The following is a 115343-nucleotide window of genomic DNA, read 5'->3' as shown; positions in this document are numbered from 1 at the left end:
CCTTTGGCGGGCTGATGGCGGCCATGGTCTATGAGGCCATGCGCCGGAAACTCTCCGACAGCCGCCCTGTACGCTCGCTGGCCATCAGCTTCGTTGCGCCTGCGGCTGCGGATGTACCGATCCGTTTCGATGTAGAGGTGCTGCGTGAAGGCAAGGCGGTCAGCACCTTGCTTGGCCGCGCTGTTCAGGATGGCCAGGTGGTGACTCTGGTGCAGGGCAGTTTCGGTGCAGGTCGGCCTTCGGTGGTCGATGTGCCAGCATTACCGGCCATGGACATGCCGGCGCTCGGCGACTCAGCTCCCGAGTTGCCTTATATCAAGGGCGTTACACCGGAGTTCATGCGGCATGTGGCCTTGCGCTGGGCAGTGGGCGGGTTGCCGTTCAGTGGTAATCAGTCGCGCAAGATGGGCGGCTGGGTGCGCTTGCGGGATGTGGCTGAAGAGCAGGTCAATGAGGCGCACTTGCTGGCCTTGGTCGATGCCTGGCCACCGAGCCTGATGCCGTTTCTCAAGCAGCCTGCAGCAGGCAGCACATTGACCTGGACCATCGAGTTCATCCAGCCCACGCCGAAGCTGTCGACGCTGGACTGGTGCCGGTATTGCGTGGAGACCGAACATGCGCGGGACGGCTATGGGCATGCTGCTGCTGCCTTGTGGACGGCAGAGGGCGAGTTGCTGGCGCTGAGCCGGCAGACCGTGACCGTGTTCGCCTGACAGGCAGCGACAATTCCCTGTAGGAGCGGCCTTGTGTCGCGATCGGGCCGCAAAGCGGCCCCGGCAATCTCTGCTGCGAAGCTGCAATACTGGGGCTGCTGCGCAGCCCGATCGCGACACAAGGCCGCTCCTACACAAGATCGCGCATGATCGTTAGATCAACGCCGATGTTTATGCCGCTCGCGCCAGGCTTTCCACCAGGCCCCGCTCAGCACAAAGCGCGGAAAGGTGATGAACTGCTCTGTCAGTAAACGCTGCACGGCATCATGGCGGTTGGCGAACGGCTCGGGCTGTTCGGCTTCCAGGCGGTGGCCCTGGCGCTGTAGGCCAAGGCCCGCAATCAGGGCGATCACGCCAACCGCAATCTGCCCCAGGTCCAGGCCGAACAGGCCGGACAGAATCAGTAGTGCACCGAGGATGAACAGCGGCACGGCAATCAGGTGCAGCACCAGGTTGGCCGGATGGCGGTGGTTATCGTGGTAGCCGCGCCATTGCCAGGCGGGCAGGTTGGGCAGGCGTTTGCGCATGGGCATTTCCTCTCGGTCATGCACAAAGCTTAGTGCGACCCCCGTGCGGGGGCCAATCGAGCCTGGCTATGGCGACTATAGCTTGAGCTGGCCAATGGCCCTGTTCAGTTCGCCTGCCAGGGTCGCCAGTTCGCTACTGGTGGTTGCCGAGCCCACCGTCTGTTGCACCGTCTGTTCGGTGACATCGCGGATGCTCACCACGGCGCGGTTCATTTCCTCGGCCACCTGGCTTTGCTGCTCGGCCGCTACCGCAATCTGGGTGTTGCTTTCGCGCATCTGCGCCACAGCACCGGTAATTTCGGCCAGCGCTTCGCCGGCCTCCTGGGCCTGTCGGACACAGTCGTCGGCCTTGTACGAGCTTTCCTGCATGAATTCCACTGCATCGCGGGTGCCTGATTGCAGGGCGGAGACCATGGTGGTGATCTCGTCGGTAGAGGTTTGCACGCGCTTGGCCAGGTTGCGCACCTCATCGGCCACCACGGCAAAGCCGCGGCCCAGATCACCGGCCCGCGCCGCTTCGATGGCGGCGTTGAGCGCCAGCAGGTTGGTCTGCTCGGCGATGCTGTGGATCACACCGACTACGCTGTTGATCTTCTGGCTGTCTTCGGCCAGTTGGCGAATCATTTCGGCCGTTTGCTGTACACCGCTGGAAAGCCCGGAAATCGAGTCCTGTACCCGGCTGACCACTGCTTTGCCGCTACCTGCCAACGTGTCGGCGGTTTGTGACAGGTCACGGGTGGCACCGGCATGCTGGGCAATGTGGTGCACCGTCGCCGACATTTCGTTGATGGCGGTTGCTGCCTGATCCGTTTCGCTCTGCTGGCCGAGCATGCCTTGGCGTACGTTGCTCATGCTGTCGGCCAGGCGTGCGGCGCCTGAGTCCAGCTGTGCGGCAGTGTCGGCGACGGTGCTGACCACGCGGTGGTAGGTGGCCTGCATGGCATTGAAGGCCCCGGCCATCTGGCCGACCTCGTCGCCGCAGGCCAGCGGCACGCGGGCAGCCAGGTCGCCGGTTTTTTCCACGTGCAGCATCACATCCTTCAACGTGTTGAGCTGGCTCAGCAGGAAGCGGATCAGCAATTGCGAGGCGCCCAGCATGGCCAGCATCAAAATCAGCACACATGCCGCGTAGTTGCTGAAGCGGTCGAAGAATACCTGGCGCAGGCTTGGCGACTGGGCCAGCACGGCCACTTGTTGGTCGCCGATGCGCAATACCTGGGCGCCGCGCAGCGGGTTGTCACCGAGGACCCAGGCGCTCGGCAGCTCGACCCAGCCCTGGGCGTTGCGCAGGCTATCGAGCGCTTCACCGGCGAAAGCCGGCGTTTGCCCGGCCGACCAACTGATGACGTTGGCTGGTCGCGGCAATGCTTGCCCGGCTGGCCACGCAGCCAGCAGTTGGGCCTGTGCTGCGGCTTGCGCCTGCGCAGCTTCGGCGCGGGCGCGTTGCTCCAGGTGCACCGCGTATAGCACCAGCAGCAAGGTCGTGACAAAGGCCACCGCATTGACGGCCCAGAACTTGTACTTCAGGGAAACATTGCTAAGCCAGGCACCCATGGGCAGGTCTTCTCTGAGTTGAGCGGAAACAATATTGGCAAGGTGCCATCATTGTGCCCGCACCTGCTCAGCAAGATGTTGACCCATATCAACAGCCAGCGCGCCGGGTTCAGGGAAGCTGGAAGAACGCCCGCGCCGTCGCGGTGGTATGCGCCGCCGTGTGCTCGACTGGTTCGCCCCGATGGAGCGCCACTTCGCGCAGCACCTCCGGCAGAAACGCCGGCTCGTTGCGCCCGTTCTTCGGTTTGGGCCGCAGGCTGCGTGGCAGCAGGTATGGCGCATCACTCTCCAGCATCAGTCGGCCTTCGGCAATGTTGCCCACCAGCGGATGCAGGTGGGTGCCGCGACGTTCGTCGCAGATCCAGCCGGTAATGCCGATGTGCAGGTCCATGTCCAGGTAGGCGAACAGCGCCTCGCGCTCGCCGGTAAAGCAGTGCACCACCGCACCGGTCAGGTTGTCGCGGTAATGTTTGAGGATGGCCAGCAAGCGCTCGCTGGCGTCGCGCTCGTGCAGGAACACCGGCAGGCGCAGTTCTGCGGCCAGCGCCAACTGGGCCTCCAGGGCTTTTTCCTGGAGTGGGCGAGGGGAGAAGTCGCGGTTGAAATCCAGGCCGCATTCGCCCACGGCGCGCACACGCGGTTCGCTCAAAAGCTGTCGCAACTGGCGCTCGCTGCTGGCGTCCCAAGCCTTGGCGTCGTGCGGGTGCACGCCTGCGGTGGCGAACAGATGTGCACCGCTCGCGTCCAACTGCTGGCATAGCTCCAGTGCCTGTTCACTGACTGCCAGGCTGGTGCCTGTCAGTACCATTTGTGTGACCCCGGCCTCAAGGGCGCGCTCGACGATCGCCGCCTGTTGGTCGTGGAAACTGCTGTTGGTCAGGTTGACGCCGATATCGATCAGTTGCATGGTGCTATCTCGTGCCGCGGGGCGGCCAGCATAGCAAAAACCGGGTTTTTCTGGAAAAACCAAGAACTTCATGCTGTTACCGTGGTCTTTTACCGTCATTTCTCACTTGGCGGCTCACCCCATGGATGCCGCCCAACCACCACGGACACGTTTTCGCATGCTGCGATGCTGGCTTGTTTTCCTGCTGACGCTCGGGCTGACCCTTACCGGCCCGGCCCAGGCGCGCGCGCCGGGGCCGCAGCAGAACATACCGCCCGCCAAGGTGCGTGACCTGCAGCAGATTCGCACCAGCAAAGTGCTGCGGGTGCTGGTCAACCAGAGCCGTAACAGCTCCGGCGAGGTCAAGGGCGAGCCGGTCGGTATTGAATATTATCGCCTGCGTGCCCTGGAGCATTACCTCAATGCCCGCACCGCCGACGACCAGCAGATCCAGCTAAAGCTCATCCCCCAGGCCAAAGAGCAGTTGCTGGGCGCACTGGCCCGTGGCGAGGGTGACCTGGCTGCGCCGGGCGAGTTGCTCGACCCCGGCACCGTGCGAGGCGTAAGCAGCAGTGCGCCGCTACTCGACCAGGTGCCGTTGACGCTGGTCGGGCGCAAAGGCGAGCGAAGCTTCAGCAAGGTCGAACAGCTGTCCGGGCGCACCGTGGCCTTGACCAGCGCCAGTGCCGCCGGCCCGCTGATCCAGCAGGTCAACCAGCAACTGGCACTGCGCAAGCGGCCGCCGATCAAGGTGGAGTGGGTCGATTCGACGCTGGCGGTGGAGGATGTGCTGGAGATGGTGCAGGCAGGCATCTACCACCTGACCGTGGTCGAGCAGCCGATTGCCCGGCGCTGGGCGCGGGTTATGCCGCGCCTGCGCCTGGACAACCGCGTGCACCTGGGGTCGCCGCAAGCCATGCACTGGTATGTGGGGCGTGATGCGCCGCAATTGTTGGCCGCGGTCGATCGCTTCCTGCAAGGTTACCGGGCGCCAGATAACCAGGATGCCGCGTTCGAGCGCATTTACCGCCGCCAGTATCGGGTACACAACCCGTTGGCCAGCAAGGACCGCCAGCGCCTTGCCTCGGTGCGGGCCGTGCTGCAGAAGCATGGCCAGGCGCAGCAGATCGACTGGCTCAACCTCGCAGCGCTGGCCTTCAAAGAGTCGACGCTCAATCCCGCTGCACGCGGCACGGGTGGTGCCCATGGCCTGATGCAGATTACCCCTTCGGCCGCCCAGCGCGTGGGCGTGAGCAATACCGCCACGGTGGATGGCAATGTACAGGCCAGCGCGCGCTACCTGGCATTGATCCGGCGCAAATTTTTTGCCAGCCCCAAGATCAACGAGCGAGAGCGCATGGCGTTTGTGCTGGCGGCCTACAACCTCGGCCCCGAGCGGGTCCAGGCCATGCGTGCCGAAGCCCGGCGGCGCGGCCTCAACGGTAACCAGTGGTTCTTCCAGACCGAGCGCATCGCCATGGAGCAGGTGGGCATGGGGCCGGTCAATTTCGTCAACAGTGTCAACAAGTACTTTTTGGCGTTCAATCGCGAGCGGGCTGCGTTGGAGCGCGTGGCAAAACGCTGACAAATCGATTTGGTCGATTGTTATGTTGGGTTTTTTGCGATTTTCATATCTATTGAATTGATTATGATGGCGCCATCCAATCCCAACACAACTGCTTCGCTTCAAGGACGCTCCGACATGAACAACACTACCCTCAACGCCCTGTTCTCCACCCGCGCCGGCGCTGGTCTCAGCGTTATCCGCATCCTGGTCGGCATCATCTTCATGGCGCATGGCGCGCAAAAGCTGTTCGGCCTGTTCGGCGGTTATGGCCTGGAAGGTACTGGCCAGTGGATGGAGAGCATCGGCCTGGCCCCGGGGTACCTGATGGCCCTGCTGTCTGGTAGCGCCGAGTTCTTCGGTGGTCTGGCCCTGGTGGTCGGCCTGTTGGCCCGCCCTGCGGCTCTGGCGCTGACGGTGACCCTGGTGGTGGCGATCTTCTCGGTGCACATCGGCAACGGCCTGTTCATGTCCAACAACGGCTATGAGTTCGCGCTGGCGCTGCTGGCCGGCACTGTTGCGGTCATGATCGAAGGCGCTGGCCGCTTCTCGCTGGACCGCCTGATCGCGCGCTGACACAACACCGATGGCAAGATACAAGCCTCATACTGATTGAGGCTTGTATCTTGCCGCTTGTAGCTCTAGCATACCGCCTGCGCCGATTTAAACAGCTACTTGCGGGGCGCAGGAAAGCCCCACCTCCGGGCCATCCGAAATACCGCTAAAGCGCTGGTTCGGTGACGCCTCCCACCGCTGCCCAGCGGGATTCGCGAGGCGGAGAAATCTCCATGAGTTGCCCACGTACCAGTGTCTGCTTGAGCCCTTTGCCTGCCAGCCAGGCGTCCCGCACACCGCGCATCCTGCTCGGCGGCCAGCATCAGCCCACACTTTTGCGTCACCTCGAAGGCCTGTCCCGGCGCAAGGGCCAGGCACGCGCCTTTCTGATCCAGTTCGCCGAAACCGGCTGCCATCTTGCGCAGTATGGCAATGACCGTTTCGACCTGGCCGTGATCCAGGCACCGGCGCCGGACGACGCCGCCGAAGTCATCGGCCATCTCACCCGCATCGCGCGCCAGGGCCTGATTACCCGCCGCTGAGGAGCGCCTGTTGAGCACGAACATCATCACCACGGAAGGCCACGAGGCGCTGAAAAAAGAACTCGATCACCTGTGGCGGGTGTATCGACCGGAAATCACCCAGAAGGTCGCCTGGGCGGCATCGCTGGGTGACCGTAGCGAGAACGCCGACTACCAGTACAACAAGAAGCTGCTGCGCGAAATCGACCGCCGCGTACGTTACCTGCGCAAGCGTCTTGAAGATGTCAGGGTGGTGGCGTACTCGCCGCAGCAGGAAGGCAAGGTGTTTTTCGGGGCCTGGGTCGAGATCGAGAACGACGATGGCGAGACCATGAAGTTTCGCATCGTCGGCTATGACGAGATCTATGGGCGCAACGATTACATTTCGATCGACTCTCCCATGGCCCGTGCCTTGCTCAAGAAGGAGGAGGGCGATGAGGTGGTCGTGCACACACCTACCGGTGAAGCGACCTGGTATGTGAAGAGCATTACCTACGGGCGATAAGTTCGTGCTGTCTGTGCCGGCCCTTTCGCGGGCACGCCCGCTCCCACAGGGATAGCACAACATTTGAGGGCTGCACCGGACCTGTGGGAGCGGGCGTGCCCGCGAAGAGGCCGGTGCAGGTAACATTTAACTGTCGCGCAACACCGCCAACGGGCTGGCATTCAACGCCCGCCGCGTCCCCAACACCCCCGCACCGCCCACCAGCAAGGCGCCCGCCAGCGGCAACACCAGCAGCCACGGATGCGGGCTCCACTGCAAGTCGAAGGCATAGCGGTACAGCACCAGGGTAATCAGCTCACAGCCTACTGCTGCCAACACTCCGCTGGCAGCCCCCAGCAAACCGAACTCGATACGCCGCGCCTTCACCAGCAGCGGCCGCGCCGCCCCCAGCGCACGCAGCAAGGCCCCTTGGCGAATGCGTTCATCCAGCGTTGCCTGCAATCCGGCGAACAGCACCGCCATCCCGGCCGCCAGCACAAACAACAGCACATACTCCACCGCCAGAGTCACCTGGGCGAGGATGCTGCGCAGTTGGTCGAGCAAAGCATCCACCTGCAGGATAGTCACCGCCGGGAACGCCCGTGACAGCGCCACTACATCCAGGTCGTGGCCCGGCGCCAGATAGAAGCTGGTCAGGTAGGTGGTCGGCAGCCCTTGCAGTGTGCCGGGCTGGAAGATCATGTAGAAGTTTGGCTGGAAGCTGTCCCAGTGCACGCTGCGCAAGCTGCTGACCCGGGCCTGGCGCTGCTGGCCGCCGATGTCGAAGGTCAGCAGGTCGCCCATTTTCAGTTTCAGGCTGCTGGCCAGTTCCGCTTCCACCGAAACACCAGGGACTTCGTCGTCAGCAGGCAAGGCTTGCCACCAGTTGCCCGTAGTCAGTGCATTGCCTTCGGGTAGCTCCGCGGCCCAGGTCAGGCTGAGGTCCCGTTGCACGGCGCGCTCACCTGCCGAGTCCTTGCTGACGATTTGCTGCACCGGTTGCTCGTTGATTTGCACCAGGCGCCCGGGCGTTACCGGGTAGAGCGGCGCTGAAGCGGCGTTGACCTGATGCAGGCGTTGGGCGAACGGTTCACGGTCATCCGGCAGGATGTTCAGGGCGAAATGGTTGGGTGCATCCTTGGGCAGTTGGGCTTGCCAGGTGTCGAGCAGTTCTGCGCGCAGCAGGGCGACCAATGCCATGGCGAGCAGGATCAGGCCGAACGCGAGGGCCTGGCCAGCGGCGGCCGTGGGGTGGCGCAGCAACTGGCCCAGCCCCAGGCGCCAGGTCAGTGGGGCCCCGGCCAGTAGCTGGCGCAGGCTGCGCAAGCCGAGCAACAGCAAGCCGCCGAGCAGCAATGCGGCGACCAGGCCACCGCCGAGCAGGGCGAAGGTGAGGAGCAGGTCGAGGCTCAGGCGCCACATGATCAAGCCCAGGGCAAACAGGGCGGCGCCGTACACCAACCAGCTGCTGGGGGGTATCGGCAACAGATCACGGCGCAGTACACGCAGTGGCGGGACCTGGCCCAGGGCGGCAATGGGCGGCAGGGCGAAGCCGGCCAATGCAACCAGCCCGGTCCCGATACCGGCCAGGGCCGGGACGATGCCACCGGCGGGTACCACGCTTGGCAGCAGGCCGTGCAGCAGGCGGAACAGGCCCAGCTGTGCCAGCCAGCCGAGCAGAGCGCCAGCAAAGGCGGCGACCAGGCCGAGCATGGCCAGCTGCAGGCAATACAGGCCCAGTGCCTGGCGGCGTGAGAGACCCAGGCAGCGCAGCAACGCGCTGGCATCCAGCCGGCGTGCGGCATAACGGCTGGCCGACAAGGCCACGGCGACCCCGGCCAGCAGCACCGCTACCAGGCTGGCCATGTTCAGGTAGCGTTCGGCCTTGCCCAGGGCGCCACCGATCTGCTGGTTGCCATCGCGTGTGTCGCGCAGGCGCTGGTTGGCGGCCAGGTTTTTTTCCACGCTCTGGCGGTATTGGGCCAGTGCGTCGGCACCGCCGCGCCACAGGTCGCGGTAGGTGACCCGGCTGCCCGGCTGGATCACGCCGGTGGCCTCCAGGTCGGCCAGGTTCATCATCACCCGCGGGGTAAGGCTGTAGAAGTTGTTGGCGCGGTCCGGTTCGTAGGTAAGCACACGGCTCATGCGCAGGGTTTTCATGCCTACATCAATGCTGTCGCCAATCGCCAGCCCAAGCGCCGCCAACAGGCGGGGCTCGACCCACGCCTCGCCAGGTGCTGGGCCGCCGCCAGGTGTTTCCTCGGCATAGGGCGCCGGCGCGCTGCGTACCTGCCCGCGCAACGGGTAAGCACCGTCGGTGGCCTTGACGCTGGAGAGCTGTATGCCGTTGTCGCCGCCCACCACACTGGTGAATTCGACCACTTGCGCGTGGCGCAAACCAAGTGCCGTGCCGGTCTCGATCTGCTGCGCGCGGGCCGGGGCACTGCCCTGCAGCACCAGGTCGGCCCCCAGGAACTCGCTGGCGCGCAGTTGCATGGCGCCGTTTAGGCGGGCACCGAAGTAGCCGATGGCGGTGCTGGCTGCCACCGCCACCAGCAGGGCAAAGAACAGCACGCGCACTTCACTGGCACGAATGTCGCGCAGCAACTGGCGCAGTGCCAGGCCGCACAGGCGGGACAACGGCATGTGGTTCATCAGGCCTCCACCGGCGCCACCAGGCGCCCCGCGTCCAGGCGGATCTGGCGGCGGCAGCGCTGGGCCAGGCGTTCGTCATGGGTGACCAGCACCAGGGTGGTACCGCGCTCCTTGTTCAATTCGAACAGCAAGTCGCTGATGCGCTCGCCCGTGTGGCTGTCGAGGTTGCCGGTGGGTTCGTCGGCAAACAACACCGCAGGCTGTGCGGCGAAGGCGCGGGCGATGGCCACCCGCTGCTGTTCGCCGCCCGACAGTTGGCGCGGGGTGTGGCTCAGGCGCTTGCCGAGGCCGACCCGCTCCAGCAGGGTGCGCGCCTGTTCGCGGGCGTCGCGGCGGCCGTCCAGCTCCAGTGGCAGCATGACGTTTTCAAGCGCATTGAGGCTGTCGAGCAGCTGAAATGACTGAAACACGAAACCCACATGTTCGGCACGTACCCGGGCGCGCTGGTCTTCATCCAGTGGCCCCAGGTCGTTGCCGGCGAGGATGACTTTGCCGGCGCTGGGCAGGTCCAGGCCTGCGAGCAGGCCGAGCAGGGTCGACTTGCCTGAACCCGAGGCACCGACGATGGCCAGGCTGTCGCCTTTGGCCAGTTCAAGGGAGAGTGCGTGAAGGATGGTGAGGTCACCTTCCGCGCTGGGGACCACTTTGCTAAGGTTCTGCGCAACGAGTATGTTGGGGCCCATGGAGAATCCGATGCGAGTGTGGTGGTTGAGTGCCGGTCTGGCCCTGTATTGCCTGGCCCAGAGCGCGGCGGCGGGAACACTGCTGGTTGTTGGCGATAGTATCAGCGCCGGTTTTGGCCTGGATACCCGCCAGGGTTGGGTCACCTTGTTGCAGACCCGCCTCAGGGACGAAGGTTTCGACGACAAAGTGGTCAATGCATCGATCAGCGGCGACACCAGCGCAGGTGGCCAGGCGCGGCTGCCGGCGCTGCTTGCAGCGCATAAACCGGAGTTGGTGGTGTTGGAGCTGGGCGGCAACGATGGCCTGCGTGGGCAGCCACCTGCGCAATTGCAACAAAATCTTGCCTCGATGATCGAGAGTGCGCGCCAGGCCGGTGCCAAGGTGGTGCTGCTGGGCATGCGCCTGCCGCCCAATTACGGCGTGCGCTACACCACTGCGTTTGCCAAAGTGTATGAACAGCTGGCTGCGGAGAAGCAGGTGCCGTTGGTGCCGTTTTTCCTCGAAGGGGTAGGGGGCGTGCCTGAATTGATGCAGGCCGATGGCATTCACCCGGCCCAGGGTGCCCAGAAGCGCTTGCTGGAAAATGCCTGGCCGGCGATAAAACCCTTGCTGTGACGCTTTAAACGGGGCGGGCTTTCGGCTAATGTTGCGCCCCCCGTTTCGAGTGCCCCCGATGCCGCGCCCTGCCTGGTCCCTGTACGCCTATCAACTGATCGAGCCTGACGAGCAGCTCGACCTGTTCGCCTGCCAGGAAATCCGCGTCCACCTGGTGGCCCGCCAGCTTGAGCTGGGCGTGCCGGTCGACCGTACCTTGTGCGGCGGCCTGCTGCCGGCGCAGCCGCGTTGGTCTGGGGTGCCGCGCGCGATTTACCGCGACAGCCGCCTGTGTGACCTGTGCCGTGCCATCCTCGATGCCCAGCGGCGCGGCATGCGCCCGGTCTGGCCAGAGCTGCAGGCCAGCTAAACGGCAAGCACCTTTCATCATCTGAAACGCTTGCATCGCGCCAATGCCTCCCGCTTGCATCGGCGCGGGTGTACAATCGATCCTCTTGACCCACCTTTCGAAGGATTTACCGGATGTTGCCGCGCTTTCCTGCCGTCACCCGTAGCCTGTCCCTGGCCGCCCTGCTGGTAGCGGGCCCCGCTGCTGCGCTGGAGCTGCCACTGCCACCGCCCGGTGAAGACATCGTCGGCCAGGTGCATGTGATCAAGGCAAAGTACGAGGATACGTTCGCCGACATCGGCACCGCCAACGACCTCGGCTACCTGGAAATGATTGCCGCCAACCCGGGTGTCGACCCCTGGTTGCCCGGCGCCGGCACCGAGATCATCCTGCCGACCCGCTATGTCCTGCCGCCGGGTCCGCGCGAAGGCATCGTCATCAACCTTGCCGAGTACCGCCTGTACTACTTCCCGAAAGGGCAGAACGTGGTGCATACCTTCCCGCTGGGCATTGGTCGCGAAGGTTGGGGTTCGCCGATCGCCAACACCAAGATCACTGCCAAGACCCCAAACCCGACCTGGACTCCACCTGCTTCGATCCGCAAAGAGCATGCGGCGGACGGTGACATCCTGCCGACCGTGGTGCCGGCGGGTCCGGACAACCCGCTGGGGCCGTTCAAGTTCACCTTGGGGGTGCCCGGCTACCTGATCCACGGTTCGAACAAGAAGTTCGGCATTGGCATGCGTACCAGCCACGGCTGCTTCCGCATGCTCAACAACAATGTGCTGGAACTGTCGAAGATGGTGCCGGTGGGTACACCGGTGCGCATCATCAACGAGCCTTACAAGTTCGGTATCAGTGGTGGCAAGGTCTATCTGGAGGCGCACACGCCGCTGGACGATCAGGGTAACCCGTCGGTTGTCGACAAGCACACCGCCGTTATCAACGCCTTGCTCAAACGTGAGGACCTGGCCAATAACCTGCGCATGAACTGGGATATGGTGCGTGACGTGGTGGCTGCGGAAGATGGCATGCCGGTAGAAATTGCCGTGCCGGTCGAGAACCAGGGTGGCGCGCCAATGGTGTCGAGCATTCCACCTGAACTGCAGTAGGTTTTTTGCGACACACCCTGGCCCGCCTTAGTGCGGGCCTTTTTCGTCTCTGAGTGGCGAATTTGTCTTATTCACAGGTAATAAAAAAGCCGACCCACAAGTGGGTCGGCTTCTTAACAATCCGTGAGGATTATTACTTGCGGCTGGCTTTGTCCAGCATACGCAGAGCGCGCTCGTTGGCTTCGTCAGCGGTCTGCTGAGCCTTCTGAGCGGCTGCCAGTGCGTCGTCAGCCTTACGGTAGGCTTCGTCAGCACGAGCTTGAGCGCGAGCTGCTGCGTCTTCAGTCGCAGTCAGACGAGCTTCGGTTTCTTTGGATACGCTGCTGCAACCGGTAGCCAGAACTGCGGCCAGGGCCAGAGCAGAGAATTTCAGAACGTTGTTCATCGTGTTCCCCTTCAAGGACTTTCTATTAAATAGCCATCTCTCAGGAAAGAGAAACTGGCCGGCGTACATAGTACCCATTACTTGTAGTAAGTAAACTGACTGAGCGCAAGAACTGCAAAAAAAATGTTGCGTGACGCCGCGCCGACAAGATTTGCGACGTCCGTGTGAAAAAAACGTGCACGCTTCGCAAGCGGTTGTAGTACGGGAACTTTTTTGTTGAACTAACGGTGACTTTAACTGTCTTTCGACGTCTTAAGCCCTACAACATCCGGCGGTTGTTGAGCGTACAGGGAAGAGTCGCTTTCTCAGCATTTTCACGTTTTTTAGCCGCCGCCACCTTGAGCAATCCCATTTGCCGCGCCTACTATCTTGTGAGTGCCAGAGGACCCGAACGATTACAATCGTCCAGAGGTCGAAGGGGCAACAGGTGACGCAGAGGATTCTGCGCCGGATAAACCACCATCGGTTAAGGTATGGGTCTGCCGAAAAGACCTGCGAGGAGTAGTGATGAGCGAAGCGCTGACCATCCACCATGACCAGGCCGGTCATCAGTTCGAGACCAACGTGGACGGTCATCGTGCCTATCTGACGTACATGGATCTGGGCAAACAGACGCTGGACATCTATCGCACCTTCGTGCCCAACGCCTTGCGAGGCCGCGGGATTGCTGCCGCATTGACCGAGCGGGCGCTGGAGTACGCTGAACAGATGGGCTATACGGTGATTCCGTCCTGCTCATATGTGGAACGCTACATGGAGCGCCAGCAGCGGCATTCGAGCAAGGCCTGAATCTGTAAATAAAGAGCGGGGCCGCTTCGCGCCCCATCGCCGGCAAGCCAGCTCCCACATACAAGCGTTTCGCTGTACATGTGGGAGCTGGCTTGCCGGCGATGGGGCGCGAAGCGGCCCCGCTTTTTGCATCAATCAGCCGCGTTTACGCTGCGGCAGCACATCCTTCAACTTGGCATGCATGCTGCGCAGGGTCTTCTCGGTCGCGGACCAGTCGATGCACGAGTCGGTGACCGACACGCCGTACTGCAATTCGCTCAGGTCTTTCGGGATCGACTGGCAGCCCCAGTTCAGGTGGCTTTCGACCATCAGGCCGATGATCGATTGGTTGCCTTCCAGGATCTGGTTGGCGACGTTCTCCATTACCAGCGGTTGCAGGGCCGGGTCCTTGTTGGAGTTGGCGTGGCTGCAGTCGACCATGATGTTGGCCTTGATCTTGGCCTTGGCCAGATCCTGCTCGCACAAGGCGACGCTGACCGAGTCGTAGTTCGGCTTGCCGTTACCGCCGCGCAGCACCACGTGGCCGTAAGGGTTGCCCTTGGTGGTGACGATCGACACGCCGCCTTCCTGGTTGATACCGAGGAAACGGTGTGGTTTGGACACCGACTGCAGGGCATTGATGGCAACGGTCAGGCCGCCGTCGGTGCCGTTCTTGAAGCCGACCGCCGAAGACAGGCCCGATGCCATTTCGCGGTGGGTCTGGGATTCGGTGGTGCGGGCGCCGATGGCCGACCAGCTGATCAGGTCTTGCAGGTATTGCGGGGAAATCGGGTCAAGCGCTTCGGTGGCGGTCGGCAGACCCATTTCGGCCAGGTCCAGCAGCAGCTGGCGGCCTATGTGCAGGCCATCCTGGATCTTGAACGAGTCATCCAGATACGGGTCGTTGATCAGGCCTTTCCAGCCGACGGTGGTGCGCGGCTTTTCGAAGTACACGCGCATGACCAGATACAGCGTATCGGACACTTCTTCGGCCAGCACTTTCAGGCGCTCGGCGTATTCGTGAGCGGCCTTGATGTCGTGGATGGAGCAAGGGCCGACCACGACGAACAGGCGATGGTCCTTGCCGTCGAGAATATTGCGCACCACTTCACGGCCGGCAGTCACAGTCTGCAGGGCCTTGGCGCTGAGGGGGATTTCCTTCTTGAGCTGATCGGGGGTGATCAGGGTCTCGTTGGAGGCAACGTTCAAGTCATCGATCGGTAAATCAGCCATCGTGTTACTCGTCAGGTCACGGGTGCCGGCCGCCAACTGTCCCCGTGCGGCCCAGCAGCAAGAATAATCGCAGCGGGGAGCCGAACCTTAGCGCGTTACGGGGGGCGCGACAATGGGCGCAAGTTCCGTCAGCGTGCTGTTTTCCCTGCTGCTGTGGCGCGTTGGCGCCCATGGGCTACCTGACAGCGCGCAAGCTGTATACACAGAAGGCTGGCATTTACCTGGTGATCAGCATGCATCCGCACGCGCCACGCACCACGCGCCAGTATCGTTGGCAGCGGGGCTATCGTTGGCTTGGGTGGGCTGATGCCGGGGAGCTGCAGGCTATCTATGCCGAGCCACTGGCGCGAGCATGCGCTGCCCTCCAGCCCGCGCCAGCAGCGCGCCGGACGGCAAAGCGTGCGCCCGGCGCGCTGCTAAGCTGAAGCTTGCTCTGCCGCTACGGCAGTCGAGGAGGTCGAATGATCCGCTCCATGCTGTACGCCACCGACCTCGGTGTCTACGCCCCTTTTGTGATGCAGCACGCGCTGGCCTTGGCGCGCACGTTCAATGCCGAGCTGTATGTGATTCATGCGGTGGAGCCGATGGGGCAGTTCGCCGAATCCCTCCTGCAGAGCTACCTCGATGAACAGACGCTCGACCAATTGCACAGCCAGGGCGTGAACGCGGTGATGGCCAACATTGAGCAGCGCGTACTGGAGAGCTTTCGTGATGAGCTGGGCGGGGAGGCTGACCTCGCGGTGATCAAGGCGGTGCGGGTACGCCAGGGCGACCCGGCGCAGGTGATCCTTGACCAGGCGCAGCGGCTGAGCGTCGACCTGTTGATTTTCGGTAGCCACAGTGCCGGTGCCGGGGTGGATGTGCCCCTGGGGCGCACGGCGGTGCGGCTGCTGCAGCTGTCACCGGTGCCGGTGTACATGGTGCCGTTGGCGCAGCATCTGGGGCGTAGGAAAATGTGAAGCTGGCCGTGTGCCATTCCTGGGGGCATGTAACAAAATAGTTCTAGATTTATTTCCAAAACCACTAATATAGTTATATATCGTCGCTGCCTGCTGCCGCGGACTCATCGCTGAACCGAGGGGAATCTATGAAGCTTCAACAACTGCGCTACATCTGGGAAGTGGCGCACCATGACCTCAACGTCTCCGCGACGGCGCAGAGCCTGTATACCTCCCAGCCAGGTATCAGCAAACAGATCCGCCTGCTCGAAGATGAACTGGGTGTTGAAGTCTTTGCCCGTAGCGGCAAGCACCTGACCCGTGTCACGCCGGCCGGTGAGCGCATCATCAACACCGCCGGCGAAATCCTGCGCAAAGTTGAAAGCATCAAGCAGATTGCCCAGGAGTTCTCCAACGAGAAGAAGGGCACGCTGTCCATCGCCACCACCCACACCCAGGCGCGCTATGCCTTGCCGCCCGTGATCAGCAGCTTCATCAAGCAGTACCCGGAAGTGTCCCTGCATATGCACCAGGGTTCGCCCATGCAGATTGCCGAGATGGCTGCGGACGGTACGGTCGACTTCGCCATCGCCACCGAGGCGCTGGAACTGTTTGGCGACCTGATCATGATGCCGTGCTACAAGTGGAACCGTTGCGTGGTGGTGCCGCAGGGCCACCCGCTGGCCAAGCTGCCGAAACTGACCCTGGAAGCCGTTGCCGAATACCCGATCGTTACCTACGTGTTCGGCTTCACCGGGCGCTCGAAGCTGGACGAAGCCTTCAATCATCGCGGCCTCACGCCGAAAGTGGTATTCACTGCGGCAGATGCCGACGTGATCAAGACCTATGTGCGCCTGGGGCTGGGCGTGGGTATCGTCGCGGGTATGGCCGTTGACGCAAAACTCGACAATGATCTGGTGGCCCTGGATGCCAGTGAGCTGTTCGAGGCCAGCATCACCAAGATCGGCTTCCGCCGTGGCACCTTCCTGCGTGGCTTCATGTGCGACTTCATCGAGAAGTTTGCCCCGCACCTGACCCGCGAAGTGATGGCCAAGGCCATTCAGTGCCATAACAAGCAAGAGCTTGAAGAACTGTTCGCAGGCGTTGAACTGCCGTTCCACTGATCCGCGATACTGGGGCTGCAAAGCAGCCCCGGCTTTCTCAAGCCTTGCTGATCAGGTTGCCTGCGTGCAATCCGCATTCCTTCTGCGTCGACTCTTCCCACCACCAACGCCCCTCGCGCTCATGCTGGTTCGGCAGTACCGGGCGGGTGCATGGCTCGCAGCCAATGCTGATGAAGCCGCGTTCATGCAGGCTGTTGTACGGCAGCTCAAGCATGCGGATATAACCCCACACCTCTGCACTGCTCATCTGCGCCAGCGGGTTGAACTTGTATAGGGTGCGCTCAGGCGTCGAGAAGGCGCTGTCGATTTCCAGTGCCGCCACCTGGCTGCGGGTGCCCGGGCTCTGGTCGCGGCGCTGGCCTGTGGCCCAGGCGCTCACGGTGCCCAGCTTGCGGCGCAGCGGCTCGATCTTGCGAATGCCACAGCACTCGCCATGGCCGTCCTTGTAGAAGCTGAACAGGCCCTTTTCCTTGATGAACGGGTCGAGCTTGGCACGGTCGGGGCTGAGCAGTTCAATCGGCAGGTTGTACTGCTCGCGTACCTGGTCGATGAACCGGTAGGTCTCTGGGTGCAGGCGGCCGGTGTCGAGGCTGAACACCTTGACCTGCTTGTTAAGTTTCCAGGCCATGTCGACCAGCACCACGTCCTCGGCGCCGCTGAAGGAGATCCACAGATCATCACCAAAATGCTCGAAGGCGAGCTTGAGAATGTCCTGCGGGGACTTGTTGGCGTAGGTCGCGGCCAGGGCGGCGACGTCGAAGGGTTGGCTCATCAGGCGGTTTCCATCTTGGCTGTGGCGCTGTGCGCTCGTAGTAAGGTGATGGTAACAAAAAAACGCGGGCTAGACGGACTCACAAGCCCTGCAAGGTCTGCATCAACACCCGCACTTTGGCGATCGACTCTTCATGTTCGGCCTGCCATTCGGAGTCGGCCACCACCGCACCGCCGCCCCAGCAACTGACCTGGCCGTCCTTGACCAGCAGGCTGCGAATGGCAATCGAGCTGTCCATCTCACCGCGCACGTCCACATACAGCAGCGAGCCGCAGTACAGCGCCCGGCGCGTCGGCTCCAGCTCGTCGATGATCTGCATGGCGCGGATCTTCGGCGCCCCGGTGATCGAGCCGCCGGGGAAGCTGTCGCCAATCAGGTCGAGGGCATCCTTGTTGCTGGCCAACTGGCCAGTGATGCTGCTGACCAGATGGTGCACATTGGGGTAGCTCTCCAGGCTGAACAGCTCCGGTACCCTGACCGAGCCGATCTCGCAGGTGCGCCCCAGGTCATTGCGCAGCAGGTCGACGATCATCAGGTTTTCCGAGCGGTCCTTGGGGCTGTGCAGCAGCTCCTCGGCATTGCGCGCATCCTCTGCCGGGTCGCTGGCGCGCGGGCGAGTGCCCTTGATGGGGCGGGTTTCCACCTGGCCCTGGCTGACGCGGATGAAGCGCTCGGGGGAAAAGCTCAGCAAGGTGCTGCCGTCGGCCAGTTGCTGATAGCCGGAGAACGGCGTAGGGCACGCCAGGCGCAGCGCCTGGTAGGCTCGCCATGGGTCGCCTTGGCAGGGCGCGCGGAAGCGCTGCGTGAGGTTGATCTGGTAGCAGTCACCGGCCTGGATGTAGCGCTGCACCTGGTCGAAGGCGGCCTGGTACTGCTCGGGTTGCAAATCGCCGGCCATCGGTGCCAGCAGGTGGAAGTCGCCACTTTCGGCGCTGTGTGCGGCTTCGAACAGGCTGATCAGGCGCTCGCGCTCCTCACCCGCCAGGTCAGGGTGGAACACCAGTTGGCTGGTCGCGTTGAGGTGGTCGCTGACCAGCGCCCAGGCATAGAGGCCCAGTTGCGCATCTGGCAGGCCGAGGTCGTCCACGGCCAGGCTTGGCAGGTGCTCCAGGCGGCGGCCGAAGTCGTAGCTCAGGTAGCCGATCAGGCCGCCGGCGAAGGGCAGTTCTACGCCGTCGGGCAAGTCCGCGTGGCCCAGCGTTGCAAGCCCGGCGCGCAGGCGCGCAAGGAACGCCCGGCCAGCTTCATTGGGCTGTGCTTGCAGCTGTTGCAGCGGCCAGGCGCTGAGCAGGTCGAAGCGGCCGCGTTCGGCGCCGGGGCGGGCGCTGTCGAGCAAGATCGCGCCGGGGGCCTGGCGCAGGCGGGCGAAATAGGCAGCAGGGTCAGGCTGGTAGGGCAGGGGGTGGAGCGTACAGGTCGGCATCAGTGTGGACGGCGATGTAAAAGCGAGGAGGGCGATTGTAGACCTGTGTAGGAAAAGCGCCTAGCACTGGGCGCGACATTCAACATTGCGTTTGACGCAACATAAGGCCGCTTTGCGGCCCATCGCCGGCAAGCCAGCTCCCACAGGTAGGGTGCATCTCTCAAGGTGGTGCGGTCCCTGTGGGAGCTGGCTTGCCGGCGATGGGCTGCGAAGCAGCCCCGGTGTTTCAGTGGCCTGGCACATGCCCGAACAAGCCTTGGGCTACCCGAACCCGCTGCTCCGCATCTTCGGTAATCCCATCCTTGGCCAGCGCTTCGATATGCGCTTCGATGGCATGGGTGCGCTGAGTCAGGCCACAGTCATTGGCAATCTGGATATTCAGGCCCGGGCGGGCGTTGAGTTCCAGAATCAGTGGGCCCTTGTCCTGGTCCAGCACCATGTCCACGCCGATGTAACCCAGGCCGCACAATTCATAGCAGCCAGCGGCCAGCTTCATGAAGCCGTCCCAGTTCGGCAACTGCACGCCGTCTACCGCGTTGGTGGTGTCGGGGTGCTTGCTGATGATGTTGTTCAGCCAGGTACCGCGCAGTGTCACGCCGGTGGCCAAATCAACGCCTACGCCGATAGCGCCCTGGTGCAGGTTGGCCTTGCCGCCGGACTGGCGGGTCGGCAGGCGCAGCATGGCCATTACCGGGTACCCCATCAGCACGATGATGCGGATGTCCGGCACGCCCTCGTAGCTGATGCTCTTGAAGATCTGGTCGGGGGTAACCCGGTACTCGATCAGCGCGCGGTCGCGGTGGCCGCCCAGCGAGTACAGACCAGTGAGGATGCTCGAAATCTGGTGCTCGATTTCCTCATGGCTGATGATCTTGCCCGACACGGTACGGTAGCGATCCTCGAAGCGGTCGGCGATTACCAGGATACCGTCACCGCCGGCGCCTTGCGCCGGCTTGATGACGAAATCGCTGCGCCCGCCAATGATCTGGTCGAGCTTCTCGATTTCTTTCTCGGTTTCGATGATGCCGTACATTTCCGGCACATGGATGCCGGCCGCCAGGGCGCGCTCCTTGGTGATGATCTTGTCGTCGACGATCGGGTACAGGCTGCGCTTGTTGTACTTCAACACGTAGTCCGCGTTGCGCCGGTTGATACCCATGATGCCCCGGGCCTCCAGGGCTTTCCACGTCTTGATCAGGCCAAACATCAGGCGTCAGCCTTCTTCAGGAATGCCTTGAAGCGCACGAGCTCGGTCAGGCGGTAGCCACGGTAGCGGCCCATCGCCAGCATGAAGCCTACCAGGATCAGCAGTACGGCCGGGAACGTGAACACGAAGTACACCAGCTCCGGCACCATCATCAGCAGGTGCGCCACGGAGGCGGCAAACAGGGTGCCGATGGCCACTTTCATGGCATGGCCGCCGCCACGCTCTTCCCAGGTGATCGACAGGCGCTCGATGGTCATGGTCAGGATCACCATCGGGAACAGTGCCACCGACAGCCCGCGCTCAAGGCCAAGCTTGTGGCTGAACAGGCTGATGGCGGCGATCAGCACCACGACGAAGGTCAGCACCACCGACAGGCGTGGCAGCATTTGCAGCTTGAGGTGTTCCAGGTACGAGCGTAGTGACAGGCCAAGGGCGGTAATCACCGTGAACAGCACGATGCCGAAGCCCAGCTGGGTTTCACGGAAGGCCAGGGCGATCAGTACCGGGGTAAAGGTACCCAGCGTCTGCAGGCCGATCAGGTTGCGCAGCACCAGAATCACCAGCACGCCGATCGGGATCATCACCATGATCATGAAGGTTTGCTGGGTCTGCAGCGGCAGGCTGTAAAGCGAATACTCCAGGAAGTCGGCGTCGGTGTTCTCGTCGGTCAGCTTGGCCAGGCGGATGGCGTTCATCTCGCTGTTGTTCATGCTGAAGGTGACGTTGGCCTTCTTGCCGCCATCTACGGTGATCAGGTTGTCGTCACCGGTCCACCACAGCAAGCGGTCGCTGGGCAGGCCCTGCTCGCCGGTGTCCGGGTTGAAGTACAGCCAGTCGTTACCGTTGAAGCTGCGCAGCCACAGCTCCGGGGTTTGCGGGGTGTCGGCCACCAGGCGGATGGTATGCACCTTTTCCATCGGCACGTGGGCGATCGACAGCAGCAGGTCGATGACCTGAGCCTTCTTCATCGGCGAGGTGTCGCCGGCCAGCAGCAGTTTGACGTTGTCGTCGTTGAGGTTGTTGACCCGCTTGATGGTTTCGCTGACAAAGGTCTCGACATCGGCAGAGTGTTGGCGAATCGGCGCCATCAGGGCTTCGGCGGCGATCTTCTCGGGGCCGTCGATCGCCAGGCTGTCACGGAAGGTCGGGCCTTTGACCGTGGTTTTCTCGTTGCTGTAGCGCTTGGTCAGCACCAGGCGATAGTAGAGGGTCTGGTTGCCGTTCGCGCGGCGGGCCGACCAGGTGACCTTGCGGTTGCCGTCGGCCCGGTTGACGCTGACCCCGTAGTTGTTGGAGATGAAGCTCTCGTTGAGGCTGACGTAGTCGCGGTTCAGCGGCGGTACGAACATCTGGATCTTCACTGGATCCTTGGTGCTGGCGACGAACTCGACCTTGGCGTCGATGTTCCACAAGTCGTCGGTTTCATCCTCGGTCACCGGGATGCCGAGGAAGAAGATCTGATAAGCCGTGACCGCCACGCCCAGTAGCACCAGTACGGTGATCAGGACTTTCAGATGGAGGGTAAGAGAGCGCATCGGGATTACTCTGCTTTGGGAGCGTCGGTGGCACAGGCAGGTTTGCCGGCCGCGTATTTAAGGCTTGGGTCGACCAGCGCGTCGAAGTGCTTGAGCGCCTCGGAACCGATCAGCAGCGGGAACTGGAAAGCGCTGCGGTCGGTGAGGTTGACTTCGATGGTGCGCATGGCCTGGCCCATGCAGATTTCAAGTTCGATGACCGGGCGTGCCGTGTAGGCTTTGCCCGATTCGGCATCATAGTCGCCGGCGCGGCGCTTGATCTTGCTCACGCGTGCCAGCGGGCGCTCGATCGGGTGCGAGTGGGCAGCATCGATGGCCAGGTAAAAGCGTACCCAGCTTTCGCCGTTGCGCTTGAACCGCTTGATGTCGCGGGCGCTGAGCGAGGCGGTCTTGGCACCGGTGTCGAGCTTGGCGGCCACTTCCAGGTCCAGGTCGCCCAACCGTGCATATTCGTTGAGACCATAGACGGTCTTGCCCGCAGCCTGGCCAAGGGCCGGCAGCAGGGTAAGGCATAGCAGCAATAAAACGGGTGTAAGTCTCATAATCCTGGCGCGGTGCAGTGCAAGGTTCTAGGCAAGGTTCTGGTCAAGGCGACTGGCAACTACTGCGCAAGCTTCCTCTTTTATCTGCCAACAAGCATGAATGTATGACAGACAGGCTATCCATACCCCATCGGAGGCGCGGCATTCTACCACGCCGACGTCTTGACGCCAGCTGTGCGCGATCTGACAGCGCTGGGCAAGGGTTAGTTCGTTCTTAGACGATTGTCGACAATATTCATTTTGTCTTTGACTGGAAGGCTCGAATTCGCTAATTTCTGGCGAATAGATTTTCAAGGTGTCGACAATATGCAGGACCTTTCCACCCCCAGCCCGGTGCTGACAGACGAAACGGAAACCTTGTCTGAAAACGTCTTCAGGCGCATTCAGGCGGCCATCGTCAAGGGCGAAATCGCCCCCGGCAGCAAGATTTCCGAGCCGGAGCTGGCGCGCACCTACGGCATCAGCCGCGGGCCGCTGCGCGAGGCCATCCACCGCCTGGAGGGCCAGCGCCTGTTGGTGCGCGTACCGCATGTGGGCGCGCGCGTGGTATCGCTGAACCACGCCGAGCTGATCGAGCTTTACGAAATTCGCGAGTCGCTGGAAGGCATGGCCTGTCGCCTGGCAGCCGAACGCATGAGCCAGGCCGACATCGACGAGCTGCGCCGGGTGCTCGATACCCATGAGCGCGATGCTGCGTTCCAGGCCGGCCTGGGTTACTACCAGCAGGAAGGCGACTACGACTTCCATTACCGGATCATCCAGGGCAGCGGCAACCAGACCCTGGTCAAGATGTTGTGCGGTGAACTGTATCAACTGGTGCGCATGTACCGCATCCAGTTTTCAGCCACGCCCAACCGGCCACGCCAGGCCTTTGCCGAACACCACCGCATTCTCGATGCCATCGCCGACCGTGACGGCGAACTGGCTGAACTCCTGATGCGTCGCCACATCGGCGCGTCCAGGCGCAACATCGAGCGTCACTATCTGGACGCCCCCAACAACAGCCCACGAGGTGAAAAATGACTGTGAAGAGCACCCCAGGTCAGCGTTTCCGCGACGCCGTCGCCGCCGAACACCCACTGCAGGTAGTCGGCGCCATCAACGCCAACCATGCCCTGTTGGCCAAACGCGCCGGCTTCAAGGCCATTTACCTGTCCGGTGGCGGCGTGGCCGCAGGCTCGCTGGGCCTGCCGGACCTGGGCATCACCGGCCTGGACGACGTGCTCACCGATGTACGCCGTATCACTGACGTGTGCGACGTGCCGTTGCTGGTGGATGTCGACACCGGCTTCGGTGCGTCAGCCTTCAACGTCGCCCGCACCGTGCGCTCGATGAGCAAGTTCGGCGCTGCCGCCATCCATATCGAGGACCAGGTTGGCGCCAAACGTTGTGGCCACCGCCCGAACAAGGAAATCGTCAGCCAGCAGGAAATGGTCGACCGGATCAAGGCGGCCGTCGATGCCCGCAGTGACGACAGCTTCGTGATCATGGCGCGTACCGATGCCCTGGCCGTCGAAGGCCTGAACGCTGCCCTTGATCGCGCCGAGGCGTGCATCGAGGCTGGCGCCGACATGATCTTCCCGGAAGCCATCACTGAACTGCAGATGTACAAGACGTTCGCTGATCGGGTGAAGGCACCGATTCTGGCCAACATCACCGAATTCGGCGCCACGCCGCTGTACACCACGGAAGAGCTGGCCTCGGTCGACGTGTCGCTGGTGCTGTACCCGCTATCGGCGTTCCGCGCCATGAACAAGGCGGCCGAGAACGTGTACACCACGCTGCGCCGCGACGGCACGCAGAAAAACGTGATCGACACCATGCAGACCCGCATGGAGCTCTACGATGCCATTGGTTACCACGCCTTCGAGCAGAGCCTCGATGCGCTGTTTGCCCAGAAAAAGGGCTGAGCAACACCCCGAATTAGCCAGAAGAAATCCATAACAAATTCAAGAAAGGAGAAACACCATGGCCGAAGCGAAAGTACTCAGCGGCGCAGGCCTGCGCGGTCAGGTGGCCGGGCAGACAGCACTGTCGACTGTGGGCCAGGCCGGTGCCGGGCTGACCTACCGGGGTTACGACGTGCGCGACCTGGCAGCCGGTGCCGAATTCGAAGAAGTCGCTTACCTGCTGCTGTACGGCGAGCTGCCCACCCAGGCCGAGCTGGCGGAATACAAACGCAAGCTCAAGGGCCTGCGTGACCTGCCACAAGCGTTGAAGGAAGTGCTGGAACGTATCCCGCGTGACGCCCACCCGATGGACGTGATGCGCACCGGTTGCTCGGTGTTGGGCACCCTGGAGCCAGAGCTCACCTTCGAAGCCCAGCGCGACAAGACCGACCGCTTGCTGGCGCTGTTCCCGGCCGTGATGTGCTACTGGTACCGCTTCACCCACCATGGTGTGCGCATTGAGTGCAGTAGTGATGAAGACACCCTTGGCGGCCACTTCCTGCACCTGCTGCACGGCAAGAAGCCGAGCGAGTTGCACGTGAAGGTGATGAACGTGTCGCTGATCCTGTATGCCGAGCACGAGTTCAACGCTTCGACCTTCACCGCCCGCGTTTGCGCCTCGACTTTGTCCGACCTGTACTCCTGCGTCACCGCAGCCATCGGCTCGCTACGCGGCCCGCTGCATGGGGGTGCCAACGAGGCGGCGATGGAACTGATCGAGCGCTTCCAGAGCCCGCAGGAAGCCACCGCCGAGCTGCTGCGCATGCTGGAACGCAAGGACAAGATCATGGGCTTTGGCCATGCCATCTACAAAGAGTCCGACCCGCGCAACGAGGTGATCAAGGGCTGGTCGAAGCAGTTGGCCGACGAAGTGGGCGACACGGTGCTGTACCCGGTGTCCGAAGCCATCGACAAGACCATGTGGGAGCAGAAGCGCCTGTTCCCCAACGCCGACTTCTACCATGCCTCGGCGTACCATTTCATGGGCATCCCGACCAAGCTGTTCACCCCGATCTTCGTCTGCTCGCGCCTGACCGGCTGGGCGGCGCACGTCTTCGAGCAGCGCGCCAACAACCGCATCATTCGCCCGAGCGCCGAGTATGTCGGCGTCGAACAGCGCCAGTTCGTGCCGATCGAGCAGCGCTGATTAGAAAAGAAAGGCAACCCGCTCCTTGCAGGGGCGGAGGAGCCTTCCGACTCCTGTGACCGAGCCTGATTCCATGATGAACACTGCATACCGCAAGCACCTGCCAGGCACCGACCTGGACTACTTCGATGCCCGTGCGGCGGTCGAGGCGATCAAGCCCGGCGCCTACGACGGCCTGCCTTACACGTCCCGCGTGCTCGCCGAAAACCTGGTGCGCCGCTGCGACCCGGCAACCCTCGACGCCTCGCTGGGCCAACTGATCGAGCGCCAGCGCGACCTCGACTTCCCGTGGTTCCCGGCCCGCGTGGTGTGCCACGACATCCTCGGCCAGACCGCGCTGGTCGACCTCGCCGGCCTGCGCGATGCCATCGCCGACAAGGGCGGCGACCCGGCCGCCGTCAATCCGGTGGTGCCGGTGCAACTGATCGTCGACCACTCGCTGGCAGTGGAGTGCGGTGGCTTTGACCCACAAGCCTTCGAAAAGAACCGCGCCATTGAAGACCGCCGCAACGAAGACCGTTTCCACTTCATCAACTGGACCAAGAAGGCGTTCAAGAACGTCGACGTGATCCAGCCGGGCAACGGCATCATGCACCAGATCAACCTGGAGAAGATGTCGCCTGTCATCCACAACGAGCGCGGCGTGGCCTACCCGGACACCTGCGTCGGCACCGACAGCCATACCCCGCATGTTGACGCCCTGGGCGTGATCGCCATCGGCGTCGGCGGCCTGGAAGCCGAAAACGTGATGCTTGGCCGCGCCTCGTGGATGCGCCTGCCGGAAATCGTCGGCGTCGAGTTGACCGGCAAGCTGGCGCCGAACATCACCGCCACCGACCTGGTGCTGGCCCTGACCGAGTTCCTGCGCAAACAGAAAGTCGTCGGCGCCTACCTGGAGTTTCACGGCGAGGGCGCCCGTGCCCTGACCCTGGGCGACCGTGCCACCATTTCCAACATGGCCCCGGAATACGGCGCCACTGCAGCGATGTTCGCCATCGACCAGCAGACCATCGACTACCTGCGCCTGACCGGCCGTGAAGAGCAGCAGGTCAAGCTGGTGGAAACCTACGCCAAGGCGACCGGCCTGTGGGCCGACAGCCTGGCCGGCGCCGTCTACGAGCGCACCCTGAGCTTCGATCTGTCGAGCGTGGTGCGCAACATGGCAGGCCCGTCCAACCCGCATGCCCGTGTCGCCACCAGTGAGCTGGCGGCCAAAGGCATTGCCGGCAGCTGGGAAGAAGTGCCGGGGCAAATGCCCGACGGTGCGGTGATCATTGCCGCCATCACCAGTTGCACCAACACCAGCAACCCGCGCAACGTGATTGCTGCAGGCCTTATGGCGCGCAATGCCAACAGGCTGGGCCTGGCCCGCAAACCATGGGTCAAGTCTTCGCTGGCGCCGGGCTCCAAGGCCGTGAAGCTGTACCTGGAAGAGGCGGGGCTGGAAAAGGAGCTGGAACAGCTCGGCTTTGGCATCGTCGCCTTCGCCTGCACCACCTGCAACGGCATGTCCGGCGCCCTGGACCCGGCGATCCAGCAAGAAATCGTCGACCGGGATCTGTACGCCACTGCGGTGCTGTCGGGCAACCGCAACTTCGACGGGCGTATCCACCCGTATGCCAAGCAGGCCTTCCTGGCCTCGCCGCCGCTGGTGGTGGCCTATGCCATTGCCGGTACCATCCGCTTCGACATCGAGAAGGATGTGCTGGGCGTGGTCGATGGCAAGGAAATCCGCCTCAAGGACATCTGGCCCAGCGATGAAGAGATCGACGCCGTGGTGCGTGCTGCGGTCAAGCCAGAACAGTTCCGCAAGGTGTATATCCCGATGTTCGCCATCGAGGAGGACCGTGGGCCGAAAGTGGCGCCCCTGTACGACTGGCGCCCGATGAGCACCTACATTCGCCGCCCGCCGTATTGGGAAGGTGCGTTGGCGGGTGAGCGAACCCTGCGCGGCATGCGCCCGCTGGCGGTGCTGCCGGACAACATCACCACCGACCACCTGTCGCCGTCCAACGCCATCATGCTCGACAGCGCTGCCGGTGAGTACCTGGCGAAAATGGGCTTGCCGGAAGAGGACTTCAACTCTTACGCCACCCACCGCGGCGACCACCTGACTGCCCAGCGCGCCACCTTCGCCAACCCCAAGCTGTTCAATGAAATGGTGCGCAAGGAAGATGGCAGCGTGAAGCAGGGCTCGCTGGCGCGTATCGAGCCGGAAGGCAAGGTCACCCGCATGTGGGAGGCGATCGAGACCTACATGCAGCGCAAGCAGCCGTTGATCATCGTCGCCGGTGCCGACTATGGCCAGGGTTCGTCCCGTGACTGGGCGGCCAAGGGCGTGCGCCTGGCGGGTGTCGAGGCCATCGTCGCCGAAGGTTTCGAGCGCATCCACCGCACCAACCTGGTGGGCATGGGCGTATTGCCGCTGGAGTTCAAACCGGGCACCGACCGCAATACCTTGGGCTTGGACGGTAGCGAGACGTATGACGTCTTGGGTGCGCGTACGCCACGGGCGACGTTGACCCTGGTGGTTACCCGCAGCAATGGCGAGCGCCTGGAAGTGCCGGTGACCTGCCGTCTGGATACCGCCGAGGAAGTATCGATCTATGAGGCGGGTGGGGTGCTGCAACGCTTTGCCCAGGACTTCCTCGAAGCGACCGCCTGACCATAAGGGCGGGGGCCGCTTTGCGGCCCATCGCCGGCAAGCCAGCTCCCACAGGGATAGCGCGGACTTCGCGGTTGCGCGGTCCCTGTGGGAGCTGGCTTGCCGGCGATGGGCTGCAAAGCAGCCCCGGGGTTTCATGTTTATCAGACAGGACAGCAAAGCAATGGCTCACGTACCGCAAGTAAAAATCCCCGCCACTTACATCCGTGGCGGCACCAGCAAAGGCGTGTTCTTCCGCCTGCAAGACCTGCCCGAGCAGGCGCAGGTTCCAGGCCCCGCCCGCGATGCGCTGCTGCTGCGGGTAATCGGCAGCCCCGACCCTTACGGCAAGCAGATCGACGGCATGGGCGGTGCGACGTCGAGCACCAGCAAGACCGTGATCCTGTCGCAAAGCATCAAGCCCGGGCACGATGTCGACTACCTGTTCGGCCAGGTCAGCATCGACAAGGCCTTCGTCGACTGGAGCGGCAACTGCGGCAACCTGTCCGCAGCGGTCGGTTCGTTCGCCATCAGCAGCGGCTTGGTCGACCCGGCGCGTGTTCCGCGCAATGGTGTTGCCACCGTGCGTATCTGGCAGGCGAATATCGGCAAGACCATCGTTGCCCATGTACCGGTCACCGAGGGTGAAGTACAGGAAACCGGCGATTTCGAACTGGACGGGGTGACCTTCCCGGCGGCCGAGGTGCAGCTGGAGTTCCTGGACCCGGCAGCCGATGAAGACGGTGGCGGCGGTGCCATGTTCCCCACCGGCAAGCTGGTCGATGACCTGGACGTACCTGGGGTGGGCACCTTCAAGGCGACCTTGATCAATGCGGGTATCCCGACCATCTTCATGAACGCGGCGGATATCGGCTACACCGGTACCGAGCTGCAGGATGCCATCAACGACGACCCTCAGGCGCTGCTGCGTTTCGAGACCATTCGTGCTTATGGCGCGGTGCGCATGGGCCTGATCGACAATGTCGACCAGGCTGCCGGGCGTCAGCACACACCAAAAGTGGCGTTCGTTGCGCCACCGAGCACCTACACTGCGTCCAGTGGCAAGGCGGTGCAGGCAAGTGATATCGACCTGCTGGTACGGGCCTTGTCCATGGGTAAGTTGCACCATGCCATGATGGGTACGGCGGCGGTGGCGATTGGCACTGCGGCAGCCATTCCCGGCACGTTGGTCAACCTCGCAGCAGGCGGGGGCGAGCGCAGTGCCGTGCGCTTCGGCCACCCCTCGGGCACCTTGCGCGTCGGGGCCGAGGCGCGCCAGGTGAATGGTGAGTGGACAGTGACCAAGGCAATCATGAGCCGCAGTGCTCGCGTGCTGATGGAGGGCTGGGTTCGCGTACCTGGCGATAGCTTCTAACGCACCACCGGCGCTCGGCTTTCGTTCGTTGGGGCCGCTTTGCGGCCCTTCGCGGGCACGCCCGCTCCCACAGGTACACCACAGCATTCGAAACCTGTGCTTATCCTGTGGGAGCGGGCGTGCCCGCGAAGGGCTGCACGACAGCCCCGGCAATTCTGAAGGGAGCTGGATATGAGCGCCAACGTGGACCTCAACGACCGCCCGTACTACGACCGGGTGCTGCAAACCCTCGCTGACTACGCCCTCGGCTACCGGGTCGAATCCGCCGAAGCCCTGGACACCGCACGCAACTGCCTGATGGACACCCTCGGCTGCGGCCTCTTGGCCTTGCGCTTCCCGGAATGCACCAAGCTGCTCGGCCCTCAGGTGGAAGGCACTGTGGTGCCCAATGGCGCGCGCGTCCCCGGCACCGCTTATCGCCTCGACCCGGTGAAGGCCGCCTGGGACATCGGCTGCACGGTGCGCTGGCTGGACTACAACGACACCTGGCTGGCTGCCGAATGGGCCCACCCCTCGGACAACCTCGGTGGCATCCTGGCGGTTGCCGATCACCTGTCGCAGAAGCGAGTGGCCGCTGGCGAGCAGCCGCTGTTGATGCGAGATGTGCTCGAAGCCATGGTCATGGCCCACGAAATCCAGGGCGTACTGGCGCTGGAAAACGCCTTCAACCGCGTCGGCCTTGACCACGTGATACTGGTCAAGGTGGCTTCTACGGCCGTGTGCGCGAGGCTGATGGGTGCCAACCGCGAGCAGATGCTGAGCGCCCTGTCCCATGCCTTTGTCGACGGTCAGGCCCTGCGCACCTACCGCCACGCGCCCAACGCCGGTTCGCGCAAATCCTGGGCTGCGGGCGATGCCTCAAGCCGGGGTGTGCGCCTGGCAGATATCGCCCTGCGCGGCGAGATGGGCGTGCCGAGTGTGCTCACTGCGCCACAGTGGGGTTTTTACGATGTGTCGTTCAGCCACACCAACAAGGACCTTGCGCTCAAACCTGCCGGGCAGTACGAACTGCGCTTGCCGCAGCCGCTGGGCAGCTACGTGATGGAAAACGTGCTGTTCAAGGTCAGTTTCCCTGCCGAGTTCCACGCCCAGACCGCTTGCGAGGCGGCGGTGACCCTGCACCCCAAGGTGCGTAACCGCTTGCATGAAGTCGACCGTATTGTCATCACCACCCAGGAGTCGGCGATCCGTATCATTTCCAAAAGCGGGCCGCTGGCCAATGCCGCCGACCGCGACCACTGCCTGCAGTACATGGTGGCGGTGCCGCTGATCTTCGGGCATTTGCAGGCCGAGCATTATGAGGACGCTTTTCACGTCAATCACCCGAGCATCGACCGCTTGCGCGAGAAGATGGAGGTGGTGGAGGACCCGCGCTTCAGTCGTGAGTACCTGGAGCCGGACAAACGCTCAATCGCCAACGCGCTGCAGGTGTTTTTCAAAGACGGCAGCAGTACCGAACTGGTGGTGGTGGATTACCCGATCGGGCATCGGCGGCGGCGGGAGCAGGGTATCCCGTTGCTGGAGGCCAAGTTCAGGGGCAACCTGGCGACGCGTTTTGCCCGGCAGCGGTGTGGGGAGATTGTGGCGGTGTGCAAGGACCAGCAAAGGTTGGAGGGCATGGCGGTGCACAGGTTTGTCGACTTGTTCGTGATCTGATATTGCCTGTTCCGGCCTCTTCGCGGCTAAAGCCGCTCCCACAGAGACCCCACCGTTCTCAAGACCTTTGCAGAACCTTGTGGGAGCGGCTTTAGCCGCGAAGAGGCCGGAACAGCAGACACAAAAAAGCCCCGGCATTTCTGCCGGGGCTTTGTTTTACAGCTTACAACTCAGCTTACACCTGAACAGCCGGGATCTTGGCGTTGGCTGCCGCTTCGCGGAACTCGGCGATCTGGTCGAAGCTCAGGTAGCGGTAAACGTCGGCAGCCATGCTGTCGATGTCTTTCGCGTACTGCATGTACTCTTCGACGGTCGGCAGCTTGCCGATGATCGAAGCGACAGCAGCCAGTTCGGCCGATGCCAGGTACACGTTGGTGGCGTCGCCCAGACGGTTCGGGAAGTTACGGGTCGAGGTGGAGACCACGGTCGAACCGGTCTGCACACGTGCCTGGTTACCCATGCACAGCGAGCAGCCTGGCATTTCCATGCGCGCACCGGCTTTGCCGTAGATGCCGTAGTAGCCTTCTTCGGTCAGCTGGTGAGCATCCATCTTGGTTGGCGGAGCCAGCCACAGACGGGTCGGGATACCGCCCTTGACCTTGTCCAGCAGCTTGCCGGCAGCGCGGAAGTGGCCGATGTTGGTCATGCACGAACCGATGAACACTTCGTCGATCTTCTCGCCCTGTACCGAAGACAGCAGGCGGGCATCGTCCGGGTCGTTTGGCGCGCAGAGCACAGGCTCTTTGACGTCGGCCAGGTCGATTTCGATGATTTCAGCGTATTCGGCATCGGCGTCAGCCGACAGCAGCTCAGGGTTGGCCAGCCAGGCTTCCATGGCCTGGGCGCGACGCTCCAGGGTGCGTGGGTCGCCGTAGCCTTCGCCGATCATCCAGCGCAGCAGGGTGATGTTGGAGGTCAGGTACTCGGCAATGGCCTTTTCTGGCAGCTTGATGGTGCAACCGGCAGCGGAACGCTCGGCCGAGGCGTCGGACAGCTCGAAAGCTTGTTCGACGGTCAGTTCGTCCAGGCCTTCGATTTCCAGGATACGGCCGGAGAAGGCGTTTTTCTTGCCTTTCTTCTCGACGGTCAGCAGGCCTTTCTGGATGGCGTAGTAAGGGATGGCATGAACCAGGTCACGCAGGGTGATGCCGGGTTGCAGTTTGCCCTTGAAGCGCACCAGGATCGACTCTGGCATGTCCAGCGGCATGACGCCGGTGGCGGCAGCGAAGGCCACCAGGCCGGAACCGGCCGGGAACGAGATACCGATCGGGAAGCGGGTGTGCGAGTCGCCACCGGTGCCCACGGTGTCAGGCATCAGCATGCGGTTCAGCCAGCTGTGGATGATGCCGTCGCCTGGGCGCAGCGACACGCCGCCACGGGTGCGGATGAAGTCTGGCAGGGTGTGGTGGGTGGTGACGTCGATCGGCTTCGGGTAGGCCGCGGTGTGGCAGAACGACTGCATCACCAGGTCAGCGGAGAAGCCCAGGCACGCCAGGTCTTTCAGCTCGTCACGGGTCATCGGGCCAGTGGTGTCCTGGGAGCCGACGGTGGTCATCTTCGGTTCGCAATAGGCACCTGGGCGCACGCCCTGGCCTTCTGGCAGGCCACAGGCACGGCCGACCATTTTTTGCGCCAGGGTGAAGCCCTTGTCGGACTCGGCAGGCTGCTCGGGTTTCTTGAACAGGTCGACTGCACCCAGGCCAAGTTCGGCGCGGGCCTTGTCGGTCAGGCCGCGGCCCACGATCAGTGGGATACGACCGCCAGCACGGACTTCGTCGAGCAGTACTGGCGTCTTCAGTTCGAAGGTGGTAACCAGCTCGTCGTTTTCGTGACGGCGCACTTCACCTTTGTAAGGGTAAACGTCGATGACGTCGCCCATGCCCAGGTTGGTGCAGTCGAATTCGATCGGCAGGGCGCCGGCGTCTTCCATGGTGTTGTAGAAGATCGGGGCGATCTTGGTGCCGAAGCAGAAACCACCGGCGCGCTTGTTCGGCACGTACGGGATGTCGTCGCCGAAGAACCACAGCACCGAGTTGGTAGCGGATTTACGCGACGAACCGGTACCGACCACGTCACCTACATAGGCAACCGGGAAGCCCTTGGCCTTGACGGCTTCGATCTGTGCCAGCGGGCCGACCGAACCTGGCTGCGAAGGCTCGATGCCGTCACGGGCCATTTTCAGCATCGCCAGGGCGTGCAGCGGGATGTCAGGGCGCGACCAGGCGTCCGGGGCAGGGGACAGGTCGTCGGTGTTGGTTTCGCCAGGCACCTTGAACACGGTCAGGGTGTACTTGTCGGCGATGGCCGGGCGGGTGGTGAACCACTCGCCTGCAGCCCAGGACTCCAGTACGGCCTTGGCGTGAGCGTTGCCTGCCTTGGCTTTTTCGGCCACGTCGTGGAAGGCGTCGAACATCAGCAGGGTGTGCTTGAGCTTTTCGGCCGCGACGGCGCCCAGTTCGGCGTCATCCAGCAGCGCGACCAGCGTTTCGATGTTGTAGCCGCCCTGCATGGTGCCCAGCAGCTCGGTGGCAAGCTTGCGGTCGATCAGCGGGGACTTGGCTTCGCCCTTGGCGACGGCGGAGAGGAACGCGGCCTTGACGTAGGCAGCTTCGTCGACCCCTGGCGGTACGCGGTTGGTGATCAGATCTACGAGGAAGGCTTCTTCGCCGGCCGGCGGGTTTTTCAGCAGCTCGACCAGGCCTGCAGTTTGTTCGGCGTTCAGCGGCTGGGGCACGATACCCAGGGCGGCACGCTCTTCGATGTGTTTGCGGTAGGCTTCAAGCACAGTTATTTCCCTCATCAGTGGTCCCTAAAGGGGGTCCGGGACGCTTATCCAGCATTCAATGCACCCATGCGCTGCCACGGCTTTGTGGGCCGCCCAGCCAGAGTCGCAAAGAATCCTTACAGAAGCTGCTTTCAAAGTTTTACGCCTGCAGAACGGGGAGCTGATGAGGGCTGGCGCGGGCATGCGAGGGGTGCATGGCCCGGGCCAACGCCGTTCTACCGGATTAACTGTGCTCGTGACGCTTTGAAAACAGCTTCCAACGGACATTGTTGCCTTGAAAAGGCGCATTGATTCTACGGCAAAAAAAGCCCGAAGGTAAGGCGCAGAAGATGACTTTAACGAGTGACCCTGGTTAGACAAAGGGCTAACATGGGCCCGTGTTCCTCCGCCAGACTGTTGTTTTTCATGTCCAACAAGTCCATCAAGACCCCTTGCGTCGGCCTGTGCTCCACGGTGTACGGAGACACGGTGTGCCGTGGCTGCAAGCGTTTTCACCACGAAGTGATCAACTGGAACGGCTACGACGACGACCAGAAACGCGCCGTGTGGCTGCGCCTGGAGCAGTTGCTGGTGCAAGTGATGATGGCCAAGCTGGAAGTGTTCGACAAAAGCCTGCTGCGCCAGCAACTGGAGCAGCGCTCCATCCGCTTTGTCGAGCAGCAGTCGGAATATTGCTGGGCATATCAGCTGATCGCCCGCGGGGCGCGGATGATCCGTGACCTGGAGGCCTACGGCATGGTGTTGCTGCCGGAGTTCCGAGACTGGGAACTGCCGCAATTGCGCGATGCCATCGATCGCGAGTTCTTTCTGCTTTCAGAAGCGCATTACCAGCGCTACATCGCCCCCAGCTTCCTGCGCGATGCCATGGGCAGCACGCAGGGCCAGTGACCTCGGCGCATCAGTCGCCGGTGTATTCGCAACCGCTGGTGCAGGTTTCGTGGATGCGCACCTTGGACAGCTCTGGCATCAGCGGCTTGACCTGCTCCCAGATCCACTTGGCGATCACTTCGCTGGTGGGGTTTTCCAGGCCTGGAATGTCGTTCAGGTAGTTGTGATCGAGCTGCTCGTAGATCGGCTTGAAGATTGCCTTCACCTCGGCAAAGTCACGAATCCAGCCGGTGTGCGGGTCCAGCGCGCCGGTCAGGTGCAGGCCGACCTTGAACGAGTGGCCGTGCAGGCGGCCGCATTTGTGCCCGTCCGGGACGTGGGGCAGGCGGTGGGCTGATTCGAATGTGAACTCTTTGAAAATTTCCACGCGGGGTTAGCTCTGTGTGAATCAAGAATGGGTGCAGTTTAACAGTTCGCCTTAACATCTTCAGCGCTTATCAGATCGAGCGCCGCCCGCGCGGCGCTCGATCTCACAGGCGCCGAAAATGCTGTGACAATCGCCCGGTGGCCCTGACGCAATCTCCACCCCGCATCATGCGCTATCATGGCGCCAGCTGTTTTCAGGTTGAATTAAGGACCGGTGGTTAGTCTTAACCCCGTAGACAACTTACACAGTTCTCAGGAGAGAAGAACGATGAAAACCTTGACTGCCCTGTTCACCGCCGCTGCCCTCGCGCTGGGCGCCAATGCCGCTTTCGCCAAAGATGTTCAGCCTGACGAAGTGGTCAAGCTGGTCAACGCCAAGACCATCAAGTCGCTGGATGAGCTCAAAGCCACTGCCGTGGCCAAGCACCCCGGCGCCACCGTCACCGACTCGGAGCTTGAAGACGAGTACGGCCGGCTTATCTACAAGGTCGAGTTGCGCGACGCGCAGAATGTCGAATGGGACGTGGACCTGGACGCCAAGACCGGTGAAGTACTCAAGGACGCGCGGGACAACTGATGATCCACTTACCACGGCCAGCGCGCTACCTCGCGCTGGCGCTGCTGGCCGTGTGCTCCTTGGCCGCGGCCCGCGACCTTGACCAGGACGAAGCCCTGAAGCTACGGCAGAAGGGCATCATCCTGCCGCTCGAGCAGTTGCTGGAAACCGCCCTGGGGCGTTACCCCGGGGCGCGTCTGCTGGAAGCCGAGCTGGAAGAAGACGACGATCGCTACGAATATGAAGTCGAACTGCTGACGGCTGAAGGTGTGGTGCGCGAGATCAAGCTCGATGCCAGCACCGGTGCCCTGCTCAAAGACGAGGAAGACGACTGAATGCGCCTGTTGCTTGTCGAGGACAATGTACCGCTGGCCGACGAACTGACCGCAGGCCTGCAGCGCCAGGGCTATGCCGTGGACTGGCTGGCCGACGGCCGTGACGCGGTTTACCAGGGCCAGAGCGAACCCTACGACCTGATCATTCTCGACCTTGGCCTGCCGGGCTTGCCGGGCCTGGATGTGCTGGCCCAGTGGCGCGCCGCCGGCCTGGTTACACCCGTGCTGATTCTCACCGCCCGTGGTTCGTGGGCCGAGCGTATCGAAGGTCTGAAGGCCGGGGCCGATGATTACCTGAGCAAACCGTTCCACCCGGAAGAGCTGCAATTGCGTATCCAGGCATTGCTGCGCCGTGCCCGGGGCCTGGCTAACCAGCCCAAGCTGGAAGCAGCCGGGCTGCATCTGGATGAAAGCCGTCAGTGCGTGAGCCGTGATGGTATGGATGTGCAGCTGACCGCCGCCGAGTTCCGGCTGCTGCGTTACTTCATGCTGCACCCGCAGCAGATCCTGTCCAAGAGCCACCTGGCCGAGCACCTGTACGACGGCGAAACCGAGCGGGACTCCAACGTGCTGGAAGTGCACGTCAACCACTTGCGCCGCAAGCTGGGCCGTAGCGTGATCGAGACACGCCGCGGGCAGGGCTACATCTATGCCGGGAGCGCCGAGTGAAGTCGATCCAGGCACGCCTGAGCCTGGGCCTGGTGGCGGTGCTGGTGGTGGTCGGCGTGGTGCTGGCGCAACTGACCTTGTGGCTGTTCGAGGCTGGCCTGCAACGCTATCTCGAAAACGGCCTGCGCAAGGAGAGCGAGAACCTGCTGGTGGCTTTGGTGCGTGGGCCTTCGGGCTTGCAGCTGGACGAACGGCGCATTTCTGCCGCTTACCAGCGGCCGTTCTCTGGCTATTACTTTCGCATCGACTTTGGCCAAGGTACCTGGCGCTCGCGCTCGCTGTGGGACCTGGACATGCCCAAGCCCGCCGCCCCTGGCCTTTCCGACAGCCATGAGCTAGGCCCGGAAGGGCAGCAACTGTTGGCCTTGCGTGCCGACTATCGGCGCTTGGGCCAGGACATCTCGATCAGCGTGGCGCAGGACTATTCACCGGTGCGTGAAGGCTTCCGGCGCCTGCAGCAGATCGGCCTGGGCATGGGGTTGGTGGCCCTGATTCTGGTGTTGGTGCTGCAGCGCATCACCGTTACCCGCTCGCTGCGGCCATTGGAGCGTGCACGCCAGCAGATTGCCCAGTTACAGCAGGGCCAGCGCTCGCAGCTGGACGCAGAAGTGCCCAGTGAACTGGCGCCACTGGTGGGGCAGATCAACCACTTGCTCAGCCACACCGAAGACAGCCTGCGCCGCTCGCGCAATGCCTTGGGCAACCTTGGGCATGCGCTGAAGACGCCATTGGCGGTGTTGCTGAGCCTGGCGTCCAGCGAGCGCCTGAAAGACTTGCCTGAAGTCCGCGCGCAGATGCGTGAGCAACTGGAGCAGATTCAGCAACGGCTGGCGCGCGAGCTGAATCGCGCGCGGCTGGCAGGGGATGCGCTGCCGGGGGCGCAGTTTGACTGTGACGCCGAGTTGCCTGGGCTGCTGAGCACCTTGGGGATGATTCACGGAGAGGGCTTGCTACTGGCCAGCGACGTACCCCCCGGTTTGCTGCTGCCGTGGGACCGCGAAGACTTTCTGGAACTGCTGGGCAACTTGCTGGATAACGCCTGCAAGTGGGCGGACAGCGAGGTGCGGCTGGGTATTGCGCCGAATGCCGAGGGCTACCAGGTGTGGGTCGATGACGATGGCCCCGGCATCCCGGAGAGCCAGCGCCAGCAGGTGCTGGAGCGCGGTTCCAGGCTCGACGAGCAGGTGGACGGGCATGGCCTGGGGTTGGGCATTGTGCGCGATATCGTCGAGGCCTGGGGCGGGCAATTGGCCCTGCTGGAGAGCCCGCTGGGCGGGTTGCGGGTGAGCATCGGGCTGCCGCGCAAGGCTCAGTGATGCCGGAGACGCCAAGCGCCCGGAGGATGAACCCAGGCAGCGCAATGGCCAGAGCGGCAAGGCCTTGTCATTGATCGCCCTTGAACGCAGTCATGTCCTGCAACACCATGCCTAGCAACCGGGTGGCCCCCACACTCAATTGCCGCCCCAGGCGGCTGATCAGGTGGGTTTCGGGCATGCTGAAAATCTCGCTCTCCAGCGGCAGGGCCACCAGGTGCCCGCTGTGAATCTCGTCCTCCATTACGAACACCGGCATTAGCGTCACCCCGCCACGCATCGCGAAGCGCTTCAGCATGGCGAATGTGCTGCAGGTCAGGGTGGGTGTCAGGGTGGTGCCCAAACGGTTCTCGGCCTGGGTAACAATCTGGCGAATGCCGTACGACACCCCCGGTAAAGCCAGGCGGTACTTGTCCAGGCCCTTGAGCTGCAGCGGTTCGGTCTCGCCGGCCAACGGGTGGTCGGGGCTCACCGCTACGCACACGGGCTGGCGGGTGTGGGCATGGGAGCGGATCTTCGGGTCGGCAGGCGGGTTGAACACCAGGCCCAGATGCGCTTCGTCCTCGACCACCTGGCGTATCACCTCGTTGGTACCGCACACATTCACCTGCAGGTCGATGCGCGGGTATTGCTCGGAAAACCGGCTTAGCGGCGCAACCAGGCCATCAATGAACCCCTCTCCTATGGCCAGTACAACCGAGCCACTTTGCAAACCACGCAAGGCTTGCAGCGAGTCCAGCAGTACTTCCTGCTGTGAAAGGCGCTGGCGGTAGTAATGCAATACGCGTTCGCCAGCTTCGGTGGGTTTCACCCCACGGCGGTGCCGTTCCAGAAGCGGGCTGCCAAGTTCGTGTTCGAGCTGGGCAATCTGACGGCTTACTGCCGAAGCAGCTACATCAAGGAAGTCGGCCGCCGCACGCACGCTGCCCAGTCGCACTGCTTCGAAGAAATACAGAATGCGCCGATCCTGGACCTGGCTCATGGACACTCCTGTGTTGCGTTTAAGGCAACGGAATTTGATTTTGAGGATTATTGCTGCAACCAAAGTGCACTGTCCATACTCGACCCATCGGCTTACAGGCCAGCCAGAGGCTGGTGCCATCATGATTTCGGACATTCAAGCGAGCGTGCTGACATGACATTGAAGGTAGGGGTAGTCGGGCTAGGCAACATGGGTGGCGGCATGGCGGCCAACCTGGCCAGCAAAGGCTTCAAGGTGAGCGGCTTCGATCTGTCGGCGGCGGCGCTGGAGCAGGCGCAGCGCCAGGGCGTGACACCGGTGGCCGAGCGCAGCGCATTGATCGGCGCGGTGGATGTGCTGATTCTTTCCCTGCCCAAGGCCGAACACGTGGAAGCAGTTTGCCTGGGTGACAACGGCATCCTGGCCCTGGGCCGTGAAGGCCTCGTGGTTATCGACACCACCACCTCTACCCCGGAAGCCAGCCGCAAGGTGGCTGCCGCCCTGCGGGAAAATGGCATTGGCTTCATGGACGCCCCGGTGTCCGGTGGGCCAAAGGGCGCCGCCAGCGGCACCATGTCGATGGTCATCGGCGGTGAGGATGCCGACTTGGCCACGGTCATGCCGGTGCTGGAAGCCATGAGCGGTACCCGCGTGCATATCGGCAGTTGCGGCGCCGGCAACGTCGCCAAGATCGCCAACAACATGCTGGCTGCCGCACATCTGATCACCACCGCCGAAGCGGTGAGCATGGCTGCCAAGGCTGGTGTCGATCCGGAAAAACTGCTGCAGGGCCTGAATGCCGGCTCCGGGCGCAGTGGCGCCAGCCAAGTGATGTTTCCCACCTGGGTGCTGAACAAGGCCTACGACTCTGGCTTCACCATGGGCTTGATGCGCAAGGACGTCGGCCTGGCCTGCGACCTGACCGCCAGCCTTGACCTCGACCTGCCACTGTCGCGCACCGTAGCGCAGTTGTGGAAGGACAGCAGCGCGACGCTGCCCGACAGTGACGACTTCTGTTGCATTGTGCAGCGCACCGACAACGCTTTGTTTGGCCATGAGGAATAACCGATGAGCACCGCAAATATTTTTGAACTGATGCGCCCGTTCTGGGGCGATCGCCAGGTCATTGCCAGCTATGTCGGCGGTGAATTCATCGAAGGCCACGGCACCGCCATCGAAGTGCGCAACGCCCACGACGACAGCCTGATGCTGAGCTTCCCGGATGCCGACGAGTCGCTGGTGCAACAAGCCAGCGACGCCGCCCGCGTTGCTCAGCAGCAATGGTGGGCACTGACTGCCCAGGCCCGTGGCCGTGCCATGTATCAGGTCGGTGCGCTGATCCGTGAGCACGCCGACGTGCTGGCGCAGATCGAGTCGTTCACCGCCAACAAGCCGATTCGCGATGCCCGGGTCGAAGTGGCAAAGGTTGCCGAGATGTTCGAGTACTACGCCGGATGGGCCGACAAGCTCCATGGCGAAGTGATTCCGGTACCGACTTCGCACCTTAACTACGTCACTTACGAACCTTTGGGCACGGTGCTGCAGATCACACCGTGGAATGCACCGATCTTCACCTGCGGCTGGCAGGTAGCCCCGGCGATTGCTGCCGGTAACGCGGTGATCCTCAAACCGTCGGAGCTGACCGTGCTGTCGTCACTGGTGGTCGGTGTGCTGGTGGAGCGCGCCGGCGTGCCCAAGGGCTTGGTCAACGTGGTCGCGGGTTATGGCCATAGCATTGGCCAGCAACTGATTGCGGGTGCCGATATTCGCAAGGTGGTTTTCGTCGGTTCCCCCGCCACTGGCCGCCACATAGCCATGGCTGCCGCACAACGCTGCATCCCGGCTGTGCTGGAACTGGGCGGCAAGTCGGCCAACATCGTGTTTGCCGACGCCGATCTCGAAGTCGCCCTGCGTGGCGCCCAGGCGGCGATTTTCTCCGGTGCCGGACAAAGCTGCGTATCGGGCTCGCGCCTGTTGGTTCAGGCGTCGATCTTCGACAAGTTTACCCAGGCGTTGGCCAAGGCCGCGCAGCAGTTCGCCGTCGGCGACCCGAGCGACCCGCAGACCCAGATCGGCCCCATCAACAACGCCAAGCAGTACAACCATGTGAAGAGCATGGTCGAGCGCGCCCTGGGAGAGGGCGCGCAGCTGGTGGGCGAAGGCGCCGAGCCGATTCCGGCCAAACCGGGTTACTACATCAACCCGACAGTGCTGGCGGGCCACAACGGCCTGCACTGTGCCCAGGAAGAAATCTTCGGCCCGGTGGTGGTGGCGATTCCATTCGAAGACGAAGCCGATGCCATTCGCATCGCCAACGACAGCCGCTTCGGCCTGGCCGGTGCGGTATGGACTCGCGATGTCGGCCGCGCCCATCGCATTGCCAAGCAGGTGCGTGCAGGCACTTTCTGGGTCAATGGCTACAAGACCATTCACGTCAGCTCGCCGTTCGGCGGCTTTGGTGAAAGCGGCTATGGCCGGTCTTCCGGGCTGGATGCACTGCGTGAGTACAGCGAAGTCAAAAGCGTGTGGGTTGAAACCGCTGCCGTACCGGCTGTCAGTTTCGGCTACGGCGCCAGCCTGGAGTAACCGAGATGACTATTTCAGCGGAACTGATCAAGGATGCCACCGGCTGGCGACGCAAGCTCCACAGTGCCCCCGAACTGGGGTTCGAGGAGTTGCAGACCAGCGAGTGGGTTGCCAGCCTGCTGCAGGGGTTCGGCATCGAAGTGCATCGCGGCCTGGGGGGCACCGGCGTGGTCGGCGTCCTGCGCACCGGCGAAGGGCCGAGCGTTGGTATTCGTGCCGACATGGACGCCCTGCCGATCCAGGAGTTGGGGCAATGCGAGCACCGCTCGACCCACAAAGGCTGCATGCACGCCTGCGGCCATGACGGGCACACGGCCATTCTGTTGGCCACTGCCCGGCACCTGAGCGAAACCCGAAACTTCACCGGTACGGTGTACTTCGTGTTCCAACCCGCCGAGGAAAACCTCGGTGGGGCACAGAAGATGATCGAAGACGGCTTGTTCGAGCGGTTCCCGATGCAGGCCATCTACGGCCTGCACAACTGGCCTGGCGTGCAGGCCGGCAAGGTACTGGTCAACCCGGGGCCGATGATGGCCTCGCTGGATACCTTCGAGATCGTCCTCACCGGAAAGGGCTCCCACGCGGCGATGCCTGAACGCGGCTTCGACCCCATCGTCGCCGCGGCCGAACTGATCCTCGGCCTGCAGACCATCACCTCGCGACGCCTGTCGCCGCTGGACAGCGCGGTGATCAGCGTTACCCAGATCAACGCTGGCGAAGCAATCAACGTGCTGCCGGAAAGCGCGACCTTGCGTGGCACCGTGCGCTGCCTGCAGACGCCGGTGCGCGACAAGGTGCAGCAACTGATCAGCGAGTTCGTCGAGCAACTGCCTGGCGCCTTTGGCGTGAGCGGTGCACTGACCTACAACGTCGGCTACCCGGTGACAGAGAATCACCCAGCTGAGGCGCAAGTCGCGTTTCAGGCGGCCCAGGCGGCATTGGGTGAGGCCAACGTGCAGTTCGGCTGCAACCCGTCGATGGCCTCGGAAGACTTCGCTTTCATGCTTCAGGCTTGCCCGGGTGCGTACATCTGGATGGGCGTCGATGGTGACGAGCCATCTGCGCCGCTGCATAACCCCTACTACGACTTCAACGACCGGGTCATCGAACCTGGCGTTGCCGTGTGGACTGCCCTGGTCGAACACAACCTGCCGGCTCGCTGAGCCATCGGCACAAGGGCCTGCCTGGCGGGCCCTGGTGCATCGGTGGGGTCACGCCTGTCATTTCTGTGTTCTGTTTTAGGCAACAACAAATGATTTTCAGAATATTGGAGGGCGCCCAGGCGCTGGACATACTGGGGACGCCGTCAAGGCAGTTCTGACCTTCATCGGAATGCCGCTGTCAGCAATGCCTATAAAAAAATCCGTTCGTGAAACACGAACCGCCATGGCTGCCATGGATTTGCTTTCTGCCCTGAGCGCCGCGAGGCGCTCCCTGACAACACAACAACTATTGGGTCATCGTTGCCGATGCCCAGCAGGCAAGGGGATTCATATGCACCACGCCAACACGCTCGCCATGGGCGAGAGAAACGCCGTTTCCGCTACGGTCAAGCTGTACATCTGGGCTGCAATCATCCTGATCATCGCCGAAGCCATCGGTGCCCTCAGCATTCCGCTGGGCCCTGGCAAGGTCGTGCTGTTGCCCATGGTCTGGGCGCTGTTGATTGGCGCTGGCATCGGCCTGCTGAGCCACCGCTTACCGGGTACCCTAGGGCTCGACACCAGTGCCCAGGTACGTGCCTCAGCCATCCTGCAACCGGCGCTGCTGGTGTTCATCGCCAAACTTGGCCTGGTCGTGGGTGGTTCGTTGCCTGTGGTCTTCGCCTCGGGTTGGGCGCTGGTGTTCCAGGAGTTCGGCCATTTTGTCGGCACGGTAATTCTCGGTCTGCCGGTCGCCTTGATGCTGGGTATCAAGCGCGAAGCTGTGGGTGCGACCTTCTCGGTGGGGCGCGAGCCGAGCCTGGCGATTATCGGCGAGCGTTACGGCATGGACTCGCCCGAGGGGCGCGGCGTGCTGGCTGAGTACCTCACGGGTACGCTGTTCGGTGCGCTGTTCATTGCTATCGTCGCGGGTTTCATCACCAGCCTGGGCATCTTCGACCCGAAATCCCTGGCCATGGGCTCGGGCATCGGTTCGGGTAGCATGATGGCTGCCGCTGCGGGTGCGATCGCTGCCCAGCAGCCTCCAGAGCTGGCCAAGGAAGTCATGGCGCTGGCCGCCGCTGCCAACCTGATCACCACCACGCTGGGCACCTACTTCACTCTGTTCATTTCGCTGCCGCTGGCAGTATGGGGCTACCGGGTACTGGAGCCGCTGATTGGCCGCACCACCAAGGCATCGGTCATCGACCAGGGCCCGAGCAGCAGCGAGGTTTCGCTGGAAACGCCTGACCTGGGCTGGGCTGGCCGTATCAGCGCCTGGTTCGCGGCTGGCGCGCTGGCGCTGATGGCCAACTACGTCGGCTACAAGACGCTGTCGCCAGAAGCCTTTGCCGGTATCGCAATCATGATTGGCGCGGTGTTTATCGGTGAGCTGCTGTGCTCGCTGTTGCGCCGCAAGATTCCGGCGGTGTGCACTGTTTCGGTGGTTGCCATGCTGCTGACCTCGCCGCTGTGCCCTTGGGCAGCCGACATCACCCAACTGGTGGGGTCGATCAACATGCTGGCGGTGATTACCCCGATGCTGGCCTTCGCGGGCCTGTCGATTGCCAAGGACTTGCCTGCGTTCCGTCGTCTGGGCTGGCGCATCGTGCTCGTATCGTTCCTGGCCAACTTCGGGACGTTCATCGGCGCTGTGCTGATCGCCGAGTTCTTCCACTAAGCTTCAGGCCTGCCTGGCGGCAGGCCGTTACCTGCCCGCACACAAAAAATCTGACAGCCCCACGCACCCCGGGCTCTATCAGTACTGCAAAAAAATTGCAGTACAGCCGCAGTTTTTTGAATTAGCCCAATCTTCCCCCGCCCGGCAAAATCCCCCTCACGAAACCCTGCGGTTTCCATCTTTCCACGGACGGAGCCCCTTGCGATATTGCCTTGGCAATACGAGGCCCAGGCCAGCGCGGCTGGGCTTTCTTTTTAATCAGAAAAACTACAGATCCCGATTACTTAAATGTCTGCCTCGCGTTCCGAAAGTCGTCTGCAGCGGCTGTTGCCGACGCCCCTGAATATCCCCCCAAAAGAATGGCTGCGTGCTGGTATCGGCGCACTGCTTGGCCTGTTCCTCGCCGGCTGGCTGACCAGTTTGGCCTATGGCCCCGGCATCGCTTTGCACCTGCTGGGCCCGCTGGCCGCCTCGGCGGTGCTGGTGTTTGCCGTACATTCCGGCCCGCTGGCGCAACCCTGGCCGGTGCTGGGCAGCTACGCCCTGGCCGGCGCGGTTGGCCTGGCCATGCGCCAAGGCTTTGGCCCCGAACTGTGGGTGGCTGCCGCTGCCCTGGGCATCTCGATCCTGGTGATGTGCCTGCTGCGCTGCCTGCACCCGCCGGGTGGCGGGGTAGCAGTGAGTGCAGTCCTGGCCGACTCGGGGCTGACGGCCTTGGGCGATCACCTGCTTGAGCCCATCTTGCTCAATGCGCTGATCCTGGTGGGCGTGGCGGTCCTCTACAACCGCCTGACGGGTGTGCGCTACCCGAAAGGCGTAGCGGTGCGCAAGGATCTGCACCACACACATGACCCACTGCCCAGTGAGCGGGTCGGCATCCGTGGCGAGGACCTTGACCTGGCCCTGGAAGAGCTGGGTGAATTCGTCGACGTCACCCGTGACGAACTGGAACGCATCATTCTGGCCACCGAACAGCACGCTCTGCAGCGCAGCCTTGGGGGCATAACTGCAGCCTCGGTGATGTCGCGCGACGTGCAGTTCGCCACACCGGATACCACGTTGGAGCAGGCCTGGAAAATGCTCGCCAGCCACCACCTGAAAACCCTGCCGGTGTTGCTGCAGGGCAAGCTGGTGGGCATCGTCAGCCTCAGCGACCTGGTCGGCCCGGCCATGCAGCGAGGCCGCTTCAGCTGGCGCGGGCTGTTCGGCCGGAAGACGGTGCGCCTGGAGCAGGTGATGAGCCGGCGGGTAGTGAGTGTCAGCTGCGAGCACCCGCTGGAGCGCCTGTTACCGCTTTTGTGCGAACAAGGCCTGCATTGCCTGCCGGTGCTCGACGCCGACCAGTTGGTGGGGGTGATCACCCAGACCGACCTGATCGCCGGCCTCAAGCGGCAGTTGCTCAGTAACGCCGAGGCCTCAGATAACCGGGTCCCAGCGTTGTGACCAATCGCTGGCGCCGTCGGCTACCAACCGGCGCAGAATGGTGAAGGCCTGTTGCAGGGCCTCGCTGTCGCGCTTGCGTGGGTACACCAGGAAGGTCGGGTAGGTGAACTCCGGCGCCTGCGGTACCCGCTCGAATATGCCGCTGTCCAGGTAAGCCTGTACCACTCGCGTGCGGAAATAACCGCTGCCGCCTTGATCGAGGATGAACTGCAAGGCCAGTGGGCCCAGGTTGAAGCTGAGCGCAGGGCGGGCGCAGTCGGGTAGGGCGGCATCGTGCTGGCGGCGGAAGGCCTCACCCCAGTCGATGTAAATGTAGGGTTCTGGCTGGTCGACCCGGCGCACGCGGATCAGCTTTTCTTCCATCAATTGTTCGACTTGCAGGCCCGGGCCGTAGGTTGGCTGGTAGACCAGTGCGGCGTCCAGCAGGCCCATCTCCACCTTGCGCAGCAACGACTCGCCATCGCTGACCTCGCTGCGGATGGCGTGGCTGGGCAGCTCGCGGTGCAGGGCACTGACCCAATCAAGCAGCATCGGGTTGCCCAGGCTCACCTCGCCCCCCACATGCAGCACCTGCTGGCAGCCTTCTGGCAGCGGCAGGTCGCGGCGCGCCGCCTCCCAGGTTTGTACCAGCTGGTTGGCATAACTGACGAATGCCTCGCCATCGCTGGTCAGGCTGGCGCCGTTGCGGCTGCGCACGAACAGCTGGCAACCCAGTTGCTGCTCCAGGCGCTGCACCCGGGCGGTGATCGCCGTCTGTGACACGAACAGGCGTTCGGCGGCGGCGACCAGGCTGCCGCAACGCACGATTTCCAGAAAGGTTCGGGCCTGTTCGATATCCATGGGCTGCTCGGTGGCTGGAAAGGGCGCCTATTCTAGTGGCTTTGCACCGTTATGGGGCGCTTTTGCGTTGTCTGCAAATTTGCAGGTCGGTTGTGACTTTAGTCCCATGGCGGCGCGGGTGTAGCGGTCCATACTCAGGTTTCGCCCTTCAATAACAACAAGTACCGGGTTCCCTTCGATATGAGCTACCAGCACAGCTACGCCCATTCCATTTCCGACCCTGCCGCTTTCTGGGCGGAACAGGCCGCGCACCTGGCCTGGCACCGCAAGCCTGCCATTACCCTGCAAGACAACGCCGACGGTACCCACCGCTGGTTCGCCGATGGCCGCCTGAACAGCTGCTACCTGGCCCTCGATCACCAGATCGGGCAGGGCCGCGGCGAGCAGTTGGCACTGATCTACGATTCGCCAGTCACCGGCGTGCAGCAGGCCTACACCTACAACCAGTTGCGCGACGAAGTGGCGCGCCTGGCCGGTTTGCTGCGCCAGTTGGGGGTGAAAAAGGGCGATGGCGTGATCATCTACATGCCCATGGTGCCGCAAGCGGCCATGGCCATGCTGGCCTGTGCCCGGATTGGCGCGGTGCATTCGGTGGTGTTCGGCGGCTTTGCCGCCAACGAGCTGGCCCTGCGCATTGATGACGCCCGTCCCACGCTGCTGCTGACAGCATCCTGCGGGCTGGAATTCGACAAGGTGATTGCCTACAAGCCGTTGGTCGACCGCGCGCTGCAGCTGGCCCGGCATCAGCCGCGCAATGTGTTGGTGCTGCAACGCCCACAGGCTAAGGCTGAACTGCAGCCCGGTCGCGACCTGGACTGGCAGGCGGCACTGGCCAGTGCCGAGCCAGTGCTCCCGGTCGAGCTGGATGCTGGCGACCCGCTGTACATCATGTACACCTCGGGCACCACCGGCAAACCCAAGGGCATCGTCCGGGAAAACGGCGGCAATGCCGTGGCGCTGTGCTATGCGATGCGCCATATCTACGGCATGCAGGCGGGCGATGTGTGGTGGGGCATTTCCGATGTAGGCTGGGTGGTCGGTCATTCGCTGATCGTTTACGGGCCGCTGATGAGCGGCTGCACCACGGTGTTCTACGAAGGCAAGCCGATCCGCACCCCGGACGCGTCGGCCTACTGGCGGGTGGTGGAGCAATACAAGGTCAACGCGCTGTTCTGTGCGCCCACCGCAATGCGTGCCATCCGCAAGGAAGACCCGGACGGCGAGCTGATCCGCAAGCACGACCTCAGCTCGCTGCGCCAGCTGTTCCTGGCGGGGGAAAAGCTTGATTCCAGTACCCACGAATGGCTGGAGCGGGTCAGTGGCAAACCGGTACACGACCACTGGTGGCAGACCGAGACCGGCTGGCCGGTCACCGCACCCTGTGTGGGGCTGGAAGGCAGTGCGGCAAAGCCGGGCTCCAGCAACCGCGCGGTGCCGGGCTATCACGTGCGAGTGGTGGATGACGAGGGGCATTTGCTCGGCCCCAATCATCAAGGTTCGATCGTCATTGCCTTGCCATTGCCGCCCGGGTGCAGCCAGACCTTGTGGGGCGACCACGAGCGTTACTTGCAGGCTTACCTGCGCACCTACCCCGGGTATTACCACACAGGCGACGGCGGCTTTCTGGACGATGACGGGTTCGTCTACATCATGGGGCGCACGGATGATGTGATCAACGTGTCCGGGCACCGGTTGTCTACTGGCGAAATGGAGGACCTGGTGGCCTGCCACCCGGCGGTGGCCGAGTGTGCGGTGATAGGCGTACACGATGAAATCAAGGGCCAGGTGCCGTTGGCGCTTGTTGTCCTCAAGGACGGTGAGGGCATTGCCGAGGCGCAGCTACTGGTGGACCTGGTGGGTAGCGTGCGCGAGGCGATTGGCCCGCTTGCCTGTTTCAACCGGGTTCGGCTGGTGAAGCGGCTACCCAAGACCCGCTCGGGGAAAATCTTGCGGGCGGTGCTGCGCAAGATTGCCGATGGGCAAGACTATGTACCGCCTTCAACCCTGGATGATCCTGCGGTGTTGGGGGAGATCGAGGCGGTGCTGGCGGATTTGCCCCGGGCCGGGTGATGTTCTGACTTTACTGGCCTCTTCGCGGGCATGCCCGCTCCCACAGGTTCTTCACAGGTCCTGAAACCTGCGCTGTACCTGTGGGAGCGGGCGAGCCCGCGAAGAGGCCGGTTCAGGCAGTGCAGGTCTACGGGGCTAACTGGTGCAGTTGCCCCAACCGGCTGCGGGTACGCATCAGGTCGGCCAGCGGCCCGCCCAGGCTCTCTTCCAGCGGCCGTTTGCCAATCACCGTCAGCTGTCGGTCCTGGTCATACAACACATCCACCAGATTGACGAAGCGCTGCTGTGCCGCCAGCGAAGACTCTGCCAGGTCATCCAGCCCATCGATGATCCATTCATCGTACTGCTGCGCCAGCGCCAGGTAATCGATCACCGCCGTGGCCTTTTCGCACAGATCGTCAAAGCCAAGCACCACCCTCCGGCCATCAATGGCCAGCGCACGCAGCGGGCGTTTGTTCACTTCAAGCATTACCGGCTGCTCATCCGGTACGTTTAGCGCTTGGCGCTGTGTCGCCGTCCCCGGCCATACATAGTGGCCTTGGGTAAACCGCTGGTGCTCGCGGTTGGCCGGCAAACTGCGAAAGTCAGTGTCGCCACCCACTTCCAGCACCTGCATACGCCCGTTGATCAGGCGGATGACCGGCAGGAAACGCTCGTGGTAAAGCGGGTTGGGCAACAGCCCCTCGGGCGCGTAGTTTGAGGTCACCAGCAGAAACACGCCGCGTGTGAACAAGGCGCTGAACAGGCGGGTGAGCAGCATGGCATCGCCAATGTCATGCACATGGAATTCGTCGAAGCACAGCACCCGGCAATCGCCCACCAGGTCATCCAGGGTCGCGCCCAGCGCATCGTCCAGCGCCCGGTGGCGGTGCATGCCCTGGTGCAGGCGGGCAAAGAAGTCATGAAAGTGCAGTCGCCGCTTGGCCTCGACCGGCACCGCCTGGAAGAAGCCGTCCAACAGCCAGCTTTTGCCGCGCCCCACCGAACCATGCAGGTAAAGGCTGCGCGGCTGCCCTTGTTCGAGCATTGCCAATTGTTCGGCCATGCAGTGGATCACCCGGCGTTGGCCGTCACTCAGCTGGTAACCCCGGCTTCGGGCTTTGTCCTCGAACCAGTCGAGCAGTTCGCTCTGGTTGGCGGCAGCGCCGCGCAGGCGCTGGCCAAGCTGGCGCAGTGGGGCAGGGATCCAGGCAGACAAAAGCAAAGCTCCTTGGGCGATGACGGGGCAGTGTGCAGCTTGCCCGAGGGCGGCCATTTTGACTAATACAGAAAGTGACCGGCAATGATCGCTTCATGCGATAGGTCCGGCTGCACACCGGCATTGGCACGGATGGTCGATGAGGAAAACCTCGGAAATGACTAACTCGCTGTTTTATGGCAATTTTTTTTCATCAGGGGCTTCACAGAACAAAACTTTGTTGTTAAAGTGCCGCGCATTCCAAGACAACAACCCAGTTGTCACTCAGTTGGAATTGTCAGAGCAGCGAATGCTGTATCCGATACAGGGGCGTCGCCAAGCGGTAAGGCAGCAGGTTTTGATCCTGCCATGCGTTGGTTCGAATCCAGCCGCCCCTGCCATTTTTCAGATTCAAACGTATATATTCCGGTACTTAATTAGATAAGTGCTGGTTTTGTCGTTTCCGCTTTTTGAGCTTCATCACGCGATCCCTGTAGGAGCGCCCCGGTAAGGCCGCTCCTGAAAGGGTTTGCGCCGTTCCGGGTTATCCGGAAATTCCCAGCATCTCGTTCAGCACCCGCGCCAGCTCATCAGCCTGCACCGGCTTCTGGATCACGACGCTGCCCGGCAACTCCAGCCCTTGCAGCTCGGCATAGCCGGTCAGGAACACCACCGGCAAGTGCGGGTACCGTTCGCGTGCCGCCAGGGCCAGCTGCGCGCCGTTGAACTCGGGCATGGCGAAGTCGGTAAGCAGCAGGTCGATCTCGTCGTCCAGCAACGCCAAGGCCTGTTCACCGCTGTGCGCCTGGCGCACCTGGTAGCCATACTGGCGCAGCACATCACCAAGCATGTCACGCACCAGGTGGTCATCATCCACCAGCAACACCGTGCGGTTGTGACCGCTGTCGCTGGCCTGGTTGAGCATCGGTACCACCGGCTCGCTCACGATCTGGTCTTTTACTGCGGGCAGGTACACCGCCACCTGCGTGCCGTGGCCCAGCGTGGTGTCGATGCGCACACCACCCCCGGACTGCTTGGCGAAGCCGAAGACCTGGGCCAGGCCCAGGCCCGAGCCCTTGCCGATGTCCTTGGTGGTAAAGAACGGCTCGAACACCTTGGCCACCACATCTTCGCTCATGCCGCAGCCGGTATCGCGGATGCTCAGCATCACGTACTCGCCCGGGTCCGGGTCTTCCGGGCGTTGCGGGCGGGTGTCGATGCGGGTGTTACGGGTGGTCAGGGTGAGCTGGCCGCCGTCTGGCATGGCGTCGCGGGCATTGATCGCCAGGTTGAGGATGATCATTTCGGTCTGGGTGGGGTCGGTCAGTGCCTGCCACAGGGCCTGGTCCAGGTCCAGGCGCACCGAGACGTTGCCACCCAGGGTGCGGCGCAACAGCTCTTCCAGGCCGGCCAGAGTCTGGTTGAGGTTAAGCGCTACCGGCTCCAGGCGCTGACGGCGGGAGAAGGCCAGCAGCTGCGACGTCAGCTTGGCGCCACGCTCGCCCGCTTCGCGGATATGCGTGAGGCGCGTGCGGGCCTTGTCCAGGTCGGCTTTGACCAGGTCGCGCTCAAGGAAGCTGGCGCCGGTGAGGATCACCGTCAGCAGGTTGTTGAAATCGTGGGCCACGCCAGCGGTCAGCTGGCCGACGGCTTCGAGCCGCTGCATCTGCTGCAGCGCGGCCTCGATGCGCTCGCGTTCGTTGATCTGTTCGCGCAGGCGGGCGTTTGCGTCTGCCAGGCCCAGGGCGGCTTCACGCTCGCTGGTGATGTCGCGCGCCACCACGTACAGCAAAGTATCTTCCGGTACCACCACCCACGACAGCCAGCGCTGCTGGCCGCCGGCATGCAGGATGCGGCCTACGAAACGTGCGCTGGTACGGCCATGGGCGAGCGCGGCCAGTTCGGTCAGCAGCAGTTCCTGGTCGGGCTCGGGCAGCAGGTGCAACAACGACGATTGGCTCAGGCGCTCGCGGGAGAAACCCAGGCTGGCTTCCCAGGCCGGATTGAGTGCAACCGGGGTCAGGTCCTTGTTCAGCACGGCCAGCAGGTCCTGCGACAGCTCCCAGGCACGGTCGCGTTCGCGGGTGCGGCGTTCTACCCTTTCCCCCAGCATTTCGTTGAGCTGACGCAGCGCCTGGGTGGCCAGGCGCTGGGTGTGGATGTCCTGCAGCACCCCGGAAAAACGCACGCACTGGCCCTCGACGAACTGACTCTGGCCGCTGCTGAGCAACCAGCGGGGCTCCAGGCCGTTGGGCTGGGCGATGCGAAACTCGACCCGGTAGCGGCCGCCGCTTTCCGGCCGCATGGCGTGTTCCACCGCCTCACGCACCATTGTCAGGTCATCGGGGTAGATGCCATCAAGGAACACCTCAAGGCTCATTTCGGTGCTGGTGGGCAGGCCGAACAAGGTCTTGCAACGGTCATCCCACACCAGCAAGCCTTCCTGCGGGCGCAGGTCCCAGGTGCCCATGCCGGCGGCGTCGATGGCGATACGTGCACGCGCCTCGACGTCTGCCAGCGCCTCTTCGGCGCGGCGCCGGCGCTGGCGCTCCTGCACTTCGGTGAGGGCCCGGCGCACGGCCTTGGGCAGCAGTGGCAGGTTTTTCTTCAGCACATAGTCGGTGGCGCCCAGGCGGATCATTTCCACCGCGTGCTCTTCGCCGTAGATGCCGGACAGGAAGATGAACGGAATGTCCGGTGCCAGGCGTTGGGCGATGGCCAGCACCTCGGTGCCGGACGACCCTGGCAGCACGCAGTCGCACAGGATCAGATCGTAGCGGGCCTCGCGCAGGGCGTGTTCGACACCCACGTGGTCGAACACCAGTTGTGACTGCACCTGCAGCCCGCTGCGTTCCAGGCGCATCAGGGTAAGCTCGGCGTCCATCGAGCTGTCTTCGACCATCAGTAGATTCAACGGCGTTTGCTGCATCGTTGCGGCGGCCTCAGTTGCTACCGCGACGATTCAGCCGCAGTGAGCCGGGTGGCGGTTCATTAAGCACTGCCCAGAATACCCCGAGGTCGGAGATGGCGGCGACGAATTCCTTGAATTCCACGGGCTTGACCACGTAGGCATTGACCCCAAGTTCATAGGCGCGCAACAGGTCGGGCTCCTCCCGCGAGGAGGTCAGCATCACCGTGGGGATACTGCGCAGTTCGGCAGTGGCGCGTACTGCCTTGAGCACCTCCAGGCCATCGACCTTGGGCAGTTTCAGGTCCAGTAGCAGCACGGCAGGGTTGCCGTCATCGCGTGCGGCATAGGCGTTGCGGCGCAGCAAATAGTCCAGTGCATCGGCGCCGTCGCGCAGCACGATGACCTCGTTGGCCAACTGGCTGCGCTCCAGGGCCAGCAGGGTCAGTTCCAGGTCCCGGGGGTTGTCTTCGACCAGCAGGATGGGTTTGAGCATGATGTTAGCGGTGCCTCATGTAGCCGTGTTTCGGGGGAGGGTGAAGTGAAAACTGGCGCCTTGGTCGATCTGGCCCTCGGCCCAGACCCGGCCGTCATGGCGCTCGATGATGCGGCGCACGCTTGCCAGGCCGATCCCTGTGCCCTCGAAGTCTTCCATGCGGTGCAGGCGCTGGAACACGCCGAACAGCTTGTTGGCATAGGCCATGTCGAAGCCCACGCCATTGTCGCGGATGCAGACCTCGGTTTCGCCAGGATGTTGCACGGCACTGATCCCGATGTGGGCAGGTGAGCGGCCGCGCGTGTACTTGATGGCATTGGCGATCAGGTTGTGCAACGCCATGTTGATGAACGCCGGGTCGCCGATCACCTTGGGCAGCGCGGCGATGTCCCAAACGATTGCGCGGCCTTCGTAATCGGGCGCCAGCTCGCTGCGAATGGCTTCGACCAGCGCGTTGAGGTCTACGTCGGACAGGCGCAAGGCCGAGCGGCCCATCTGCGAGAAGTTGAGCAGGTTGTCGACCAGGCTGCCGGCAAAGTGAGCTGCTTCGCCGATGTGCTGCAGGAAGCGCTTGCCGCGCTCGCTCAGGCCCTGGCCTTCCATTTCACTCAGCAGTTCGGTGTAGCCGGCGATGTGCCGCAAAGGCGCGCGCAGGTCATGTGAAACGCTGTAGGAAAACGCTTCGAGTTCCTTGTTCGAACGGCGCAGATCGCCAGCCAGCTGTGCCAGTTCTTCGGCTTTGCGCAGGACTATGCCAAGCACGGCAGTGCGCAGTTCCAGCACGCCCTCGACCACTAGCGGGTCCCACGGCTCGCTGTGGCCGCGCAGTTCTTCCTGCCAGCGTTCGAAACTGTGCCGCGGGTCGAGGTTGCCCTGCGGCCCGACCTGCTTGGTCGGCTGGCCCGCCCAGTTCACCGTGCGCACCTGCTCAGGCCGGAACCACAGCAGGTAGTGCGAGTGGATCTGCGAGATGGCCACCGCCAGTACACCACCGGCATGGGTGGCGAGCTCGGGCAGGTCGGTGATGTCGCGGCGCACGTTGTCACTGTGGAATACATTGTCTTCGCCGCGCTGGCCAAGCCAGTGCACCAGCGCGGTCACCTGAGCTTCAGGTGGGGTCTGGCCGATCAGGTCACAGCGTTCGGCCGAGATCACGGCGGCGCCCTGGGCACCGGCAAAGGCCAGCAACACCTGGGGCAGGTCGCGCAGGCCGTCGCTGACGCTGTCGTGGTCGGCCATGGACGAGATCATGCGCACGATGTGTTGGCGCAACGCCAGCAGCTTGCGCGTACTGGCATGAGACTCGCGGGACTCGATCTGCAGCGACAGCACACTGGCCAGCAACTCACAAGCAGTGCGGGTACGCAGGTCTACCGCGCGTGGCTGTTGGTGGTGGCAGGACACCAGCCCCCACAGCTCGCCGTCGACCACGATCGACAGCGACATCGACGCCAGCGTACCCATGTTGCGCATGTACTGCAGGTGCACCGGCGAAACGCTGCGCAGTGCAGCGAAACTCATGTCCAGTGCCTTGCCGGTGCGCGGGTTGATGGCCGGCAACAGGGGCGAGGGCTGATAGTTGGCATCCTCGATCACGCGGATGCGGTTGACCCGGTACAGCTCGCGCGCCTGGCGCGGGATGTCTGCTGCCGGGAAGCACAGGCCCAGATAAACGGGGTAGCCCGGGTCGGCCGCCTCGGCCAGGACCTGGCCGTTGCCCTCGGCATCGAAGCGGTACGCCTTGACCCGGCCAAAGCCGGTAATGCGCTTGAGCTGCAATACCATTTGCTGCAGCAGGTCTTCGAGGCTACTGGCCAATTGCAGGCTGCCGACAAAGTTGCGCACCAGCGGGTAGTAGTCGCCTTGGCCGGCCAGCTCCGGTGGCAGGCGAGGGGGCTCGAATTCGGCAATCAGTACTTCGTCATGGCAGTGCACCAGCAAATGCAGCGGGGTGCTGGAGGGCGCACCTTGGCGCAGGCGCACGTCACCGATGTGGAAGGGGAAGATTTCATCTTCGGGCAGCCGCGTGAGCTGCGCGTGCAGGTCAAAGCCGTCACTGACCAGGTTAGCGAAGGGGTAACCGATCAGTTCACGGGCCGGTAGGCCCAGCCAGTGCTCGACGTTTTCACTGGCCTGCAATACACACAGGTCGGAGGCGTCCAGCACCAGTAAAAAACCGTGGGGCTGGATGCCGCCCGGTACGTGGATCGGTTCCTGGGCGCAGCGCTCCACGGCTTCTGCCAGCGTGTTGTCTGCAGTCATCAATGAAACGCTCCTGTCATGTCCTTCCATGTATGGCATAGCTGCCTGGCGCAGGATGAGTGTGATTCACCCTAACAGAAACCAGGTACTTTTACCGGCTCTCGGCCATTGGAGGCACGGAGATGGCCTGGGGTTCTGCGTCGTTGCGGCTTTTTTTGAAGGGGCGCTATCGCTTTGTTGCTAATACAAAAAAATGGCTTGATGCCACCAGCGTCGCGCTGACCCGCTGCTACGCTCAGTTCAGACGTTTCGACAAGGATAACGAGGTGACGGAGCGCTTGGTGGCCGTGCTGTTGGGCTTGTTGTTCAGCGGCAGTACCGTGGCAGCGGATTTTCTCGTGGAAGTGCGGGTGCTGGTGCAGCGTGGCTGCATGCTGGTCAACCAGACACGCGACGCGGGAGCCCATGCCCTGGGGCAGATTGACCTGGGCGCGACGGCGCGCCTGGACGGCCCTGATGCGCCGCTGAGCGGCGTACTGCTGAGCCAGCGCCCACCGCGCCTGGAATGCAACCCGGACACCCCCTATCAGGTGCGCGTCGATGGCGGCCAGCATGGTGGTGTCGGCGAGCTCCGTTACCTGGCCAGCGATGACCGCTCGGCTCGGCCCATTCCTTATCGCCTGTATCGCGACGCTGCCTGGCGTGAGCCACTGGCTGTGGGGGTCGCCCAGTCGGCGAGGGTGCCGAGCAGCGGCTCGGTCGAGCTGCCGTTGTACGCACGCATCGACAAACTGGCCTGGGTACCGAATACAGGGGCTTACGCGGACCTGCTCAAAATCACGGTCACCTGGTAGGGACGCCAACATGCACAAGGACGCGACGCCATGAACCGCACTTCGATCCTGTTGCTTACCTTGGGCCCGCTGCTGGTGCCCGGTGGTGCGGTGCATGGCAGCACCACCGGTTTCATACAGGCGCGGCTGGTGATCAGCGCCGCTTGCCAGATCAGCAGCAACGACACGCAGCCAGCCGTGCTGGGCAACCCGGGTGTACTGGACTTCGGCGAGCGTGGCCCGAACTGGGACCAGCCGCTGCGCAGCCGGGTTGACGAGGCCGGTGCCGAGGGCAGCCTGCAGATCAGTTGCACGCCCGAAGTACGCGCCTTCAACGTGCGGATCAATGGCGGCCTGAATGGCGACGACGGCGTGCGCCGGCTAAGCAACGGTCGCGAACTTATCCCGTATCAACTGGCGGTCGACCCGGGCGGCAACAGCCGCTACGCCATTGGCCAGGCGCGTGCTTTCACCATCAACAGCAGCCAGCAAGTTCCGATCCCCATTTACGGTGTGGTAGTGGCGCAACCGCGCGCACTGCCGGCCGGGCTTTACCGCGACACCCTCAGAGTGACCCTGGACTGGTAACCACGCAAGGAGACTCCGATGCGAACGAACCTTTCATGTTGCATGCTCGCAGGCCTGGGCCTGGCCTTGGCTTCCCCGGCTCAGGCGGCCACGGTGACCGGCAGCATAAGCTCGACCCTGACGCTGATTGCAGCGTGCCAGGTAAATGGTAGTTCGGGCACCTCGGGGCTCAACTTCGGTGCCTTGAACTTCGGTACCCAGGATGCCTTGTTCGTTACCGCCAATGCCCAGGTGCTGGGGGGCGGTAGTGGTGCCATGAGCATCCTGTGCTCGGCGGGTACGGTGCCGGCGATCAAAGTACGCGCGGGCCTGCATGACGGCCAGTCGAGCGGTGGCACGCGTGCGCTGGCCGATGGTTCCGGCAATTTTGTGCCGTATGACCTGTTCACCGACACCGGGCGTACGACGTTGCTGGCCATCGACGGCACCATCACCCTGCCGACCAGTACTGGCGTGGCCCAGACCGTCAACCTTTACGGCAAGGCCGTGGGCAAGGCGGGCCTGCCCGCAGGGGTCTACAGCGACACGATCTCGGTCGAGCTGTCGTTCTGAACCATGCGCGGCTGGCTGGCAGGTGGCCTGAGCGGAGTCGGCATGCTGTTGGCTGCCCCGCTGGGGGCGGTGACCAGCAGTACCTTCACGGTCACGGCGCAGGTTGTTGCCGGGTGCCTGGTGGTGGGTGGTGTCACCAGCTACGGCACGCTCGATTATGGCACGCAGTCGGCGCTGTCCAACGGGTTGCTCAGCACCTCGCTGGGCGGCACTACAGTGACCTTCCAGTGCACGCCGGGCGTGGCCATGAGCATGAGCCTGGATGGCGGGCAGAACAGTGCCAGTGGCACACGCAACCTGAAACGTAACAGCGGCACGCAAGTGCTGGCTTACCAGTTGTACCGGGACGCGGCCTACAGCCAGAGCCTGGGAATCGGCCAGAGCGTGGCCGTGAGCTATTCCGACCCGACGGCGATCAAGCTGCCGGTGTACGGGCGGGTCCAGCTGACCGGCGTGCTGCCGGCAGGGACCTACACCGACGTGGTGCAAGTGACGGTGACCTGGTAAATGCCAGCATCACCACCGACAAGTGTCTAAGGAGAGCTGCATGCGGGCAGGCGCGAAGTGGGCGCGTGGATTGATCGGATTGTTGTGGCTGGCAAGCCTGCCGGCCGGGGCGGCCACCTCGGTGCTGATCTGGCCCATCGACCCGGTGCTGGAGGCCGACCAGAAGGCTGGTGCGCTGTGGCTGGAAAACCGTGGCACTGCACCGGCCAACCTGCAAGTACGGGTATTCGCCTGGCGCCAGGGTGATTACCAGGAACAGTTCCAGGCGCAGCGCGAGATCATCGGCAGCCCGCCGGTCGCCAACATTGCCCCCGGGCAGAAGCAGTTGATCCGCCTGACCCGGACCGGCTCTTCACCTGCCGGCCAGGAACAGGCCTACCGCATCATCATTGACGAGATCCCGCCCGCCATTCCGGTTGAAAATGCCGAGCCCGGCACGACTGCGGCCATCCGTTTGCAGATGCGTTATTCGGTGCCGCTGTTCGTCTATGGCGAAGGGCTGTGGGGCAAGGCCGACCCTGAGGGCAAACGCAATGCCGAAGGTGTGGGCAAGCCGCAGCTCAGCTGGCGGCCGGTAACGGTGCAAGGCAAGCCCTACGTTGAACTGCGCAACACCGGGCCGGTGCATGCAAGGCTGACCGATGTGGTGGTGCAGCAAGGCAGCCAGAGCAAGCCACTGGCTGAGGGCCTGCTGGGCTATGTGCTACCAGGTGCCAGCATGCGCTGGCCTGCTCCCGTGGCGTCCACCAGCGGCAGCGTGTTGAAGGGCAGGGTCAATGGCCAGAGCGCGGCGGACGCCATCCGCCAGGGCCAATGAGCCAAATACTGAATGCAGTGCAGGGGCCAGGGAGGACCCGGCAATGGTTGGAAACCGTGTGTGAAATGGCTCTCGGCGACGACGCGCCGCTGGTGCCTGGTGCTGGCCATGCTCAGCCCCGGGCTGGCGCTGGCCGACGACCTGCCCCCGCCGCCCACGGAGATGTCCGCCATCGCCGACGCCACCCTGTACCTCGACCTGGTGGTGAACCAGATGCCCAGGGCTGAACTGGTGCCGGTGCAGCAGCGGGCCGGGCAGTTGTACCTGGGCAGTGAAGTATTGCGGGCAGCCGGCATCTCGTTGCCCGGCGACCCGCAAGGCGAGGTGGCCCTGGAAAGCATCGCGGGGCTGCACACCGACTACGACAGCCAGAACCAGCGCCTGCTGCTGCAGGTGCCGCCGGGCTGGTTACCAGACCAGCAGGTGGGGGATCGCAACCTGTACCCGGCCAGCGATGCACGCAGCAGTTTTGGTGCCTTGTTCAACTACGATCTGTATCTCAACGACACCGATGAAGCCGGCACCTACCTGGCAGCCTGGAACGAGCTGCGCCTGTTCGACAGCTGGGGCACTTTCTCCAGTACCGGGCAATGGCGCCAGTCATTCAATGGCGCACAAGCGGACGATACGCGCCAAGGTTTCATGCGTTACGACACCACCTGGCGCTTCACCGATGAACAGCGCCTGCTGACTTACGAAGCCGGTGACTTCGTGACCGGTGCTTTGCCCTGGAGCAGTTCGGTGCGGGTGGGCGGCGTGCAACTGTCACGCGACTTCGCTGCGCGCCCCGATCTGGTCACTTACCCGTTGCCGGCGTTCGCAGGCGAAGCAGCGGTGCCGACGTCGCTCGACCTGTTCATCAACGGGTTCAAGTCCAGCACCACTGAGCTGCAGCCAGGGCCGTATACCTTGACCAACGTGCCGTTCATCAACGGTGCCGGGGAGGCGGTGGTGGTCACCACTGATGCCCTTGGCCGGCAGGTCTCGACCACCTTGCCGTTCTATGTCACCAGCAGCCTGCTGCAGAAGGGTTTATCGGACTATTCGGTGGCCGCCGGTAGCTTGCGCCGTGATTACGGCGTGCGCGACTTCAGCTACGGGCCAGGTGTTGCCTCGGGCAGCCTGCGCTATGGCCTCAGCGACATCTTCACCCTGGAAACCCACGCCGAAACCGCCGAATCGCTGGTGCTTGGCGGTGTGGGCGGCAACATGCGCCTGGGCAACTTCGGCGTGCTCAACGCTGCCCTGGCGCAAAGCCGGTTCGACGGCGACAAGGGCCACCAGGTCGCCCTGGGTTACCAGTACAACAGCCAGCGCATCGGCTTCAGTTACCAGCGCCTGCAACGCCATGGCGACTATGCCGACCTGACCCGGGTCGACGCCCCGGACATGCAACTGAGCAAAAGCAGCGAACAGGTCACCCTCAGCCTCAACCTGAACGAGTACGGCAGCATCGGCGCCGGATACTTCGACGTGCGTGCAGGTGATGGCACGCGTACCCGGCTGATCAACCTGAGCTACAGCAGGCCGTTATGGGGTAGCAGCAGCGTGTACCTGTCGGCCAATCGCGAAGTGGGTGACAGCCAGTGGGCGGTGCAGGCGCAACTGGTGATCCCGTTCGACCTGCACGGCACCCTGGCCCTGGGCATGGAGCGCAGCAAGGAAGGCGAGAGCCTGCAAAGGGTCAACTACAGCCGCGCAGTGCCGGTCGGTGGCGGCGTTGGTTACAACCTGGGTTATGCCGCAGGCAGTGACCGCGACGCCTATCGCCAGGCCGACGCCACTTGGCGCCTGCAGTCGGTGCAGTTGCAGGCCGGGGTGTATGGCAGCAGCGGCCAGATGACCCGCTGGGCCGACGCCAGTGGCTCGTTGGTGTGGATGGATGCCGGGCTGTTTGCCGCCAACCGCATCGACGATGCCTTCGTGGTGGTCAGCACCGGTGGTTACGCCAATGTGCCGGTACGCTATGAAAACCAGGATGTCGGTCGCACCGATGCCGGTGGCCACCTGCTGGTGCCGTACAGCAGTGGTTACTACCGCGGCAAGTACGAGATCGACCCCATGGACCTACCGCCCGACATCCTCGCCGCCCAAGTGGAGCAGCGTGTGGCCGTGCGCCGGGGTAGCGGCTACTTGCTGGAGTTTGCGCTCAAACGGGTAATGGCGGCCAGCATCGAACTGGTGGATGCCAACCAGCAAGTGCTCAAGCTGGGCAGCCGCGTCACCCATGAACAAAGCGGCGGCCAGGCAGTGGTGGGTTGGGATGGCCTGGTGTATCTGGAGAACCTGACCGCACACAACCGCTTGCAGGTGGAGCTGGAAGAGGGTGGGCATTGTGAGGTGGCGTTCGATTTGCCTGAAGCCCAAGGCTCGATCCCGTTGGTCGGCCCCTTGGTGTGCAAATGAAGGCCTGGTGGGGTGGGGTGGGGGCGTGTGCCTTGCTGCTGGGTGCCGGCCCGGCCTGGGCCAAATGCACGTCAGTTGCGACTTCGGCAGCTGCGTTCGGCTCGCTCAACTCGACCCAGGTACGTTCCACGGTGCAGACGGCGTCCAGTGCCAACTCAGGTTTGCAGTGCAACGGTTCGGTGCTCAGTGTGCTCAGCAGTACCGACTCTTTCGTGGTGAAGATCACCTCGGCCACCAGCGGCCTGGTAGGGCCCACCGGCGATGTCATCCCCTACACGCTGTATGCCGACGCCACCACCACCTATCCGATCACGCGTGGGACGGGCTTTGAGTTCAGGACTACCGGTATCCTCGATTTGCTGGGGTTGCTTAACGGCACGCCCAAGGCAGTACCGCTCTTCATGCGCACTCAGATCAACGCCAACGTTGCAGCGGGGCTCTATCAGGAAACCCTAAATGTCGAGTGGACCTGGAAATACTGTGAAGGAATCGGGATAGGGGGGCTGTGTATCGGGACTGACCAAGGCACGGGTGTGAAGCAACTGACGGTGAACATGACGGTGACCAATGATTGCCAGATCACCACACCCAACATCAGCTTTGCCAGTGCGCCTGTGGTAGCAGGGTTTGGCACGGTAAGCCAAGGCATAAACGTGTCGTGCACCAAGGGCAGCAACTACACGGTGGGGCTGGATGACGGGCAGAATGTGTCCGCCGGACGGCGACGGATGAAGTCGTCGGCCAACAACTACCTCGCCTACGACATTTTCAAGAGTGCAGGGGTGGTGCGCTGGGGTTCATCGGGGGCTGCCAGGCGTTCCAGCACGGATGCCGACGTAAACCCCGGCGCGGGCACAGGCACGGGTAGCCAGGTGTTCAACTACAACGCCAAGGTCTATACCGACCAGGCGACGCCGCCTGCGGCGACCTATTCCGACAGTGTAATTCTGGATGTGCAGTTTTGACTGAACCTCACTCCTGCCGCTGACACGGTCCCCTGTAGGAGCGGCCTTGTGTCGCGATGGGCTGCGCAGCAGCCCCAGCAATCTGTGCTGGGTTTGCGATCTTGGGGCCGCTACGCAGCCCACCGCGACACAAGGCCGCTCCTACAGGGACCGCGTGAGGCAAGGCTTACCGCAAATCATTCACCATTTTTGCCAGTGTATCCAGCACCGCCCCGGCCAGTGCCTTCGAGCGTGCCCCCGACCACCCGGTTACCGCGTCGGGCGCGTCGTCATGGTCCTTGAACGGCATCTCCAGTGTCAGCGACAGGCAGTCATGGGCCATGCCCACGGCATTGCAGGCCAGCGTGGTGTTGGCCTGCCCCGGTTCGTCACGGGTGTAGCCATGCACGGTCTGAAAGTCCTTGGTCACGCTGCACAAGGTGCTGCGAAACTGCGCTTCGAGGTTTGCCAGACGCGGCGTGTAACCCGGGTTGCCCTCGCACGCGGCGGTGAACACGTGCGGAATTTCTTCGTCGCCATGCACGTCAATGAACGCATCCACGCCGTACTGCTTCATCTGCGCCTGGGCAAAGAACACCTCTGGGGTGAGTTCGACGCTGGCGTCCTGCCAGGCACGGTTGAGGTCCTTGCCCTTGAAGTTGGTGCGCAGGTGGCCGAGGAATGCACCGTCGGGGTTCATGTTGGGGATGAGGTACAGGTCGGCCTTGGCCAGCAGGCCCTGGACCACTGCGTCATTGGCTTGCAGGCGGTCGATCACGCCCTCCATGAACCATTCGGCCATGTGCTCGCCCGGGTGTTGCTGGGCAATCAGCCACAGTTTGCGCTTGCCCTCGGCACCGTCACCGGCACGCAGCAGGGGAATGTCGCGGCCCTGCACGCTGCGCCCGCTGGCCAGCAACGCGAGCCCCGGCAATTGCTGCGCGCGTTCGATCAACTGGTTGTGCCGCGCGCGGGGGTAAGGCTCGAAGTAGGCGAACCAGATCTGCTCCTGCTCTGCTTTCACTTCGAACGACAGCGCTGTGCCGTCGAAGTGGCTGGGCACGCGGAACCAGCTTTGCTGGTCGTAACTGGCCACGGCGTTGTAGCCGCTCCAGGCATTCTTGTACGAAGAGCCGGAGGCGTTGTCGAGGCTGAAGCGATGGACCTGCCCCGGCGTCAGCCCGCTGACCTTGAAGTGGAACCACTGGTAGTGGCCGCTGTGGGTGTCCGGGCGGATGGCCAGGTGCACATGGGACGGGTTGCTGGCGTCCAGCACCTGGATGTTGCCGGAATCGAACGTGCAGTCGATCTGCAGGGGGGACAGCGTCACGGTCATGGGCCGGGCTCCTTTGCGGGCGTTGTTGTAGGGGTACTGTACACGGCTTGGCCGGGTTGCTGCGCAGCGCGCGCCAGATCAGGCGCTCGCTGCGCAGGTTTCGTACTGCTTCGCGAACACATTAACGCCGTTGTAACAAGATCACGGCAATATACCGGTCCCCCTTCGCATAGATGAGCGCCACGGTGCATTCCGGCATGACCCGCAAGCCTTTCATTCTTCGCTCCAGGGACATGCGCAGCGAGGATTTCGGCGCCCTGTTCAGTCAGATGTTCGGCAGCCTGTATGCCGATATGCCGCCCCTGGGCGAAGGCATCAGTATTGGCGGCGTGTATGGGCGCTTTGAAGGCATGAGCGTGCGGCGGATGCAGTATGGTGGCGACTTCAGCATCAGATTGCCCACGCCGCAGGACGAGATCACCTTCGTGTTGCCAACTGCCGGCAAGATCATCTTCGACCACCGTGGCGAATCGATGGGTGGTGCGCGGGTGGGGATGGCGGTCGACAAGCGTGATATCCGCACGGTGCGCTTTGCCGACAACCATGCCCAGCACGGCATGTCGATCCGCCGCGAGTTGTTTGCCGAGCGGCTGTCGCTGCTGTTGGGCAGGGGGCTGGCGGAGCCGGTGCGTTTTGCTCCAGTGGTGGATTTGGCGGTGCCGGAGTTTCAGGGCATACGCGCATTGCTGGAACTGGCCACCGGCACACAGTTCGACCCGTTGATCAATAGCGGATTGTTGATGCCGGCACGCTTGCAGGAAATGCTGGTGGACGCGGTGCTCGAGGCGTGGCCGCACAACTACACTGAAGCACTGCACAGCCCCGCGCCGGCACTGGCGCCGCGCCATGTGAAACTGGCGATGGCTTACCTGCGCGAGCACCCGGCCGGCTTGGTCAGCGGCACTGAGCTGGCGGGGGTGGCGAATGTCAGCTTGCGGGCGTTGCAGGAGGGCTTTCGCCGCTTTGCCGGTACCTCGATTGTCGGGTATCAGCGGCAGGTGCGGCTGGAACGTGCGCGCCAGGTGCTGGCGCACGGGGATGGCGGGTCGGTGGCTGAAGTGGCCTTGCGACACGGGTTCAGCAACGCGGGGCGTTTTGCCCAGTACTTCCAGCAGGCGTTCGGGGTAAGCCCGGCTGAGGTGCGGCGCGGCAGGTAAGCCAATCGGGGCTGCAAAGCAGCCCCAATGATAGAGATCAGAAGGCGTAGCTGGCCTTGAGGCTGCCACTCACCCCATGGCTGTCGCCACCGCCCATCGCTGCTACTTCGGCACCGACACTCAGCGCACCCAGGTTGGCCATCAGGTTCACCCCGCCGGTGAACTGGTCGCGGTTGTCGAACGCGGCACGTTGCTCCACATCCAGCCCCAACAGGTGCCCTTGGCTGTTCACCTGCTGATCACCCAATGCATGCTCGTAACCCACTGCCACCCCCGGTACCAACTGCCAGTTGCCGGCGGGAATAGGCGCGAACGCCGCCTTGAGGCTGGCCACGGCACTGCGACGGGTTTCTTTCAGATCGTCGACTTGCAGTGCCAGTTCACTGCCTTTCTCGCTGAATCCGTTCAGGTCGACGTGGCTGATTCGCACACCAAGGCTCGGCTCCAGCACCAGACCGTTGGCGGGAAGGCGATAACCCAACGCCAGACTGGCGCCGGCCAGGGTGCCGTGGCTGTCGCCCTTGGCCGTACCCAGGCCGCCGCCCAGTTCCCGCTTGCTGGAGTAATCGAGCCAGCCGCCGCTGATGTCGGCATCGACGAACAACCCTCGTTCCAGGCTGCCGGGGGCAAAGCGTGCACCCAGGCTGAGGAAGGTCAGGTCGGTATCAGCTTCGCCGCCGGCGCCGCCTACATTGCCACGGTTGTAGCCAAACCCGGCATGGCCGCTGAGTTGCTCGGTGAAGCGCTGGGTGATGCCCAACAGCAACCCTTGGCTGTGCTCGTTGCTGCTGGCCGCGTGGGCCGAGCCGTCATTGCCCTGATAACCGGCAAGCGCTGTGCTCCATAGGCGTGCCTGGCCAACGTTGAGACCGCTGCCGTCGGTGAACGGCGAAGCCGCACGCTCGATCATGACACCTTGGCGCAGCAGGTAGCTGGCGGCATCTGCGTGCACCTGGCCGCCTACGCTTGAGGTCACGCCGCCCAAGGTGCCGGCATCGATGGCCGATTGTAGATAGTAGTTGTAGGCGCTGTAGCTGCCCGACAGCGAAGTGTCCTGCAGCTCGCGCAGCAGTTGCGCGCCGGCAGCAGCGTTGCCCAGCAGGCCCGCCTCGCCGGGCAGGGAGCCATAGCGCACCATCTTGCCGCGCAGCACGTAGATCGTTTCCTGGCTCAGGCCCAGACCCTGCTTGAGGTAGTTGTCCATGTTGCCGTAGTTCGCGCTGATTTCATCGAGGCCAGCCTGCAGGTAGCTGGCTTCGACCCCTAGTAGCGGTGCGTAGACTTCAGCCATGCTCGCCGGCATTGCCGCGAGGGTGGCCGCCACGCGCGCGGCGGTGTAGTCGTTGGTGGCGAGGTAGTTGCTCATGATGGTGGCTTCGTCCACTCCGGCGATGCTCAGCAGTACCGCTGCCGTCCAGCCGGTGCGGTCCTTGCCGGCGGTGCAATGGAACAACGCGGCGCCGTCGGCGGCGGCCAGTTCGTTGAACAACACCGCAAACTGACCACGCATGCCGGCGTCGCTGACGAAAGCGCGGTTGGTCTGCTGCATCATCGCCCGCGCCTGTTCGGCGCTGCTGAAGGAAATGTTTGTGATGTTTGACCCGGAAGTGGTGCTCCCGATGATGTCGATGTTGGTGTAGCTCGCGCCGTCGGGCAGGGTGTCTGGCGTGCTGGCGATTTCGCTTGGGGTGCGCAGGTCGAACACATCGCTGATACCCAGGCGGTTGAGGATGGCCAGATCGGCAGCGGTAGGGGTGAGGGCGTTGGCGCGGTAGAACACCCCGGCGCGCATTGTGCCATCGTGGGTGGTGGTGTAAGCACTGGTAGTGCCAGCGATATCGCGGAAATTATCCATGCCGGCCAGGCGTGGGGTATCGAGCGCCTCGGCGGCGTGGGCCGTGGACATGGCGAGGGTCAGCAGGGACAGGGAGCAGAGCACACGTTGCAGCACGGATCAGGCCTCAGTCAGTGGTTTGGGCTGGCTACTCTCCGTTGGCAAGGTGAAATCGAATGTTACAAAGTGTGGCGTCGCGAAAAAGGGTGCGGGATCTGTCCTGGGGGTGCGTTTTTGGTCTGGCGTCTGCTCGCGTACTGGGTGGGCTATCTACAGGTTTCGGTGGCGCGGGTGTTTTCGCCGTTTTCCGGGTTTTCCCGCAGCGGCTCTGGCAGGCATAACTACCACCGCAGTCATCCCCGTTAGGTTGAGATCAGGGTTTTCTACCAAGGAGAGCCCAGCATGCCAACCCCTGCACCTTCCGACGATTCCATCGATACCTTGATCGCCAGCCGGATGCCCGGCTGGCTGGCGCAGCCCCCGGCCAGCCGGCTGGTAGAACTGCATGACTGTTTGCGCGAACAGCAGGCCGCACAGCAACGCGTGAGTGCCTTGTTCAGCAGCCTGGTGCCCATGGATGAATTTGCTGCCCCCTTGCTGCACGACGCGCTGTTGGCGCCGCTTGCGCAATCAGTGGACGTGCGTAAGGCCACCTTGCGAATGCACCTCATCGAGCGTTACCCCAGCTCACGCCCGGAAGCACCAGGTGGCGTGCGCGAGCGTACGCTGCAGCACAGCTTGCTGGCAGCAGCGCTGCACAATTTCAGTGACAGTGAGTCCAGGTCATTGGGGGTGAAAGACCAATCGATGCTGCTGGATGGCCAAGGCCAAGCGCTGCCCATGACGGCCAGGGCCTTTGCCGAGTGCTGCCGCGCAATCGACATCGGCGGGCAGTACCAGGCTTATCTGCAAGCCCAGCTGACTGCGCCGGGGGATGCAGGGGCGGGTGTTGCAACCCTGCTTGAGCAAGGCCAGCGTCTTGCGCTGGAAGCCGCCCTGCGTATGGCAGCTCTGCAGGCCGACATCGATGAGACTGCACTGGTGCAATGCATGGCGGCGATCACGCCTGCGCCAGGGGCGGTAACGCGGATGCGTCCAGCGGCGCTGCGCGTCTTTGGCAAGCGGGTGCGGGGAGCCGTTGCATTCGAGTTGCACCGTGACGGGCTGGGCGAAGGGCCGCTGGAGGGTGTGGTGTGCTGGTTGCCTGATGACCCCTACGGTGCGGTCAGTTGGCACACATCATGGGACAAGCTGTTTCAGGGTCTCGGCAAACGCTTCCGGTTGCCGGGTTACCCGGAGTATTTCCAGCGCTTCGTCAGCGAGCGTGACCGTGAGGGCTACGCACCGGCTTTGGCCCACGCCAGGGCGCAGGGGGGGACGCACGTACCCGTTGAGCTTGACGGGCGCTACGAGGTAATCAGCGAGCCGTTGTTCCAACACCTGCGCAAGGTACTGCTTGCAACGCTGTTTGACGATGCCCAGGTACTGGCCGTGCCTACCGCGGTTCAGGATAGCGCCGAGCGGGATCGGCGCCTGCACTTCTACGCAGGCCTGGGCCTCGACCTGCTTGGGCTGGCCAGCTTCTACGTGGCGGGCCTGGGCCTGCCGCTTCTGGGCATTGCCGCGCTGCAGGTGGTGGATGATGTTTATGAGGGCTATGAAGACTGGCACCTGGGGGATCGGCAAGGCGCGCTGGAGCACGCGTTCAGCGTGGCCGTGAACGTTGCGCAGACCGTGGTGGCTGCCGGGACGGGAGTAGCCCATGAACGCTTGATGCAACGCGCTGCGTTCGTCGATGCGCTGGTGCCTGTGCGAACCGAAGGCGCCTACAAATTGTTCGACCCGCGACTGGAAGCGTATGCCGTGGGCAATGACCCTATTGCTATCGGCCAATATGCCGTGGCAGACGGCAAGGCCCGTCTGCGCACCCACCAGGCAGTCTACCAGGTGATTGGCGACCCGCTTGGGGGCGAACTGCGTATCCAGCACCCTCAGCGTGAGGGGGCCTACGCGCCGAAGTTGTGGCACCTGGGGGGTGGTGCTTGGCGCCATGAACTGGACACGCCGCAAACATGGCAGGGGGGCGAGTTGCTGCGGCGCCTGGGCAGTGGTGTGGCCGAGGTGGATGACCCGTCGGCGCAGGATGTGCTGCAGATCACCGGTTACGACAATGACCGCCTGCGACGTTTGCATCTGGAGGAGAGCCAACCGCCGGCACGCCTGCTCGATGCCCTGCAGCGCCGCCAGTTGCACCAGCAGTACCCGAGGTTGCGAGGGGCTGCCTTCGAACAACATTTCGTCGAAAGGCAGTGGGCGCCGTCAGCGGCCGAAGCGCTGTTGCAGCGTGACTTCCCAGGGCTGACAGCCCGTACTGCCAAGGCCATCGTGGAGCAGGCCGACGAGTTGCTGGTCGAGCGAATGGTCGACCAGCAACGGGTGCCGCTGGCCTTGGCCGAGCAAGCCCGCTGGATGCTCAGGGACATCCGCCTGGACCGGGCATGTGCGGGGCTCTACCAGGCGCAAGCCGTTAACGCTGACACCGAGCGCCTGGCGTTCGGCCTGCTGGATCAGTGGGTCAGCTGGCCTGATACGCTACGGATCGAACTGCACGAAGCTTCGTCAGGTGCACTGCCTCTGGTGCGGATGGGCGCCCCGTCTGCCACCGACGTACGTGTCATCGTCAAGAGGCCTCAGGGGTACCAGGCACTGGATGGACTGGGGGCGCCGCTACAGGGTACGAGCACCCATGACAGCCTGATCCAGGCAATGTTTCGGCAACTTGGCGAGATGCAGCTTCAGGCGCTGGGTAAGGCCGGGGAATCAGCGAAACAATTGGCGCAGGCGCTGGCGCAGCAGGCATTCATGCAACGTGATGACCTGCCTGCTTTGCTCGGCATGGCACCCGACGGCGGCAGGGTGCGCCCGCCAGTACGACTGGGGGATGGCCGACTCGGCTACCCGCTCAGTGGTCGCGGGGAAAGCAGCACTGGGGCATTGCGCCAGGCAATCAGGCGTTTGTTTCCGACGTTCACGGATGTCCAGGCCGAGGCATTCATCGCCTCGGCGGGTCACCAAGGCATGACACCGTGGCACTTCTACTTCCACCACCATAACCAGTTGCGCATTCTCGTAGACACCTTGAGCAACTGGCGACGCGCCTCTGCCAGCCCGGCCCAGGCGCTGCGCCGCGTCTGGGTGGCGCGAACCATTCGCCGGGCCTGGCAGCGGCAGAGTGTCGATACGCATGGGAACTTGCAGCTGTGCATCCATGGCTGGCGGGTAGGGGCGTTGCCAAACCTGCCCGAGGCGGTGGATTTCAGCCATGTCACGCGCTTGAGCCTGCGTAACATGAGCCTGCTGGAAATCGAGCCGGGCTTCTTGCGGCGCTTTGGCCAGGTACGCAGCCTGGATCTGCGTGGCAACTTGCTGACGACGGTGCCTGCCAGCATTGAGCATTTGGTCGAACTTGTGGAGCTGAACCTCGCCGATAACCACATCGGCCTGACCAGCGAAGGCAGCCGGTCTATCGCTGCGCTGCGCCGGCTGGTGGCTCTGGACCTTCATGACAACCTCCTGGGACGAAGCCCGGATGTGAGCATGTTGTTCCGTTTGCGCAGCCTGAACCTGCGCATGACAGGGCTCCGGGAGTTGCCCCTGGCGCTGCTCGAATCGCCCTCGCTGACGCTGATCGACCTGCGTGAAAACTCGATCAGCGAGCTGCCCGATGCTGTGTTGCAGTTACTTGCCCGCGACCCTGAGCGAGTGTTTCTGCATGACAATCCTCTTTCGCCTCGGGCTGTGAGCCGGCTGCGGGAACTGATGCAGAGCAGGGCGGCCGATGTGCTGCCTGTTCGTGTTCACGACCAATCGCTGGAAGATGAGCGGTTGCGCTGGCTTGAGGGGGTGGCGCCCACTGACCAGGCCCGACGCCTGAAGCAGTGGGATCGCCTTGCTGCGGAAGCTGGGGCACAGGACCTGTTCCGTTTCTTTGCCGATTTATCGCGGTCCGCAGATTTCTTGCGCCAGCCACAGGAGATGTGTCGCCGGGTATGGGGCATCATCGAGGCTTGCGAGCTCAATGGTGAAGTCCGCGAGGCCGTGTTTCAGCAGGCTGCGGGCCCGCGCAGTTGCGCCGACCAGATGCTGCTGATCCTCAGCGCCCTGGAGGTACGCACCCTGATGGCACAGCGTACTGCAGGGCTGGAAGGGCGCTATGCCATGCACGCGCTGTTGCGTTTGGGGCGTGAGTTGTTTCGCCTGGACCAGGTCGACCGTATCGCCAACCGGCACATTCAGCAGCAGCGCGTACGCGACTCCGACGTGCCGGTCGATGATGTGGAGGTGCACCTGGCCTACCGGGTTGGCCTGGCAGGCGCTCTCGACTTGCCGGGGCAGCCTTCGAGCATGAACTATGCCTCTGCCAGTGGCGTGGGCAGCGCCGACCTGACTTCGGCCACGCGCGAAGTGCTGGCCGCCGAGGACCTCGATGCACTTAGCCGCTCGCTGGTTGAGCGGGAGTTCTGGCAGCAGTATCTGCAGGGTCTGTATGCCGACCGGTTCGAAGCCATGAATGCGCCATTTCATGAGCGTCTCGAGTTAATGTTCGAGCTGCGCGAGGTGCTGAGCGACCAGGCGTTTCGCGAAGCGGCCGAGACAGTGCAGGCAGAGCGCTTGCTTGCAGAGCGGGCATTGCTTCTCCAACTGACACGGCAGGCCTATGACCAACACCCGAGCTGAGCCTGTGACACAGGGGATAAAACAGGTTTCTGTTAATTTGCATATTAGCTTAGCTCTAAAATCAATTTCATTTATTTGAATGAAGTCACTACATTCGCAGTTCCATCAACCTGCAAGGAACTGCGGATGTCCATTCGATCTCGCCTGCTGCTGTTCGCCGCTGCCACACTATTGGCTACCCAGGCCTTCGCCAGCGAACGCCTGACCCTGCGCATCGGTGACCAGAAAGGCAACATGCGTGCCCAGCTTGAAGCGGCCGATGCTTTGCGCGACCTGCCTTACGACATCCACTGGGCCGAGTTCCCCGCCGCTGCGCCGCTGGCCGAGGCATTGAATGCCGGGGCGATTGATGCCGGCATCATTGGCGATGCGCCGCTGCTGTTCGTGCTGGCCTCAGGGGCTCCGGTCAAAGCCATAGCCGTGGACAAATCCGACCCGTTTGGCACCGCGCTGCTGGTGCGCCCTGATGCACCCCTGCAAAGTGCCGCCGAGCTAAGAGGCAAACGCATCGCAACCGGGCGGGGTTCAATCGGTCATCACCTGGCGCTGAAGGCGCTGGACCAAGTCGGCCTGAGTGAAAAAGATGTGGAGTTCCGTTTCCTTGGCCCGGTCGACGCCAAGATTGCCTTGGCCAATGGCTCGGTGGATGCCTGGTCGACCTGGGAGCCGTACACCGCCCTGGCCGAGCTGAGTGGCCAAGGCAGGGTACTGGTCAATGGTCGTGGGCTCTCTTCTGGCAACAGCTTTCTGGCCGCAACCGAAAATGCGCTGGATGACCCGGCCCGGCATGCTGCGCTGCAAGACTACCTGGGCCGTCTGGCGGGCGCCCAGGTGTGGGCCTACCAGCACCTGGACAGCTACTCGAAAACCTTGGCTGCGATCATTGGCTTCCCGCAAGACGCCGCGCGGCTGCAGTTCGAGCGCCGGCAGTTGCGCTGGCAGGCCATCGACACCAAGACCGTCGCCGAGCAACAGGAAACCGCCGACTTCTACCACGCCCATGGCCTGATGAATCAGCGCCTGGATGTGGCGCCTACCTTCGCCGGTGGCTTTAACGTGCCCACCCATGACTCACTGGCCCAACATTGATCTGGAGACACCCCATGCTGCACCGTAAACGCCTGCGCCACCTGGCCCTGGGCCTGCTGCTTGGCGGCCTGCTGCCGTCTCTTGCCAGCGCCGAACAGACCCTGCGCATCGGTTACCAGAAGTCCTCGACCTTGCTGACCTTGCTCAAGGCCCGTGGGACGCTGGAGCAGCGCCTTCAGGCCGAAGGTATCCGCGTCAGTTGGCATGAGTTCCCCAGCGGCCTGCCACTGTTGGAGGCGCTGAACCTGGGTAATGTCGACCTGTCGGCAGATGTGGCCGACACCGTGCCGGTGTTCACCCAGGCGGCCGGTGCCAAGCTCACCTATTTTGCGCGTGAGGCGCCATCACCCACGGCCCAGGCCATTCTGGTGCCAGCCGGCTCTGCGCTCAGGACCCTGGCCGACCTCAAGGGCAAGCGGGTGGCGGTGACCAAGGCGGCGGGCAGCCATTACCTGTTGATCCAGGCCTTGGCCAAGGCCGGCCTGAGCTTCAAAGACATCACCCCGGCGTACCTGATCCCTGCTGACGGCCGGGCGGCGTTCGAGAATGGCAAGGTCGACGCCTGGGTCACCTGGGACCCCTACGTAGCCAGTGCCCAGCGCCAGCAGAACGCGCGCATCCTCGCCGATGGCAACGAGCTGGCGAGTTATCAGCGTTATTACCTGGCCGGCAGCGATTACGCCAAGGCGCACCCTGAAGTGCTGCAGCAGGTGTATGAGGCGCTGCGCGAGATCGGTGCGTGGACCAAGGCCAATCCCGCAGCGGCTGCCCGGGTGCTGGGGCCACTCTGGGGTAACCTGGACAGCGCGACGGTGCAGCAGGCCAATGGCCGCCGCAGCTATGATGTGCAGCCGGTGCAACTGGACAACCTTGGCGAGCAGCAACGCATTGCCGATGCCTTCTACCGCGAAGGGCTGCTGCCCAAACCAGTGGATGCGCGTGCAGTGACTGTGTTCGAGCCCAAGTCCGGCCATTGATGCGGGTGATGCGGTTCCTTGTTCAGGGTTTTTCCAAGTCGCTGTCCAGGTTGTCGGACATCAGCGCAAAAACGGATGGGACGTCGCCCGCGCCATTTCGTGGGGCACGTAGGTGTGCCAGGGCTCCAGGCGAAAACCGGCAATTGCGGTGATGCGAAAGCCCAGCACCACGGCAACCAGTAAACGGCGTATTGGCATCATTGCTCCCGGGGCGGTATGGCATTGGCGTGATCTGCAAGGCTTGGCTAGGGTCTGTGGATTGACCCGTGAGGCATCGAGCATGAACAGGACGTTATTTGCAGCAATCGGGCTGCTGGTTGTGAGTCTGGCTGCAAACGCCGAGGATGGCGAGCGCGAAGGGGATTACTGGTATGTGCAGACCAGCGCCTACACCAAGCACTGGACGCACGATCCCGACCACAACAACCACCAGGAACTGGTGGGTATCGAGCGGGTTTACACCGACGGTCTATTGTGGGGAGCCGCCACGTTCAAGAACTCGTTCTACCAACGCTCGTACTATGCCTACCTGGGCAAGGTCTGGGAGAACGAGCGTTATCCTGTGTACGTGAAGTTGAGCGCGGGGCTGATCGAGGGCTACAAAGGCGAGTATGACGACAAGATACCGCTCAACCACCTGGGCGTTGCGCCGGTGATCATTCCGTCGTTTGGAGCGCACTGGGGCCCGCTTGGCGCGGAGTTCGTGGTGCTGGGGGCGGCGGCAGGAATGGTCAATGTGGGGCTGCGGTTCTGACTTTTCACCGCCTGCGCGCTCCTGCACCGCAACGGTGTCAATCCCAGATCGGCGCCAGGCCGTCAGGGCTGACTTCGCGGCCATTGCGCTCCAGCGTGGCGATGCGAGCCATATCGCCGGCGTCCAGTATCAGGTCACGGGCAAGCAGGTTGCTGGCCAGGTTTTCGCGCTTGGTCGACGACGGGATTACCGCGTAGCCCAGTTGCAGCGCCCAGGCCAGGGCAATCTGGGCCACAGTGGCCTTGTGCTTGGCAGCGATCTCGGCGAGTACCGGGTCTTTCAGCACCTTGCCGTAGGCCAGGGTCATGTATGAGGTGACGGTGATACCTTGCTCCTTCAGGTAAGCGGCCAGCTTGCTGTTCTGCAGGTACGGGCTGAGCTCGATCTGGTTGGTAGCTATTTCGCCCTTGCCGACCACTTCGATGGCCTGGCGGGTCAGTTCGATGTTGAAATTGGAGACCCCTATCTGACGGGTCAGGCCTTGTTTTCTGGCTTCAGCCAGGGCCTGCATGTACTCGGTCAGTTCAACGCCATTGCCTGGGGCGGGCCAGTGGATCAGCAGCAGGTCGACATGGTCGGTGCGCAGTTTGGCCAGGCTGTCTTTGAGGCTGGGGATCAGCTTTTCGGCAGCATAGTTGTCGACCCAGATCTTGGTGGTGATGAACAGCTCGCTGCGCGGCACGCCACTTTCGGCGATGGCCTGGCCAACTTCAGCTTCGTTCTTGTAGATCTGCGCGGTGTCGATGACCCGGTAGCCCAGCGCCAGGGCCGACTTGACCGAATCGATGACGGCCTGACCGGTGAGGCGGAAGGTGCCGAGGCCGAACGAAGGAACGCTCATGAGGTTACTCCTGAGAAATGGGGGGATGATCATGTGACGGCCAGTGTGCAGGTTCGCAAGGCATCGAATAAGCGGCGGCTGCGTCAAAGTCATTTGACCTGTAGGCAAGAATCAACTTTCACCCTGTGCCCTGACTACATAAGTACAGCCAGAACTGGTTGAAACCTTGGTCAGCTAGTGCCTTTATCTAGCGGACAGGCTGCCCATGACTACTTCCCAGATTCCTGCTGACTCCATCGATGCGTTGATTGCTCGTCAACTGCCGGATTGGTTCAAGCACGCCTCTATTGAGCACCTGACATTGCTGCGCGCAGCTTCATTGCGTCAGCAGCGGGCGCAGGACCAACTAAACGCCAGGTTGCAGGCCATCGTTCCCCTGGATGACTTCGCCGAGTCGTTGCTTAAAAGCGCGCTCGCGGCGCATTCAAATTCGCAGATAGACCCGCGCCTGGCCAAGGTCAAGTTGGTGACCCTGCGACCAAACCCGCCGATATCGGCTGCCTTGTCACCCTTTTCGGCCCGGATTGAAAGCACCCAGTCGCTGCTTTCAGCGGCACTGCACAACTTCCACGTAAATGAAACCGAACCAGGCTGGTTCGCCCCAGGGTCACAGTTGCTCAATGCAGGTGGAAAGCGACTGCCATTGAGCGCGGAGGTATTTGTCAGCCTCTGTCGCAGCCTCGACATCGGTCGGCATTATCAAAGCCACTTGAGGTCGCAGCTGGAAGCCGAAAACAAGCCTGGGTTTTTGGTCGACGCCATCATGGAGGAGGCGTTGAGCGCCAACCTGGAACTCGCGGCGACGGTCGCCAGAATCAAGGGTGAAATCGACGAGCAGACCTATCAGCGCATAAACCGCGTTGTGGGTACATCACCATCGATGCCCGCCGCCAGCACCGTGTTGAAGTGCCACACCCTGAGGTTGTTGGGAAAGAAGGTCGTTGGTGCATTGGTGATCGAAGTGCGTCAGAACGCCCGGCTGCTGGGCGTTATCGCGTGGCTGCCCGAGGACCGGTATGCCCCGGTGGGTTGGCATACCAGCTGGGAACTGCTGTACATGACACTTGGCATGCGCATGCGCGATGAGGCGTATCGCCGCTTCTTCCAGCGCTTCGTCGCAGAGCGTGATCGTGTCTCCTTTTACACGGCTCTGAACGCGCTGCTGAGCCACGGCAGTACTGTTTTACCGCTTGAGCTGGATGGTCGCTGCTTTGCGATCGAAGGCGAGGTGTTTGCCGCGCTGCGCAAAGACCAACTCGACAAGATGCTCGATGATGCACGGGTATTGGCTGTGTCTACAGAGGATGAGGATATCGCCGACCGCCACGCGAGGCTGCAGGGGTATCTTGACTTGGGGCTGAGCGTGGCAGGCCTGGCTGCACTGTTTGTGCCCGTGTTAGGCCAGGCCATGCTCGGGCTTACGGTGGTGCAACTGGCGGGCGAGGTGTACGAAGGCTATCAGGACTGGCAGTTGGGTGATCGCAACGCGGCACTGAGCCACGTGTTCAACGTGGCCGAAACGGTGGCGTTGGGGGCGGTAACGGCTGTTGGTGTGGCGGCACTCGGCAAGTTGGCTCAGCGAGTGGCACGGGTGGATGCCCTGGTGCCGATAAGCCTGGCGGATGGCCAGTTGCGCCTGTGTGATCCGGGCTTGTCGGGGTATCAGCTTGATGACATCGATCTGACGGTAGGGCAGGCCGTCCATGAGAATGGCCGTTCGCTGAGGCGCCTGCATGATGCTGTCTATGAGGTCAGTGAAGGCGACGATGGCGCTTGGCGCATTCATCACCCATCGAGGCCGGGGGCCTATGTACCGGCACTTGAGCACAATGGTGTCGGGGGATGGGTGCATGAGTTCGAGCAGCCGCAGCACTGGCAGGATGCCGCCTACATGGTTCGTCGGCTTGCCACCCGCACGGCGGCGGTTTCCGACGAGGCGGCAGCCGTCGCCTTGCAGGCCACAGGCTACGGTGCTGACCAGCTGCGCCGGCTGCTTCTGGAGAACGCACCACCGCCGGCGCGTTTGCTCGATGCCATCGAACGCTGGCAACTGCACAATGAGTTTCCGGCGCTGCGGGGTCAGGCATTCGAAGACGTATTCAATGAGCGACAGGTCAATCCGCAAGCTGCGGACCAGGTGCTGATGCGGGATTTCCCCAGCCTTTCCCACCGCTGCGCAAGGGAAATTGTCGAGCAGGCCAACAGTATCGAACTCGAGAGCCTGAACGACGCAGGTCGGCTGCCGCTCACCCTGGCGGAGCGTGCGCGTTGGGCAGTACGCGACAGCCGGATTGACCGCGCTTGTGCAGGGCTGCGCCAGTCAGCTGCGGCGAATGCTGATACCGAAAAGCTTGTGCAGGGTGGGCTGTCTGATGCCTTTACCGACCGAGCGGCGGCGGCCAGAATGATTGGGCTCGTCCAGGTGGGGCAGGGCATTCGCCCTCCTGTGCGGCTTTTCGATGGGCGCTTGGGCTACCCGCTCAGTGGGCACCTGTCGGGCACGCGTCAGGCACTGCGGCGCACGCTGAATCATGTGTTCCCGTTGATGACCAGTGAACAGCTGGAGTCATACCTGCAAGACCTGGCTCAACGGGGTGTGGAGCCATGGAACCACGTCAGCCAGCTGTTACAAGGCAAGGCCAGCCTCAAGCAGGCATTGCAAGCCTGGCGGGCTGAGCCGGGGCTGACCATTCTTCGCCGCTTGCGTCGCATTAAAGTTGCCAGGCGCATTATGACGAGCTGGCGGCGCATGTCTTCTGGGGAGGTGGCGGGTGATTACCACCTGACCATCGTGGGTGACCGGGTGGGGGAGCTGCCAGCCTTGCCCGATAATGTGGCCTTTGACCACATTACACACCTGACTTTGCGCAACATGCAGTTGACGGCAGTTGAAGCGGGCTTCTTCGGCCGTTTCAGCAAAGTGCGCAACCTGGATTTGCGGGACAACCGGCTGGCGCGCCTTCCGGCAGGTATCGAGCAACTGGCCGAATTGAGAAACTTGCGGCTCGGCGGCAACCAGATAGTACTTTCCAGCGCAGATAACCTGCGGCTCAGCCAACTCACAGGGCTGCGCTGGCTTGAAATGAACGGCAACCCAGTGGGGCTGCTGCCGCCATTGGCATCCTTCCCGCTGTTGCGCCGGCTTTCATTGCGTAACACAGGCATGGGCGCCTTGCCCAATGATCTGGCCAGGCACGGCAATCTGGAACTGCTGGATATGCGTGACAATCAGATTCAGACGTTGCCTGAAGCGCTGTCTGCGCTGCCGTTACGTTTGCTGCAGGGCCTGGAGTTGCATGAAAATCCGATCTCGGACGATACCCTTCAGCGCCTGCAATTGGCCAGAGCGGCCGCCGGGGCGCCGGAGCGTCTCTCCTTGGTGCACACATCACCGGGCTCAAGTGCTGCGACCCCCTGGTTAACAGGGTATACCTCAACCCAGCGTGAGTTGCGGTTGGGGTGCTGGAATCGTCTGCACCAGGAGGCTGGCGCAAGCGACTTGTTCCGCTTTATCTCGGACCTGCGCGACACCCACGAATACCACACCCAGCCCCGTGATCTTCGGGCTCGTGTATGGCAGGTTCTCGAGGCTTGTGAACAGCATGCCGAGGTGCGCGCACACTTGTTCGAACAGGCCAGCCGGCCGCGTAGTTGCGGCGACGAATTGCTGCTGACCCTCAGCGAGCTGGAGGTTGGCGCGCTGGTCGCCAAGGCCGGAACAGCCATCGACGGTTTGCAGAGTGAGCGGGCGCTAGTACTCCTGGGGCGTTCCTTGTCCCGCCTGGACAAGGTCAACGCAATTGCGGCACGGCATATTGCCGAATATCTTTCCAACGACCCCGTTGAGGTCTACCTCACTTATCGCGTAAGGCTGGCGGATAGCCTGGACCTCCCTGCGCAGCCCAGCCATCTGCTGTACGAGGAGTTCAGCGGGGTAGATCGTGAAGACCTGAACTCGGCACGCAGCGAGGTTCTGCAGGAGGAGACGCCACAAGCCTTGGCGCAGTCTTTGGCAGACCGAACGTTCTGGCAGACCTACCTGAACGAACATGAGGCAGCGCGCTTCAGCTTTGTGGACGAGCCTTTTCAGCAGCGCCTTGATGCGCTGTTCGAGCAATCGAAAACGCTGAGCGATGACAACTATCTCGCGCAAACCGAGCAAATTCGTGCAGAGCGTGAGATAGCGCAACGGCAGCTGTTGCTTGAATTGACGGGTGAGGTAATCCAGCGCCAGGGCCTGTGAACGAAACAGCCCGCCGAGAGGCGGGCTGTTCACGGGCGCGGGGCAATCAGCGGCGGCGGAACAGCGGCAGCGGCTCGTCGGTGGCGGCCTGGTAGGTCACCGAGAAATCCTTGAGGCTTTGCAGCGCGTCTTCCGGGTCCTTGTCGGCACGAATGGCGAACGCATCGAAGCCGCAGCGGGCCATGAAGAACAGCTGGTCGCGCAGTACGTCGCCGATGGCACGCAGCTCGCCTTTGAACTTGTAGCGGTCACGCAGCAGGCGCGCATTGGAGTAACTGCGCCCGTCGGTGAAGGCCGGGAAGTTCAGGGCGATAACCTGGAAGTACTGCACGTCTTCGCCGATTTCTTCTGCTTCTTCGTCGCTGTCCAGCCACACGCCCAGGCCGCCGTCGCGGGCCTTGAGCACGTGGGCATGGTCACGCCACAGCTGCAGCGGCACGATGTAGTCGTCGCAGTTGGTCAGCTCGTCGAACGAGGTTTCCTTGGGCAGCAGGTGCCAGGTTTCGTCGACGATCTGGTTGTTCTTAATGATTCGCTGCATAGACGCGTTCCTTGAAAGGGTCGATGCCGATACGCTGGTAGGTGTCGATGAAACGCTCTTCCTCGGTACGTTGTTCGACGTACACGGCGATCAGCTTCTCGATCACGTCGGCCATGGCATCCTGGGCGAACGACGGGCCGAGGATCTTGCCCAGGCTCGCGCCGCGCGCGGCATTGCCACCCAGCGATACCTGGTAGAACTCCTCACCCTTCTTGTCCACGCCGAGGATGCCGATGTGGCCCACGTGGTGGTGGCCGCAGGCGTTCATGCAGCCAGAGATGTTCAGGTCGATTTCGCCGATGTCGAACAGGTAGTCCAGGTCGTCGAAACGGCGCTGGATGGACTCGGCGATCGGGATCGACTTGGCGTTTGCCAGCGAGCAGTAGTCACCACCCGGGCAGCAGATGATGTCGGTCAGCAGGCCGATGTTCGGGGTGGCGAAGCCGCCTTCGCGCAGTTCCAGCCACAGTGCGTGCAGCTTACGCTGCTCGACGTCGGCGAGGATGATGTTCTGCTCGTGCGAGGTGCGCAGGAAGCCGAAGCTGTAGCGCTCGGCCAGGTCGGCCACGGCGTCCAGCTGCTTGTCGGTCAGGTCGCCAGGGGCAACACCGGTGGGCTTGAGCGACAGGGTCACGGCCACGTAGCCCGGGCGCTTGTGGGCGCGGGTGTTGCGCGAGCGCCAACGGGAAAAGCCTGGGTTTTCAGCGTCCTGGGCGGCGTAGTCGACGTTTTCGAGGGCCAGGTACTCCGGGTCGATGAAATGGCGCGATACGCGCTGCACTTCGTCTTCGGTCAGGGTGGTGCTGCCGCCGCGCAGGTGGACCATTTCGGCCTCGACCTTCTCGGCGAATACTTCAGGTGTCAGCGCTTTGACCAGAATCTTGATCCGTGCCTTGTACTTGTTGTCACGGCGACCGTAACGGTTGTACACGCGCAGGATGGCGTCCAGATAGCTGATCAGGTCCTGCCACGGCAGGAACTCATTGATGAACGAGCCGACCACCGGGGTACGGCCCAGGCCGCCGCCGACCAGCACACGGAAGCCCAGTTCGCCCGCTGCATTGCGCACCGGCTCCAGGCCGATATCGTGCACTTCGATGGCGGCGCGGTCTTCCTGCGAGCCGTTGATGGCGATCTTGAACTTGCGCGGCAGGTAGGCGAATTCCGGGTGGAAGGTGGTCCACTGGCGGACGATTTCGCACCACGGGCGCGGGTCGATGATTTCGTCTGCGGCCACACCGGCGAACTGGTCGGTGGTGGTGTTGCGCAGGCAGTTGCCGCTGGTCTGGATCGCGTGCATCTGCACGCCGGCCAGTTCGGCGAGGATATCCGGGATGTCTTCCAGCGCCGGCCAGTTGTACTGCACGTTCTGGCGGGTGGAAATGTGGGCATAGCCCTTGTCGTAGTCGCGAGCGATCTTGGCCAGGGTGCGGACCTGGTTGGCGTTCAGCTGGCCGTACGGGACAGCAACACGCAGCATCGGCGCGAAACGTTGAACATACAGGCCGTTCTGCAGGCGCAGAGGGCGGAATTCTTCTTCGCTCAGCTCACCGGCCAGGTAGCGGCGGGTCTGATCACGGAACTGCTTGACGCGGTCCTCGATGATCCGCTGATCGTACTCGTCGTATACGTACATAAAAGTCCTGTCTCAGGCATGCAGCTATTCGCGCGCACGGCCGCGCACTCCGGTACGGAGCCGAGGAAAGATATCAGGTTGCGTTTATGCGCTAAAGTGATGTTTTTGCATATGAAAAGAACCAAATGGACTATGTGAGACTGACTGCCATTTGTGCGCTGGCCTTGGCCTGGCGTTTATAATCCGGCGTTTGCTTCGCAGAGATGTGACCCCATGCTCAAGGCCCTGTGCCAAAGCTTGTGTCTTGCCCTGCCGCTGGCAGCAAATGCGCAGCCGGCTTCGGTAGTGTTCCTCAACCCAGGGCTGTCCACAGAGAGGTTCTGGACCAGTTACACCCGTTTCATGCAGGCTGCTGCGGACGAACTGGGCATGTCCCTGCGCGTGGAATACAGCGAGCGCCGCGCCGACCTGGCGCTGACTCAGGCCAGGGCGATTCTGAGTGGGGCTCAGCGGCCGGATTATCTGGTACTGGTCAATGAGCAATATGTGGCACCGGAAATCCTGCGCCTGTCACGTGGTACCGGAGTGAAGCTGCTGCTGGTCAACAATGGCCTGACCGCCAGCCAGGCCCGTAGCATCGAGGCCCAGCCCGACAAGTACGCCGAGCCACTGGGTACCTTGATGAGCAACGACGAGCAGGCGGGCTTCCAGATGCTGCACCTGATGGTTGCGCAACTGCCGCGGGACGCAGGGCCGGTTGACCTGGTGGCCTTTGCCGCGCTCAAGACCACACCGGCCTCGCAGTTGCGCGAGGAGGGCATGCGCCGCGCCCTGGCCGACTTCCCCCAGGTGCGCCTGCGCCAGGTGGTATACGGTGGCTGGAGCCGCCAGCGCGCCTACGAGCAGGCGCAACAATTGCTGGAGCGTTACCCGGCCACCCGCCTGGTGTGGTCAGCCAATGACGAGATGGCCTTCGGTGCCATGCAGGCGTTCGAGGAGGCCGGGCGCACACCGGGGCGTGACGTGCTGTTTGGCGCCGTCAACAGTTCGCCCCAGGCTTTGCGCGCGCGCATTGATGGGCGCTTGAGCGTACTGATGGGAGGGCATTTCACCCTCGGCGGCTGGGCCATGGTGATGTTGCACGATGATGCCCACGGGGTAGCGCTGAACCGCGACGGCCAGCGCGTGCACAAAGCCCCGGTGTTGCAGGCGATCGACCAGGCCAAGGCCAGGCGTTGGCTGAAGCTGCTGGAACGGGATGATTACGGCGTCGATTTTCAGCGTTACAGCGCCGAAGGGCGGCCGGCCGGTTACCAGTACCCGTTTCTGACGTCGCCGGTCGAATATTGAAAGACCCTACTTGAGTGAAGGGCATTGCTCGTCTTAACTGCTGGTGGTGAAGTGCATTCCCATAACCACTACAAGAGGCAATGCAATGGGAAACTCAACCAAGGTCCGCAAAGCTGACAGCAGTGTCGATGCCTGGGCGATCCTCTGCCTGATCGTCCTGGTGGTGGTCACTGCCGTGTATTGGGTCAGCCATCAGTAGCCTTAGTTTAAAGACCGTGATGCAGCCAGAGCGCCTGCAGGAGGGAATCCTGCAGGCGTTTGCATTTCTAGCGGGCGGTTAGGTGCAGGGCCAGTTGCACCAGGCCGATCAGCACGGCAATGAACACCAGGGTGAACAGCGTGCCCAGCGCAATGAAATGGCTGGCTTTGCCGTGGGTGAAGTCGCGGGCGCGGTTCTTGCCGCTTTGCACGCCGAAGGCGGCGGCGAGGATGCTTTGCAGCATCTGCCAGAAGGTTGGGGGTTTGCCTTGGCTGGAATCGTCCATGGTGGCTCCTGAAGAATCAGAGGCAATCAGGAACAGTGTAGGCAATGGCTGTGGGGCTGCCTGTGCCGGCCCTTTCGCGGGACGAGCCCGCTCCCACAGGACCGTCACAATTTACAAGCCTGTGGTAATCCTGTGGGAGCGGGCTTGCCCCGCGAAGAGGCAGACGCAGATTTAGTTGTCGTAACCCAGGTTTGGCGCCAACCAGCGCTCGCTCACACTCACATCCTGGCCTTTACGCGCGCTGTAACTTTCGATCTGGTCTTTGTCGACCTTGCCCACGGCAAAGTACTGCGCCTGCGGGTGGGCAAAGTACCAGCCGCTGACCGCTGCCGCCGGGAACATCGCAAAGTGTTCGGTAAGGAACACGCCGCTTGGCCCGGTTTCGCCGATGGCGGTGCCGTCGAGCAGGCGGAACAGGGTTTCCTTCTCGGTGTGGTCGGGGCAAGCCGGGTAGCCCGGGGCAGGGCGAATACCGCTGTACTGCTCTTTGATCAGCGCTTCGTTGTCCAGATGCTCGTCGCGGGCATAGCCCCAATGCTCTTTACGCACCTGCTCGTGCAGCCATTCGGCGCAGGCTTCGGCCAGGCGGTCGGCCAAGGCCTTGACCATGATCGAGCTGTAGTCGTCGCCTTTGTCCTGATAAGCCTTGGCCACTTCTTCGGCGCCGATGCCGGCAGTGGTGATGAACCCGCCCACATAATCGGTGACGCCGCTGGCTTTTGGCGCGACAAAGTCGGCCAGCGACCAGTTGGGCTTGCCGTCCGGCTTGATGGTCTGCTGGCGCAGGTGGTGCAGGGTGGCCAGCGCCTGGCCGTCCTCGCCGTACACCTCAATGTCATCATCGGCCACCTGATTGGCCGGCCAGAAGCCGAACACTGCGCGGGCGCTGATCAGCTTCTCGTTGATCAGCTTGTCGAGCATTTCGCGGGCGTCCTGGTACAGCGCCGTGGCGGCCTCACCGACCACTTCGTCGGTAAGGATGCGTGGGAACTTGCCGGCCAGGTCCCAAGAGATGAAGAACGGCGTCCAGTCGATGTATTCGGCCAAGGTGCGCAGGTCGATGTCTTCCAGCACCTTGACGCCGGTGAAGGACGGCACCGCTGGCTGATAGCCGGCCCAGTCGTACTGCGGCTTGGCGGCGATGGCCTTGGCATAGCTGAGGCGCTCGGTGCGGGCGCTGCGGTTGGCAGTGCGCTCGCGCACATCCACGTATTCCAGGCGGGTTTTCTCGACAAAGCCCGGCTTCAGTTCTTTGGACAACAACTGGGTGGCCACGCCGACCGCACGCGAGGCGTCGGTGACGTAGATGACGGCGTCGTTGCTGTACTTGGGTTCGATCTTGACTGCGGTGTGCGCCTTGGACGTGGTGGCGCCGCCGATCATCAGTGGCAACTCGAAGCCCTGGCGCTGCATTTCGCGGGCAACGTGGACCATCTCGTCCAGCGACGGGGTGATCAGGCCGGACAGGCCGATGATGTCGCACTTCTCGTCGCGGGCGGTTTGCAGGATTTTCTCGGCCGGCACCATCACGCCCAGGTCGACGATGTCGTAGCCGTTGCAACCCAGCACCACGCCGACGATGTTCTTGCCGATGTCGTGCACGTCACCTTTTACCGTGGCCATCAGGATCTTGCCCTTGGCTTCTGGCTTGTCGCCTTTCTCGGCCTCGATGAACGGAATCAGGTGAGCAACGGCCTGTTTCATCACGCGGGCCGACTTGACCACCTGCGGCAGGAACATCTTGCCCGCACCAAACAGGTCGCCAACGATGTTCATGCCACTCATCAGTGGCCCTTCAATGACTTCGATCGGCCGTGCGCACTGCTGGCGGCACTCTTCGGTGTCATCGACGATGTGCGCGGTGATGCCTTTGACCAGGGCGTGCTCCAGGCGTTTGTCGACCGGCAGCGAGCGCCAGGCTTCGTTTTCGACTTCCTTGATGGCGCCGCCACCGCGGTAGTCCTCGGCGATGGCCAGCAGTGCATCAGTGCCTTCTGGCGTGCGGTTGAGCACTACGTCCTCGACCTTGTCGCGCAGTTTGGCCGGGATCTCGTCGTAGATTTCCAGCTGGCCAGCGTTGACGATACCCATGGTCAGGCCATTCTGGATCGCGTGGTACAGGAACACCGAGTGGATCGCCTCGCGCACCGGGTTGTTGCCGCGGAACGAGAACGACACGTTGGACACCCCGCCCGAGCTCAGCGCATGGGGCAGGTGGTCACGGATATAGGCACAGGCTTCGATGAAGTCGACGGCATAGTTGTTGTGTTCTTCGATGCCCGTGGCGACGGCGAAAATGTTCGGGTCGAAGATGATGTCTTCCGGCGGGAAGCCCACTTCGTTGACCAGAATGTCGTAGCTGCGCTTGCAGATTTCCTGCTTGCGTGCGGCAGTGTCGGCCTGGCCGACCTCGTCGAAGGCCATCACCACCACGGCGGCACCGTAGCGCTTGCACAGGCGGGCGTGGTGCTTGAACTGCTCGACGCCTTCCTTCATGGAAATCGAGTTGACGATGCCCTTGCCCTGAATGCACTTCAGGCCGGCCTCGATCACTTCCCACTTGGAGGAGTCGATCATGATCGGCACGCGGGAAATGTCTGGCTCGCCAGCGATCATGTTGAGGAAACGGACCATGGCCGCCTGGGAATCGAGCATCCCTTCGTCCATGTTGATATCGATCACCTGGGCGCCGGCTTCGACCTGCTGCAGGGCGACTTCCAGGGCTTCGGTGTAGTTCTCTTCACGGATCAGCCGGGCGAACTTGGCGGAACCGGTGATGTTGGTACGCTCGCCCACGTTGACGAACAGCGACTGGCGATCGATGGTGAATGGTTCCAGGCCCGACAGGCGGCAGGCCTTGGCAATCTCCGGGATCTCGCGCGGTTTGTATTTGGCCACGGCTTCGGCAATGGCCTGGATGTGGCCCGGGGTGGTACCGCAGCAACCGCCGATGATATTGAGGAAACCGCTGGCAGCGAATTCCTCGACCACCGCCGCCATTTCGGCCGGGGTTTCGTCGTACTCACCGAAGGCGTTCGGCAGGCCGGCATTGGGGTGTGCGGAAACGTGGGTATCGGCTTTGGTCGACAACTCTTCCAGGTACGGGCGCAGGTCCTTGGCGCCGAGGGCGCAGTTCAGGCCTACGGAAATCGGCTTGGCGTGGCGCACCGAGTTCCAGAACGCTTCGGTGGTCTGCCCCGACAGGGTACGGCCGGAGGCGTCGGTGATGGTGCCAGAGATCATGATCGGCAGTTCGACGTTGTCGTCCTCGAACACCTGCTGCACGGCAAAGATTGCCGCCTTGGCGTTGAGGGTGTCGAAGATGGTTTCGATCAGGATCAGGTCGGCGCCGCCCTCGATCAGGCCACGGGTGGCCTCGATGTAGTTTTCGACCAGTTCATCGAAGGTGACGTTGCGGTAGCTGGGGTCGTTGACATCCGGGGAAATCGAGCAGGTGCGGCTGGTAGGGCCGAGCACGCCAGCGACAAAGCGTGGCTTGTCGGGGGTTTCCAGGGTCTTGGCGTCGGCCACCTGGCGGGCAATGCGCGCGCCTTCCACGTTAAGCTCGTAGACCAGCGACTCCATGCCGTAGTCGGCCTGGGAAATCTGCGTGGCATTGAAGGTGTTGGTTTCGAGAATATCCGCCCCGGCATCGAGGTAGGCCTTCTCGATGGCAGCGATCACGTCCGGGCGGCTGAGCAGCAACAGGTCGTTGTTACCTTTTACATCGCTTGGCCAATCGGCGAAGCGCGTGCCACGATAGTCGTGTTCCTCGAGACGGTAACTTTGGATCATAGTACCCATGCCGCCGTCGAGGATCAGGATGCGCTCTTTGAGGGCGTTCTGGAGTGCTTGGAGACGAGCGCTGCGGTCGGACATAGGAACTACCTGGTCGGGCAAATATCAGAAGGTGCGGAATCATATCAAAGTTGCGCAGTTTTTAGGCGCATCGCCCATTTGCATGAAAACTGCTCATGTTACTGGCACGGTTACCAGCACCCAGGGACGACCAGGCAACAATCGTGATGGCTTTCAAGAACCAGGACTTTTCGCACATGGTGCATCGTATCCTTGCCGGCGCCTTCGCTCTGCTCATCAGCAGCGCGGTGTTCGGGCAAGCCCCCCAGTCGAGCCCGGCTATCTCCTACACCCGGGACATTCAACCGATCTTCACCGAGAAGTGCGTGGCCTGCCACGCCTGCAACGACGCCGCCTGCCAGTTGAAGCTGGAAAGCCCGGAGGGTGCGGTGCGCGGCGCCAGCAAGGTCCCGGTCTACGAGGGCGACCGCAGCAAGGCGGTGCCCACCACGCGGCTGTTCTACGACGCCCACAACGAAGAGCAATGGCGCAAGAAAGGCTTCTATTCGGTGCTCGACAACCAGGGCAGCCAGGCCGCGCTGATGGCGCGCATGCTGGAGCTGGGGCACAAGACCCCGCTCACGCCCAACGCCAAGCTGCCCGACGAAATCGTCCTGGGCCTGAGCCGCACCAACATGTGCCCGTTGCCCCATGAGTTCGACGCCTATGCCGGTGCCCATCCCAAGGAGGGCATGCCGCTGGCCGTGACTGGGCTGACAGACAAGGAATACGACACCATGCGCCGCTGGCTGGTGGCCGGTGCGCCGGTGGAATATCAGCCGATAAAGCCAAGCGATACCGAAGCCAGGCAGATCGCCGACTGGGAAGAACTGCTCAACCGCCCGGGCTCCACCGAGGCGCTGGTCGGGCGCTGGCTTTACGAGCATCTGTTCCTGGCGCACATCTACTTCGTCGGCGGCGAGCAGGGGCACTTCTTCCAGTGGGTGCGTTCACGCACGCCCAGTGGCCAGCCGGCGGACGTCATTGCCACGCGCCGCCCCAATGACCCACCCGGCACCGACTTCTATTACCGCCTGATCCCGGTGCAGGGCGTGATCGTGCACAAGACGCACATCACCTACCCGATGGGGCCGCAGAAGCTCAAGCGGGTGAAACAGCTGTTCTACGCAGGCGACTGGCATGCCGCCGCGCTGCCAGGCTACGGCCCGCGTCACCGCGCCAACCCGTTCGAAACTTTCGAGGCCATCCCCGCGGTGGCGCGCTACCAGTTCATGCTGGATAACGCCGAGTACTTCGTGCGCACGTTCATCCGTGGCCCGGTGTGCCGCGGGCAGATCGCTACCGATGTGATCCGCGACAACTTCTGGGCGCTGTTCCAGGAGCCGGCCTTCGACCGCTACGTCACCGATGCCGAGTATCGTGGCGAGGCCACACCGCTGCTGGCCATGCCCGGGCAGATCGATGATGTGGGCAGTGTGCTGAGCCTGTGGCACGCCTACCGCGACAAGCGCAACGACTATGAAAAGCTGCGCCGTGACGCCTATGCCGACCTGCCGGCGCCGGGCTGGTCGACCTTGTGGGCGGGTAACGACAACGCCCTGCTGAGCATCTTCCGCCACTTCGACAGCGCTTCGGTCACCAAGGGCCTGATCGGTGACGTGCCGCAGACCGTGTGGTTGTTCGACTACCCGCTGCTGGAGCGCACCTATTACCAGCTGGCGGTCAATTTCGACGTGTTCGGCAACGTTTCGCACCAGTTGCAGACGCGCCTGTACTTCGACCTGATCCGCAATGGCGCCGAGGTCAACTTCCTGCGCCTGATGCCGGCCGACCATCGCCAGGCGATTCTCAGCGACTGGTACCAGAACAGCGGCAAGGTGAAAATGTGGATGGACTATGAAGATATCGACACCGACACCCCAAGTGGCATCACGCTCGACCCGCGTGACCCCAAGCGCGATTTTGGCCTGAAGCTGTTGCAACGCACCGGTAGCCTGAACGCCGCCCCCGACCCGATCAACCGCTGCCAGGGTGCGTTCTGCTCCCGGCCGCAGATGAGCGAAGAGTTCCGCAATGCCGAACAGTCGCTCAGCCGCCTGGTGTCGCGCCCGGCTGCGGGGTTGAAGGTGATCGGTCAGTTGCCTGAGGCGACCATGCTGCGCATCGAGGGGCAGGGCGGCCAGCGCCAGGTGTACAGCCTGCTGCGCAACCGCGCGCACAGCAATGTCGCGTTCCTGCTGGGTGAGGCGTACCGCTACCAGCCGGGGCTGGACACCTTGACTCTCTATCCGGGGGTGCTCAGCAGTTACCCCAACTTCATCTTCAACGTACCGACCACGGATGTGGCGGAATTCGTCGAGGACATGGAGTACGCAAAAGACGATGCGGCCAGGTTTGAGCGTATCGTCATGCGCTGGGGCGTGCGCCGTAGCCACCCTGACTTCTGGCGCTACTTCCATGACCTGAACAGCTTCATCAAGGAGACCACACCGGTCGAGGCTGGAGTGTTGGACATGAACCGCTACGAAAACCTCTGATCGGGTAGGCTGACCTTTCCGAATACCCTGCGGTCGGAAAAGGTGGGTGGTCCGGGGGCTGCGTTGCAGCCCAATCGCCGGCAAGCCAGCTCCCACAGGGACCGCGTAAAGTCGAAGCCAACGCGGTCCCTGTGGGAGCTGGCTTGCTGGCGATGGAGCGCACAGCGCTCCCAGAGGCCTCAATGCACCGGCAAGCGCAGGGTATTTCATGCTGTATTCGCTTCAGGCACTGCGGGCGTTCGCCGCCTGGGTGGTGGTCTGCCATCACTTCATGCAGATTTTCTTCGACTTCCACGCTACCGGCCCCATCGGCCAGTTGCTCACTGACCGTGGCGCCGTGGGCGTCGACATTTTCTTCATCATCAGCGGGCTGGTCATCTACCTGTCGACCCGCGACAAAGTCATCGAGCCGCGCCAGTTTCTGCTCAATCGGCTGTTGCGTATCGTCCCGGCCTACTGGTTTTACACGGCGCTGATGGCGACGTTGCTGCTGGCCTTCAGCCAATGGATGCCACACCAGGCGTTCGACTGGCGGCACCTGTTGCTGTCGATGCTGTTCATCCCGGCGGAAAACCCTGGAGGCTACGGCCTGTACCCGACCCTGAACGTGGGCTGGACGCTGAACTTCGAGATGTTCTTCTACTTGCTGTTCGGCCTGGCCTTCCTGGTGCGTCAGCGTCACCACCTGCTGCTGGTTACCGCTGCACTGTTGCTGGTCAGCGAAGTGCTGGGGCGGTTGGGCATACTCAGCCGTTTCTACAACAACGACATCATCTACGAGTTCCTGCTCGGCATCGGCCTGGGTGTGCTGTACCGCCGCGGGCTGATTCGCCAGGGGCGCTGGCTACCGCTGGTGTTGCTGGGCGTGGCAGGGGTGGCTATCTACCACCTGGATGCGTCGCAGCGCTTGCTGCATTGGGGCGTGCCGAGCGCGTTGATCGTGCTGGCCTTCATTGCCATGGAGCCGCTGTTCCAGGGCAACCGGCTGCTCAAGACGCTCGGCGACTGCTCTTATTCGGTTTACCTGATCCATGTGCTGGTGCTGTACGCCGGCTGGTTCGCCACCCAGCGCCTGCAGTTGAACCCGTACCTTGTGTTTGCCCTGTGCGTGCCGTCCATTGGACTAATGTCGTGGTTCAGCTACCAGTGGCTGGAGCGTGGCTTGTACCGGCGCATGCAGGCCTGGCTGGCGGCGCCACGGGGGCAGGACACGGCATATGCGCTTTCCCGAGTCAAATGCTAGGACTTTGTTCGAAGAGCGGGTTGGCGTACACTTGGCGGCAAGTCTGTGAGGAACCTACATGAGCGATATAACCATTACTGACGCCGCCCATGACTACCTGGCCGATCTGCTTTCCAAGCAGAACACGCCTGGCATCGGCATTCGCGTTTTCATCACCCAGCCGGGCACCCAGTACGCAGAGACGTGCATTGCCTACTGCAAGCCGGGCGAAGAGAAGCCTGACGACACCGCCGTGGGTCTGAAGAGCTTCACCGCATACCTGGACGCAGTCAGCGTGCCGTTTCTGGAAGACGCACTGGTCGACTACGCCACCGACCGCATGGGTGGTCAGTTGACCATCAAGGCGCCGAACGCCAAGGTGCCGATGGTCAACGAAGACAGCCCGATCAACGAGCGTATCAACTATTACCTGCAGACCGAGATCAACCCCGGTCTGGCCAGCCACGGCGGCCAGGTCAGCCTGGTGGACGTGGTCGATGACGGCATCGCCGTGCTGCAGTTCGGTGGCGGCTGCCAGGGCTGTGGCCAGGCAGACGTTACCTTGAGGGAAGGCATTGAGCGTACCTTGCTTGAGCGTATTCCGGAGCTCAAGGGTGTGCGTGACGTGACTGACCACACCCAGAAAGAGAACGCCTACTACTAAGGTCTCTTAGCAACAAAGTGTTACGGTTTCAATCCCTGCGACAACAGGCCGCAGCCCGTATTCAAAGGGCTGCGCGCCGTCAGCGCCTTGGTCGGGTAGAACCCCATCAGGTGTCATGCCAGAATGCCCCGGTTTTTCGACCGGCCCGTCCCGAGGGCCGGCACCTTCCCTGTAAAGGATGGTTTCATGAATGATCTTTTGACCCGGCGTGCGGTTGTCGCCGGCATGGGCGTTCTCGGGCTTGGCCTGCTGGCAGGCTGTAGTCCGGCCCGGGGGCTCGAGTTCAAGTACGGCAAGAACATGAGCAACGAAATCCTCGGGCGCAAGTTCAGCCTCAAAGACCCGCAAGGTAACGTGCGCACCCTGTCGAGCTTCTACGGCAGCATGCCGATGGTCTTCTTCGGCTTTACCCAGTGCCCGGCCGTCTGCCCGACCACCCTGGCGCGTGCTGCACAGATCCGCAAACTGCTGAAAGGCCGTGACCGCGACCTGTTCCAGGTGGTGTTCATCACCCTGGATCCGGAGCGCGACACCCCGGAAGTGCTCGATGCCTACGTTAAAGCCTTCGACCCTACGTTCACCGCGCTGACCGGCACCCCCGAAGAAATCGCCGCTGTGGCCAAGGAATTCAAGGTGTTCTACGAGAAGGTCCCGGCCGGTGATACCTACACCATCTCTCACTCGTCCACCAGCTACGTCTACGATACCCGTGGCACCCTGCGCCTGAGCCTGGGTCATTCCCTGAATGCCAAGGAATGCGCCGAAGACCTGGTCACCCTGATGGAGATCTGCTGAATGTCGATGCAACCGATCAAACGCGGCCTGGCTGCCCTGGCACTGATGGGCCTGGCTCTGCCGGCCCTGGCGCAAACCACCGTGAGCGATGCCTGGGTCCGTGCCAGCGTGCCGCACCAGCAGTCTACCGGTGCCTTCATGACACTGACTGCCAGCAGCGACAGCAAGCTGGTGAGCGTGGCTTCGCCCGTGGCCAAGACCGTGCAGGTGCACGAGATGACCATGAACGGCGACGTGATGGGCATGCGTGAGGTCAAGGCCGTCGAATTGCCGGCCGGCAAGGCCGTGACCCTGGACCCGAATGGCCTGCATGTGATGCTGATGGGCCTGAACAATCAGGTGAAGGAAGGCGATAAAGTGCCGCTGACCCTGACCATCGAGGATGCCAAAGGCACCAAGGAAACCCTCGACGTGCAGGCTGAAGTGCGCCCGCTCAACGCCGAGGCCGGCGGTGGGCATGACCACATGCACATGAAGCACTGACCGACCAAGGGGCCGCATTTAGCGGCCCTTTGTTTTTTCAGCTGCGCCTCTCAGCTACGAAAGCGCGGCAGCGGCCTGTCGAGCGTCAGCGACGTCAGGGTCTTGCGAACCTGGGCCTCATCGGCCTCCAGTGCTTTCAGGCTGGCGCGGATCTTGCCGGCGGCGGGCACATCGCCCTGCCGGTCGATCCAGTCGGCAATCTCCTTGCAGGCACTGTTCAGGCAGGCCTGGCGCTGGTTCATCAGCGACAGAAGGGTGGTGAGCTCTCTTTCGGACATGGCAGGATCCTCCGTTCAGCTTTGTCAGTGTAGCAGAGGGTTGGCGGGGCTCCTGCTGCGTTTGCGAGGAGCGTCAATCTGGCAGGAAACGGCTGCGTAGGTCACGCAGTAATAACTCGTTACTTATACACATCATGTTTAAAGTCGACGCCACTCCTCTATGTGGGCACGGCGGATTAGTAGTTCCCTGGACAGTGATGAACCGCTTTATCACCGCAGTCTGCGCTGAGTGAGAGCTCGGCCCTCCATCGCTAGTGCATGTAGGAATATTCTGCGTGACGGGTGCAAGCATATGGCTGGTGTTACTGTTGTTACAACTTGGCTATTGAGTCTTGCTCTGGATGAGCCTTAAGTTGGTGTTGCCCGGAAGTGCAAGGGCAACTTCGAAAATCTGAAAGGAGTTCACGCATGAAATCTGCTATCGAGCTGTTCAAGACCGATGTGACTGGCGTAACCACGAAAGGTGTCTGCATGTGGTGAGCAAGGGGGCGGCTTCGCGTCGCCCCTTTATTTCCATTAAAGGAGTACTTTTATGGACGATCGTGGGTACCACACCATCTGGGATATCACTGGTGCCAGTGCAAAGTTGCTGAGCAATGACAACGCATTACATTGCTTTTTCCTGAGTGCTCTGCAGGCGTCTGGGTTCACTGTGATAAGCGACATGATCCACAAATTTTCGTCGGGTGGGGAGGGGGTGACCGGGCTTTTTCTCTTGTCGGAGTCTCATCTGTCCTACCACACCTATCCTGAGCGCGGCTATATAAGCATCGACGTCTATACGTGTGGAAAAAACAATCACTCGATCAATGAGGGGATTTCGGCTTTCTTTGGAGCTGATGTACGGGTCAACAGAAGAACGTTGTTGCGTGGAAGTGCAGTAACGGGCCTGCAGGGGGTTAGACATGCAGCTGCTCGATAGAGGCTTATTAAAGTTTGATTATCAGTTCCCGCTTTATAATTTCTTCTATCCATCCCAAGCACACGAAGTCTACCAGCCTGCCACTCACCGCTTTGCTGAGATAATGACCGCCGCCAATCGGGTTGCGCGCTCACGCGCTTTGTACTTTCACATTCCTTTTTGCGATGCCATCTGTACGTTTTGCCCATTTACACGCGGGCTGTACAAGAGTGCCAGTGACATCGACCGATATACCCAGGCGCTGATCGGCGAAATATCGCATAAGGCACAAATGATGGATTTGAAGGCGGTGCCAGTCAGGGCGATATTTTTTGGTGGTGGAACACCGTCACTGCTCTCGCCTGAAAATATTCATGAGATAGGTGAGGCGTTGCATCGCCATTTCGATATGCGCGACGTTCAAGAGTTCTCTTTCGAGTTCAGTATCACAAGCGTCACCGAGGAGCGCGCCCGTGCGCTGGCTGCCATTGGTGTAACCCATGCGCGATTTGGCTTGCAAACGATCGACCGCGAATGGCGGCAGCTGTTCAACCTTGACCCGGACATCGGCAAGATCGAGCGTGCTGTCGAACAGCTGCGTGGGCATTTCGGACATGTGCTCTGCGATATTCTGTACGGAATGAACGGCAGCCACGAGCAGCAGACACTCGCCGACATCGACAAGGCGGTTGCGATGGGCGTTAGCAACGTCGATATCTACCCCATCAACAACGCTGCTACATCCGTAAAGTTGCACAAGCAGATCAAGGCTCGTTTCGCGGACGTGATGCCTGCCATGCGCAAGCTCAATATGAAGTTCATGCTCGATGAGCACCTGCGCCAGTATGGCTATGTTCCCTACAATGGCCATGGCTATGTGCTCAGGCCCGGCGCCGATAGCTCGCTGTTTGCCAACGATTACTCGTTTATCTACCACGAGCATGTCTACGGCTATGCCGACCATGACCTGCTGGGCTTCGGCGTGGGCGCCATCTCGTCGGTTGCGGGGCACGTCATTACCAATACCCCCTCGCGCGAGAAATACACCCAACGCATGACGGCAGGAGAGCACCTGTGCCAGGTGAGCGGGCATGACCCGCTGCTGGATGCGGTCAAGCCGCTGGTAGTGCGGTTGGCCTATCACGGCCTGGTCGATAAGCGCCTGGTTGCAATGGACCGCATGCCGGAGGCGTTGCTCAGTCGTCTTGATGCCTTGATTCAGGCAGGCCTGGTTGTGGAGGACACTTACCACTATCGGCTAACGCGGCTCGGCTGGCTTTGGTACAGCAACATCATGTTTTACCTGATGCCGGCAAGTGAGCAGGACATTCTCAGAAAGCTGGTTTTCGAGCGGCTCGATGTACCGGGGCGTGACATCACAGAGCATGAGCTTATCTACGCCGCTGGCTAAGGAACCTATGGAATATGCAGGCGTTGACTGCTAATTACGGCACACGTTCGCTGGCGACGGGGTATTGTTTTTCGAAGTGTGGTGAATTTGCCTTCGAAGCTGCGTTTGCTGTGGCGATCGTGTCCTTGACCGATGCCGACCTGTTTTTGATCGGCATCGCCTATTTTTTTCGATACCTGCCGAGTGTGGTGTTTTCGCCCTTGGGGGGGTGGCTGGCGGATAACACTGACAAAAAACGTACCCTGTTAGCGGTTGAGGGGGGCAAAGGTCTTCTGGCGTTTGCCTTCTTTGCCTTGTTCAGTCTTTACACTCCGGAGTTACCCGCGCTGGTGGGCCTGGCGATGGTCATGACGGCGCTCGACTGCCTTTATGTGCCCACCTTTCGCGCGTACTTTCCGGACCTTGTAGAAAAGGACCAGTTAGCTTCGGTCAACAGTGGTGTCCAAGTGATCGAGGATGCTGCCTCAATTGTCGGGCCACTGGTTTTCTCTGCGTGCGTGTTGCTGATGTCGCGCGAAACCACTTTCCTGTTCTTTGCACTCTGCCTGGTGTTCTCGGCCATATCCGTCGCCACCTTGAGGCCTGCCAGGCAAGGCGAGCGTCAGGTATTCGACGGGGGTGCCATAGTCCGCGATGCTGCGCGCAGCGTGAGCCAGCTCAGGAGCAGCAATGCCCCACTGTTTGCCGTTATTGGGTGCACCACGCTGTGTGCACTGTTCGCAACCTCGGTAATTCGCTTCATTCTTCCTGCTACGGTACTGGAACACTTCGCCTCTGAAGCGGCGGTCGGTTACGTATTCTCACTGCTCGCAGCAGGCACCGTACTGGGGGGTGTGCTCTACACACGCTTTAACCCGTGCACTACAGCACGGCTGGTACTGCGTTACTGGCTGCTCTACGGCGCACTGTTTTTTGCCGCGGCAATGGCGCTACAAGTCAACAGTTGGCTGTTTCTGCTGGTCCTGTTCATGGTCGGCTTCATTGGGGCATTTGTTGATATCGCTATCGTGACCAACATCCAGTGCCTGTCGAGTGAGCATGAAGTTGGCAGGAACTTCTCACTTTACTACTTCACAGCCGTCATTGGTGATGCCGTTTCAGGGCTGGTCGCCAGTTTGGTGTTCGTGATCGCCGGGCCGGCAACCTTCATCTGGATGACCCTGATGCTGTTCATCGCGCCAGTACGCTGGAACCTGAAAGGAGAGGCCCATGACACCGACAATCGTGCATAGCGTGGTACTGGCTGTTGACGCATGGGAGGGCGTGCGAACGGCGCCTTTGCATTCGACAGCAGACATCGCGCTAGCTTCTGCATTGATCATGACGCCTGGTGACGCGCTGTACGCAACTGTGCGTGAGGCGGGAGAGCGTTGGCGGGTTCCGGTATTCATTGTCTCGGACGGTGTGAGCGGGCCGGCAGGGGAGGACGAAGATCATAAGCTGAAATTGCCGTTGTCGGAACACGACAAGGCCAGGCTGATGGCAGCCGCACAGGCCTATGAGGACTGTGTATTGCCACCTTTCACCCGTGCCGTTGCGTCATTTGCAGGCAGGCGTCGGCCAACTTTTGCCTGCCCCGGTCACCAAGGGGGGAACTGGTTGGAGCAGCATCCGGCCGGTGCCCGCTTCAGGCAACTGTTGGGGCCGGAGGTCTTCCGTGTGGATGTGCCCCATGCGGCGCCGGAGTTGGGTGATGTACTGGCCCATGAAGGGCCGGTAAGAGAGGCCGAGCAACTGGCTGCCAGGGTTTTCGGTGCCGACGATACCTGGTTTGTGCTGAATGGCACGTCTACTGCCAACAAGGTGGTCGCCAGTGCGCTGCTGGCGGCCGGAGACCTGGTGTTGATGGATCGTAACAACCACAAATCGGTGTTCCTGGGTGCCTTGATTCAGTGCGGTGCCTTGCCGGTATACCTGGACAACGTGCGAGATGAGAGGGGGCTGCTGGGCGGCTATCGCCAGGGTGCTCTGGATGAGGACCGTCTACGCGGGCGTGCTGGGCAGCTCTGTGAGCACAAGGCGCGCAAACCCAGGCCCTTTCGTCTGGCGGTAATCCAGCAGGCTACCTGCGACGGGGTGGTGGTCGATGCAGCGGCAATGCTGGCCCGGATCGGCCATCTTTGCGACTACGTGCTGTTCGACGGCGCATGGGCCGGCTATGAGCCTTTCATTCCGGCATTGGCCGCCCTGTCACCGCTAAACGTGCCATTGACCGGGGCCTCCCCCGGCATTGTCGTGACCCAGTCGGTGCACAAGCAGATGTCCGGGCTCTCCCAGGCGTCACAGATTCACAAGAAGGACCGGCATATTGCCCTGCTCCCTGGTTACTGCCCCATGGCAGTGTTCAATGCCGCCTTTATGCAGCACGCGTCGACCAGCCCTTCCTACCCCTTGTTCATGTCTCTGGAAGTTAATGCAGCCATGCTTGCCGACGGCGAAGGCGAACGCCATTGGCGGCAGGCGTTGGCCGCTGCGCAGATATTGCGCGATCAGGTGGTACGTCGCTGCCGGTTCGTCCGGCCACTGATGCCGGGTGTTGCGCAGGCTCCGCTTGAATACCAGGCACAGGGTACATTGCCTATCGAGCCTGGCTTGCACTATATCGACCCATGCAAAGCCATTTTCACCACCCGAGGGCGGCTCGACATCCCGGCATGCCTGGTTACCCAGTACCTGCGTGATTGTGACTTCACTCCGGAAAAAGCGGATTTTTACACCTTTACCCTGCTGATAACGCCCTCCAGCGACACCGCCGCCTTGAACCGGCTGGTGGATGCTCTGGCAACATTTGAAGCGCACTTGCTCGAAGGCACGGCGGTGCTGCAATTGCTACCTTCGCTGTGTGCAGCCCCGGCGCCCTATCTGGGGATATCCCTCGCCATGCTCTGTGAACGCATCAACACCTTGTATCGCAATCATCAGGTCGAGCAGCGGCAAAGTGAGATTTTCAGTGCTATAGGCGCGGCACAGGGGGGATGCTCCCCCTATCAGGCCAACCAGCGGTTTGTGCGTGGCGAAGCCATTTTGGTGAGTATCGGGGAGGTTGCAGGCAAGGTTGCGGCAGAGGGTGTTATTCCATACCCGCCAGGCATCATGTGCATCGCTCCCGGCGAGCGCTGGACGGCGGTTTTGGTGGGCTATCTGCAAGCTGTCGAGGCGCTTTCTGCGCAGTACCCTGAATTTGCCCCGCACATTCAGGGTGTTCATGAAGTGCGTAACAGCGATGGATCCGCCTCGTTGGGGGTATTCGTGCTTGATTGAATACGCTCAATCGCCTGGCAGCGCGGACCAGCAACTGCAAGGTCCCGGGCGCAAGTTCATCCATGTCGACATGGACTCCTATTTCGTTGCCGTTGAGCTGCTGGATGCCCCATGGCTGCGAGAGCGGCCGGTCGCTGTTGGCGGGAAGGCGACAGACCGGGGTGTGATCAGCACCTCCAACTACATTGCCAGGCGCTTTGGCGTCAAAAGCGGCATGGCGACCGCAACGGCGCAACGCTTGTGCCCAGGGTTGGTGCTGCTGCCCGTTCGCTTCGAACGTTACGAAGCGATAACCCGCAGGCTGGACATCATTTTCCGGCGCTATACCCCAAGCGTTGAGTTTCTCTCGCTGGATGAGGCCTCCCTGGATGTGACAGGGCAACTGCATTGCAACGGCTCGGCGACGTACATGGCAAGCCGGATCCGGGCGACCATCGAGCAAGAGTTGCAGTTGACGGCTTCGGCGGGTATCGCACCGTTGAAGTACCTGGCAAAAATGGCGTCGGAGGTGAATAAGCCCAATGGCCAGTTCGTTATCGCACCGGGCCAGGAGCAGGATTTTCTGGCAAATCTGGACATTCGCAAGATCCCTGGGGTAGGGCCCAAGACCTGGGACGTGATGCTAGCACTGGGCTGTACCAAATGTGCTGACGTCACAGATGAGATGATCCCGGCCCTGTTGCGCCACCTCGGCGCGCACGGTTTCTATGTGTGGGAGCGTTGTCGGGGGCAGGAGGGATACGAAGGGAAATCGGGTGGTATCCAGTCCTTGGGTGTTGAGCATACGTTACCCCGTGACTGCGATGACTTTGCCTGCTGTATCGGGGAACTGGATGAACTGCTGACGGCTTTGGCGACGCGTCTGGAAACGCTCGGCAACGCGCCGCCGATCGTCAGGAACCAGGTCAAACTGAAGTTTTCCGATTTTTCAATTGCCACTGCCGAGGCCCCCGCCTTGGCGTTGCAGCCGGAGGTAATGCGGGGGTTATGCCGAATGCTTTGGGACACCAAACGGCAAGGGCGAGCGGTGCGCCTAGTTGGTATTGCCGTCAGGATTCGACGGAACCTGCAGGATCCCTTGCAACTGGAGTTGGCATTGTGAGCAACCGGGTAGTCACGCTTGAGCTGATGCATGCCTGCCGATACGCCCCCGGCGTCACCCCGTAGGCTTGCTTGAACTGTCGGCTCAAATGACTCTGGTCGGAAAAACCGAGGTCGAACGCCACCTCCGAAGCGACCAGGCCGGTCTTGAGCATTTCCCGGGCGCGGGCCAGGCGCCGTTGCTTCAGCCAGGCATGTGGTGGCAGCCCGGTGGCTTGGCGAAACACCCGGGCGAAGTGGAATGGCGACAGGTTGACTGCCGCCGCCAGCGCTTCGAGCGAGGGCGGGTCGGCCAGCTGGCTTTCCAGCAGTTCGCGGGCGCGGGCCACGGCCAGTGGTTCGTGGCCGGGGGCCGAGGGCTCGGCGCATTGGCCGTGCCGTTGCACCAGGGCCAGCACCGCCTGGCGCCAGGCAGTCTGTTGCTGCAGGGCGCTGGCACCGGTTTCGGACAGCTGATGCAGCTGGCTGAAGGCGATGGCCAGGGCCGGGTCGTGGATCACGCTGTCTTTGAAACTGGGCATGCCGTGGCGGCCCAGTTCAAGCTCTTCAAGCACGCCGGTGACGCGCTCATGCTCGGGGTAGAAGCCGCGGTAGCGCCAGCCCGCTTCGTGGGCTGTGGCGCCGGTGTGCAGTTCGTCAGGGTTGATCAGCACCATACTGCCGACCGGCGCCAGGTGCTCGCTGCCGCGGTGCCAAAAACGTTGTGCGCCGGACTCGATCACGGTGAACACATAGCCTTCGTGCACATGCGGGGCGAAACGCTGCTGGAAATAGCGCGCGTGCAGCATCTCGACGTCGCCCAAGGCGGGCGCCTGCCAGAGGTGTGTCTGCTCGCGCAGGGGCGTGGTCATGCCAGCCAGCTGCGCAGGATGAAGAAGATCAACATGCTCACCAGCATGCTCAGCAACACGCTGCGGGTCAACAGCACCAGGGCGATGGCCACCAATGAACCCAGCAGGTAGGGGTTGAGCAGGCTCAGGTTGAGCTGGTGCTCGGGCATGAAAATGATCGGGCCGCAGATGGCGGTGAGCATGCCCGGCACGGCGAAGCCGAGGAACTGCCGGGCATTGGAGCTCAGGCGCAAAGGCAGCCGTGGCTCCAGGAACGCATAGCGGTTGAGGAACACGATGGCGCCCATGGCGAAAATCAGGATCCAGGTCATGCGCGGGCTCCGGCGAACTTCTGGCAAATGAACCCGGCGCCCATGCCCAGCAGGCCGGCCGCCACCAGCGCGGTCTCCCAATGCCAGTGGCTGAACAACACCGAGCAGAACAATGACACGACCACGCACACCACGGTAGGCAGGTTGCGCACCAGCGGTGCGATCAGGGCGACGAAGGTGGCGACAATGGAAAAGTCCAGGCCGAACTGGTCCAGGTGGGGAATGTTCTGGCCCAGCAGGATGCCGGCCAGGGTGAACAGGTTCCAGGCGACGTAGAACGTCAGGCCCACCCCCAAAGCGTACCAGCGGTTGAATTGCTGTTGGTCGTAGTGGCTGGTCAAGGCAAAGAACTCGTCGGTGAGCAGGAAGCCCAGGCCCAGGCGCCAGCGCAGCGGCTGGCTGGACAGGACCGGGCGCATCGACAGGCCATACAGCAGGTGCTGCGAGGTCAGCAGCAGGGTGGTGAGCAGGATAGACGCCAGGTTGGCGCCGCCCTTGAGCATGCCAATGGCGACCAGTTGCGCGGCACCGGCGAAGACGATGGCCGATAGGCCTTGCCCCTCCCAGGCGCTGAGGTTTGCTTCGATGGCCATGGAGCCGGCCAGCAGGCCCCAGGGCGCGACGGCCAGGGACAACGGCATGATGGCGATGGCGCCGTGGAGGAAGGCTTGGCGAGCGATGTGGGGCATGATGGCTGCAATGCGTGTACGAGGCAGATCAGCATGCCAGACGGGGCAGGGGATGGCTTGAACGATCTTGCTGTGCTTGGGCGATGGTTACGGGCGACTGGTCAAATGCTGCTGCGCCGTCACGCAGCCGTTGATGTCCACGGCTTTCTGCAAAAGGCTCAGCCGGTGCGGTGGGTCCAGGTCGCCGAGCAGGCGGTACACTTCGGCCTGGTAGTCGCGCTGGCGCCCCCACAGCATTTCCAGGCCTTGTGGCCGGCTGCGGCTGCAGGCCAGGCGGGTGGTCGGTTGCGGGTAGTAGGGGGCATAGACGGTGGCCATGCTGGGAATGGCCTCCAGCGCAGCACGGTACTCGCTGCTGGCGTTGTAGGGCCGGCACCAGGTGGAGATCGCCGGAGCGGGTGCGGCAAAGCCCTGTTTGAGGCTGGCTTCGAGCAACGGGCAGGCGGCATCCGCAATTTGAGCGGCAGGCAGGTAAGTCATGTAGTACAGCGCCAGGCGGTACTGCGCCACCGGGTGGCCCAGCTCTACCGACTTTTTCAGCAGGGCAACCGCTGTCGGCAGGGTGTGCGCCATGGCCTGGCCCTGGCGGCTAAGCTCGGGGTCGCCGCCCGCGGCGGTGCGCAGGGTGCTGGTATCGTCGCCCTGGTTATCGGCCTGCTCCAGCAGCGGCAAGGCCTGGCGGTAGAGCAGGTCGGCATGAGGGTCGATGCGCACTTCCAGCGCGTGCGCAGCCAGCGGCATCAGGGCGACCAACAGCGGGGGCAGGCGTCGTATGCGGCTCACAGGCAAGCCCCGTGGGCGCTCAGGCAAAGATGGACGGCTTCGATGTCAATGGCGGTCAAGCGTACGCCTCGGGAAAATCGGAACGACCGCCTATTCTAGCCACCCAAGGGGTGTGGCCGAAAGACCACTCGGCAACTGTCAGACGAGCTTGATCGGCGTGACCTTGCGTTGAGCGTGTTTTTCCTGGGCCAGGCCAAGCTTGGCGGTAATCACTTTGGCCAACGCGTTGTTACCCAGGTCGTTCAGGTGCAGGCGGTCGACGAACAGATCGGCACCGAACACCGGCGAGCTGCTGAGCATGCCGTTCATGTCATAGCAGGGCACCGGGTCGGCCTGGCTTTTGATGCGGCGGAAAAAGGCCGAGTGCAACTGGCTGTCGAATGCGCCGTCCAGCAGCCGGTCGAAGTTGGCCGGTTGTTGCTCCAGTGCGGCCAGCATGGCCCGCTCGCCAGCCGGCAGGGTGTCCCGGCACCAAGGCAGCAACGGCTGCAGGATGAAGGTGAGGGTGGCGTGGCTGTCTGCCAGCAGGCGGTCCCACTGACGCAAGGTCCGGCCAATGCTGTCGGCAGCGCGAGCCAGGCGCTTTTCCGGCGGCGACAGTGGCCAGATGGCCGGGGGTTCGACCGCAGGCGTGGTCAGGGCCTGGCTGATGCGCTGCCACAGTGATGGCCGGCGGGGTGGTGCGGCAGGTTGCATACCTTCGCTGAAGCTGCTGAGAAAAGCCTGGTAGGCCTTGGCGTGCTGCGGGTCGTTGGGGCTGGCGAGGATTTCGCTCAGGGCTTCGTGGGCCAGGCTGTTGAGGCCGCTGAGCACCACCACGTGGCCGAGTTGGCCAAGGCGGTGTTGGTGAGTCAGGAACATCAGCAGTTCATGGCTGGCATTGAGTCCGCAACCGGCCAGGCTCAGCCAGACTTCCCCCGTGAGCGTCGACAGGTGCGAGGCCACCGTGTGTTCGTCGGAGCTGGCGCCGATACCCAGGGCCGTCGAGCCGCCGACCAGCAGGTTGATACGTGAAGCGCCGCCGCGTTCGGCTGCCGAGAAGCGCTTGCCGGCGCAATGGCTGTAGCGCAGGCCAAGGGCATCGGTGTTGATTGTGCCGGAACGGTAGCCGGTTTCATGTACGTGCACAGTGTGCGGCGCACGGCGGCTGCCCAGCAGCAGAAAGCGCTGGTAGTCCTGTTGCAACGGCGAAGGAGACGGGCTCGTATCAGTTGCTGTCATGGTCTTTCCTTCTGTTGCAACGGGTACTGCGCATCAGGTTCAGGCCGCCAGTTCGTTGAGGTTGTACAGCAGGCCGCCGGCGGCGATCAGCAGCAGGGCGACGCCCGAAGCCAGGCTGATCACGCGGTTGCTGCGCTGCGAGGCGATCTTGCCGATGGCGAAGATGTACAGGCTGAGCACGGCGAAATCGATGGCCACCCACAGCAGCGACAGCACCACCATGCTTTTACCGAACGACTCGGTGATCTGAATGAACTGCGGGAAGAAAGCGATGAAGAAAATGATGTCCTTGGGGTTGGAAATACCCACCATGAAGCCTTGCAGCAGCCCGCCACGCGCGGCCTTGGGCGCCTCGCTCGCCGCTTCCGGGGTCGGCGCCTGCAGGGCGTCCCTTAGCGTGCCCACGGCGATGTAGCCGATGAACAGGCAGCCCAGCAGGCTCATGGTGCTGAGCCATGCCTTGTCGATGGCGGCGCTGGTGAGGATGATCCAGGCGGCTGCGCCGATCAGCACCAGCGAGGCCCAGTTGGTGCCAACGGCGGTGAACATGGCCTTGCGCGAGCCGGAGGCAGCCGCAGTGTTGACGATCAACGCCACCACCGGGCCGGGGGTGGCGATGAGCAGCAGGACGGTGAGGGCATAGGTGGCGGTGAGTGCGGTATTCACGGTCAGTTCTCGATCAGTAAGTCGGGTGTCGCAGGGTGTGCGGCATGGGCGTGGAACGGGCAGCGTGACGGGTTGAGCGAGCCTGCCTCCTGCAGTTGGTACTGCTTCCATTCGTAGTTGTCGGTATCGCCGAAAAAGCCAAGGGTGTCGGGCATCACGCCGTCGTTGTAGTGGTGCACGCGCTCGCGAATGCGCTCACGGATTCGCTTGCCGCTCTCGGTGTTGGCGTTGGCCACTTCGTCGAAGTTCGCACGTGGATTGATGACAAAGGTGATGTGATGCCCCAGGTTGCGGCTTTTCATCTGTTGGTGGCCGGGGAAGTTCATGTTGATGAACAAGGGCATGCCGGCATAGCAGAACGACCAGCCGTTGTCGTCAGGGTCGGTCGGGATACCCTGCGGCCATGGGTGCGGGTCGCGCGCATGCACGCCACGCAGCACCTTCCAGGCCAGTGCCTGCTGCTCGGCCAGGGTGTATTCGGCGGCAGTTTCGAGAAAAACCACCAGTGGGCTGCCGATGCGCTGCTTGGGTGTGATCGGGGCGACGGTGCACACGTAGTCGGCCAGGCCCTGGGCGATGTCATCGGCCAGTTGTTCGGCGCGGGCGAAGAGTATGTGGCAGGTTTCGCCGTTTACCGCCTTGCGGCCGAACAGGCAAGGGAAGTCGGGGTTGGCGAGGATACTGCGAAAGTGTTCTATTGTTTTGAACGTCCAGTGTTGCGTGTTGCATCCATGTTCAACGGCCTGCTCTAGCGCATCCAGGCGATAGCAATTTCCATATCCCGTAAACATGATTTCCCCAGGCGTTAATTAAGTGAACGTTCTAGTCATATGCAGGCAGGATCTTGGTTATGTTTATTATTTACCTGCATTTTCCGAGACGCTCTCGACGTTGTAAAACGCGTGGAACTGTGACCTACTATTAGTCTTATTCATGCTCGGGACGTCGCCATGTCGGAACGGATTCAGGCCTTGCACGCCCTGCGTGCCTTCGAGGTGGCCTCTCGCTATGGCTCTTTTACCCGTGCGGCAGAAGAGCTGGCCCTGACCCAGGGGGCGGTTAGCCATCACATCAAGACCCTGGAAGCCCTGTTTGGCTGCGACCTGTTCGAACGGCGTGGTCCGAAACTGAGCCTGACCGAGCACGGGCGCCTGCTGGCGCAAGAGCTGAAAGTTGGCTTCAAGATCATCGAAAATGCTTGCGCATTGCTGCGCCAGGATCGCTACGGCCTGCGCCTGAAGGCGCCGTCCACGCTTACCGTGCGCTGGTTGTTGCGGGCACTGGATGCGTTCAAGAAAGCCGAGGACAACTGCAGTGTGCAGCTGTCCAGCGTGTGGATGGACATCGACAGCGTGGACTTCTATTCCGAGCCCTACGACTGCGCCATTCTATTGGCCAGCGGGCGTTTCCCCGCCGATATCGAGAGTTTCAAGCTGTTCGATGAATGGCTGATCCCGGTGTGTCACCCGGATTACATGCCCCAGGCTCAACCGGCCCTGGCCGACCTGGCCCACTGCGAGTTCCTGCACCCGTCACCCGACAGGCGAGACTGGCGGCGCTGGCTGGCGCGGATGGACGCATTGGAAATCAGCATCGACCAGGGGCAAGTGTTCGATACCCTCGACCAGGGCATTTCGGCAGCCCAGCAAGGCCTGGGTATTTCGGTGGTTGACCTGGTGCTGGCCAGTGCCGATCTGCAGGCGGGGCGCCTGACCACGCCGTTCAAGCATGCAGTGGCCACCGGTGACGGTTACTACATGACCTGGCTCAAGGCCAGCCCCAAAGCGCGACAGATGCACAAGCTGCGCGACTTCCTGCAGGGCCAGGTGCCACCGCTGGCCTACAAGGACATCAACTACCTGTACGGTTGAATACCCGCTCAAGCATGAAATCGATGAACACCCGCAGCTTCGGTGGCATATGCCGCCCGGACGGCCACAGCAGATAGAAACTGCCTCGCTGCTCCATGAAGGTGTCGAGTACGCTGACCAGAGAGCCGTTGCCCAATTCGGGACGCACATTGAAGTCCGGCAGGCAGGTGATGCCACGGTTGTTCAAGGCAAAGCAGACGCGTGTCTCGACGTGGTTGCACACCATCGAGATGGGAATGTCGTAGGCGTGTTCGGGGTGCTCCTGGCGCAGCGGCCAGGTTTCCAGCTTGCCATTGCTGGGGAAGCGGTAATGCAGGCAGGTATGCCCCGCCAGGTCGCGTGGGTGCAGGGGCGTGCTGCGTTCGCGCAGGTACTCGGGCGAGGCCACCAGGCGGTGCTGAAAGTGCCCCAGGAACTTGGCGTTGAGCCGCGAATCCACCGGCTGCCCGCCGCGCATCACCACATCAAAGCCTTCGCCGACGATATCCACGATACGGTCGGAAAAGTCCAGGTCCAGCTCCACCTGCGGGTACAGCGCCATGAACTCGGCAAGCGCCGGCATCACCAGCCTGGTGACTTGCGGCATGCTCACGCGCAGGCGGCCGCTCGGGGTTTGGCTGGCCTGCGACAGCTCCTGCTCGGTGGCCTCGATTTCGGCCAGGATGCGCCGGCTGCGCTCAAGGAACAGCGTACCCTCGGCGGTCAGGGTGATGCTGCGCGTGCTGCGGTGGAACAGGCGCACACCCAGGCGGCTTTCCAGGCGCGCCACGCGTTTGCCCACGGCCGAGGCACTGATGCCCAGCGACTGGCCGGCGGCGACGAAGCTGCGGGTTTCGGCCACCCGATTGAAGACCACGAAGCCGCTGAGGCTGTCCATGCTGCATTCCTGATTGCGGACATGAATGTCCTGGGTGAGCGGTATTGTAACCGTCTTTTTCCGCAGTACCTTTGCCTTGCAGACTGTGCACCTTGTTTTCCTGCTCAAGGTTTTTGCAATGTCCCAGACATCTTCCCCTCCGTTGCTGGACGCCAGCAGCGAACGTCTGCCCTTCAGCGGGCTGCTGGCGCTGGCCATGACCGGTTTTATCGCCATCCTCAGCGAAACCCTGCCGGCGGGTTTGCTCGACCAGATTGCCGACGGCATGCACATCAGCCAGGCCATGGCCGGGCAATGGGTCACCGCCTATGCGCTGGGCTCGCTAATGACGGCAATTCCGCTGGTGACCCTGACCCAGGGCTGGTATCGCCGTCGCGCGTTGCTGCTGGCGATCATTGGCTTTGTACTGTTTAACGGGCTGACTGCCTTGTCGACATCCAACAGCCTGACCTTGGTGCTGCGCTTTTTCACCGGCGCTGCCGCGGGGCTGGCCTGGGGTCTGATCGCTGGCCATGCCCGCCGTATGGTGCCGGTGGCGCAGCAGGGCCGGGCCATGGCGTTGGCCATGCTCGGGCAGCCGATTGCGTTGTCGCTCGGGCTGCCCATTGCCACCTGGCTGGGCGCGGGGCTGGGCTGGCGTGCAACGTTTGTAGTGGTCACTTTGGTGGCGTTGCTGCTGGTGGTGTGGGTACTGCGCTCGGTGCCGGAGTACCCGGGCCATGTCGCCGGCAAGCGCCCGGCGGCCATGCAGGTGCTGCGCACGCCGGGGGTGTTGATCGTGCTGCTGGTGATCCTGAGCTGGATTCTTGGCCACAACATTCTCTACACCTACATTGTGCCGCTGCTGGCGGCGGCTGGCATGGCTGCGGACATTGGTCCGGTGTTGATGGTGTTTGGCCTGTCGGCCCTGGCCGGCATCGGCCTGGTGGGGATGCTGGTCGACCGCCATCTGCGCACGTTGGTGTTGCTGAGCCTGGCCGGTTTTGCCTTGGCCACACTGGCATTGGGGCAGGCGTCGTCGTGGTGGATGTACCTGAGCATTGCCCTGTGGGGCTTGACCTACGGTGGTGCACCCACCTTGTTGCAGACGGCCTGTGCCGATGCGGCGGGCGAAGGAGGGGATGTGGCGCAATCGATGCTGGTGACGGTATGGAACAGCGCTATTGCCTTGGGCGGAATCGTGGGTGGCGTGTTGCTCGTGGGTGGCGGGACCGGCGCCTTTGCCGGGGTTGTGTTGGCATTGATCGCGGTGGCCTTGTTGCTGGCCTGGACCGCGCGCAGAAGTGGCTTCGTGGCGGGGGCACGCTAGCGTAGAATTGCGGTTTTCAGCAGAGGTCGACGCAGTGGAGTTGCAGCAGGGTTTTGTGCTGACCCGTCATTGGCATGACACGCCCGAAGGCACCTGCGTGGAGTTCTGGCTGGCAACCGACCAGGGTCCACGGCAGCTACGCCTGGCGCCGCAGGTTTCGGTGGCGTTCATCCCGCAGGCGCATGAGGCGCATGCGCGGGTGTTGCTGGCCAACGAGTCCGGCGTCGAGCTGCGGCCACTGCGCCTTAAAGACTTCGATCAGCGCCCGGTGCTGGGGTTGTACTGCCAACAGCACCGGCAACTGATGCAACTGGAGCAACGCCTGCGCACGGCGGGTGTCGAGGTGTTCGAAGCGGATATCCGCCCGCCCGAACGCTACCTGATGGAGCGCTTCATCACGGCCCCTGTACAGTTCACCGGCCAACCCGATACCCAGGGCGTGCTCTGCGATGCGCAGCTCAAGCCTTCGCCAGGTTATCGCCCGCCGCTGCGCCTGGTGTCGCTGGACATCGAAACCAGCGAGCGCGGCGAGTTGTACAGCATCGCCCTTGAAGGTTGTGGCCAGCGCCAGGTGTATATGCTAGGCCCGGCCAACGGCACCGCCGACGGCCTCGATTTCGACCTGCACTACTGCGCCGACCGCGCCGCGCTGCTGGCCTGCCTCAACCAGTGGATGGCCGAGCATGACCCGGATGCAATCATCGGCTGGAACCTGGTGCAGTTCGACCTGCGCCTTTTGCATGAGCACGCCAAAGCGCTGCAGGTGCCGCTGGCGTTGGGGCGTAAAGGTGCCCTGATGACAGTGCGTAGCCATGCCGGCGGCGGCCACGTGTTCGCTGATGCCCCGGGGCGGCTGTTGATCGACGGTATCGAGGCGCTGCGCTCGGCTACCTGGAGCTTCCCGTCGTTCAGCCTCGAGAGCGTGGCCCAGACGTTGCTCGGTGAGGGCAAAGCCATCGACACGCCTTACCAGCGCATGGACGAGATCAACCGGCGCTTCGCCGAGGACAAACCGGCCTTGGCGCGATACAACCTCAAGGACTGTGAGCTGGTTACGCGCATCTTTGCCCACACCCGCCTGCTCGAGTTTCTCCTGGAGCGGTCTTCGGTCACCGGCCTGGCGGTAGACCGCAGCGGCGGGTCGGTCGCCGCGTTTTGCCACTTGTACATACCGCAGATGCACCGGATGGGCTTTGTTGCCCCCAACCTCGGTAGCCGCCCCGACGAAGCCAGCCCCGGTGGCTTCGTCATGGATTCGCGCCCTGGCCTGTACGACTCGGTGCTGGTGCTTGATTACAAGAGCCTGTACCCGTCGATCATTCGCACCTTCCTGATCGACCCGGTGGGGTTGGTGGAGGGCTTGCGTGTGCCCGATGACGAGCATTCAGTGGAAGGCTTTCGCGGCGGGCGCTTTTCACGAAGCCAGCATTGCCTCCCGGCTATCGTCGAGCGGGTGTGGCAGGGCAGGGAGGCCGCCAAGCGTGACGGCAATGCGGCGTTGTCGCAGGCACTGAAAATCATCATGAACGCGTTCTACGGTGTGCTGGGCTCAAGCGGCTGCCGTTTCTTCGACCCGCGCCTGGCGTCGTCGATCACCATGCGTGGTCACCAGATCATGCGCCAGACCCGTGCGCTGATCGAAGCCAGGGGCTTCGAGGTCATCTATGGTGATACCGACTCGACTTTTGTATGGCTCAAAGGTGCCCATGACGAAGCGGCTGCAGCGCAGATTGGCCGTGACCTCGTAACCCAGGTCAACCAGTGGTGGCGTGCGCACCTGGGCGAGACGATGAACCTGGAAAGTGCACTGGAATTGCAGTTCGAGGTGCATTATCGGCGTTTCCTGATGCCGACCATCCGTGGCACCGATGAGGGCAGCAAGAAGCGCTATGCCGGGTTGGTGCAGCGTGCCGACGGCAGCGAGGAAATGGTCTACAAGGGCCTGGAAGCAGTGCGCACCGACTGGTCGCCGCTGGCCAGACAGTTCCAGCAGGAACTCTACACGCGGGTGTTTCTTGGCCAACCCTACCGCGAGTATGTCTGTGAGTATGTACGGCGGACGCTGGCGGGCGAACAGGATGCACTTCTGGTCTATCGCAAGCGCTTGCGCCGCCCGCTGGCCGAGTACCAGCGTAACGTTCCCCCACACGTGCGGGCCGCACGCCTGGCGGATGCCTACAACAGACAAATGGGTCGTCCGCAGCAATACCAGAACGGTGGCTGGATCAGCTATGTGATGACCACCTCCGGGCCCGAACCGTTGGAGAACATGCAGTCGGCTGTTGATCACGAACATTATCTGAGCCGCCAGTTGCAACCGGTAGCCGATGCCATTCTGCCTTTTGTAGGTGATGATTTTGCGGCATTGACCGACCGGCAATTGCTGTTGTTCTGAGCCGGTGGTAGCCAGCTACCGGCCACACCCATGCCGGGCACTCTAGTTTCACGGCTCCGTATCCGCATCCGGAGCCACACAAATCATGACCGTCACCACGCCGCCAGTCGTTCGCAATGACCCGCTCGCGGTCGAGCAGGCTTATCAGGATGGCCTGATCGCCGACAGGCTACCTGCCTGGATGCGTCAGGCCGATACGGCACGCATGACACTGCTGTGCAATGCGCTGCAGAGCAGCGTGGCAGCACGCCAGCGTTTGTCCGCAGAACTTGCCCGCCTGCAAGGCATCGATGAGTTCGTGGGTACTCGCTTGCAAGCTGCACTTGGCGAGCGTTTCGGGCTGACCGAAGGGTTCGGCAAACTGCAGTTCATCGAGTCGTTCGAGAAACCCTTGGTCGGCTATGCCCCCGTGCGTGTACCGCTGACAGTGCCCGAGTATTACCCGATACCGTTACTGGAAGCCGCGTTGCACAACTTCACCGCTGACCAGGCCAGGGGCAAAGGCCAACCCCCTGGTCACTGCCTGCGCGATGGCACAGCAACCTGCCTGGCCCGACCCAGTGCTGTCCAGTTTGCTGCCCTGTGCCGTGAACTGGACTTGGGCAAGGCCTACCAGCAGTACCTGCAGGACGCTCTGGCGCCTTGCGCTGAACCGTTGTTGACAGTGGTGACTCAGCGCATGCTGTTTGATGCCCTCAAAGCCAGGCTTGAGGGTGTGCTTGATGAGGCCGAGTTGCAGATGGTGATCGGGCTTTGCCGGGATGGCAGGCCAGGGCGCCTGCAGGGCAACCGGGTGATTGCCAAGCAGTTGCAAGTACTCGGCTGTCAGCTCCAGCAAATCGTCGTGCTCGATGTCCGCGATGAACGCCTGGCGCCGCTTTTTACGTCTTCCCGGCGTGTGCTGGTGTACATCCCCGGCGATCCAATGGGGCCGTGGAGCCACCATGACAGCCTGGCGACGTTTGCCCGCAAGGTGCTCGGCCAGCGTTTGCGAGAGGGTGATTACCAGACCTTCTTCCAGCGCTTCGTGCTGCGCCGGGACAGCCAGCGCTTTTTCTCCCAGGTGATCAACGGGTACCACGACCTGGCGATATGGGCCAATATCGACCTTGATGAGCGCATGCAAGCTTACGAGGAGCCGCTGTTCTTCAACCTGACAGCCGCGGGTCTGGCTCAGATCAAGCTCGACGCTGCGAGCATCGCCATGCCAGTCAATCAGCTGGACCGCAAATTACAGGCTGAGAACCAGCAATGGCTCGTCATGCAAGCCTGGACGTTGCTGGGCATTGCAGGGTTGTTCGTAACAACGATCGGGGTTGGGCTGCTGGCCGTCACCGCATTCGAGCTGTTGGAGGAGGTGTATCGCGCAATTGAAGCGTGGCGTGAAGACGATGTAAACGCAGCCGCGGAGCATTTCAGACATGTCGCCCTCGGGGTGGCCAGTGTGGCCGCTGTGGGGGCGGGCGCGGCCTTGGTACACCGTGCCTGGAAAGGTGCGGCACCGGTGGATGCAATGGTCTCGACGCAACTGGAAGATGGCAGCACCTGCTTGTGGGATGCCGACATCACGGCATTTCGCAGTGATGCGCCGCCAAACGCTGCCACCCGGGATGCGCAGGGCGTCTACCGTCTCGCTGATCAGACGTGGATCGAGATGGATGGGCACCATTACCCTGTCCACTTTCGGCAAAGCGATCAGCGATGGTACCTGCAAACGTTGCGCGGGCACGCCCCCCTGTTGCATCACAATGGCGCCGGGGCCTGGCGGCTGGCCTGTGAACAACCGGCGCAATGGGACGACACCCACCGCATGTTTCGCCGGTTGGGTGGCAGCTTCGCCAGCCTGAGCGATCAAAGCATCGATCAGGTGCTTGCCATACATGAACTGGGTGCTGACCAGTTGCGCGCCTGGCATGTGCGCGACAGAGTCCCCGACGCCACGGTTGTCGACACTGTGATGCGCCTGCAACTGGCTAGCCGCATCGAGCGCCTGGCCGACCGCTTGCGGGCGGGCCAGAGCGCGACAGACGTGCCGGTCCTGCAGCATCTGCGCTTGCTGGACGGTGCTGAGGGGCTGGAGGGCGAGGCGTTGGGGGCGTTTGCCTGGGAACAACGGCGGCGGTTGTTCGAGCAAATGTACGACAGCATGCAAGACTCCGACAGCAGTGCCGTCGCCATCTTGCGTCGGCTGTTCCCCAGCGTGCACCCGCGTGCTGCCCAGGCATTGGTGCAGCAGGCCAGTGCTGCCGATCGAGAACGCCTCTCGAGCACCGGACGGGTGCCGTTGCGGCTTGCTGAAGCGGCGCACGCAACTGCCCGGCGCATTCGCTTGGCACGGGTGTTCGAGGCGCTGCAGTTCGATACTCCCCAGACGCTGGACCTGGCCCGGGTCGTGCTGGAGATGGTTCGCCACTTGCCGGCCTACCGCACCTTGCACGAGCTCGATGCCCGTGGCATGGAAGGCTTGGCGCAAGGCCGCGGCAGAATGAGCCTGGTGCACCTCAATGGGCGTTTTGCCGTGCTGGCCGGGAACGGGCAGATGCTGCACGAACCTGGGGAACTGTTTCAGGTGCTGGCTGATACCTGCGACCCTGCCCAACACGAAGGCATGCAGCCGGGCTCAACCTTCGTGGCACAGATGCGCCAGGCCGTGCAGCGTGTGGCGCAACAGTACCGCGCAGACGTTGAACGGCTGTTGCTAGTCGACACCCGCAATACCTGGTTCAATCCACCCCGGCAGCTCACGGATGATCGCCTCGGTTACCCCCTGAGTGGGCGAGGCAGCGGGCAACCACGCCGACTGTCGCGGGCGCTTCAGGCTCGCCTGCGTAAACTCTACCCGGAATATACCGATGCCCAACTGCGCAGCTGGATAGGCCAGGCGCCGTCATCGCTGACGGCGATCGAACAACTGCTGGCACGGCTGGAAGGGCAGCTCGCTGACCTCAACAGGCAGCTACGAACCTGGGTACACCAGGCCACGGATCGCGATCAACGGGAAAACCGCCGGTTCTTTCGGCAAGCTTTACGTGATTGCTGGCAACGACGCTCAGACGGCCCGCAACATTCAGTGGTGTTCAATCGTGATTACCGCTGGAGCGTTTATGGCGCCAGGCCGGGTAATCTGCCCGAATTGCCCGCCACGGTTCGCTTCGAGCACGTCTTCGTACTGTCGTTACGGGGCATGCAGGTAGCGCAGATGCCCGAAAGCTTCCTGGCGGCCTTCCCCAACCTGCGGGTTCTCGAATTGCCAGGCAATCGTTTGCAACGTGTGCCGCAGGCACTGATGCAGATGCCTTACCTGCAGTGCCTTGACCTGTTCGATAACCACATCACTCTCGACCCAGGACAATCGACGGTCCTGGCGAGCTGCGAGCGCCTGTCGTACCTCAATCTGTCGCACAACCCACTGGGTAGGCTGTTTTCACTGACTGGGCTGACACGCCTGAGCGAGTTGTACTTGTGTGGAACACGGGTTGCGCAATTGCCCAACGGCCTGCTTGAGCATGCGGCGCTGCGGCGGGTGGATTTGCGCGACAACCTGATGACCGCGCTACCGGAGCATTTCTACCAGTCGCGAATCTGGCGTGAGGGCGATGTCCGGCTGCGGGGTAATCCGTTGACGGAAGCGGAGCAGGCCCGTTTCAGCCAGGCCTTTCGTGCTGCACTGACGCCTGTGGAACCTGCAGCCGTGGTCACGACACGCTTGCGTTGGCTCGATGCGGTTTCTGCGCAGCAGCGCGGAGAAATGGGGGCTTGCTGGGATGAGCTTGAATACCTCGATGGAAGCGCAGATTTTTTCCACCTGCTCGGCCAGTTGCTGCATACCGCCGATTTCCAGCACAGCACCGGCGCCCGCTACCTGGCGCACCGGGTGCTTGGCATGTTGCAGGCTATGCGCAGCGACGTTGGCTTGCGTGCGGAGCTGTTCGGCAATGCCAATCAATTGACCTGCCGGGACAGCGCGGCCTTGCGCTTCACCGATCTGGAGTTGCGCCTGATGGCCTGGCACGCCCAGGCCGATGCACTGCGCGGCGACCGACAACATGCTCTGTTGCGTCTGGGGCGCCAGCTATGGCGGTTGGAGCAAGTCGACCGGATTGCGCTCGAAGATATCCAGGCACGGCTGGTCACCGACCCACAACTGGACCAGCTTGAAGTACTGCTGGGGTATCGGCTGGCACTCAGGGATGCTCTGGAACTGCCAGTACGTACCAACAGCATGACGTTCGTGCGCCTGGCAGGCGTACAACAGCCGCAGGTGGTACGGGCTACGGCACAGGTGCTCGGCGCCGAAACCGGCCAGGCGCTGGCCGAGTCACTGATTGACCGTGACTTCTGGCAAACGCACCTGATCCAGGTGTCCGCTGCCCGTATCGATGCCTTGAACGAGCCCTACCATGCCCGGCTTGAGGCACTGCAGGAGCAGCGAGGGCGCCCCGAAGGCGAGCGGATAGATCAGATGAATGCGTTGATGCATGAGCGCCAGGCAGCCGAACGCGAGTTGCTGCTGCAACTTACGCTCGAGGCGCTGGACGCCGGTGACCCGCAAGCAGGCGCCCCGGCGCGCTGAGCCTGACTGGGCCGGGCGAGACATAACTAGCACCGCAGGCCAGAGCATGATGCCTACCCTCAGGTCCCCCTTTGGCGGAGATCAGACGATGCTCGACCCTACCAGAAGCCCTACGCCACAACAGCCCGGTGTGGCGGCAGACGAAATGTTCCACGACGCGCTGATTCGCCAGCGCCTGCCTGCCTGGCTGGGCCTGGCCACTGTCCGGCAGTTGCAGCAGCTCACGCAAGCCATGACGCTCAGCCTCTATTTTCGCCAGCGCACGAATGATGTGTTGCAACGCATCGAGCCGCTGGATCAGTTCACCCGGGCGCGGCTGCAAAAGGACCTGCAGCAACGTCTGGGTGTCAACATCGATGTGGGAAAATGGACGATGCGGGTGGGTACCCGCGAACCGGTGATCGGCTCGCAACCGGTAGGCTGGCACCTCAGCCAGGCCCGGTA

General features: G+C 62.6%; 94 protein-coding genes and 1 tRNA gene (2 of these 95 only partly in view). 58 read left to right on the top strand and 37 right to left on the bottom strand.

Going from position 1 to position 115343, the window contains the following annotated elements; all coding sequences use genetic code 11:
- Positions 1-713 carry the 3' portion of a thioesterase family protein gene (locus tag P0Y58_20470; GenBank protein ID WEK29266.1) on the top strand. The gene continues 85 nt to the left of window position 1, outside the view, so 713 of the gene's 798 nt are visible here — the last part of the coding sequence; its start codon lies beyond the left edge, outside the window; its stop codon occupies positions 711-713.
- A gap of 158 nt (positions 714-871) precedes the next feature.
- Here P0Y58_20470 and P0Y58_20465 read toward each other — a convergent pair whose 3' ends face one another.
- From P0Y58_20465 to P0Y58_20455, 3 genes are all read right to left on the bottom strand, one after another.
- On the bottom strand, positions 872-1240 hold the full coding sequence (locus tag P0Y58_20465; GenBank protein WEK29265.1) for a DUF962 domain-containing protein: 369 nt from the start codon (positions 1238-1240) through the stop codon (positions 872-874).
- 75 nt (positions 1241-1315) lie between these two features.
- On the bottom strand, positions 1316-2794 hold the full coding sequence (locus P0Y58_20460; GenBank protein WEK29264.1) for a methyl-accepting chemotaxis protein: 1479 nt from the start codon (positions 2792-2794) through the stop codon (positions 1316-1318).
- A 109-nt stretch (positions 2795-2903) separates the two neighbouring features.
- Positions 2904-3701, bottom strand: a complete 798-nt coding sequence (locus tag P0Y58_20455) for a TatD family hydrolase (GenBank protein WEK29263.1) — start codon at positions 3699-3701, stop codon at positions 2904-2906.
- Positions 3702-3858: 157 nt separating this feature from the next.
- On the opposite strand from P0Y58_20455, the gene P0Y58_20450 reads away from it, so the two are divergent.
- From P0Y58_20450 to greB, 4 genes are all read left to right on the top strand, one after another.
- Positions 3859-5265: a transglycosylase SLT domain-containing protein gene (locus P0Y58_20450; GenBank protein ID WEK29262.1), complete on the top strand. Its 1407-nt coding sequence runs from the start codon at positions 3859-3861 to the stop codon at positions 5263-5265.
- A 117-nt stretch (positions 5266-5382) separates the two neighbouring features.
- The gene (locus P0Y58_20445; GenBank protein ID WEK29261.1) at positions 5383-5820 is read left to right on the top strand and encodes a DoxX family protein; all 438 of its coding nucleotides are present in this window, start codon (positions 5383-5385) and stop codon (positions 5818-5820) included.
- 212 nt (positions 5821-6032) lie between these two features.
- The gene (locus P0Y58_20440) at positions 6033-6341 is read left to right on the top strand and encodes a hypothetical protein (protein WEK29260.1); all 309 of its coding nucleotides are present in this window, start codon (positions 6033-6035) and stop codon (positions 6339-6341) included.
- 10 nt (positions 6342-6351) lie between these two features.
- Positions 6352-6825 (top strand): transcription elongation factor GreB, encoded by a 474-nt coding sequence (gene greB, locus P0Y58_20435; protein ID WEK29259.1) that lies wholly within the window; start codon positions 6352-6354, stop codon positions 6823-6825.
- A gap of 126 nt (positions 6826-6951) precedes the next feature.
- Here greB and P0Y58_20430 read toward each other — a convergent pair whose 3' ends face one another.
- Both P0Y58_20430 and P0Y58_20425 read right to left on the bottom strand, forming a co-directional pair.
- The gene (locus P0Y58_20430; GenBank protein WEK29258.1) at positions 6952-9459 is read right to left on the bottom strand and encodes an ABC transporter permease; all 2508 of its coding nucleotides are present in this window, start codon (positions 9457-9459) and stop codon (positions 6952-6954) included.
- Positions 9459-10142 (bottom strand): ABC transporter ATP-binding protein, encoded by a 684-nt coding sequence (locus P0Y58_20425; protein ID WEK29257.1) that lies wholly within the window; start codon positions 10140-10142, stop codon positions 9459-9461. The genes P0Y58_20430 and P0Y58_20425 overlap by 1 nt, the downstream gene beginning before the upstream one ends.
- 10 nt (positions 10143-10152) lie before the next feature.
- Here P0Y58_20425 and P0Y58_20420 point away from each other — a divergent pair, with 10 nt between their 5' ends.
- The 3 genes from P0Y58_20420 to P0Y58_20410 all read left to right on the top strand — a co-directional run bounded on the left by P0Y58_20420 (position 10153) and on the right by P0Y58_20410 (position 12198).
- Complete coding sequence (locus P0Y58_20420) at positions 10153-10758, top strand: arylesterase (GenBank protein ID WEK29256.1); 606 nt, start codon at positions 10153-10155, stop codon at positions 10756-10758.
- A gap of 58 nt (positions 10759-10816) precedes the next feature.
- Positions 10817-11107: a hypothetical protein gene (locus P0Y58_20415; protein WEK29255.1), complete on the top strand. Its 291-nt coding sequence runs from the start codon at positions 10817-10819 to the stop codon at positions 11105-11107.
- Positions 11108-11220: 113 nt separating this feature from the next.
- On the top strand, positions 11221-12198 hold the full coding sequence (locus tag P0Y58_20410; protein WEK29254.1) for a L,D-transpeptidase family protein: 978 nt from the start codon (positions 11221-11223) through the stop codon (positions 12196-12198).
- Between the two features lie 133 nt (positions 12199-12331).
- Here P0Y58_20410 and oprI read toward each other — a convergent pair whose 3' ends face one another.
- Positions 12332-12583, bottom strand: a complete 252-nt coding sequence (gene oprI / locus P0Y58_20405; GenBank protein WEK29253.1) for an outer membrane lipoprotei OprI — start codon at positions 12581-12583, stop codon at positions 12332-12334.
- Positions 12584-13090: 507 nt separating this feature from the next.
- On the opposite strand from oprI, the gene P0Y58_20400 reads away from it, so the two are divergent.
- On the top strand, positions 13091-13372 hold the full coding sequence (locus P0Y58_20400; protein WEK29252.1) for a GNAT family N-acetyltransferase: 282 nt from the start codon (positions 13091-13093) through the stop codon (positions 13370-13372).
- Between the two features lie 135 nt (positions 13373-13507).
- Here P0Y58_20400 and P0Y58_20395 read toward each other — a convergent pair whose 3' ends face one another.
- Positions 13508-14584 carry a 3-deoxy-7-phosphoheptulonate synthase gene (locus P0Y58_20395; protein WEK29251.1) on the bottom strand — a complete coding sequence of 359 codons (1077 nt, stop codon included), beginning with the start codon at positions 14582-14584 and terminating at the stop codon, positions 13508-13510.
- Positions 14585-15045: 461 nt separating this feature from the next.
- Between P0Y58_20395 and P0Y58_20390 the strand changes: the two genes are divergently transcribed.
- Both P0Y58_20390 and cysB read left to right on the top strand, forming a co-directional pair.
- Positions 15046-15543: a universal stress protein gene (locus P0Y58_20390; protein ID WEK29250.1), complete on the top strand. Its 498-nt coding sequence runs from the start codon at positions 15046-15048 to the stop codon at positions 15541-15543.
- Positions 15544-15671: 128 nt separating this feature from the next.
- Positions 15672-16646, top strand: a complete 975-nt coding sequence (gene cysB / locus P0Y58_20385) for an HTH-type transcriptional regulator CysB (protein WEK29249.1) — start codon at positions 15672-15674, stop codon at positions 16644-16646.
- Positions 16647-16683: 37 nt separating this feature from the next.
- On the opposite strand, the gene P0Y58_20380 is transcribed toward cysB, so the two are convergent.
- From P0Y58_20380 to P0Y58_20360, 5 genes are all read right to left on the bottom strand, one after another.
- On the bottom strand, positions 16684-17418 hold the full coding sequence (locus P0Y58_20380; protein ID WEK29248.1) for a phosphoadenylyl-sulfate reductase: 735 nt from the start codon (positions 17416-17418) through the stop codon (positions 16684-16686).
- Between the two features lie 79 nt (positions 17419-17497).
- Positions 17498-18841, bottom strand: coding sequence for an aminodeoxychorismate synthase component I (gene pabB / locus P0Y58_20375; protein ID WEK29247.1), 1344 nt, complete (start codon positions 18839-18841; stop codon positions 17498-17500).
- A gap of 226 nt (positions 18842-19067) precedes the next feature.
- The gene (locus P0Y58_20370; protein ID WEK29246.1) at positions 19068-20048 is read right to left on the bottom strand and encodes an alpha-L-glutamate ligase-like protein; all 981 of its coding nucleotides are present in this window, start codon (positions 20046-20048) and stop codon (positions 19068-19070) included.
- Positions 20048-21583: an inactive transglutaminase family protein gene (locus P0Y58_20365; protein WEK29245.1), complete on the bottom strand. Its 1536-nt coding sequence runs from the start codon at positions 21581-21583 to the stop codon at positions 20048-20050. Before P0Y58_20365 ends, P0Y58_20370 begins: the two co-directional genes overlap by 1 nt.
- Positions 21584-21588: 5 nt before the next feature.
- The gene (locus tag P0Y58_20360; GenBank protein WEK29244.1) at positions 21589-22125 is read right to left on the bottom strand and encodes an ATP-dependent zinc protease; all 537 of its coding nucleotides are present in this window, start codon (positions 22123-22125) and stop codon (positions 21589-21591) included.
- A gap of 306 nt (positions 22126-22431) precedes the next feature.
- On the opposite strand from P0Y58_20360, the gene P0Y58_20355 reads away from it, so the two are divergent.
- The 6 genes from P0Y58_20355 to prpD all read left to right on the top strand — a co-directional run bounded on the left by P0Y58_20355 (position 22432) and on the right by prpD (position 30896).
- The gene (locus P0Y58_20355; GenBank protein WEK29243.1) at positions 22432-23148 is read left to right on the top strand and encodes a GntR family transcriptional regulator; all 717 of its coding nucleotides are present in this window, start codon (positions 22432-22434) and stop codon (positions 23146-23148) included.
- On the top strand, positions 23145-24035 hold the full coding sequence (prpB, locus tag P0Y58_20350; protein WEK29242.1) for a methylisocitrate lyase: 891 nt from the start codon (positions 23145-23147) through the stop codon (positions 24033-24035). The genes P0Y58_20355 and prpB overlap by 4 nt, the downstream gene beginning before the upstream one ends.
- 58 nt (positions 24036-24093) lie before the next feature.
- Positions 24094-25221 (top strand): 2-methylcitrate synthase, encoded by a 1128-nt coding sequence (gene prpC / locus P0Y58_20345; protein WEK29241.1) that lies wholly within the window; start codon positions 24094-24096, stop codon positions 25219-25221.
- Between the two features lie 76 nt (positions 25222-25297).
- Entirely contained in the window at positions 25298-27886 is a 2589-nt protein-coding gene (acnD, locus tag P0Y58_20340; protein WEK33370.1) for a Fe/S-dependent 2-methylisocitrate dehydratase AcnD, read from the top strand.
- A 163-nt stretch (positions 27887-28049) separates the two neighbouring features.
- Positions 28050-29240 (top strand): 2-methylaconitate cis-trans isomerase PrpF, encoded by a 1191-nt coding sequence (prpF, locus tag P0Y58_20335; GenBank protein ID WEK29240.1) that lies wholly within the window; start codon positions 28050-28052, stop codon positions 29238-29240.
- Between the two features lie 171 nt (positions 29241-29411).
- Positions 29412-30896: a 2-methylcitrate dehydratase gene (gene prpD / locus P0Y58_20330; protein ID WEK29239.1), complete on the top strand. Its 1485-nt coding sequence runs from the start codon at positions 29412-29414 to the stop codon at positions 30894-30896.
- 175 nt (positions 30897-31071) lie between these two features.
- Here prpD and acnB read toward each other — a convergent pair whose 3' ends face one another.
- Positions 31072-33681, bottom strand: a complete 2610-nt coding sequence (acnB, locus tag P0Y58_20325) for a bifunctional aconitate hydratase 2/2-methylisocitrate dehydratase (protein WEK33369.1) — start codon at positions 33679-33681, stop codon at positions 31072-31074.
- A 405-nt stretch (positions 33682-34086) separates the two neighbouring features.
- Between acnB and P0Y58_20320 the strand changes: the two genes are divergently transcribed.
- Positions 34087-34569: a DUF1289 domain-containing protein gene (locus tag P0Y58_20320; GenBank protein ID WEK29238.1), complete on the top strand. Its 483-nt coding sequence runs from the start codon at positions 34087-34089 to the stop codon at positions 34567-34569.
- 10 nt (positions 34570-34579) lie between these two features.
- On the opposite strand, the gene queD is transcribed toward P0Y58_20320, so the two are convergent.
- Complete coding sequence (gene queD / locus P0Y58_20315) at positions 34580-34936, bottom strand: 6-carboxytetrahydropterin synthase QueD (GenBank protein ID WEK29237.1); 357 nt, start codon at positions 34934-34936, stop codon at positions 34580-34582.
- A gap of 267 nt (positions 34937-35203) precedes the next feature.
- On the opposite strand from queD, the gene P0Y58_20310 reads away from it, so the two are divergent.
- Genes P0Y58_20310 through P0Y58_20295 form a run of 4 tightly spaced genes read left to right on the top strand, consistent with a single transcriptional unit; the run spans position 35204 to position 37811 of the window.
- On the top strand, positions 35204-35512 hold the full coding sequence (locus P0Y58_20310; GenBank protein ID WEK29236.1) for a PepSY domain-containing protein: 309 nt from the start codon (positions 35204-35206) through the stop codon (positions 35510-35512).
- On the top strand, positions 35512-35826 hold the full coding sequence (locus P0Y58_20305) for a PepSY domain-containing protein (GenBank protein ID WEK29235.1): 315 nt from the start codon (positions 35512-35514) through the stop codon (positions 35824-35826). Before P0Y58_20310 ends, P0Y58_20305 begins: the two co-directional genes overlap by 1 nt.
- Entirely contained in the window at positions 35827-36495 is a 669-nt protein-coding gene (locus P0Y58_20300; GenBank protein WEK29234.1) for a response regulator transcription factor, read from the top strand.
- Positions 36492-37811 carry a sensor histidine kinase gene (locus tag P0Y58_20295; GenBank protein WEK29233.1) on the top strand — a complete coding sequence of 440 codons (1320 nt, stop codon included), beginning with the start codon at positions 36492-36494 and terminating at the stop codon, positions 37809-37811. Before P0Y58_20300 ends, P0Y58_20295 begins: the two co-directional genes overlap by 4 nt.
- A 67-nt stretch (positions 37812-37878) precedes the next feature.
- On the opposite strand, the gene P0Y58_20290 is transcribed toward P0Y58_20295, so the two are convergent.
- Entirely contained in the window at positions 37879-38790 is a 912-nt protein-coding gene (locus P0Y58_20290; GenBank protein ID WEK29232.1) for a LysR family transcriptional regulator, read from the bottom strand.
- A gap of 153 nt (positions 38791-38943) precedes the next feature.
- On the opposite strand from P0Y58_20290, the gene P0Y58_20285 reads away from it, so the two are divergent.
- The 5 genes from P0Y58_20285 (at position 38944) to P0Y58_20265 (ending at position 45621) form a co-directional block, all read left to right on the top strand.
- Positions 38944-39834, top strand: coding sequence for an NAD(P)-dependent oxidoreductase (locus P0Y58_20285; protein WEK29231.1), 891 nt, complete (start codon positions 38944-38946; stop codon positions 39832-39834).
- A gap of 3 nt (positions 39835-39837) precedes the next feature.
- Positions 39838-41355 (top strand): aldehyde dehydrogenase family protein, encoded by a 1518-nt coding sequence (locus P0Y58_20280; GenBank protein ID WEK29230.1) that lies wholly within the window; start codon positions 39838-39840, stop codon positions 41353-41355.
- Positions 41356-41360: 5 nt separating this feature from the next.
- Positions 41361-42518, top strand: a complete 1158-nt coding sequence (locus tag P0Y58_20275) for a M20 family metallopeptidase (protein WEK29229.1) — start codon at positions 41361-41363, stop codon at positions 42516-42518.
- Between the two features lie 331 nt (positions 42519-42849).
- A complete protein-coding gene (locus P0Y58_20270) occupies positions 42850-44178 on the top strand; it encodes a DUF3100 domain-containing protein (GenBank protein ID WEK29228.1) in 1329 nt (442 codons plus the stop codon).
- 288 nt (positions 44179-44466) lie between these two features.
- The gene (locus P0Y58_20265) at positions 44467-45621 is read left to right on the top strand and encodes an HPP family protein (protein ID WEK29227.1); all 1155 of its coding nucleotides are present in this window, start codon (positions 44467-44469) and stop codon (positions 45619-45621) included.
- Here the strand turns inward: P0Y58_20265 and P0Y58_20260 are convergent.
- Positions 45595-46461, bottom strand: coding sequence for a LysR family transcriptional regulator (locus P0Y58_20260; protein WEK29226.1), 867 nt, complete (start codon positions 46459-46461; stop codon positions 45595-45597). The two genes, P0Y58_20265 and P0Y58_20260, sit on opposite strands and share 27 nt — an antisense overlap.
- A 180-nt stretch (positions 46462-46641) precedes the next feature.
- Between P0Y58_20260 and P0Y58_20255 the strand changes: the two genes are divergently transcribed.
- Positions 46642-48531: a propionyl-CoA synthetase gene (locus P0Y58_20255; protein ID WEK29225.1), complete on the top strand. Its 1890-nt coding sequence runs from the start codon at positions 46642-46644 to the stop codon at positions 48529-48531.
- Positions 48532-48658: 127 nt separating this feature from the next.
- Here the strand turns inward: P0Y58_20255 and zapE are convergent, their stop codons facing one another.
- The gene (zapE, locus tag P0Y58_20250; protein WEK29224.1) at positions 48659-49729 is read right to left on the bottom strand and encodes a cell division protein ZapE; all 1071 of its coding nucleotides are present in this window, start codon (positions 49727-49729) and stop codon (positions 48659-48661) included.
- A 305-nt stretch (positions 49730-50034) separates the two neighbouring features.
- Here zapE and P0Y58_20245 point away from each other — a divergent pair.
- Positions 50035-50109: transfer RNA gene (locus tag P0Y58_20245), tRNA-Gln, on the top strand.
- 143 nt (positions 50110-50252) lie between these two features.
- Here P0Y58_20245 and P0Y58_20240 read toward each other — a convergent pair.
- From P0Y58_20240 to P0Y58_20230, 3 genes are read right to left on the bottom strand one after another with little or no spacing between them, the layout of a single operon-like run.
- Positions 50253-52637, bottom strand: coding sequence for a response regulator (locus P0Y58_20240; GenBank protein WEK29223.1), 2385 nt, complete (start codon positions 52635-52637; stop codon positions 50253-50255).
- Positions 52638-52650: 13 nt separating this feature from the next.
- Positions 52651-53112 carry a response regulator gene (locus P0Y58_20235; GenBank protein ID WEK29222.1) on the bottom strand — a complete coding sequence of 154 codons (462 nt, stop codon included), beginning with the start codon at positions 53110-53112 and terminating at the stop codon, positions 52651-52653.
- 15 nt (positions 53113-53127) lie between these two features.
- Positions 53128-55374, bottom strand: a complete 2247-nt coding sequence (locus P0Y58_20230; GenBank protein ID WEK29221.1) for a GAF domain-containing protein — start codon at positions 55372-55374, stop codon at positions 53128-53130.
- Positions 55375-55640: 266 nt separating this feature from the next.
- Between P0Y58_20230 and P0Y58_20225 the strand changes: the two genes are divergently transcribed.
- The 7 genes from P0Y58_20225 (at position 55641) to P0Y58_20195 (ending at position 61982) form a co-directional block, all read left to right on the top strand.
- Complete coding sequence (locus P0Y58_20225) at positions 55641-56168, top strand: spore coat U domain-containing protein (protein ID WEK29220.1); 528 nt, start codon at positions 55641-55643, stop codon at positions 56166-56168.
- A gap of 30 nt (positions 56169-56198) precedes the next feature.
- Positions 56199-56735, top strand: coding sequence for a spore coat U domain-containing protein (locus P0Y58_20220; GenBank protein WEK29219.1), 537 nt, complete (start codon positions 56199-56201; stop codon positions 56733-56735).
- A gap of 18 nt (positions 56736-56753) precedes the next feature.
- On the top strand, positions 56754-57287 hold the full coding sequence (locus P0Y58_20215) for a spore coat U domain-containing protein (GenBank protein ID WEK29218.1): 534 nt from the start codon (positions 56754-56756) through the stop codon (positions 57285-57287).
- Between the two features lie 3 nt (positions 57288-57290).
- On the top strand, positions 57291-57794 hold the full coding sequence (locus tag P0Y58_20210) for a spore coat U domain-containing protein (GenBank protein ID WEK29217.1): 504 nt from the start codon (positions 57291-57293) through the stop codon (positions 57792-57794).
- Between the two features lie 40 nt (positions 57795-57834).
- Positions 57835-58611 (top strand): molecular chaperone, encoded by a 777-nt coding sequence (locus P0Y58_20205; GenBank protein ID WEK29216.1) that lies wholly within the window; start codon positions 57835-57837, stop codon positions 58609-58611.
- Positions 58612-58719: 108 nt separating this feature from the next.
- On the top strand, positions 58720-61017 hold the full coding sequence (locus P0Y58_20200) for a fimbria/pilus outer membrane usher protein (protein ID WEK33368.1): 2298 nt from the start codon (positions 58720-58722) through the stop codon (positions 61015-61017).
- Positions 61014-61982, top strand: a complete 969-nt coding sequence (locus P0Y58_20195) for a spore coat U domain-containing protein (GenBank protein WEK29215.1) — start codon at positions 61014-61016, stop codon at positions 61980-61982. Before P0Y58_20200 ends, P0Y58_20195 begins: the two co-directional genes overlap by 4 nt.
- A gap of 166 nt (positions 61983-62148) precedes the next feature.
- Here the strand turns inward: P0Y58_20195 and P0Y58_20190 are convergent, their stop codons facing one another.
- The gene (locus P0Y58_20190) at positions 62149-63297 is read right to left on the bottom strand and encodes a M14-type cytosolic carboxypeptidase (GenBank protein WEK29214.1); all 1149 of its coding nucleotides are present in this window, start codon (positions 63295-63297) and stop codon (positions 62149-62151) included.
- Between the two features lie 197 nt (positions 63298-63494).
- Between P0Y58_20190 and P0Y58_20185 the strand changes: the two genes are divergently transcribed.
- Complete coding sequence (locus P0Y58_20185) at positions 63495-64454, top strand: AraC family transcriptional regulator (GenBank protein ID WEK29213.1); 960 nt, start codon at positions 63495-63497, stop codon at positions 64452-64454.
- A gap of 37 nt (positions 64455-64491) precedes the next feature.
- Here P0Y58_20185 and P0Y58_20180 read toward each other — a convergent pair whose 3' ends face one another.
- Complete coding sequence (locus tag P0Y58_20180) at positions 64492-66405, bottom strand: tyrosine-protein phosphatase (GenBank protein ID WEK29212.1); 1914 nt, start codon at positions 66403-66405, stop codon at positions 64492-64494.
- A gap of 285 nt (positions 66406-66690) precedes the next feature.
- On the opposite strand from P0Y58_20180, the gene P0Y58_20175 reads away from it, so the two are divergent.
- From P0Y58_20175 to P0Y58_20165, 3 genes are all read left to right on the top strand, one after another.
- Positions 66691-71025, top strand: coding sequence for an NEL-type E3 ubiquitin ligase domain-containing protein (locus P0Y58_20175; protein WEK29211.1), 4335 nt, complete (start codon positions 66691-66693; stop codon positions 71023-71025).
- A gap of 126 nt (positions 71026-71151) precedes the next feature.
- A complete protein-coding gene (locus tag P0Y58_20170) occupies positions 71152-72114 on the top strand; it encodes an ABC transporter substrate-binding protein (GenBank protein WEK29210.1) in 963 nt (320 codons plus the stop codon).
- Positions 72115-72128: 14 nt separating this feature from the next.
- Complete coding sequence (locus P0Y58_20165; GenBank protein WEK29209.1) at positions 72129-73091, top strand: aliphatic sulfonate ABC transporter substrate-binding protein; 963 nt, start codon at positions 72129-72131, stop codon at positions 73089-73091.
- Between the two features lie 60 nt (positions 73092-73151).
- Here P0Y58_20165 and P0Y58_20160 read toward each other — a convergent pair whose 3' ends face one another.
- Positions 73152-73289 carry a hypothetical protein gene (locus P0Y58_20160; GenBank protein WEK29208.1) on the bottom strand — a complete coding sequence of 46 codons (138 nt, stop codon included), beginning with the start codon at positions 73287-73289 and terminating at the stop codon, positions 73152-73154.
- A gap of 82 nt (positions 73290-73371) precedes the next feature.
- On the opposite strand from P0Y58_20160, the gene P0Y58_20155 reads away from it, so the two are divergent.
- Complete coding sequence (locus P0Y58_20155; protein ID WEK29207.1) at positions 73372-73845, top strand: sn-glycerol-3-phosphate transporter; 474 nt, start codon at positions 73372-73374, stop codon at positions 73843-73845.
- 37 nt (positions 73846-73882) lie between these two features.
- On the opposite strand, the gene dkgB is transcribed toward P0Y58_20155, so the two are convergent.
- Positions 73883-74686 (bottom strand): 2,5-didehydrogluconate reductase DkgB, encoded by an 804-nt coding sequence (dkgB, locus tag P0Y58_20150; protein WEK29206.1) that lies wholly within the window; start codon positions 74684-74686, stop codon positions 73883-73885.
- Between the two features lie 205 nt (positions 74687-74891).
- Between dkgB and P0Y58_20145 the strand changes: the two genes are divergently transcribed.
- Entirely contained in the window at positions 74892-78929 is a 4038-nt protein-coding gene (locus P0Y58_20145; GenBank protein WEK29205.1) for an NEL-type E3 ubiquitin ligase domain-containing protein, read from the top strand.
- A 46-nt stretch (positions 78930-78975) separates the two neighbouring features.
- On the opposite strand, the gene P0Y58_20140 is transcribed toward P0Y58_20145, so the two are convergent.
- Both P0Y58_20140 and P0Y58_20135 read right to left on the bottom strand, forming a co-directional pair.
- Positions 78976-79470 carry a DUF934 domain-containing protein gene (locus P0Y58_20140; GenBank protein WEK29204.1) on the bottom strand — a complete coding sequence of 165 codons (495 nt, stop codon included), beginning with the start codon at positions 79468-79470 and terminating at the stop codon, positions 78976-78978.
- The gene (locus P0Y58_20135; GenBank protein ID WEK29203.1) at positions 79454-81106 is read right to left on the bottom strand and encodes a nitrite/sulfite reductase; all 1653 of its coding nucleotides are present in this window, start codon (positions 81104-81106) and stop codon (positions 79454-79456) included. The genes P0Y58_20140 and P0Y58_20135 overlap by 17 nt, the downstream gene beginning before the upstream one ends.
- 213 nt (positions 81107-81319) lie before the next feature.
- Between P0Y58_20135 and P0Y58_20130 the strand changes: the two genes are divergently transcribed.
- Positions 81320-82396 (top strand): ABC transporter substrate-binding protein, encoded by a 1077-nt coding sequence (locus P0Y58_20130; protein ID WEK29202.1) that lies wholly within the window; start codon positions 81320-81322, stop codon positions 82394-82396.
- Positions 82397-82662: 266 nt separating this feature from the next.
- On the opposite strand, the gene P0Y58_20125 is transcribed toward P0Y58_20130, so the two are convergent.
- Positions 82663-82881: a DUF2970 domain-containing protein gene (locus P0Y58_20125; protein WEK29201.1), complete on the bottom strand. Its 219-nt coding sequence runs from the start codon at positions 82879-82881 to the stop codon at positions 82663-82665.
- A gap of 171 nt (positions 82882-83052) precedes the next feature.
- A complete protein-coding gene (metH, locus tag P0Y58_20120; GenBank protein ID WEK29200.1) occupies positions 83053-86760 on the bottom strand; it encodes a methionine synthase in 3708 nt (1235 codons plus the stop codon).
- A 176-nt stretch (positions 86761-86936) separates the two neighbouring features.
- Here metH and P0Y58_20115 point away from each other — a divergent pair, with 176 nt between their 5' ends.
- The 5 genes from P0Y58_20115 to P0Y58_20095 all read left to right on the top strand — a co-directional run bounded on the left by P0Y58_20115 (position 86937) and on the right by P0Y58_20095 (position 92401).
- A complete protein-coding gene (locus tag P0Y58_20115) occupies positions 86937-89237 on the top strand; it encodes a fatty acid cis/trans isomerase (GenBank protein WEK33367.1) in 2301 nt (766 codons plus the stop codon).
- 208 nt (positions 89238-89445) lie between these two features.
- Complete coding sequence (locus tag P0Y58_20110) at positions 89446-90480, top strand: acyltransferase (protein ID WEK29199.1); 1035 nt, start codon at positions 89446-89448, stop codon at positions 90478-90480.
- Positions 90481-90538: 58 nt separating this feature from the next.
- The gene (gene nfuA, locus P0Y58_20105; GenBank protein WEK29198.1) at positions 90539-91123 is read left to right on the top strand and encodes a Fe-S biogenesis protein NfuA; all 585 of its coding nucleotides are present in this window, start codon (positions 90539-90541) and stop codon (positions 91121-91123) included.
- Positions 91124-91309: 186 nt separating this feature from the next.
- Positions 91310-91918 carry an SCO family protein gene (locus tag P0Y58_20100; GenBank protein WEK29197.1) on the top strand — a complete coding sequence of 203 codons (609 nt, stop codon included), beginning with the start codon at positions 91310-91312 and terminating at the stop codon, positions 91916-91918.
- Positions 91919-92401, top strand: a complete 483-nt coding sequence (locus P0Y58_20095; protein ID WEK29196.1) for a copper chaperone PCu(A)C — start codon at positions 91919-91921, stop codon at positions 92399-92401.
- A 50-nt stretch (positions 92402-92451) separates the two neighbouring features.
- On the opposite strand, the gene P0Y58_20090 is transcribed toward P0Y58_20095, so the two are convergent.
- Positions 92452-92679: a hypothetical protein gene (locus P0Y58_20090; protein ID WEK29195.1), complete on the bottom strand. Its 228-nt coding sequence runs from the start codon at positions 92677-92679 to the stop codon at positions 92452-92454.
- Between the two features lie 532 nt (positions 92680-93211).
- Between P0Y58_20090 and speD the strand changes: the two genes are divergently transcribed.
- From speD to dinB, 5 genes are read left to right on the top strand one after another with little or no spacing between them, the layout of a single operon-like run.
- Positions 93212-93601 carry an adenosylmethionine decarboxylase gene (speD, locus tag P0Y58_20085; GenBank protein ID WEK29194.1) on the top strand — a complete coding sequence of 130 codons (390 nt, stop codon included), beginning with the start codon at positions 93212-93214 and terminating at the stop codon, positions 93599-93601.
- Positions 93585-94991: a radical SAM protein gene (locus tag P0Y58_20080; protein WEK29193.1), complete on the top strand. Its 1407-nt coding sequence runs from the start codon at positions 93585-93587 to the stop codon at positions 94989-94991. The genes speD and P0Y58_20080 overlap by 17 nt, the downstream gene beginning before the upstream one ends.
- A 14-nt stretch (positions 94992-95005) precedes the next feature.
- Positions 95006-96223, top strand: a complete 1218-nt coding sequence (locus P0Y58_20075) for an MFS transporter (protein ID WEK29192.1) — start codon at positions 95006-95008, stop codon at positions 96221-96223.
- The gene (locus P0Y58_20070; GenBank protein WEK29191.1) at positions 96201-98252 is read left to right on the top strand and encodes an ornithine decarboxylase; all 2052 of its coding nucleotides are present in this window, start codon (positions 96201-96203) and stop codon (positions 98250-98252) included. Before P0Y58_20075 ends, P0Y58_20070 begins: the two co-directional genes overlap by 23 nt.
- Positions 98245-99354 carry a DNA polymerase IV gene (gene dinB, locus P0Y58_20065; protein WEK29190.1) on the top strand — a complete coding sequence of 370 codons (1110 nt, stop codon included), beginning with the start codon at positions 98245-98247 and terminating at the stop codon, positions 99352-99354. Before P0Y58_20070 ends, dinB begins: the two co-directional genes overlap by 8 nt.
- On the opposite strand, the gene P0Y58_20060 is transcribed toward dinB, so the two are convergent.
- From P0Y58_20060 to P0Y58_20030, 7 genes are all read right to left on the bottom strand, one after another.
- The gene (locus P0Y58_20060) at positions 99302-100204 is read right to left on the bottom strand and encodes an AraC family transcriptional regulator (protein WEK29189.1); all 903 of its coding nucleotides are present in this window, start codon (positions 100202-100204) and stop codon (positions 99302-99304) included. The two genes, dinB and P0Y58_20060, sit on opposite strands and share 53 nt — an antisense overlap.
- Complete coding sequence (locus P0Y58_20055; GenBank protein WEK29188.1) at positions 100201-100515, bottom strand: AzlD domain-containing protein; 315 nt, start codon at positions 100513-100515, stop codon at positions 100201-100203. The genes P0Y58_20060 and P0Y58_20055 overlap by 4 nt, the downstream gene beginning before the upstream one ends.
- Positions 100512-101204: an AzlC family ABC transporter permease gene (locus P0Y58_20050; protein ID WEK29187.1), complete on the bottom strand. Its 693-nt coding sequence runs from the start codon at positions 101202-101204 to the stop codon at positions 100512-100514. The genes P0Y58_20055 and P0Y58_20050 overlap by 4 nt, the downstream gene beginning before the upstream one ends.
- A gap of 87 nt (positions 101205-101291) precedes the next feature.
- A complete protein-coding gene (locus P0Y58_20045; GenBank protein WEK29186.1) occupies positions 101292-101987 on the bottom strand; it encodes a sel1 repeat family protein in 696 nt (231 codons plus the stop codon).
- 138 nt (positions 101988-102125) lie between these two features.
- The gene (locus P0Y58_20040; protein ID WEK29185.1) at positions 102126-103208 is read right to left on the bottom strand and encodes a hypothetical protein; all 1083 of its coding nucleotides are present in this window, start codon (positions 103206-103208) and stop codon (positions 102126-102128) included.
- 39 nt (positions 103209-103247) lie between these two features.
- A complete protein-coding gene (locus tag P0Y58_20035; protein ID WEK29184.1) occupies positions 103248-103874 on the bottom strand; it encodes a LysE family translocator in 627 nt (208 codons plus the stop codon).
- Between the two features lie 2 nt (positions 103875-103876).
- Positions 103877-104665, bottom strand: a complete 789-nt coding sequence (locus tag P0Y58_20030; protein WEK29183.1) for a YqcI/YcgG family protein — start codon at positions 104663-104665, stop codon at positions 103877-103879.
- 159 nt (positions 104666-104824) lie between these two features.
- Here P0Y58_20030 and P0Y58_20025 point away from each other — a divergent pair, with 159 nt between their 5' ends.
- Positions 104825-105745 carry a LysR substrate-binding domain-containing protein gene (locus P0Y58_20025; protein ID WEK29182.1) on the top strand — a complete coding sequence of 307 codons (921 nt, stop codon included), beginning with the start codon at positions 104825-104827 and terminating at the stop codon, positions 105743-105745.
- Here the strand turns inward: P0Y58_20025 and P0Y58_20020 are convergent.
- Positions 105726-106622: a LysR family transcriptional regulator gene (locus tag P0Y58_20020; GenBank protein WEK29181.1), complete on the bottom strand. Its 897-nt coding sequence runs from the start codon at positions 106620-106622 to the stop codon at positions 105726-105728. The genes P0Y58_20025 and P0Y58_20020 overlap by 20 nt on opposite strands.
- A 118-nt stretch (positions 106623-106740) precedes the next feature.
- Here P0Y58_20020 and P0Y58_20015 point away from each other — a divergent pair, with 118 nt between their 5' ends.
- From P0Y58_20015 to P0Y58_20000, 4 genes are all read left to right on the top strand, one after another.
- Positions 106741-107931, top strand: coding sequence for an MFS transporter (locus P0Y58_20015; GenBank protein WEK29180.1), 1191 nt, complete (start codon positions 106741-106743; stop codon positions 107929-107931).
- 34 nt (positions 107932-107965) lie between these two features.
- Positions 107966-110326, top strand: a complete 2361-nt coding sequence (locus P0Y58_20010) for a DNA polymerase II (protein WEK29179.1) — start codon at positions 107966-107968, stop codon at positions 110324-110326.
- 85 nt (positions 110327-110411) lie between these two features.
- The gene (locus P0Y58_20005) at positions 110412-114899 is read left to right on the top strand and encodes an NEL-type E3 ubiquitin ligase domain-containing protein (protein ID WEK29178.1); all 4488 of its coding nucleotides are present in this window, start codon (positions 110412-110414) and stop codon (positions 114897-114899) included.
- Between the two features lie 88 nt (positions 114900-114987).
- Positions 114988-115343, top strand: the beginning of a protein-coding gene (locus P0Y58_20000; protein ID WEK29177.1) for an NEL-type E3 ubiquitin ligase domain-containing protein. The gene runs 4210 nt beyond the window's last position; only the first 356 of its 4566 coding nucleotides appear in the window; its start codon is at positions 114988-114990; its stop codon lies off the right edge, out of view.

This window comes from Candidatus Pseudomonas phytovorans, assembly GCA_029202525.1.
GTDB lineage: Bacteria > Pseudomonadota > Gammaproteobacteria > Pseudomonadales > Pseudomonadaceae > Aquipseudomonas > Aquipseudomonas phytovorans.
This window is presented reverse-complemented; position numbering and strand designations above follow the sequence as displayed.

Coding starts and splice junctions, on each gene's coding strand:
- P0Y58_20380 (WEK29248.1), bottom strand. CDS start 17,418: ATGAGCCAACCCTTCGACGTCGCCGCCCTGGCCGCGACCTACGCCAAC.
- P0Y58_20030 (WEK29183.1), bottom strand. CDS start 104,665: ATGTTTACGGGATATGGAAATTGCTATCGCCTGGATGCGCTAGAGCAG.
- P0Y58_20100 (WEK29197.1), top strand. CDS start 91,310: ATGAATGATCTTTTGACCCGGCGTGCGGTTGTCGCCGGCATGGGCGTT.
- P0Y58_20455 (WEK29263.1), bottom strand. CDS start 3,701: ATGCAACTGATCGATATCGGCGTCAACCTGACCAACAGCAGTTTCCAC.
- P0Y58_20125 (WEK29201.1), bottom strand. CDS start 82,881: ATGGACGATTCCAGCCAAGGCAAACCCCCAACCTTCTGGCAGATGCTG.
- P0Y58_20075 (WEK29192.1), top strand. CDS start 95,006: ATGCAGGCGTTGACTGCTAATTACGGCACACGTTCGCTGGCGACGGGG.
- P0Y58_20260 (WEK29226.1), bottom strand. CDS start 46,461: ATGGATATCGAACAGGCCCGAACCTTTCTGGAAATCGTGCGTTGCGGC.
- P0Y58_20170 (WEK29210.1), top strand. CDS start 71,152: ATGTCCATTCGATCTCGCCTGCTGCTGTTCGCCGCTGCCACACTATTG.
- P0Y58_20215 (WEK29218.1), top strand. CDS start 56,754: ATGCGAACGAACCTTTCATGTTGCATGCTCGCAGGCCTGGGCCTGGCC.
- P0Y58_20025 (WEK29182.1), top strand. CDS start 104,825: ATGTCGGAACGGATTCAGGCCTTGCACGCCCTGCGTGCCTTCGAGGTG.
- P0Y58_20255 (WEK29225.1), top strand. CDS start 46,642: ATGAGCTACCAGCACAGCTACGCCCATTCCATTTCCGACCCTGCCGCT.
- P0Y58_20310 (WEK29236.1), top strand. CDS start 35,204: ATGAAAACCTTGACTGCCCTGTTCACCGCCGCTGCCCTCGCGCTGGGC.
- prpF (WEK29240.1), top strand. CDS start 28,050: ATGGCTCACGTACCGCAAGTAAAAATCCCCGCCACTTACATCCGTGGC.
- P0Y58_20395 (WEK29251.1), bottom strand. CDS start 14,584: ATGGCTGATTTACCGATCGATGACTTGAACGTTGCCTCCAACGAGACC.
- P0Y58_20050 (WEK29187.1), bottom strand. CDS start 101,204: ATGCCCCACATCGCTCGCCAAGCCTTCCTCCACGGCGCCATCGCCATC.
- P0Y58_20070 (WEK29191.1), top strand. CDS start 96,201: ATGACACCGACAATCGTGCATAGCGTGGTACTGGCTGTTGACGCATGG.
- P0Y58_20140 (WEK29204.1), bottom strand. CDS start 79,470: ATGCAGCGAATCATTAAGAACAACCAGATCGTCGACGAAACCTGGCAC.
- P0Y58_20220 (WEK29219.1), top strand. CDS start 56,199: ATGAACCGCACTTCGATCCTGTTGCTTACCTTGGGCCCGCTGCTGGTG.
- dkgB (WEK29206.1), bottom strand. CDS start 74,686: ATGAGCGTTCCTTCGTTCGGCCTCGGCACCTTCCGCCTCACCGGTCAG.
- P0Y58_20040 (WEK29185.1), bottom strand. CDS start 103,208: ATGACAGCAACTGATACGAGCCCGTCTCCTTCGCCGTTGCAACAGGAC.
- P0Y58_20165 (WEK29209.1), top strand. CDS start 72,129: ATGCTGCACCGTAAACGCCTGCGCCACCTGGCCCTGGGCCTGCTGCTT.
- P0Y58_20460 (WEK29264.1), bottom strand. CDS start 2,794: ATGGGTGCCTGGCTTAGCAATGTTTCCCTGAAGTACAAGTTCTGGGCC.
- P0Y58_20445 (WEK29261.1), top strand. CDS start 5,383: ATGAACAACACTACCCTCAACGCCCTGTTCTCCACCCGCGCCGGCGCT.
- P0Y58_20200 (WEK33368.1), top strand. CDS start 58,720: ATGCTCAGCCCCGGGCTGGCGCTGGCCGACGACCTGCCCCCGCCGCCC.
- metH (WEK29200.1), bottom strand. CDS start 86,760: ATGTCCGACCGCAGCGCTCGTCTCCAAGCACTCCAGAACGCCCTCAAA.
- P0Y58_20400 (WEK29252.1), top strand. CDS start 13,091: ATGAGCGAAGCGCTGACCATCCACCATGACCAGGCCGGTCATCAGTTC.
- P0Y58_20430 (WEK29258.1), bottom strand. CDS start 9,459: ATGAACCACATGCCGTTGTCCCGCCTGTGCGGCCTGGCACTGCGCCAG.
- prpC (WEK29241.1), top strand. CDS start 24,094: ATGGCCGAAGCGAAAGTACTCAGCGGCGCAGGCCTGCGCGGTCAGGTG.
- P0Y58_20110 (WEK29199.1), top strand. CDS start 89,446: ATGCTGTATTCGCTTCAGGCACTGCGGGCGTTCGCCGCCTGGGTGGTG.
- P0Y58_20275 (WEK29229.1), top strand. CDS start 41,361: ATGACTATTTCAGCGGAACTGATCAAGGATGCCACCGGCTGGCGACGC.
- P0Y58_20420 (WEK29256.1), top strand. CDS start 10,153: ATGCGAGTGTGGTGGTTGAGTGCCGGTCTGGCCCTGTATTGCCTGGCC.
- nfuA (WEK29198.1), top strand. CDS start 90,539: ATGAGCGATATAACCATTACTGACGCCGCCCATGACTACCTGGCCGAT.
- P0Y58_20370 (WEK29246.1), bottom strand. CDS start 20,048: ATGTTTGGCCTGATCAAGACGTGGAAAGCCCTGGAGGCCCGGGGCATC.
- P0Y58_20305 (WEK29235.1), top strand. CDS start 35,512: ATGATCCACTTACCACGGCCAGCGCGCTACCTCGCGCTGGCGCTGCTG.
- P0Y58_20135 (WEK29203.1), bottom strand. CDS start 81,106: ATGTACGTATACGACGAGTACGATCAGCGGATCATCGAGGACCGCGTC.
- P0Y58_20320 (WEK29238.1), top strand. CDS start 34,087: ATGTCCAACAAGTCCATCAAGACCCCTTGCGTCGGCCTGTGCTCCACG.
- P0Y58_20355 (WEK29243.1), top strand. CDS start 22,432: ATGCAGGACCTTTCCACCCCCAGCCCGGTGCTGACAGACGAAACGGAA.
- P0Y58_20415 (WEK29255.1), top strand. CDS start 10,817: ATGCCGCGCCCTGCCTGGTCCCTGTACGCCTATCAACTGATCGAGCCT.
- acnD (WEK33370.1), top strand. CDS start 25,298: ATGAACACTGCATACCGCAAGCACCTGCCAGGCACCGACCTGGACTAC.
- P0Y58_20265 (WEK29227.1), top strand. CDS start 44,467: ATGTCTGCCTCGCGTTCCGAAAGTCGTCTGCAGCGGCTGTTGCCGACG.
- P0Y58_20290 (WEK29232.1), bottom strand. CDS start 38,790: ATGAGCCAGGTCCAGGATCGGCGCATTCTGTATTTCTTCGAAGCAGTG.
- P0Y58_20465 (WEK29265.1), bottom strand. CDS start 1,240: ATGCGCAAACGCCTGCCCAACCTGCCCGCCTGGCAATGGCGCGGCTAC.
- speD (WEK29194.1), top strand. CDS start 93,212: ATGGACGATCGTGGGTACCACACCATCTGGGATATCACTGGTGCCAGT.
- P0Y58_20300 (WEK29234.1), top strand. CDS start 35,827: ATGCGCCTGTTGCTTGTCGAGGACAATGTACCGCTGGCCGACGAACTG.
- oprI (WEK29253.1), bottom strand. CDS start 12,583: ATGAACAACGTTCTGAAATTCTCTGCTCTGGCCCTGGCCGCAGTTCTG.
- P0Y58_20160 (WEK29208.1), bottom strand. CDS start 73,289: ATGCCAATACGCCGTTTACTGGTTGCCGTGGTGCTGGGCTTTCGCATC.
- P0Y58_20005 (WEK29178.1), top strand. CDS start 110,412: ATGACCGTCACCACGCCGCCAGTCGTTCGCAATGACCCGCTCGCGGTC.
- P0Y58_20365 (WEK29245.1), bottom strand. CDS start 21,583: ATGCGCTCTCTTACCCTCCATCTGAAAGTCCTGATCACCGTACTGGTG.
- P0Y58_20115 (WEK33367.1), top strand. CDS start 86,937: ATGGTGCATCGTATCCTTGCCGGCGCCTTCGCTCTGCTCATCAGCAGC.
- P0Y58_20015 (WEK29180.1), top strand. CDS start 106,741: ATGTCCCAGACATCTTCCCCTCCGTTGCTGGACGCCAGCAGCGAACGT.
- P0Y58_20080 (WEK29193.1), top strand. CDS start 93,585: ATGCAGCTGCTCGATAGAGGCTTATTAAAGTTTGATTATCAGTTCCCG.
- P0Y58_20280 (WEK29230.1), top strand. CDS start 39,838: ATGAGCACCGCAAATATTTTTGAACTGATGCGCCCGTTCTGGGGCGAT.
- P0Y58_20155 (WEK29207.1), top strand. CDS start 73,372: ATGAACAGGACGTTATTTGCAGCAATCGGGCTGCTGGTTGTGAGTCTG.
- P0Y58_20450 (WEK29262.1), top strand. CDS start 3,859: ATGCTGCGATGCTGGCTTGTTTTCCTGCTGACGCTCGGGCTGACCCTT.
- P0Y58_20285 (WEK29231.1), top strand. CDS start 38,944: ATGACATTGAAGGTAGGGGTAGTCGGGCTAGGCAACATGGGTGGCGGC.
- P0Y58_20270 (WEK29228.1), top strand. CDS start 42,850: ATGCACCACGCCAACACGCTCGCCATGGGCGAGAGAAACGCCGTTTCC.
- P0Y58_20185 (WEK29213.1), top strand. CDS start 63,495: ATGACCCGCAAGCCTTTCATTCTTCGCTCCAGGGACATGCGCAGCGAG.
- P0Y58_20145 (WEK29205.1), top strand. CDS start 74,892: ATGACTACTTCCCAGATTCCTGCTGACTCCATCGATGCGTTGATTGCT.
- P0Y58_20440 (WEK29260.1), top strand. CDS start 6,033: ATGAGTTGCCCACGTACCAGTGTCTGCTTGAGCCCTTTGCCTGCCAGC.
- P0Y58_20060 (WEK29189.1), bottom strand. CDS start 100,204: ATGACCACGCCCCTGCGCGAGCAGACACACCTCTGGCAGGCGCCCGCC.
- P0Y58_20240 (WEK29223.1), bottom strand. CDS start 52,637: ATGCAGCAAACGCCGTTGAATCTACTGATGGTCGAAGACAGCTCGATG.
- P0Y58_20205 (WEK29216.1), top strand. CDS start 57,835: ATGCGGGCAGGCGCGAAGTGGGCGCGTGGATTGATCGGATTGTTGTGG.
- cysB (WEK29249.1), top strand. CDS start 15,672: ATGAAGCTTCAACAACTGCGCTACATCTGGGAAGTGGCGCACCATGAC.
- P0Y58_20410 (WEK29254.1), top strand. CDS start 11,221: ATGTTGCCGCGCTTTCCTGCCGTCACCCGTAGCCTGTCCCTGGCCGCC.
- P0Y58_20360 (WEK29244.1), bottom strand. CDS start 22,125: ATGAGACTTACACCCGTTTTATTGCTGCTATGCCTTACCCTGCTGCCG.
- P0Y58_20425 (WEK29257.1), bottom strand. CDS start 10,142: ATGGGCCCCAACATACTCGTTGCGCAGAACCTTAGCAAAGTGGTCCCC.
- prpB (WEK29242.1), top strand. CDS start 23,145: ATGACTGTGAAGAGCACCCCAGGTCAGCGTTTCCGCGACGCCGTCGCC.
- P0Y58_20175 (WEK29211.1), top strand. CDS start 66,691: ATGCCAACCCCTGCACCTTCCGACGATTCCATCGATACCTTGATCGCC.
- P0Y58_20055 (WEK29188.1), bottom strand. CDS start 100,515: ATGACCTGGATCCTGATTTTCGCCATGGGCGCCATCGTGTTCCTCAAC.
- prpD (WEK29239.1), top strand. CDS start 29,412: ATGAGCGCCAACGTGGACCTCAACGACCGCCCGTACTACGACCGGGTG.
- P0Y58_20095 (WEK29196.1), top strand. CDS start 91,919: ATGTCGATGCAACCGATCAAACGCGGCCTGGCTGCCCTGGCACTGATG.
- P0Y58_20235 (WEK29222.1), bottom strand. CDS start 53,112: ATGCTCAAACCCATCCTGCTGGTCGAAGACAACCCCCGGGACCTGGAA.
- P0Y58_20390 (WEK29250.1), top strand. CDS start 15,046: ATGATCCGCTCCATGCTGTACGCCACCGACCTCGGTGTCTACGCCCCT.
- pabB (WEK29247.1), bottom strand. CDS start 18,841: ATGCCGACCTGTACGCTCCACCCCCTGCCCTACCAGCCTGACCCTGCT.
- P0Y58_20130 (WEK29202.1), top strand. CDS start 81,320: ATGCTCAAGGCCCTGTGCCAAAGCTTGTGTCTTGCCCTGCCGCTGGCA.
- P0Y58_20230 (WEK29221.1), bottom strand. CDS start 55,374: ATGACTGCAGACAACACGCTGGCAGAAGCCGTGGAGCGCTGCGCCCAG.
- P0Y58_20190 (WEK29214.1), bottom strand. CDS start 63,297: ATGACCGTGACGCTGTCCCCCCTGCAGATCGACTGCACGTTCGATTCC.
- P0Y58_20020 (WEK29181.1), bottom strand. CDS start 106,622: ATGGACAGCCTCAGCGGCTTCGTGGTCTTCAATCGGGTGGCCGAAACC.
- P0Y58_20195 (WEK29215.1), top strand. CDS start 61,014: ATGAAGGCCTGGTGGGGTGGGGTGGGGGCGTGTGCCTTGCTGCTGGGT.
- P0Y58_20210 (WEK29217.1), top strand. CDS start 57,291: ATGCGCGGCTGGCTGGCAGGTGGCCTGAGCGGAGTCGGCATGCTGTTG.
- P0Y58_20090 (WEK29195.1), bottom strand. CDS start 92,679: ATGTCCGAAAGAGAGCTCACCACCCTTCTGTCGCTGATGAACCAGCGC.